Origin of the sequence: Ruegeria alba, assembly GCF_022321465.1 — a bacterium.
GTDB classification, from domain to species: domain Bacteria; phylum Pseudomonadota; class Alphaproteobacteria; order Rhodobacterales; family Rhodobacteraceae; genus Ruegeria_B; species Ruegeria_B alba.
In genome coordinates this window covers 53764-166371 of record NZ_JAKOEM010000006.1, presented here as the reverse complement: position 1 = coordinate 166371, position 112608 = coordinate 53764, and the positions used below count along the sequence as shown (strand labels likewise).

General features: G+C 64.8%; 113 protein-coding genes (2 of these 113 cut by a window edge). 66 read left to right on the top strand and 47 right to left on the bottom strand.

Annotated features, from left to right (window positions below; all coding sequences use genetic code 11):
* Positions 1-807 carry the 3' portion of a cytochrome c peroxidase gene (locus tag MB818_RS09785; RefSeq protein WP_234237507.1) on the top strand. It extends 492 nt beyond the left edge of the window, so 807 of the gene's 1299 nt are visible here — the last part of the coding sequence; its start codon lies beyond the left edge, outside the window; the stop codon is at positions 805-807.
* 57 nt (positions 808-864) lie between these two features.
* Here MB818_RS09785 and MB818_RS09780 read toward each other — a convergent pair whose 3' ends face one another.
* Both MB818_RS09780 and MB818_RS09775 read right to left on the bottom strand, forming a co-directional pair.
* Positions 865-2397: a CRTAC1 family protein gene (locus MB818_RS09780; protein WP_238904933.1), complete on the bottom strand. Its 1533-nt coding sequence runs from the start codon at positions 2395-2397 to the stop codon at positions 865-867.
* The gene (locus MB818_RS09775) at positions 2387-3592 is read right to left on the bottom strand and encodes an ROK family transcriptional regulator (protein ID WP_238904932.1); all 1206 of its coding nucleotides are present in this window, start codon (positions 3590-3592) and stop codon (positions 2387-2389) included. Before MB818_RS09775 ends, MB818_RS09780 begins: the two co-directional genes overlap by 11 nt.
* A 208-nt stretch (positions 3593-3800) precedes the next feature.
* Here MB818_RS09775 and xylF point away from each other — a divergent pair, with 208 nt between their 5' ends.
* The 5 genes from xylF to MB818_RS09750 all read left to right on the top strand — a co-directional run bounded on the left by xylF (position 3801) and on the right by MB818_RS09750 (position 8879).
* Positions 3801-4829, top strand: coding sequence for a D-xylose ABC transporter substrate-binding protein (gene xylF, locus MB818_RS09770; protein WP_234139294.1), 1029 nt, complete (start codon positions 3801-3803; stop codon positions 4827-4829).
* A 66-nt stretch (positions 4830-4895) separates the two neighbouring features.
* Complete coding sequence (locus MB818_RS09765; protein WP_234143136.1) at positions 4896-6194, top strand: sugar ABC transporter permease; 1299 nt, start codon at positions 4896-4898, stop codon at positions 6192-6194.
* Entirely contained in the window at positions 6194-6961 is a 768-nt protein-coding gene (locus tag MB818_RS09760) for an ATP-binding cassette domain-containing protein (protein WP_234139296.1), read from the top strand. The genes MB818_RS09765 and MB818_RS09760 overlap by 1 nt, the downstream gene beginning before the upstream one ends.
* 2 nt (positions 6962-6963) lie before the next feature.
* Positions 6964-7896 (top strand): glucokinase, encoded by a 933-nt coding sequence (locus MB818_RS09755; RefSeq protein ID WP_238904954.1) that lies wholly within the window; start codon positions 6964-6966, stop codon positions 7894-7896.
* Positions 7893-8879 carry a Gfo/Idh/MocA family protein gene (locus tag MB818_RS09750; protein ID WP_238904931.1) on the top strand — a complete coding sequence of 329 codons (987 nt, stop codon included), beginning with the start codon at positions 7893-7895 and terminating at the stop codon, positions 8877-8879. Before MB818_RS09755 ends, MB818_RS09750 begins: the two co-directional genes overlap by 4 nt.
* Positions 8880-8936: 57 nt before the next feature.
* Here the strand turns inward: MB818_RS09750 and MB818_RS09745 are convergent, their stop codons facing one another.
* The 4 genes from MB818_RS09745 to MB818_RS09730 form a co-directional block, all read right to left on the bottom strand.
* Positions 8937-10727 (bottom strand): gamma-glutamyltransferase family protein, encoded by a 1791-nt coding sequence (locus MB818_RS09745; protein ID WP_238904929.1) that lies wholly within the window; start codon positions 10725-10727, stop codon positions 8937-8939.
* 3 nt (positions 10728-10730) lie between these two features.
* Positions 10731-14813 carry a translocation/assembly module TamB domain-containing protein gene (locus MB818_RS09740; RefSeq protein WP_238904928.1) on the bottom strand — a complete coding sequence of 1361 codons (4083 nt, stop codon included), beginning with the start codon at positions 14811-14813 and terminating at the stop codon, positions 10731-10733.
* Positions 14813-16618: an autotransporter assembly complex protein TamA gene (locus MB818_RS09735; protein WP_234139300.1), complete on the bottom strand. Its 1806-nt coding sequence runs from the start codon at positions 16616-16618 to the stop codon at positions 14813-14815. Before MB818_RS09735 ends, MB818_RS09740 begins: the two co-directional genes overlap by 1 nt.
* Positions 16619-16815: 197 nt before the next feature.
* Positions 16816-18045, bottom strand: coding sequence for a urate hydroxylase PuuD (locus MB818_RS09730; RefSeq protein ID WP_234139301.1), 1230 nt, complete (start codon positions 18043-18045; stop codon positions 16816-16818).
* A gap of 96 nt (positions 18046-18141) precedes the next feature.
* Here MB818_RS09730 and MB818_RS09725 point away from each other — a divergent pair, with 96 nt between their 5' ends.
* Positions 18142-19065 (top strand): LysR family transcriptional regulator, encoded by a 924-nt coding sequence (locus MB818_RS09725; protein ID WP_234139302.1) that lies wholly within the window; start codon positions 18142-18144, stop codon positions 19063-19065.
* A 219-nt stretch (positions 19066-19284) separates the two neighbouring features.
* On the opposite strand, the gene uraH is transcribed toward MB818_RS09725, so the two are convergent.
* On the bottom strand, positions 19285-19641 hold the full coding sequence (gene uraH / locus MB818_RS09720) for a hydroxyisourate hydrolase (protein WP_234170315.1): 357 nt from the start codon (positions 19639-19641) through the stop codon (positions 19285-19287).
* Positions 19642-19925: 284 nt separating this feature from the next.
* Between uraH and puuE the strand changes: the two genes are divergently transcribed.
* The 3 genes from puuE (at position 19926) to MB818_RS09705 (ending at position 23306) form a co-directional block, all read left to right on the top strand.
* On the top strand, positions 19926-21341 hold the full coding sequence (gene puuE / locus MB818_RS09715; RefSeq protein WP_234177551.1) for an allantoinase PuuE: 1416 nt from the start codon (positions 19926-19928) through the stop codon (positions 21339-21341).
* Positions 21338-21826, top strand: coding sequence for an ureidoglycolate lyase (locus MB818_RS09710; RefSeq protein ID WP_234216567.1), 489 nt, complete (start codon positions 21338-21340; stop codon positions 21824-21826). Before puuE ends, MB818_RS09710 begins: the two co-directional genes overlap by 4 nt.
* Before the next feature lie 67 nt (positions 21827-21893).
* Positions 21894-23306 (top strand): nucleobase:cation symporter-2 family protein, encoded by a 1413-nt coding sequence (locus tag MB818_RS09705; RefSeq protein ID WP_234216565.1) that lies wholly within the window; start codon positions 21894-21896, stop codon positions 23304-23306.
* 176 nt (positions 23307-23482) lie between these two features.
* On the opposite strand, the gene MB818_RS09700 is transcribed toward MB818_RS09705, so the two are convergent.
* Together MB818_RS09700 and MB818_RS09695 are read right to left on the bottom strand one after the other, a co-directional pair.
* The gene (locus MB818_RS09700; protein ID WP_234216563.1) at positions 23483-24466 is read right to left on the bottom strand and encodes a type I glyceraldehyde-3-phosphate dehydrogenase; all 984 of its coding nucleotides are present in this window, start codon (positions 24464-24466) and stop codon (positions 23483-23485) included.
* Positions 24467-24668: 202 nt separating this feature from the next.
* Entirely contained in the window at positions 24669-25496 is an 828-nt protein-coding gene (locus tag MB818_RS09695) for a bifunctional allantoicase/(S)-ureidoglycine aminohydrolase (protein WP_234163205.1), read from the bottom strand.
* A 185-nt stretch (positions 25497-25681) separates the two neighbouring features.
* Here MB818_RS09695 and MB818_RS09690 point away from each other — a divergent pair, with 185 nt between their 5' ends.
* The 7 genes from MB818_RS09690 (at position 25682) to MB818_RS09660 (ending at position 31570) form a co-directional block, all read left to right on the top strand.
* The gene (locus MB818_RS09690; RefSeq protein WP_234139312.1) at positions 25682-26029 is read left to right on the top strand and encodes a hypothetical protein; all 348 of its coding nucleotides are present in this window, start codon (positions 25682-25684) and stop codon (positions 26027-26029) included.
* A gap of 232 nt (positions 26030-26261) precedes the next feature.
* A complete protein-coding gene (locus tag MB818_RS09685) occupies positions 26262-27101 on the top strand; it encodes a class I SAM-dependent methyltransferase (RefSeq protein ID WP_238904952.1) in 840 nt (279 codons plus the stop codon).
* Between the two features lie 270 nt (positions 27102-27371).
* Positions 27372-27731: a glycine cleavage system protein GcvH gene (gene gcvH / locus MB818_RS09680; RefSeq protein WP_238904927.1), complete on the top strand. Its 360-nt coding sequence runs from the start codon at positions 27372-27374 to the stop codon at positions 27729-27731.
* A gap of 212 nt (positions 27732-27943) precedes the next feature.
* Positions 27944-29179 carry an acyl-CoA dehydrogenase family protein gene (locus tag MB818_RS09675; protein ID WP_234139315.1) on the top strand — a complete coding sequence of 412 codons (1236 nt, stop codon included), beginning with the start codon at positions 27944-27946 and terminating at the stop codon, positions 29177-29179.
* Positions 29180-29184: 5 nt separating this feature from the next.
* On the top strand, positions 29185-29976 hold the full coding sequence (locus tag MB818_RS09670) for a thioesterase family protein (protein WP_238904926.1): 792 nt from the start codon (positions 29185-29187) through the stop codon (positions 29974-29976).
* Between the two features lie 107 nt (positions 29977-30083).
* Positions 30084-30686: a DUF1007 family protein gene (locus MB818_RS09665; RefSeq protein WP_234216556.1), complete on the top strand. Its 603-nt coding sequence runs from the start codon at positions 30084-30086 to the stop codon at positions 30684-30686.
* Complete coding sequence (locus MB818_RS09660) at positions 30671-31570, top strand: nickel/cobalt transporter (RefSeq protein WP_234167188.1); 900 nt, start codon at positions 30671-30673, stop codon at positions 31568-31570. The genes MB818_RS09665 and MB818_RS09660 overlap by 16 nt, the downstream gene beginning before the upstream one ends.
* A gap of 19 nt (positions 31571-31589) precedes the next feature.
* On the opposite strand, the gene MB818_RS09655 is transcribed toward MB818_RS09660, so the two are convergent.
* On the bottom strand, positions 31590-32486 hold the full coding sequence (locus tag MB818_RS09655; protein WP_238904925.1) for an alpha/beta fold hydrolase: 897 nt from the start codon (positions 32484-32486) through the stop codon (positions 31590-31592).
* A gap of 228 nt (positions 32487-32714) precedes the next feature.
* On the opposite strand from MB818_RS09655, the gene groES reads away from it, so the two are divergent.
* The 6 genes from groES to MB818_RS09625 all read left to right on the top strand — a co-directional run bounded on the left by groES (position 32715) and on the right by MB818_RS09625 (position 38297).
* Entirely contained in the window at positions 32715-33002 is a 288-nt protein-coding gene (gene groES / locus MB818_RS09650) for a co-chaperone GroES (RefSeq protein WP_011046635.1), read from the top strand.
* A gap of 62 nt (positions 33003-33064) precedes the next feature.
* Positions 33065-34705: a chaperonin GroEL gene (groL, locus tag MB818_RS09645; RefSeq protein WP_234139320.1), complete on the top strand. Its 1641-nt coding sequence runs from the start codon at positions 33065-33067 to the stop codon at positions 34703-34705.
* Between the two features lie 274 nt (positions 34706-34979).
* Positions 34980-35450, top strand: coding sequence for a GNAT family N-acetyltransferase (locus tag MB818_RS09640; RefSeq protein WP_234177540.1), 471 nt, complete (start codon positions 34980-34982; stop codon positions 35448-35450).
* A 47-nt stretch (positions 35451-35497) separates the two neighbouring features.
* On the top strand, positions 35498-36340 hold the full coding sequence (locus MB818_RS09635) for a DMT family transporter (protein WP_234216549.1): 843 nt from the start codon (positions 35498-35500) through the stop codon (positions 36338-36340).
* A 38-nt stretch (positions 36341-36378) separates the two neighbouring features.
* The gene (locus MB818_RS09630; protein WP_234143155.1) at positions 36379-37152 is read left to right on the top strand and encodes an alpha/beta fold hydrolase; all 774 of its coding nucleotides are present in this window, start codon (positions 36379-36381) and stop codon (positions 37150-37152) included.
* Complete coding sequence (locus tag MB818_RS09625) at positions 37149-38297, top strand: alpha-D-ribose 1-methylphosphonate 5-triphosphate diphosphatase (RefSeq protein WP_234216548.1); 1149 nt, start codon at positions 37149-37151, stop codon at positions 38295-38297. Before MB818_RS09630 ends, MB818_RS09625 begins: the two co-directional genes overlap by 4 nt.
* A gap of 132 nt (positions 38298-38429) precedes the next feature.
* On the opposite strand, the gene MB818_RS09620 is transcribed toward MB818_RS09625, so the two are convergent.
* From MB818_RS09620 to MB818_RS09610, 3 genes are all read right to left on the bottom strand, one after another.
* Positions 38430-39503, bottom strand: a complete 1074-nt coding sequence (locus tag MB818_RS09620) for a 5-(carboxyamino)imidazole ribonucleotide synthase (protein ID WP_238904923.1) — start codon at positions 39501-39503, stop codon at positions 38430-38432.
* Positions 39496-39984 (bottom strand): 5-(carboxyamino)imidazole ribonucleotide mutase, encoded by a 489-nt coding sequence (gene purE / locus MB818_RS09615; protein WP_238904921.1) that lies wholly within the window; start codon positions 39982-39984, stop codon positions 39496-39498. Before purE ends, MB818_RS09620 begins: the two co-directional genes overlap by 8 nt.
* Before the next feature lie 89 nt (positions 39985-40073).
* Positions 40074-40298 carry a YdcH family protein gene (locus MB818_RS09610; RefSeq protein WP_234139327.1) on the bottom strand — a complete coding sequence of 75 codons (225 nt, stop codon included), beginning with the start codon at positions 40296-40298 and terminating at the stop codon, positions 40074-40076.
* A gap of 168 nt (positions 40299-40466) precedes the next feature.
* Here MB818_RS09610 and MB818_RS09605 point away from each other — a divergent pair, with 168 nt between their 5' ends.
* From MB818_RS09605 to MB818_RS09590, 4 genes are all read left to right on the top strand, one after another.
* The gene (locus MB818_RS09605; RefSeq protein WP_234143159.1) at positions 40467-40880 is read left to right on the top strand and encodes an Hsp20 family protein; all 414 of its coding nucleotides are present in this window, start codon (positions 40467-40469) and stop codon (positions 40878-40880) included.
* Positions 40881-40883: 3 nt separating this feature from the next.
* Positions 40884-41108 carry a DUF1150 family protein gene (locus MB818_RS09600; protein ID WP_011046645.1) on the top strand — a complete coding sequence of 75 codons (225 nt, stop codon included), beginning with the start codon at positions 40884-40886 and terminating at the stop codon, positions 41106-41108.
* A 95-nt stretch (positions 41109-41203) separates the two neighbouring features.
* Positions 41204-42082 carry a PhzF family phenazine biosynthesis protein gene (locus tag MB818_RS09595; protein WP_238904919.1) on the top strand — a complete coding sequence of 293 codons (879 nt, stop codon included), beginning with the start codon at positions 41204-41206 and terminating at the stop codon, positions 42080-42082.
* 4 nt (positions 42083-42086) lie between these two features.
* Positions 42087-42947 carry a hypothetical protein gene (locus MB818_RS09590; RefSeq protein WP_234216542.1) on the top strand — a complete coding sequence of 287 codons (861 nt, stop codon included), beginning with the start codon at positions 42087-42089 and terminating at the stop codon, positions 42945-42947.
* A 61-nt stretch (positions 42948-43008) separates the two neighbouring features.
* Here the strand turns inward: MB818_RS09590 and MB818_RS09585 are convergent, their stop codons facing one another.
* The 4 genes from MB818_RS09585 to trxB all read right to left on the bottom strand — a co-directional run bounded on the left by MB818_RS09585 (position 43009) and on the right by trxB (position 48077).
* Complete coding sequence (locus MB818_RS09585) at positions 43009-44718, bottom strand: bifunctional sulfate adenylyltransferase/adenylylsulfate kinase (RefSeq protein WP_238904950.1); 1710 nt, start codon at positions 44716-44718, stop codon at positions 43009-43011.
* Positions 44719-44915: 197 nt separating this feature from the next.
* Positions 44916-46607: an adenylate/guanylate cyclase domain-containing protein gene (locus MB818_RS09580; protein ID WP_238904917.1), complete on the bottom strand. Its 1692-nt coding sequence runs from the start codon at positions 46605-46607 to the stop codon at positions 44916-44918.
* Between the two features lie 59 nt (positions 46608-46666).
* The gene (locus MB818_RS09575; RefSeq protein ID WP_238904915.1) at positions 46667-47131 is read right to left on the bottom strand and encodes an RES family NAD+ phosphorylase; all 465 of its coding nucleotides are present in this window, start codon (positions 47129-47131) and stop codon (positions 46667-46669) included.
* A gap of 4 nt (positions 47132-47135) precedes the next feature.
* Positions 47136-48077, bottom strand: coding sequence for a thioredoxin-disulfide reductase (gene trxB / locus MB818_RS09570; RefSeq protein WP_234143164.1), 942 nt, complete (start codon positions 48075-48077; stop codon positions 47136-47138).
* Positions 48078-48293: 216 nt separating this feature from the next.
* On the opposite strand from trxB, the gene MB818_RS09565 reads away from it, so the two are divergent.
* Complete coding sequence (locus MB818_RS09565) at positions 48294-48794, top strand: Lrp/AsnC family transcriptional regulator (RefSeq protein WP_234139334.1); 501 nt, start codon at positions 48294-48296, stop codon at positions 48792-48794.
* Positions 48795-48889: 95 nt separating this feature from the next.
* On the opposite strand, the gene MB818_RS09560 is transcribed toward MB818_RS09565, so the two are convergent.
* From MB818_RS09560 to lgt, 5 genes are all read right to left on the bottom strand, one after another.
* A complete protein-coding gene (locus tag MB818_RS09560; protein WP_234139335.1) occupies positions 48890-49675 on the bottom strand; it encodes a Hint domain-containing protein in 786 nt (261 codons plus the stop codon).
* A gap of 340 nt (positions 49676-50015) precedes the next feature.
* The gene (locus MB818_RS09555) at positions 50016-50156 is read right to left on the bottom strand and encodes a hypothetical protein (protein ID WP_234139336.1); all 141 of its coding nucleotides are present in this window, start codon (positions 50154-50156) and stop codon (positions 50016-50018) included.
* Between the two features lie 270 nt (positions 50157-50426).
* A complete protein-coding gene (pgeF, locus tag MB818_RS09550; protein WP_238904913.1) occupies positions 50427-51182 on the bottom strand; it encodes a peptidoglycan editing factor PgeF in 756 nt (251 codons plus the stop codon).
* A complete protein-coding gene (locus tag MB818_RS09545) occupies positions 51179-52246 on the bottom strand; it encodes a class I SAM-dependent methyltransferase (RefSeq protein ID WP_234177526.1) in 1068 nt (355 codons plus the stop codon). Before MB818_RS09545 ends, pgeF begins: the two co-directional genes overlap by 4 nt.
* Positions 52243-53130, bottom strand: a complete 888-nt coding sequence (lgt, locus tag MB818_RS09540; protein WP_238904911.1) for a prolipoprotein diacylglyceryl transferase — start codon at positions 53128-53130, stop codon at positions 52243-52245. Before lgt ends, MB818_RS09545 begins: the two co-directional genes overlap by 4 nt.
* A 96-nt stretch (positions 53131-53226) precedes the next feature.
* Here lgt and MB818_RS09535 point away from each other — a divergent pair, with 96 nt between their 5' ends.
* The 5 genes from MB818_RS09535 (at position 53227) to MB818_RS09515 (ending at position 56435) form a co-directional block, all read left to right on the top strand.
* Positions 53227-53475, top strand: a complete 249-nt coding sequence (locus tag MB818_RS09535; protein WP_234139340.1) for an accessory factor UbiK family protein — start codon at positions 53227-53229, stop codon at positions 53473-53475.
* A gap of 320 nt (positions 53476-53795) precedes the next feature.
* Positions 53796-54296, top strand: a complete 501-nt coding sequence (locus MB818_RS09530) for a type III secretion system chaperone family protein (protein WP_234139341.1) — start codon at positions 53796-53798, stop codon at positions 54294-54296.
* A 39-nt stretch (positions 54297-54335) separates the two neighbouring features.
* Complete coding sequence (proC, locus tag MB818_RS09525; RefSeq protein WP_234139342.1) at positions 54336-55151, top strand: pyrroline-5-carboxylate reductase; 816 nt, start codon at positions 54336-54338, stop codon at positions 55149-55151.
* Entirely contained in the window at positions 55144-55482 is a 339-nt protein-coding gene (locus tag MB818_RS09520) for a tRNA-binding protein (protein ID WP_234139343.1), read from the top strand. The genes proC and MB818_RS09520 overlap by 8 nt, the downstream gene beginning before the upstream one ends.
* Positions 55482-56435 (top strand): 2-hydroxyacid dehydrogenase, encoded by a 954-nt coding sequence (locus MB818_RS09515; RefSeq protein WP_238904909.1) that lies wholly within the window; start codon positions 55482-55484, stop codon positions 56433-56435. Before MB818_RS09520 ends, MB818_RS09515 begins: the two co-directional genes overlap by 1 nt.
* A 213-nt stretch (positions 56436-56648) precedes the next feature.
* Here MB818_RS09515 and MB818_RS09510 read toward each other — a convergent pair whose 3' ends face one another.
* Positions 56649-57245 (bottom strand): thymidine kinase, encoded by a 597-nt coding sequence (locus tag MB818_RS09510; protein ID WP_234143173.1) that lies wholly within the window; start codon positions 57243-57245, stop codon positions 56649-56651.
* 370 nt (positions 57246-57615) lie between these two features.
* On the opposite strand from MB818_RS09510, the gene MB818_RS09505 reads away from it, so the two are divergent.
* The 3 genes from MB818_RS09505 to MB818_RS09495 all read left to right on the top strand — a co-directional run bounded on the left by MB818_RS09505 (position 57616) and on the right by MB818_RS09495 (position 59598).
* Positions 57616-58080 carry a hypothetical protein gene (locus tag MB818_RS09505; protein ID WP_234139346.1) on the top strand — a complete coding sequence of 155 codons (465 nt, stop codon included), beginning with the start codon at positions 57616-57618 and terminating at the stop codon, positions 58078-58080.
* Entirely contained in the window at positions 58077-59054 is a 978-nt protein-coding gene (locus tag MB818_RS09500) for a DUF2332 domain-containing protein (RefSeq protein ID WP_238904948.1), read from the top strand. Before MB818_RS09505 ends, MB818_RS09500 begins: the two co-directional genes overlap by 4 nt.
* A gap of 166 nt (positions 59055-59220) precedes the next feature.
* Positions 59221-59598, top strand: coding sequence for a VOC family protein (locus tag MB818_RS09495; protein WP_234139347.1), 378 nt, complete (start codon positions 59221-59223; stop codon positions 59596-59598).
* Between the two features lie 59 nt (positions 59599-59657).
* Here the strand turns inward: MB818_RS09495 and MB818_RS09490 are convergent, their stop codons facing one another.
* Positions 59658-60785, bottom strand: a complete 1128-nt coding sequence (locus MB818_RS09490; protein WP_234139348.1) for a beta-ketoacyl-ACP synthase III — start codon at positions 60783-60785, stop codon at positions 59658-59660.
* Between the two features lie 165 nt (positions 60786-60950).
* Here MB818_RS09490 and MB818_RS09485 point away from each other — a divergent pair, with 165 nt between their 5' ends.
* The 3 genes from MB818_RS09485 to MB818_RS09475 are packed head-to-tail and all read left to right on the top strand — an operon-like array spanning position 60951 to position 65496.
* Positions 60951-61424 carry a MarR family winged helix-turn-helix transcriptional regulator gene (locus MB818_RS09485; RefSeq protein WP_234143176.1) on the top strand — a complete coding sequence of 158 codons (474 nt, stop codon included), beginning with the start codon at positions 60951-60953 and terminating at the stop codon, positions 61422-61424.
* Positions 61421-62458 carry an efflux RND transporter periplasmic adaptor subunit gene (locus MB818_RS09480; protein WP_238904908.1) on the top strand — a complete coding sequence of 346 codons (1038 nt, stop codon included), beginning with the start codon at positions 61421-61423 and terminating at the stop codon, positions 62456-62458. The genes MB818_RS09485 and MB818_RS09480 overlap by 4 nt, the downstream gene beginning before the upstream one ends.
* Positions 62459-62469: 11 nt before the next feature.
* On the top strand, positions 62470-65496 hold the full coding sequence (locus MB818_RS09475; protein WP_238904906.1) for an efflux RND transporter permease subunit: 3027 nt from the start codon (positions 62470-62472) through the stop codon (positions 65494-65496).
* Positions 65497-65514: 18 nt separating this feature from the next.
* Here the strand turns inward: MB818_RS09475 and MB818_RS09470 are convergent, their stop codons facing one another.
* Together MB818_RS09470 and carB are read right to left on the bottom strand one after the other, a co-directional pair.
* The gene (locus MB818_RS09470; RefSeq protein ID WP_234139352.1) at positions 65515-65925 is read right to left on the bottom strand and encodes a VOC family protein; all 411 of its coding nucleotides are present in this window, start codon (positions 65923-65925) and stop codon (positions 65515-65517) included.
* 189 nt (positions 65926-66114) lie between these two features.
* A complete protein-coding gene (gene carB / locus MB818_RS09465; protein ID WP_238904904.1) occupies positions 66115-69468 on the bottom strand; it encodes a carbamoyl-phosphate synthase large subunit in 3354 nt (1117 codons plus the stop codon).
* Positions 69469-69661: 193 nt separating this feature from the next.
* Between carB and MB818_RS09460 the strand changes: the two genes are divergently transcribed.
* The 3 genes from MB818_RS09460 to aspS all read left to right on the top strand — a co-directional run bounded on the left by MB818_RS09460 (position 69662) and on the right by aspS (position 73367).
* Entirely contained in the window at positions 69662-70783 is a 1122-nt protein-coding gene (locus MB818_RS09460; RefSeq protein ID WP_238904902.1) for an aminodeoxychorismate synthase component I, read from the top strand.
* Complete coding sequence (locus MB818_RS09455; protein WP_234216520.1) at positions 70738-71385, top strand: aminotransferase class IV family protein; 648 nt, start codon at positions 70738-70740, stop codon at positions 71383-71385. Before MB818_RS09460 ends, MB818_RS09455 begins: the two co-directional genes overlap by 46 nt.
* A 200-nt stretch (positions 71386-71585) precedes the next feature.
* Positions 71586-73367 (top strand): aspartate--tRNA ligase, encoded by a 1782-nt coding sequence (aspS, locus tag MB818_RS09450; protein ID WP_234216518.1) that lies wholly within the window; start codon positions 71586-71588, stop codon positions 73365-73367.
* A 7-nt stretch (positions 73368-73374) separates the two neighbouring features.
* On the opposite strand, the gene MB818_RS09445 is transcribed toward aspS, so the two are convergent.
* The 3 genes from MB818_RS09445 to MB818_RS09435 all read right to left on the bottom strand — a co-directional run bounded on the left by MB818_RS09445 (position 73375) and on the right by MB818_RS09435 (position 75745).
* Entirely contained in the window at positions 73375-74088 is a 714-nt protein-coding gene (locus tag MB818_RS09445; protein WP_238904900.1) for a BglII/BstYI family type II restriction endonuclease, read from the bottom strand.
* Position 74089: 1 nt separating this feature from the next.
* Positions 74090-74722, bottom strand: coding sequence for an MT-A70 family methyltransferase (locus tag MB818_RS09440; RefSeq protein ID WP_234139358.1), 633 nt, complete (start codon positions 74720-74722; stop codon positions 74090-74092).
* 303 nt (positions 74723-75025) lie between these two features.
* A complete protein-coding gene (locus tag MB818_RS09435) occupies positions 75026-75745 on the bottom strand; it encodes a response regulator (protein WP_238904898.1) in 720 nt (239 codons plus the stop codon).
* Positions 75746-75882: 137 nt separating this feature from the next.
* Here MB818_RS09435 and mce point away from each other — a divergent pair, with 137 nt between their 5' ends.
* Positions 75883-76287, top strand: a complete 405-nt coding sequence (gene mce / locus MB818_RS09430) for a methylmalonyl-CoA epimerase (protein WP_234139360.1) — start codon at positions 75883-75885, stop codon at positions 76285-76287.
* A 33-nt stretch (positions 76288-76320) separates the two neighbouring features.
* On the top strand, positions 76321-76596 hold the full coding sequence (locus tag MB818_RS09425; RefSeq protein WP_234139361.1) for a DUF1467 family protein: 276 nt from the start codon (positions 76321-76323) through the stop codon (positions 76594-76596).
* Positions 76597-76628: 32 nt separating this feature from the next.
* Here MB818_RS09425 and MB818_RS09420 read toward each other — a convergent pair whose 3' ends face one another.
* Positions 76629-77324, bottom strand: a complete 696-nt coding sequence (locus MB818_RS09420; protein ID WP_234216514.1) for an EI24 domain-containing protein — start codon at positions 77322-77324, stop codon at positions 76629-76631.
* Complete coding sequence (locus tag MB818_RS09415) at positions 77321-77899, bottom strand: nitroreductase family protein (RefSeq protein ID WP_234139363.1); 579 nt, start codon at positions 77897-77899, stop codon at positions 77321-77323. Before MB818_RS09415 ends, MB818_RS09420 begins: the two co-directional genes overlap by 4 nt.
* A gap of 149 nt (positions 77900-78048) precedes the next feature.
* Between MB818_RS09415 and MB818_RS09410 the strand changes: the two genes are divergently transcribed.
* The gene (locus MB818_RS09410) at positions 78049-78231 is read left to right on the top strand and encodes a hypothetical protein (RefSeq protein ID WP_234139364.1); all 183 of its coding nucleotides are present in this window, start codon (positions 78049-78051) and stop codon (positions 78229-78231) included.
* A 43-nt stretch (positions 78232-78274) separates the two neighbouring features.
* Positions 78275-78553, top strand: coding sequence for a DUF167 domain-containing protein (locus MB818_RS09405; RefSeq protein ID WP_234182958.1), 279 nt, complete (start codon positions 78275-78277; stop codon positions 78551-78553).
* A 3-nt stretch (positions 78554-78556) separates the two neighbouring features.
* On the opposite strand, the gene MB818_RS09400 is transcribed toward MB818_RS09405, so the two are convergent.
* The gene (locus tag MB818_RS09400; protein WP_234139366.1) at positions 78557-78796 is read right to left on the bottom strand and encodes a DUF8831 family protein; all 240 of its coding nucleotides are present in this window, start codon (positions 78794-78796) and stop codon (positions 78557-78559) included.
* A gap of 120 nt (positions 78797-78916) precedes the next feature.
* Here MB818_RS09400 and MB818_RS09395 point away from each other — a divergent pair, with 120 nt between their 5' ends.
* The 4 genes from MB818_RS09395 (at position 78917) to MB818_RS09380 (ending at position 80608) form a co-directional block, all read left to right on the top strand.
* Entirely contained in the window at positions 78917-79633 is a 717-nt protein-coding gene (locus MB818_RS09395) for a M48 family metallopeptidase (RefSeq protein ID WP_234167161.1), read from the top strand.
* Positions 79630-79998 (top strand): YigZ family protein, encoded by a 369-nt coding sequence (locus MB818_RS09390; protein WP_238904896.1) that lies wholly within the window; start codon positions 79630-79632, stop codon positions 79996-79998. The genes MB818_RS09395 and MB818_RS09390 overlap by 4 nt, the downstream gene beginning before the upstream one ends.
* A gap of 71 nt (positions 79999-80069) precedes the next feature.
* Positions 80070-80321, top strand: a complete 252-nt coding sequence (locus tag MB818_RS09385) for a DUF6455 family protein (RefSeq protein ID WP_238904894.1) — start codon at positions 80070-80072, stop codon at positions 80319-80321.
* A 29-nt stretch (positions 80322-80350) separates the two neighbouring features.
* Complete coding sequence (locus MB818_RS09380; protein ID WP_234139370.1) at positions 80351-80608, top strand: DUF6455 family protein; 258 nt, start codon at positions 80351-80353, stop codon at positions 80606-80608.
* Here MB818_RS09380 and MB818_RS09375 read toward each other — a convergent pair whose 3' ends face one another.
* Positions 80609-80851, bottom strand: coding sequence for a CDGSH iron-sulfur domain-containing protein (locus tag MB818_RS09375; protein WP_234143190.1), 243 nt, complete (start codon positions 80849-80851; stop codon positions 80609-80611).
* Between the two features lie 196 nt (positions 80852-81047).
* Entirely contained in the window at positions 81048-82439 is a 1392-nt protein-coding gene (gene rimO / locus MB818_RS09370; RefSeq protein WP_234139372.1) for a 30S ribosomal protein S12 methylthiotransferase RimO, read from the bottom strand.
* A gap of 97 nt (positions 82440-82536) precedes the next feature.
* Here rimO and MB818_RS09365 point away from each other — a divergent pair, with 97 nt between their 5' ends.
* A complete protein-coding gene (locus MB818_RS09365) occupies positions 82537-84474 on the top strand; it encodes an AsmA family protein (protein ID WP_238904892.1) in 1938 nt (645 codons plus the stop codon).
* 230 nt (positions 84475-84704) lie between these two features.
* On the opposite strand, the gene MB818_RS09360 is transcribed toward MB818_RS09365, so the two are convergent.
* Genes MB818_RS09360 through MB818_RS09345 form a run of 4 tightly spaced genes read right to left on the bottom strand, consistent with a single transcriptional unit; the run spans position 84705 to position 89412 of the window.
* Entirely contained in the window at positions 84705-86201 is a 1497-nt protein-coding gene (locus MB818_RS09360) for a phosphomannomutase/phosphoglucomutase (protein ID WP_234216510.1), read from the bottom strand.
* Between the two features lie 20 nt (positions 86202-86221).
* A complete protein-coding gene (gene kdsA / locus MB818_RS09355) occupies positions 86222-87055 on the bottom strand; it encodes a 3-deoxy-8-phosphooctulonate synthase (RefSeq protein ID WP_234139375.1) in 834 nt (277 codons plus the stop codon).
* Positions 87056-87059: 4 nt separating this feature from the next.
* Entirely contained in the window at positions 87060-88775 is a 1716-nt protein-coding gene (locus MB818_RS09350) for a KpsE/RkpR family capsule polysaccharide export protein (protein WP_234163225.1), read from the bottom strand.
* Positions 88753-89412 carry an ABC transporter ATP-binding protein gene (locus MB818_RS09345; RefSeq protein ID WP_234139377.1) on the bottom strand — a complete coding sequence of 220 codons (660 nt, stop codon included), beginning with the start codon at positions 89410-89412 and terminating at the stop codon, positions 88753-88755. Before MB818_RS09345 ends, MB818_RS09350 begins: the two co-directional genes overlap by 23 nt.
* 244 nt (positions 89413-89656) lie before the next feature.
* Here MB818_RS09345 and MB818_RS09340 point away from each other — a divergent pair, with 244 nt between their 5' ends.
* Together MB818_RS09340 and MB818_RS09335 are read left to right on the top strand one after the other, a co-directional pair.
* A complete protein-coding gene (locus MB818_RS09340; RefSeq protein WP_234163226.1) occupies positions 89657-90301 on the top strand; it encodes a uracil-DNA glycosylase family protein in 645 nt (214 codons plus the stop codon).
* Positions 90270-91067, top strand: a complete 798-nt coding sequence (locus MB818_RS09335; protein WP_234163227.1) for an SseB family protein — start codon at positions 90270-90272, stop codon at positions 91065-91067. Before MB818_RS09340 ends, MB818_RS09335 begins: the two co-directional genes overlap by 32 nt.
* Before the next feature lie 65 nt (positions 91068-91132).
* Here MB818_RS09335 and yghU read toward each other — a convergent pair whose 3' ends face one another.
* Positions 91133-92011, bottom strand: a complete 879-nt coding sequence (yghU, locus tag MB818_RS09330; RefSeq protein ID WP_238904890.1) for a glutathione-dependent disulfide-bond oxidoreductase — start codon at positions 92009-92011, stop codon at positions 91133-91135.
* 222 nt (positions 92012-92233) lie between these two features.
* Here yghU and MB818_RS09325 point away from each other — a divergent pair, with 222 nt between their 5' ends.
* The gene (locus tag MB818_RS09325; protein WP_234177498.1) at positions 92234-92758 is read left to right on the top strand and encodes a YHS domain-containing (seleno)protein; all 525 of its coding nucleotides are present in this window, start codon (positions 92234-92236) and stop codon (positions 92756-92758) included.
* A 76-nt stretch (positions 92759-92834) separates the two neighbouring features.
* On the opposite strand, the gene MB818_RS09320 is transcribed toward MB818_RS09325, so the two are convergent.
* The gene (locus MB818_RS09320; protein ID WP_234139382.1) at positions 92835-93425 is read right to left on the bottom strand and encodes a GcrA family cell cycle regulator; all 591 of its coding nucleotides are present in this window, start codon (positions 93423-93425) and stop codon (positions 92835-92837) included.
* Between the two features lie 150 nt (positions 93426-93575).
* Between MB818_RS09320 and MB818_RS09315 the strand changes: the two genes are divergently transcribed.
* Positions 93576-94367 carry an ABC transporter permease gene (locus MB818_RS09315; RefSeq protein ID WP_234143203.1) on the top strand — a complete coding sequence of 264 codons (792 nt, stop codon included), beginning with the start codon at positions 93576-93578 and terminating at the stop codon, positions 94365-94367.
* Positions 94368-94427: 60 nt separating this feature from the next.
* Here MB818_RS09315 and MB818_RS09310 read toward each other — a convergent pair whose 3' ends face one another.
* From MB818_RS09310 to MB818_RS09300, 3 genes are all read right to left on the bottom strand, one after another.
* Positions 94428-95660 (bottom strand): MFS transporter, encoded by a 1233-nt coding sequence (locus MB818_RS09310; protein WP_234143204.1) that lies wholly within the window; start codon positions 95658-95660, stop codon positions 94428-94430.
* A 193-nt stretch (positions 95661-95853) separates the two neighbouring features.
* Entirely contained in the window at positions 95854-96738 is an 885-nt protein-coding gene (locus MB818_RS09305; protein WP_238904888.1) for a DMT family transporter, read from the bottom strand.
* A gap of 50 nt (positions 96739-96788) precedes the next feature.
* A complete protein-coding gene (locus tag MB818_RS09300; protein ID WP_234139386.1) occupies positions 96789-97154 on the bottom strand; it encodes a MerR family transcriptional regulator in 366 nt (121 codons plus the stop codon).
* 82 nt (positions 97155-97236) lie between these two features.
* On the opposite strand from MB818_RS09300, the gene MB818_RS09295 reads away from it, so the two are divergent.
* The 6 genes from MB818_RS09295 (at position 97237) to MB818_RS09270 (ending at position 102902) form a co-directional block, all read left to right on the top strand.
* A complete protein-coding gene (locus MB818_RS09295) occupies positions 97237-97494 on the top strand; it encodes a zinc ribbon domain-containing protein (protein ID WP_164132943.1) in 258 nt (85 codons plus the stop codon).
* Positions 97495-97735: 241 nt separating this feature from the next.
* The gene (locus tag MB818_RS09290) at positions 97736-98911 is read left to right on the top strand and encodes an aspartate aminotransferase family protein (RefSeq protein ID WP_238904886.1); all 1176 of its coding nucleotides are present in this window, start codon (positions 97736-97738) and stop codon (positions 98909-98911) included.
* 89 nt (positions 98912-99000) lie between these two features.
* The gene (gene argF / locus MB818_RS09285) at positions 99001-99927 is read left to right on the top strand and encodes an ornithine carbamoyltransferase (RefSeq protein WP_238904885.1); all 927 of its coding nucleotides are present in this window, start codon (positions 99001-99003) and stop codon (positions 99925-99927) included.
* 117 nt (positions 99928-100044) lie between these two features.
* A complete protein-coding gene (argC, locus tag MB818_RS09280) occupies positions 100045-100962 on the top strand; it encodes an N-acetyl-gamma-glutamyl-phosphate reductase (RefSeq protein WP_238904884.1) in 918 nt (305 codons plus the stop codon).
* Positions 100959-101849 carry a GNAT family N-acetyltransferase gene (locus tag MB818_RS09275; protein ID WP_238904883.1) on the top strand — a complete coding sequence of 297 codons (891 nt, stop codon included), beginning with the start codon at positions 100959-100961 and terminating at the stop codon, positions 101847-101849. The genes argC and MB818_RS09275 overlap by 4 nt, the downstream gene beginning before the upstream one ends.
* A gap of 57 nt (positions 101850-101906) precedes the next feature.
* Positions 101907-102902: a 2-dehydropantoate 2-reductase gene (locus MB818_RS09270; protein WP_234177487.1), complete on the top strand. Its 996-nt coding sequence runs from the start codon at positions 101907-101909 to the stop codon at positions 102900-102902.
* An 85-nt stretch (positions 102903-102987) separates the two neighbouring features.
* Here MB818_RS09270 and MB818_RS09265 read toward each other — a convergent pair whose 3' ends face one another.
* Both MB818_RS09265 and MB818_RS09260 read right to left on the bottom strand, forming a co-directional pair.
* Complete coding sequence (locus MB818_RS09265; protein WP_234139392.1) at positions 102988-104466, bottom strand: inorganic phosphate transporter; 1479 nt, start codon at positions 104464-104466, stop codon at positions 102988-102990.
* A gap of 92 nt (positions 104467-104558) precedes the next feature.
* On the bottom strand, positions 104559-105017 hold the full coding sequence (locus MB818_RS09260; RefSeq protein WP_234139393.1) for an NUDIX hydrolase: 459 nt from the start codon (positions 105015-105017) through the stop codon (positions 104559-104561).
* Between the two features lie 289 nt (positions 105018-105306).
* Here MB818_RS09260 and MB818_RS09255 point away from each other — a divergent pair, with 289 nt between their 5' ends.
* Positions 105307-106911, top strand: a complete 1605-nt coding sequence (locus MB818_RS09255; RefSeq protein ID WP_238904882.1) for a GMC family oxidoreductase — start codon at positions 105307-105309, stop codon at positions 106909-106911.
* Between the two features lie 43 nt (positions 106912-106954).
* Here the strand turns inward: MB818_RS09255 and hrpB are convergent, their stop codons facing one another.
* Complete coding sequence (gene hrpB, locus MB818_RS09250; protein WP_238904881.1) at positions 106955-109405, bottom strand: ATP-dependent helicase HrpB; 2451 nt, start codon at positions 109403-109405, stop codon at positions 106955-106957.
* 221 nt (positions 109406-109626) lie between these two features.
* On the opposite strand from hrpB, the gene meaB reads away from it, so the two are divergent.
* From meaB to MB818_RS09230, 4 genes are all read left to right on the top strand, one after another.
* Entirely contained in the window at positions 109627-110604 is a 978-nt protein-coding gene (gene meaB, locus MB818_RS09245; RefSeq protein ID WP_238904880.1) for a methylmalonyl Co-A mutase-associated GTPase MeaB, read from the top strand.
* A 200-nt stretch (positions 110605-110804) separates the two neighbouring features.
* Complete coding sequence (rpmB, locus tag MB818_RS09240) at positions 110805-111092, top strand: 50S ribosomal protein L28 (protein WP_234139397.1); 288 nt, start codon at positions 110805-110807, stop codon at positions 111090-111092.
* Between the two features lie 211 nt (positions 111093-111303).
* Positions 111304-111642, top strand: a complete 339-nt coding sequence (locus tag MB818_RS09235) for a hypothetical protein (RefSeq protein ID WP_234139398.1) — start codon at positions 111304-111306, stop codon at positions 111640-111642.
* 45 nt (positions 111643-111687) lie between these two features.
* Positions 111688-112167 carry a copper chaperone PCu(A)C gene (locus MB818_RS09230; protein WP_234139399.1) on the top strand — a complete coding sequence of 160 codons (480 nt, stop codon included), beginning with the start codon at positions 111688-111690 and terminating at the stop codon, positions 112165-112167.
* A gap of 52 nt (positions 112168-112219) precedes the next feature.
* On the opposite strand, the gene MB818_RS09225 is transcribed toward MB818_RS09230, so the two are convergent.
* Positions 112220-112608: the 3' end of an ornithine cyclodeaminase family protein gene (locus MB818_RS09225; RefSeq protein WP_238904878.1), read on the bottom strand. It continues 616 nt past the right edge of the window; only the last 389 of its 1005 coding nucleotides appear in the window; its start codon lies off the right edge, out of view — the gene reads right to left on this strand; its stop codon occupies positions 112220-112222.

Below are 112608 nucleotides of genomic sequence, written 5' to 3'. Positions count from 1 at the left end.
TCTGAAAACGACGTGGCCCAGGCGGTACGGCGCGGGATGCTGACCGGCCCCGGCGGGGCCTGGGCGATCCTGGCGGCGCGCATAGAGGCGATCCCGGACTATCGCCGCGCCTTTGACGCGGTGATCGGGCCGCGCCCGGTGACATTTGCCGATATCGCCAATGTGATCGCCGATTTCATGGTGTTCGAATGGCGCGCCGATGACAGCCCCTTTGACCGCTATCTGCGTGGGCAGGGCGACCTGCCCGAAGCGGCCAAAGCGGGGATGGACCTCTTCTATGGCAAGGCGCAATGCGCGTCCTGCCACGCGGGCCAGTTCCAGACCGATCACGGGTTTCACGCCATCGCCATGCCTCAGATCGGTCCGGGCAAGGCGGCCCGTTTCGAGCGCCACAATCGCGATATCGGGCGGATGCGGGTAACGGGCGATCCGGCCGACGCTTATGCCTTCCGCACGCCCTCGCTGCGCAACGTGACCGCAACCGCGCCCTATGGGCATAGCGGCGCCTATGCCAGCCTGCGCGCGGTGGTCGAACACCATCTGGATCCGGTGGCCAGTCTAGAGGCTTATGATTTTGCGTCGGCGCTCTTGCCGGGGGGTGGTTTCGCCAGCGACCGGGCGGTTCTGGACGATCCGGTCGAGATGGCGGCGATTGCCGACGCGAACCGGTTGGAGCCGATCGAACTGAGTGACGGGGAGGTCGATGCCCTGCTGGCCTTTTTCGATACGCTGACCGATCCGGTGGCGTTGACCGGGCGCCTTGGCATTCCGGATAAGGTCCCCAGCGGTCTCAAGGTGCCGCGATAGATTTTTCGACGAAAAATCTATGCCTCCGGCGGGAGTATTTTTGGCGAAATGAAGGGGCTAGGGCTTTGCCCCGAGGGATGTGCCGTCGCGGATCACCGTCAGCAATTGGTCAGGGGCGACCTCAAGCGGGGCGGATTGGGTGCCATCGGGCCAGATAACCCGAATTGAGATGTCTCGTGCAGCGCCCAACCCGAAATGTTGGAACCCCGCCGCACCACCAGCATGACCGCCGCCCACTGTGATCTCGCGCAGCTGTGGTGGGGCCGAACCGGCCGTGACCTCGATCCAGGCGCCGATGGCGTCGCGGTTGGGGCCGGGTTGTTCCAGCGCCAGCGCCAGCCAGTGGCCGGTGTCAGCGGTGACATTCTGCCAGACCTCCAGCGGTGCGCGGCGGTTGACCACCGCGATGTCGAGCCGCCCGTCGCCGTTCAGATCGACCAGTGCCCCGCCGCGCCCCCGGTGCAGGCTGGCAATGCCAGCGCGGTCGCCAGCCTCGGCGAATGTGCCGTCGGGTTGCTGGATCAGCAGGTTGTTGGGATCCTCCATCGCCGCGTCGGGCATCTGTTCGACATTGCCCTTGGTGATGAAGACATCGTCCAGCCCGTCATTCTGCACATCGCCGATCCCGATATGCCAGCCGGTCGAGGGCCGCCCGTCGCCGCCGGTATAGGGCCGGTGGGCGGTGGTGCCCATGGCATAGGGCACATCCGTGAACTCCGCGCCGTTCCCGGCCCTCCGTTGCAGGCGCTGGTCGCCCATAGAGGACAGGAACACCTCTTGGTTCCCATCGCGGTCCAGATCGCGCTGGGCGATGCCCATGCCCCAGAGTTTGTGGCTGATCCAGCCGTCGGCGGGGCCGAGCAGGCGGGGCGTGGACCCCATCGCCCACATCTGTTCCTCGCCCTCCGAGACATAATAGTGCCGGTCGTTGCTGACCCGCAGGTCGGTCCGGCCCTGCTGCGCCCAGTCGCTGAACAGCATCGAGAGCGGGCAATACCCCGGCTCCAGCACTTGGGGCGGGCCATAGTGGTCGCCCTCGGGCCGGTAGAGGAGGTTTACGTCGCAGGTGCCGAACGGGCCGTTTGGGTTGCTGCGGTCGACATAATTGCCAAAGGCCAGCGTCGGCAGGCTCTGCCCCGCCTCCCATGTGGCGGAAAAGGCAGTGGTCCAGCGGTCACCGCTGGTGAAACCCAACCCCTCGAACGGGGCAAAGCTGCACTCGGGACCGCCGCGCAACAGTTGGTTCGGACCCACCCGCAGCACCGCCAGGTCGATGTAGCCGTCGCTGTCGATATCCAGGGGATAGGCGCCGATCATGCCCGGTTCGGCCAGCGCCTCGGGCGTTTCGGTCTCGAACCGCAATGCCGTGTTGTCAGAACGGTTGCGCAACAGGGTGGCCGCGTTTTCGCCACCCGCCGCCAGCAGTTCCGGCAGACCGTCGCCGTCGCAGTCGAACACCGCCAGCCCGCCGCCGACGAAATGCTCCCATCCGCCCGCATAGATATGCTCGGGTACCGGCACAGGGCGGAACACCGGGTCGGCCAGCGCGGGGGCGGCAGCGAGAAACAGCGCGAGGAGTTCAAGCCGCATCTTTGTCCAGCCTATCCAAGGCCAGTTCCGACACCTGATCCAGCGCATAGGCCGCCGCCCCGCGCGCCCACATCAGATCGCCCCATTTATGCACCACCACCTCGGGCGGGGCCTTGTCCACCTGCACGATGGATTTGCGCATCGCATCGATCACCGCGTCGGCATAGAGATGGTCGAGCTGCATCTGTTCACCGGCAAGGATGATCAGTTCGGGGTCGAAGATGTTGACCAGATTGGCCAGCCCCATGGCAAAGATCTGGCCTGCGCGGTCCAGAATGCTGCGCGCGGTGGCGTCACCCGTTCGGGCGGCATTCAACAGGGTCTCGACCCGTGTTGCTGCGTCACCCTCGGCCGAGAGACCGCTGACAAGCGTCGCCTCGCGCAACAGCGCGTAATCGGCGACATAGGCCTCGAGACAGCCGCGCTGGCCACAACGGCAGAGCGCGCCGTTCAATTGCACCTTGGTATGGCCGAATTCGGCGCCACAGCCGCGCGTGCCGCGATAAAGCGCGCCGCCGATCACCATGCCCAGGCCGACGCCGCTTTCGATGGTGACGACCAGAAAATCCTTGTGCTCGCGCCCCAGGCCAAAGGTCTGTTCGGCCACCGCCACCAGATTGGCGTCGTTGTCGATGAAACAGGGGGTGCCGAGTGTCCGTGTCAGCAGCGCGCCGAAATCGACATTGCGGGTCGAGAGAGACGGTGACCAGTGCACAAATCCGTCGGTCGCCTCGACGATGCCGGCGATGCCGATGCCGACGCCTGAAACCTCGCCCGCGCGGCGTCCGGCGACGGTTGCCAGATGGCTGACCGCATCCCGGATTGCCTCGGCCAGCACCTCGGGGGCGTTGACGGGGGCGGGCAGGTCACATTCTTCGGCAGCAAGCTGTTCGCCTTCGAAATCCAGAAGCACCAGCGACAGTTTATGATGCGAGACCTTGACCCCCGCCACCAGATGCGCGGCGCCGCGAATCTTGAGATCGACGCGCGGGCGACCCCGGCGGGAATCCGGTCCGGCCTCGTCGCGCTGAACCTCTTCGATCAGGCCATGCGACAGCAATTCTGCGGTGATCGTGGTGACCGTCGCGCGGCTGATGCCGGTCAGGTCGGACAGTTCGATCCGGGGGATACGACCCGCGTGCCGGATCTGGCGCAGCAAGGTGCGGCGACCATATTCCCTTTGCATCACAGCCATTTATACGTGTCCTTCCTGTCTTTTCCCGTCACCGGTTTCGGGATCCTAGCCAGCGGACGATGCCGGGCCAAGCCCTTTGCGACAGGTCCTGAGCCTCAAGCCTAACTTATTTAATTTGACATTCAAATTAAAATAACACACGATCCTTGCACCGGCCCCGCCCGAGGCAAGGAATGGCGTGCGGCTGCAACCGATTTGGGAGGACAGAATGAAACTCTATGCAACCGCATCCGCGGTGATCGTCAGCGCCATGCTGGGAACCGTGGCCATGGCGGCCGATGTCGTCGTGGGCGTCAGTTGGTCAAACTTCCAGGAGGAGCGCTGGAAGACCGACGAGGCCGCGATCAAGGCCGAACTGGAATCCAAGGGCGCCAAGTATATCTCGGCGGATGCGCAAAGCTCTTCGGCCAAGCAGCTGTCGGACGTGGAGAGCCTGATCGCGCAAGGCGCGACCGCGCTGATCATTCTTGCGCAGGACGCGCAGGCCATCGGCCCCGCGGTGCAGGCCGCAGCCGACGAGGGCATCCCGGTCGTGGGCTATGACCGCCTGATCGAGGACAGCCGCGCCTTCTACCTGACCTTCGACAACGTCGAGGTAGGCCGGATGCAGGCCCGCGCCGTGCTGGAGGCAGCGCCCACCGGCCGCTACGTGATGATCAAGGGCTCGCCCACTGACCCGAACGCGGATTTCCTGCGTGGTGGCCAGCAGGAAGTGCTGCAAGCCGCCATCGACAAGGGTGACATCACCATCGTGGGCGAGGCCTATACCGACGGCTGGCTGCCCGCCAACGCGCAGCGCAACATGGAACAGATCCTGACCGCCACCGACAACGGTGTCGACGCGGTTGTCGCCTCGAACGACGGCACCGCCGGCGGCGTTGTGGCCGCGCTGACCGCGCAAGGCATGGAAGGGCTGCCGGTCTCGGGTCAGGACGGCGATCATGCCGCACTGAACCGGGTGGCCAAGGGCACCCAGACCGTTTCGGTCTGGAAGGACGCCCGCGATCTGGGCCGCGCCGCTGCGCGCATCGCCGTGTCGCTGGCCGAAGGCACCAAGATGAACGCCATCGGTGGCGCCGACGACTGGACCTCGCCGGGTGGCACCAAGATGAACGCCATGTTCCTCGAACCGCTGCCGATCACCAAGGACAACCTGTCGGTTGTTGTCGACGCTGGCTGGATCACCCAGGAAACCCTGTGCCAGGGCGTGACCAACGGTCCCGCACCCTGCAACTGATCCTTTCCCAACACGACCGGTCTCACCCTGCTTTGGGGTGAGACCCCCAAAATCGCAGGACATCCCATGACTCATTCCGAGGCGGAGCTGTCCCCGGCACATCCCAAGAAATCCTTTGTTCAGACGCTGGAACTTGATCTGCGCCTTCTCGGCATGATCGGTGCCTTCGCGATCCTGTGCATCGGCTTCGACCTTGTGACCGGCGGCCGTTTCCTGACACCGCGCAACATCTTCAACTTGACCATCCAGACCGTTTCGGTCGCGATCATGGCCACCGGCATGGTGTTCGTCATCGTCACCCGTCATATCGACCTGAGCGTCGGCGCCCTTCTGGCGACCTGCTCGGCGGTCATGGCGATGACCCAGACCGAGATCCTGCCCAACATGCTGGGCCTGGGGCTGGGCCATCCGCTGATCCCCTGGGTGACGATTGTCTTTGGCATCCTCGTCGGTACGCTGATCGGCGCCTTTCACGGCTGGCTGGTGGGTTATCTGACCATCCCCGCCTTTATCGTGACGCTGGGCGGCCTGCTGATCTGGCGCAATGTCGGCTGGTACATGACCAGCGGCAAGACCATCGGCCCGCTGGACCCGACCTTCATGAAGTTCGGCGGCATCAATGGCACGCTGGGTGCCACCTGGTCCTGGGTTGCCGGTCTGCTGGCGCTGGCCGCCGCGCTCTACGGGCTGTGGGCCAGCCGCAAGAACAAGCTCCGTCATGGCTTCCCGGTCAAGCCGCTCTGGGCCGAGGGGGTTCTGGCGGCACTGATCTCGGGCGCGATCCTTGGCTTTGTCGCCATCCTGAACGCCTATGAGGTGCCGCTGGCCCGGCTCAAGCGCGATTTCGAGGCACAGGGCCTGACCCTGCCCGAAGGCTATACCGAGGCCTATGGCATTCCGATCTCGGTGCTGCTGCTGATCTTTATCGCGGTCGGCATGACCATGCTGGCGCGGCGCACCCGGCTTGGCCGCTATATCTTTGCCACGGGCGGCAACCCCGATGCGGCGGAACTGAGCGGCATCAACACGCGGTTGCTGACGGTCAAGATTTTCGCCCTGATGGGTGCGCTCTGTGCCATCTCGGCGGTGGTGGCCTCGGCCCGCCTGACCAACCATTCCAACGACATCGGCACGCTGGACGAGCTGCGCGTGATCGCGGCGGCCGTGATTGGCGGCACCGCGCTGGCGGGCGGGTTCGGCACCATACACGGGGCGATCCTGGGCGCGCTGATCATGCAGTCGCTGCAATCAGGCATGGCCATGGTCGGGGTCGACGCGCCCTTGCAGAACATCGTCGTGGGCGCGGTTCTGGTACTGGCGGTTCTGATCGACATTCTCTATCGCAGAAAGACGGGGGCACGGTGATGATTGACAGAACGGGAACACCCTTGGTCGAGATGCGCGACATCTGCATCTCGTTCGGCGGCGTACACGCGGTCGACCATGTCAGCGTCAATCTCTATCCGGGCGAGGTCGTGGGCCTCTTGGGTCATAACGGCGCCGGCAAATCGACGCTGATCAAGATCCTCTCGGGCGCCTATCGCATGGACTCGGGCGAGATCCGCATCAACGGAGAGCGCGCCGAGATCCACAATCCCCGCGACGCAAGGCGTTACAATATCGAGACGATATATCAGACACTGGCGCTGGCGGACAATCTCGACGCGGCCTCGAACCTGTTTCTGGGGCGCGAGTTGGTGACGCCCTTCGGGCTGGTCGATGACGACGCGATGGAGGCCGAGACGCGCAAGATCATGGCGCGGCTCAACCCCAACTTCAAGAAGTTCAACGAGCCGGTCTCGGCCCTGTCTGGCGGTCAGCGCCAGTCGGTCGCCATCGCCCGCGCGGTCTATTTCGATGCCCGCATCCTGATCATGGACGAGCCGACCGCAGCGCTTGGCCCGCATGAAACGCAAATGGTTGCCGAGCTGATCGAGCAGCTCAAGGCGCAGGGCATCGGCATCTTCCTGATCAGTCACGACATCCACGACGTCATGAAACTCTGTGACCGGGCCAGCGTCATGAAGAACGGCCAACTGGTGGGCACGGTGGACGTGGACAAGGTCACCGATGACGACCTGCTGGGCATGATCATCCTGGGCAAGCACCCGGGCGAGCAGGCCGAGGCGTGACCATGACGGTTCTGGTGGCAGATGTGGGGGGCACCAATACCCGCGTCGCGCTGGCCAGCGCCGGGCAGTTGGTGCATCTGACCCGGTTCGCCAACGATGCCTATGGCTCTTTCGCCGAGGTTCTGGACGCCTATGCGCGGGGCCGCACCTTGCCGGGCCTGCGCGGTGTCTGTGTTGCGGTGGCCGGACCCGTGGCGGGTGGACGGGCCGAGCTGACCAACCGGAACTGGCATTTCGACGCGGCAGAGCTGGCCGCGCCATTGCCGGGGCAGGGGGGGCAGGGGGGTATTCCGGCGCGGCTGATCAACGATCTGGTCGCGCTGGGCCATGCGCTGCCGGGGCTGACGGCGGCGCAGCTTGACGTGATCCGCGCCGGTGCGGCGCAGCCCTCGAACGATCAGGCGCTGGTGGCGGGGCTTGGCACCGGTTTCAACACCTGCCTGCTCAAGGGCGGCGCGGTGGTCGAGGCCGAACTGGGTCATGCCAGCCTGCCGCTGGCCATCGCCGAGGAACTGCGCGCGCAGATTGGCGATGCGGCGGGCGGGTTTCGCACCAACGAATGCCTGTTCTCGGGTCGGGGCCTGTCGCGGTTGCACCAGATCCTGTCAGGACAGGAGCGGCGCGGACAGGACATCCTGGCGGACTATGCCACCGGCGGCGACCCGCAGGCGGCGGCCACGGTGACGCTGACCGCGCGGTTGCTGGGGCTTTTTGCGCGAGAGCTGGTGTTCCAGTATCTGCCGTTCCGGGGCATCCACTTCGCAGGTGGTGCTGCGCGCGGTATCCTTGGCTCGGCGGCCCGGGCGGAATTCCTGTCGGCCTTCGAGGCGGATGGGCGTTTTGCCGACCACCTTGACCGGGTGCCGGTGCGTCTGATCGCTGACGATGCCGCGGCGCTTAGTGGCGCGGCCCGGCTGATGGAGGAAAGCGCATGACCGACCCCTTGTTCCGATGGGGTATCCTGTCGACGGCCAAGATCGCGCGGGAACAGGTGATGCCCGCCATAGCCCGATCAGAAACCGGCGTGATCCATGCCATCGCCAGCCGCGACGCGGGCCGGGCGCAGACACAGGCGGCACGGTTCTCGGCCGCGCGCTGGTATGACGGCTACGATGCGCTACTGTCCGATCCGGATGTGGACGGGGTCTATATTCCTCTGCCCACGTCGCAGCATGCCGAATGGGCGATCCGCGCGGTCGAGGCGGGCAAACACGTGCTCTGCGAGAAGCCCATCGCGTTGAGGGCCGAGCAGATCGACCGGGTCATCGCGGCCCGCGATGCCTCGGGCCGGGTGGTGTCCGAGGCCTTCATGGTCTGGTATCACCCGCAATGGCACAAGGTACGCGACCTGATCGCCAGCGGCGCCATCGGCCCGCTGCGGCAGGTCACCGGCGGGTTTTCCTATCACAACACGGACCCGGACAACATGCGCAACCGGCCCGAATTGGGAGGTGGCGCGCTACCCGATATCGGCGTCTATCCGGTGGTGACGACTCTCTTGGCAACCGGGGCAGAGATGCGCCGGGCCGCGGCACGGGTCGAATACTCGCCCGAGTTCGGCACCGATATCCTTGCCCGCGCCACGGTTGGCTTTGACGGGTTCGATCTGGATTTCCATGTGGCGACCCAGATGGCCGCCTATCAGTCGATGCGCTTCTTTGGCGAGATCGGCTGGATCGACGTGCCAACCCCGTTCAACGCTGGTCTCTACGGGTTTGACGAGGTGGTGCTGCACGATCAGAAAGCAGGGTCGCGGCAGGTGTTTCGCTTTCCGGGTATCAACCAGTACGAGGCGCAGGTGGATGCTTTCGTCCGGGCGACCCGGGGTGCGGGCGAGGTCTTTCCGCTGGAGATGTCTCGCAGGGTACAGGAGGTGATCGACGCGATCTATGCCGCAGCTACGCCCAGCCGCGCCTAGCGCGGCACCGTTTTCCGGCCCGGAAAACGGCCCGGAATTCTTGCAGAATTCCGGCGCTCAGCGTCCGATTGCATAGGCCTGCATCAGGCGGGGGGTTGCCGCCGCGCGCAGCGTGCCGTCTGACAGGCGGCTGGCAGCGGTGAGGCGGCCGACGCTCCAGGGTTCGGCCACTTCGACCCGGTGCCCCCGTTTGCGCAGCTCGGCAATTGCCGCCTCGCCCAGGGTTGGTTCCACCATCAGATGCCCGGGTTGAACCTCGCGCGGGTAGAACGAGCTCTGGAAATGACCAGTATGAAACAAGGGTGCGTCAATTGCCTCTTGCAGGTTCAGCCCGCCATGCACCAGCCGCAAAAGATAGATCAACTGCCACTGGTCCTGCTGGTCGCCGCCCGGCGTGCCAAAGGCCAACTCGGTCCCGTCCGGTCCCCGCGCCATCGAAGGCGACAGCGTTGCGCGCGGGCGGCGTCCCGGCGCCAGCGAGGTCGGCAAGCCCTCGTCCAGCCAGAACATCTGTGCCCGGCTGTTCAGCGGCATCCCGAGCCCCGGAACCACCGGCGCGCTTTGCAACCAGCCGCCCGAGGGCGTGGCCGAGACCATGTTGCCCCAGCGGTCGATCACGTCAAGATGCACGGTATCGCCCTTACGCTGGCTCAGATGCGCCATGGTGGGTTCTCCTGCGCCGGTTCCCCCGGCCGAGGTATAGATTTCCTGCGCATGGCGCAGCGCGGCCGCCACCCAGCCCTCATATCCCCCCACCAGCCCCGGGCGCTGTTCCGTCGAGGCCTGCGTGCCGATCAAGGCGCGCCGCGCGTCGGCATAGCGGGCGGACAGCAGGGTGCACATGGGAATGTCACTGTGTTCGGGGTCGCCGTAATAGGCCTCGCGATCGGCGAAGGAGAGCTTCATCGCTTCGGTGACCAGATGCACGAACTCGGCGCCATTGAGGTCGAGCGAGCCCAGGTCGAACCCGTCGAGCAGATGCAGCGATTGCAGCAGCGCCGGGCCTTGCGTCCAGGGGCCACCCTTCCACACGGTCCAGTCCTTGTAGCGGGTCGAGATCGGCGCCTCGTAGCTGGCCTGCCAATTGGCCATGTCCTCTCCGGTCAGCACCCCCTTGCGGCGCCCGCCTGCGGCATCCATCACGCAGGCATGGCGCAGATAGCGGTCGATGCTTTCGGCCACGAAACCGCGATAGAAGGCCGCCCGCGCCGCCTCGATCTGCGCCTCGCGACCGCGCGCCGTTTCGGCCTCGGTCAAAAGGCGGGTCCAGGTGTCGGCCAGGGCCGGGTTCTTCATCAGCGCCCCGGCGCGCGGGGCATTGCCGCCCGGCAACCAGGTCTCGTAAGAGCTGGGCCATTCTTCGCGAAAGAACTCCGCCAGACCGGCGATAGTGGCCGCGACCCGGGGCAGGGCGGGATGCCCGGCCCGGGCATAGTGGATGGCCGGTTCCAGAATGTCGCGCAGCGGCAGCGTCCCATAGTCGCGCAGCATCAGCATCCAGGCGTCAAAGGCACCGGGGATGACGGTGGCGAGCAGGCCTGATCCCGGAATGCGCGTCAGCCCTTCGGACCGGTAATGCGCGATGGTGGCCCCGGCAGGTGCGGTGCCCTGGCCGCAGACCATGGTGGGCACCACATCGCCTGCCGGCTTGATCAGCATCGGCATGTCACCCAGCGGGCCGTTCAGATGCGGTTCGACCACATGCAGCACAAATCCCATCGCCGCCGCCGCATCAAAGGCATTGCCGCCACGCTCCAGCACCCCCATACCGACCGCCGAGGCGATCCAGTGGGTCGAGGTGGCAACCGCAAAGGTGCCCGCGATCTCGGGCCGGGTGGTAAACCGCATCGCTCAGTAATCGCGTTCGAAGAAGATGCCCAGCGAGGTGTCGCCGGAATTGTCGACCATGCCCTTGAGCGTCAGGTTGTCGGTCACGTCCAGGTTCAGGTTCACCTCGGTGTCGCCTTCGATATTGACGGTGAAATCGGTGTAGAGGTTGTCACTCAGATAGGCCCCGGCGCCCAGACGTCCAACCCCGCCCGCGTCCGTGCCGATTTCGATCGTGTCTGTACCTGTCTTTTCCCTTGCGCCTTTGGCGACGTCGCCTCCATGGCCGGACAATGTCGCCAGCGAGGCGGCCATCTGCGCGATGACAAAGGGTGAGAGCTGCGAGAACTGGTTGCCAAAGAGCAGCATCGCCAGCGCCTCTTCTGAGGGGCGGTCGGGATCGGCTGTCACCCGGACTTCGGGTTGGTCCAGCGGCCCGATGATCCTGAGCGTGGCCTGACCTTCGGAGGTGGTGGCGGTCGAGGCGAACTCGACAAACGGTGTCAGATCGCCTTGCAGGGTGACAACGCCCTTGGTCAGTTTCAGACGACGACCAAGAATGTTGAAATCGCCCCGGATCAGCGCGATCTGGCCCGAGGGAACCACCGCCGCGCTGGTTCCGCCAATATGGATGCGCCCGCCCATTTCGGCATTCAGACCCCGGCCACGGGCATAGACCTTGCCGGGCGCGTTGATGGCGATGTCCAGCGCCATGGTCGAACTGCCGCCACCGCCATTGCCGGTATCGACCAGCTTTGCCCGCTGGCGCGTTGCGTATACCGCGGCCGGTTCTCCGAGATGTGCCATGCCTTCCGGGATCGGAGCGGCACCGACTGCGCCCGAGGCGGTGTTGAGATTGATATTGGTTTCGCCCACCTCGATCTGCCCGGCCAGCCGGCTGTTGCCTGTGAGCGGCCCGGACAGGGTGATCTGCCCGCCCAACACGCTCTCAAAGGAGAGGTTGTCGGTCATCACCAGATCGTTCAGCCGTACCGCGATCTGCCCGTCAAAGGGCGGCAGCAGCGAGACAGGACCGGTGACGGTAAAACCGCCCCCGGCGCGGACGCCGCCACGGATGTCGATCTGGGCGGCACTGTTGGCAAGGGTGACAGTACCGCCGATGCCGGTGATGGTCTGGCCCAGGCCGGGGATCGCAAGCGCCGAGTCGGCAGTGGTTATGGTGCCGCTCAGCGCCCCCAGTCCCGGCTTGCCGCGCAGCGCCAGATCGAACCGTGCGGTGCCGTCGATCTTGTTGGGGGCCAGCGCCCTGTTGGCGGCGCCCAGGCTGAGCTGACCCTGCGCGGTCATGTCTGCCGTACCTTGCCCCTCGTCGAATGTGCCGGCCACATCCGCCGTGATCCCGGCGGGGCCACGCGCGTTGCCGCTGACCGTCCAGATGCCGCCCGTGCGGGTGGCGGTTCCGACCGCTTTCAACGCCCCGGCCAGATCTGGGACAAAGCGCTCCAGCCGCGCCAGTTCGGCGTCAAATTCCAGATCGGCGGCGCCATTCGTATCGACCGTACCGTTCAGCCGGGCAAAGGAACTGTCGGGGCCCAGCAACTCGATATCGCTGCGCAGGCCGGTTTCGGTGGGTGACAGGGTGCCGCTGAGCTTGAGCGGCCCCGAGACAGAGGGCGTCACCCGCGAGAGATCATCCAGACGGGCGGCGAAGCGCAGGTTGCTGCCGGTGCCGCGAAAAGCGCCCGAGGCCTCGGCGCTGAGCGCGCTGCCTTCCAGATCGAAATGGCGGATATCCATCCCGTCCGCATCGCGGCTGCCGTCGAATTCCAGCCGGGTTTGTCCGGCGATCAGCGCGTCGGCCTGGGCAATGCCGGTGCGCAGGTCGACACCATCGAGCGCGAGGCTCAGATCAAAGCTCTCGCCGTTCAGTGCGGTGCGCCCCTCCAGCCCGGCGCGGATCTGCCCGCCAAGCTCCAGACCGGCAAGCCCCGAAAAGGGTGCGAGATCGGGGGCCGTGATGCGTGCGGTGCCGTCAAAGGCCGGGGCGCCGGTCAACCCGGTCACCTCGCCCTGCACCTCGGTGCTGAGCACCGGCGCGTCAAGCGTGAATCGGCGCAGGCTCAGGTCGTCGCCGGCGCGGCGCGCGTCGAGGTTCATCCGGATCGCGCCCGTCAGCAGTGGGTCGATATCAGCCATGCCACTGGAGAGGCCCCGGCCACTCAGATCAACGGTCAGGTCGAACTCCTCGCCCAGCCGGGTGGCGCTGCCGGTGATCTCGGCCACCACGGCGCCGCTCAGCGGGCGCCCGGCCAGTCCCGAGAAGGGGGCAAGGTCGGGCGTGTCGATCCGCAGGTTGCCATCCAGCGCCAGAATGCCATCGGGCTGGGTGACTTTCGCATCGGCCTCGATTTGTCCCGCCGCGGAATCGAGGGTCAGCGCGCGCACCGTCATACCGGTGTCGTCGCGCAGCGCGTCCAGATGCAGGCGACTGGTGCCAACCAGCAGGGGATCGGCCTCGGCCATGCCGGTCTTCAGGTCGCGCCCCTCGACGTCCAGCACGAAGTCGAAGCTACCCGACAGAGGTGCGCCTTTTCCGGTCAGCCGCGCCTCGGCCTCGCCGCCCAGATCGCGCCCCGCCAGTTCCGAGAAGCGGCCGAGATCGGCAGCGGTCAATGCAACGGTGCCGTCCATCTCAAAGCCGGAGGTCAGCCCGTCGATCACCGCATCGGCAGTGGCGGTGAAATCGGCTCCACGCAGGACAAGACCGGTCAGTGAAAGCGCCCGTTCGGGTGGCAGTTCGAAACCACCCGTCAGCGTGACGGCCTCACCCAGAGCGCTGTTCAGCGCCGGGTCGGCAAACGCCATCCCGTCCAGCGCGGCCTCGATCTGCCCGGCCAGCGTGGGGCCGCCCGCCGCCGGGGTCAGGGTGCCGCTGGCACCGATCCGGGCGCGGTCGAGCCGCAGATCGGGCGTGTCGAGCGCCTCGGCGCTCAGGTCCAGAACCCAGCCATCTCCCTCGCTTCGGTCATAGCGACCGCTCAGCTGCGCTGCGCCCAGTGTGATCCGCTGGTCGGGCACGGGCAGGGTGACACTGGACCCGTCGGGCGGGGTGATGCGCCCGTCAAGCGTCACGCGGTCCAGCGTGCCGCCAGGGGCCAGAGCCAGCGCGCCGCTCAGGTCGAGCGCGTCCGAGCGCAGGTCGAACCGGTCGATCCGCATCGCCCCATCTGCGAGCGAACTACCATCGACGGCGAACCGGGTGTCGGTGCCGAAGAACGGGTCAAAGGCGGGATCCAGCAGCGGCGTGACATCGCCGCCCAGTTCGGCGGCAAAAAGAATGCCGGGGGCGGTCTCATCTCCGGTGCCGCGCAGCCGCACCTGTCCTGTTACCCGTTCGACCGCATCGCTGCTCAAACCGATATCGGCGGTGAAATCGTCGATCGGCCCCGCGCCCTTGGCGTTGAAAAGCAGCGCGGGGGCATCGGGGATCCCCAGAGTGGTTGCGATCAAGCCACCCGCCGCCTCGGTCAGTGTCAGATCCAGTGTGATCTGCCGGGTCTCGTTGGCAAAGCCCGCAACCAGGTCGATCTTGTCGCCGGGCCGGTCCAGCCGGGTCACACTCAGCGCGGTATCCAGTGCTCCGTCGGCCAGGGTCAGATTACCCCCGATCGACAGCGTCGCGGCCACGCCCAGCAGCGGTGCGCCCAGTGTCAAAGTCTCGACCCCAAGCTCTCCAAGTTCCACCGCGACCGGCAGTTCGGGCACCTGGAACGGGGTGGCGGCGGCATCGGGCAACTCGACCTCGGCGGGCGCGGGCAGGGGCGGGCGGGCAATGTCGATCTCGGCGGCGGTGAGCGTGTTGACCGAGAAGCGTCCGCGCAGCAACGCCAGCCGATTCCAGTCCAGTTCCGCCGCGCGGATGGTCAACCAGACCCCGTCGGCGTCGGCGACGGTGATCTCTTCGATGGTGGCGCGCGCACTCAGCGCGCCCGAGAGACCACGCACCCGGATGTTGCGCCCCTCGCCCGACAAGGTGTCTTCGAGAAAATCGACCAGCAGGCCGCCGCTTTCCTCGAGGCTCTGGGTTTCGGCCACGGCCGAGGACAGGGTCAGCGCGAAGGCCAGCGGATATACAACCGGTTTCATCAGAATGCCTGCCCGATCCCCAGATAGAATTGCAGCCCGCCATCGGTCTTGCCGCTGGTGGGATAAGCCAGGTCCAGCCGCAGCGGCCCCAGCCCGCCCAGATCATAGCGGATACCCAGCCCGGCGCCCGCATGACTGTCCGAACCCGACGTGATGAAGGACGAGGCCCCCACCGTGCCGAAATCGTAGAAGCCCACCAGCGAGATCTTTTCGGTCACCTTGCCCCGGATCTCGGTCGAAAGCCCGACAAAGGACTTGCCGCCCGCGGTATTGCCACCGACCGGCAGGCCCAGGCTCTCGTAAGGTTGGCCGCGCACGGTGCCGGCGCCGCCCGAGAAGAACAGCAGCTCTGGCGAGATATCGGATTGCGACGGACCAAAGACCGAACCGAGTTGCAACCGCCCCGCCAGCACGAAACGGCCTTCGGTGTTGAAGTCCCAATAGGCGCGGCCATCGGCGGTCAGCCGGGCCCCCGACTTTGTGCCTGACAAACCGATGAACGGGTCCAGCCCGGCATTGATGTAAAAGCCCCGCGTGGCGCTGACCTTGTTGTCGCGCTCGTCCCATTCCAGGGCCGTGCGCAGCCCCAGATAGCGGAACTTGCGCCCGGTGCCATAGGCGTCGTCCGCATCGCCATAGCTCAGGCCGATCCCGGCCTCGGCATAAAGCGTGTCCGAAAAGGTGCGGCGCGCGCCGATGCCCAGCACCGCGCGGGTGATCTGGTAATGGGTGCGGTTTCGCCGTTCCGCCTCGCCGATATAAAAGATGCTGTCATCCGGCCCCAGCCGGTCGGGCCGGTCGAGGCGGAAACCGATGCGTCCGTCGATATCCTCGGTGCCGCCGATGTTGCGCACGGTCGCCTCAAGCCGCAGACGTTCGGCGGCGCCAAACAGGTTGCGGTGGATCCAGATCGCCGACAGGTCGAGCCCGTCGCGCGAGGACAGTTCGGCGCCGAATGTGATACGTCGCTTGGGCAGGTCCTCGAACGTGGCGTCGAAATCGAGCGTGCCGTCGGGATTGGGGGTCTCGTGTTCGGTGACCGAGACCAGCGCAAAGGCGCCGGTACGGCGCAGCCGCGTTCCGACCCGCTGCACCTGGTCCGGCGAATAGACCTCGCCGCTGGGAAAGCCCGCGATGCGCGCGATGGCCTTGGGTGTCACGTCGCTGTCGCCCTGCACATACATCTGGCCAAAGCGCAGTTTGGGACCTGGCAACAGGCGAATGTCGGCGTCCAGTTCGGCAGGGGCATGGCGCACCCGAATGCGCTGGTCGCCGATCCGGACCTTGGCGTAACCGGCCTCGCGCCAACCGGTGATACCTGTCTGCGCCGCGTCGCGGATGGTGCCTGTGGTGGCCGGCTGGCCGGTGGCGAAGCCTTCGGGCAGGCGGGTTCCGGCACTTAGCGGTTCCACCCGCGCTGTGCCAAAGCGGAAGGCGGGGCCGGGATCGACCGCGATCTCGATCCGCCCGATCTTTTCAGGTGTGAAGAACGGGTCGATCCCGGCGGCCTCGCGCCCGTCCAGACGGATATGGATCACCGGGCTGAAATGGCCCGCGTCATACAGAACCTGAACCAGGGTACGGTAATCCGAGAGTGCCGCTGACAGCAGTTCCAGGGGGCTGTCCTGGCCACGTGCCGGCGCCGAAAGGGCAGACGAGCTTTGGCGCAGACGATCCTGCAACTCTTCCGAGGCGCCGGGTGCGGTCAGCACCGCTTCGAGGGCGAGTGTGGTTGTGGGCAAAAGGGCAATGGCCGCGGTGGCGAGACCGCGCAAAAGCACACCCAAGGGGCCTGTCAGTTTCATGCCACGGCTCCAGACTGCTCGGCCTTACGGATTACGGGCCTCCCCCCAAGGATGACTCGCCGGTTGCTGTCTGTGTAGCACAGCGAGCGAGGGGAGCGGAACGGCATAATCCAGGATCGGCGGAACTGCCGCGCCGGAAGGGAACGGACAGGCAGGCGCCCTGCGCAGGCGCTTCATTTCCGGGCGGCAAGGGCGCGTCAGCGGGTGGCGGCGCGGTACCAGGCGATGATCGCGGCGCGATCCTCGGGTTCCATATAGGTGACATTGGCGGGGGGCATGGCATGGCTGACCCCGGATTGCAGATAGATCGCCCGCGCATTGCGGGCGATATCGCCTTCGGTTTCCAGCAGCACACCCTTGGGCGCCCAGAGAATGCCCTCCCACACCGGTTCGCGGGCATGACACATGGAACAGCGCCCCAGCACCACGTCATGCGCCTGATCAAAGCCGGGCGCGGCGGCCAGCCGCTGTTCCGTGGCGGTCAGGGGCTGCGCCTCGGCCTCTTCCAGCGGCTGGTGCATCGGTGCGGTCGAGAGCCAGATGATCGCAAGGAACAACAGCGCCGTGACCAGCCAGGTCCAGGTCGGGTTGCCGGTGCGGGCATGCAGCGAGTTGAAATAGTGCCGGATCGTCACCCCCATCAGGAAGACCAGCGCGGCGATGATCCAGTTGTACTGGGTGGCAAAGGCCAGCGGATAGTGGTTCGACAGCATCAGGAACAGGACCGGCAGCGTCAGATAGTTGTTATGGGTCGAGCGCAGCTTGGCGATCTTGCCGTATTTCGGATCGGGCGCGCGTCCGGCCATCAGGTCGGCCACCACGATCTTCTGGTTGGGGATGATGATGAAGAAGACGTTGGCGCTCATGATCGTGGCAGTGAAGGCGCCCAGATGCAGCATCATGGCGCGGCCGGTGAACACCTGGTTCAGCGCCCAGCCCATCACCACCAAGAGGCCAAAGAGCAGCACCATCAGCAGGGTCGGGCGCTCGGCCAGCCCGGATTTGCACAGCCGGTCATAGACCAGCCAGCCAATCGACAGCGTCGCCGCCGAGATCGCGATGCCCTGCCACAGCGCCAGCTCCGCCTTTGACTGGTCGATCAGATACAGCTCTCCCCCCGCCCAATAGACGATCATCAGCAGGGCAAAGCCGCTGAGCCAGGTCGAATAACTCTCCCATTTGAACCAGGTCAGGTGTTCGGGCATCCGTTCGGGCGCGACCAGGAACTTGCGGATGTGGTAGAACCCGCCGCCATGTACCTGCCATTCCTCGCCATGCGCTCCGGGCGGCAGGTCGGGCGCCTTGCGCAGACCGAGGTCGAGCGCGATGAAATAGAAAGACGATCCGATCCAGGCAATCGCGGTGATCACATGCAGCCAGCGCACGCCAAAGGCCAGCCAATCCCAGAACACGGCTAGATCATACATAAGGGTGGTCTCCGATCCGTTTGCGTCAGACTAGGCAAAGCGCGTTTTTTCCGGTATTCCAGCATATTGCCAAGCTGTATCAAAATTTCCGGAACAATGTCCTATCTCGATAATATCCGAACCTTCGTGCGGGTCTATGAACTGGGCAGCATGTCCGCTGCGGGCCGCGACCTGCGGATCTCGCCGGCGGTGACCTCGGCCCGGATTTCACAGCTTGAAGAGCATCTGAACGTGCGGCTGTTCCAGCGCACCACCCGCAATCTGACGCCCACCGAACAGGGGCGTGCCTTTTATCCCGGCGCGGTGGCGGTGCTGGATGCGGTGAACGAGGCCGAGGCGCAGGTGATGCACCTGACCGAGGCACCGCGCGGTTCGCTGTTTGTTGCGGCGCCGCTGGGGTTGGGGCGGCGGTTGCTGGCGCCGAACGTGCCGGAATTCCTGGCCGAGTATCCCGAGATCGACATCCGTTTGCGGCTGACCGACCGGACCATCGACCTGACCACCGAGGGGCTGGATCTGGCTTTTTTCCTGGGCCAGCCCGAGGACAGCAACCTGCGCATCCGCAAGATTGCCGATTGCCGCCGGGTGCTGTGTGCCGCACCGGATTATGTCAAGCGCCGCGGGCTTCCCGTCACCGGTCAGGACCTGATCGCGGGGCGGCACGAATGCCTCAACCTGCGCTTTCCCGGTGCGACCGAATTCCAGTGGCTTTTGCAGACCGCCGAGGGGCCGCGCCGTTTTGCCGTATCGGGGAGGCATGAATGCGACGATGGCGATGTGCTGACAGACTGGGCGCTGACGGGGCAGGGGATCGCGATGAAGCCGGTTTTCGAGGTGGCCGAGCATCTCAAGGCCGGTCGGCTGGTGCCGGTGGCGATGGACACACCTCCGGTGCCCGTACAGATGGCCTGTCTCTATACGCACCGGCGACATCAAGACCCCAAGACCCGGCTGTTCATGGAGTTCATGATAGAACGGATCGGACGGGCGGTGAAAACGGCCGAGAAAATCGCCGCCTGAGACCGGGGCGCTCCCGCCCCCGGATCGCTGCCCTGACGGGCAACTCCCGGCGTTGGGCCCAGCGCCGGACCTGCGGTCCGGCGCGGTCGGTCAGTGGCGAACGGTCACGCCCACTGCAACAGCGCCGCGCCAGAGGCGCGGCGCCTGGCCCAACGGGAGGAGGGCATCTTTGATGCCTGACCGACGGGCGGGAGGGCCCCGCTTCTTCAACGACCGCGCTTAGCTGCCGCGATAGGTGGAATAGCCAAAGGGCGACAGCAGCAGCGGCACATGGTAATGCGCCTCGGGGTCCGACATTCCGAACCGGATCGGCACAATGTCCAGGAACAGCGGTTCCTCCCCGGCCTGGCCGGTTGCGCGCAGATAATCGCCAGCGGCAAACTCCAGCTCGTAAGTCCCGGTCGCGAAGGTTTCTTGAGGCAGGATTGGCGCGTCCGTCCGTCCGTCCGCATTGGTGACCATCCGGGTAATCTCGCTGCGTGTTGTTCCCGAGATGCTGTACAGGCTGATCCGCAGCCCCGCGGCGGGGCACCCACGGGCGGTGTCCAGAACATGTGTGGTGAGATATCCGGTCATGGTGGCCTCCTTGTGCATCCCCTTGCCTCGCATATCCATATTGCCTGCGGCAAACCCGGAAATCACGAGAGAGTTTCAGTCTTGATTTGAAGATGGCCGCTTGCCCCGAGGACCGGCCCACGGCACCTTGAACCGGGCACCCCGCAGCTCATCATGCCCCTGGTCGGTTCAGTGCGCTCTTTCCAATTTCCGAAAGCTGCGTCAAATCGCATTTGATAAACGGAACCCGCGTTCTGGGATATGGACAAAAGCGGACCTCATTTTCAATCAGGCAGGACCCAGCCATGACATCTCCCCGCTATCCGCGCGACATGATCGGTTACGGCGCGACGCCCCCGCATGCCAATTGGCCCGGCGGTGCCCGGATCGCTGTGCAGATCGTGCTGAATTACGAGGAGGGGGGCGAGAACAACATCCTGCATGGCGATGCCGCCTCCGAGGCTTTCTTGTCCGAGGTGGTGGGCGCCGCGCAATGGCCGGGTCAACGCCACTGGAACATGGAGACCATCTATGAGTATGGCGCGCGGGCTGGGTTCTGGCGCCTGCACCGGCTGATGCAGGACCTGCCAGTCACTGTCTACGGCGTCGCCACCGCTCTGGCCCGTTCGCCGGATCAAGTGGCGGCGATGAAAGCCGCAGGTTGGGAGATTGCCAGCCACGGGCTGAAATGGGTCGAACACAAGGACATGCCCGAGCCGCAGGAGCGCGCCCAGATCGCCGAGGCGATCCGCCTGCATACCGAGGTGACCGGCAGCCGTCCGCGTGGCTGGTACACCGGACGATGCTCGATGAACACCGTGCGCCTCGCCGCTGAGGCCGGGATGGATTACATTTCCGACACCTATGACGACGATCTGCCCTATTGGAAACGGCTGGGCGGGCGCGACCAGTTGATCGTGCCCTACACGCTCGACTGTAACGATATGCGCTTTGCCACGCCGCAGGGCTTCAACTCGGGTGATCAGTTCTTTGCCTATCTCAAGGACAGCTTCGACGCGCTCTATGCCGAAGGGGTCGAGGGGGCGCCCAAGATGATGTCCATCGGCCTGCATTGCCGCCTGATTGGTCGCCCCGGTCGGGTGATGGCGCTGCAACGCTTCCTCGAGTATGCGCAGGGGCATGCGGATGTCTGGTTTGCCACCCGCCTGCAAATCGCCGAACACTGGGCGCGCGAACATCCGCCCGTGGCGCGCACCCGTCCCTCCGAGATGCCCAGGGCCGATTTCGTGGCGGCCTATGGCGGCATTTTCGAACATTCCCCCTGGATTGCCGAGCGCGCGCATGGGCTGGAGCTTGGCCCCGCCCATGACACGGCGGGCGGGTTGCACAATGCGCTCTGCCGCATGTTCCGCGCGGCCAGTGCCGAGGAAAGGCTGGGCGTGCTGACCGCGCACCCGGACCTGGCGGGCAAGCTGGCACAGGCCAAGCGACTGACGGCGGAAAGCACCTCGGAACAGGCCTCGGCCGGGCTGGATGCGCTGACCGACGAGGAGCGCGCCACCTTTACGCGGCTCAATACCGAGTATGTGGCGCGGTTCGGCTTTCCCTTCATCATCGCGGTGCGCGACCATGACAAGGCATCGATCCTTGCCGCCTTTCAGCGCCGCATCGGCAATGACCGCGAGACCGAATTTGCCGAGGCCTGCCGTCAGGTCGAACGGATCGCCGAGTTCCGCCTGCGCGACGTGCTGCCGTCATGAGCCGCCGCATCAAGACGGAACCGATCACCGTGGCGGGGTTTGCGCCTTTTGGTGACCTGATGTCGGTCTCAGGCGCTCCGGACAAGATCATCAATCAGGGCCAGTGCGGGCGCTATCACGACCGGGCGCTGCTTGATTTCAACGACGGGCGCGCGGGGATCAGCCTGTTCGACGCCAATCCGCGCGCGCTGCCCTATACACTCGACATGGTCGAGCGGCACCCGGACGGCAGCCAGGCCTTCATCCCGATGAGCCATCAGCCCTTTCTGGTGATCGTGGCCCCCGACGAGGACGGCCGCCCCGGCACGCCACGCGCCTTTGTCACCGAGCCCGGGCAGGCGGTGAACTATCATCGCGGCACCTGGCACGGGGTGCTGACGCCGCTGGCCGCGCCGGGCCTGTTTGCGGTGGTCGACCGGATCGGCCCCGGCGCCAACCTTGAAGAATTCTGGTTCGACGACCCATGGGAGGTGGTCGCCGGATAATCGAAGCCGCCCGCGAAAAAAGAGGCGGCAAGACCCCCATGATCCACACAGGGAGGACAGTGATATCATGGCCGACACTTCGATAGGGACTGCGGATCAGCTCCGCGATCCGAATTACACCCCGCCGCTGGCAAAGGCGGTGCCGCTGGGTATCCAGCATGTGCTGGCGATGTTCGTCTCGAACGTCACGCCCGCGATCATTGTGGCAGGGACGGCGGGTTTCGGCTTTGGCTCGAACTCGCCCGATTTCCCGCAGCTCCTTTATCTCATCCAGATGTCGATGCTGTTTGCCGGCGTGGCGACGCTGTTGCAGACGGTGACCATCGGTCGGGTCGGCGCGGGCCTGCCGATCGTGCAGGGGACCAGCTTTGCCTTTCTGCCGATCATGATCCCGCTGGTCGCGGGCAAGGGGGTGGACGCGCTGGCGGCGCTGTTTGGCGGCGCGATCATCGGCGGCCTGTTTCATTTCTGCCTCGGCTTCTTCATCGGGCGCATCCGCTTTGCGCTGCCGCCGCTGGTCACCGGGTTGGTGGTGACGATGATCGGTCTGGCGCTGGTCAAGGTCGGCATCCAGTATGCGGCGGGCGGCGTGCCCGCCATCGGCACGCCGGAATACGGCTCGCTCCTGAACTGGTCGGCGGCGCTGGTGGTGATCCTGGTGACGCTGGGGCTGAAGTTCTTTGCCCGTGGCATGCTGTCGGTCTCGGCGGTGCTGTTGGGGCTGATCGTTGGCTATGTCTATGCGCTGATGGTGGGCATGGTGACCTTCGAGGCGATTGGCAGCAGCTGGAGCCGGGCAGCGGGCTTTGCCCTGCCGGTGCCGTTCAAATACGGGTTCGAGTTCTCGCTGGCCGCCGTCATCGGCTTTGCGATGATGGCGGTGGTTTCGGCCATCGAGACGGTGGGCGATGTTTCGGGCATCACCAAGGGCGGCGCCGGGCGCGAGGCAACCGACAAGGAAATCGCCGGCGCCACCTATGCCGACGGTCTGGGCACCGCTGTTGCGGGCCTTTTCGGCGCCTTCCCCAACACTTCGTTCAGCCAGAACGTGGGCCTGATCGCCATGACCGGGGTGATGAGCCGCCATGTGGTTACCATCGGGGCGCTGTTCCTGATCCTTTGCGGGCTGGTGCCCAAGGTGGGCGCGATCATCCGCACCGTGCCCATCGAGGTGCTGGGAGGCGGGGTCATCGTGATGTTCGGCATGGTGGTCGCCGCAGGCGTCTCGATGTTGTCGGACGTGCATTGGAACCGGCGCAACATGGTGATCTTTGCCATCGCGCTGTCGGTCGGGCTGGGTTTGCAGCTGGAGCCCGGCGCGGTGCAGCACCTGCCCGATACCGCGCGCATCCTGATGACCAGCGGGTTGCTGCCCGCGGCCGTGATTGCCATCGTGCTGAACCTGATCCTGCCGCAGGAACTGGGGGAAGAGGCGACCGAGGAGGTTTCGGGCGGCATGGCCGGACACGGTCGCAAGTAAGGGGTTTCATCGGGCGGGCCACTCCCGCCCGGTTCCGCCGCATCGAAGATGCGTTGGCCCCGGTTGGGCCGGGCGCGCGGGGCCTGCCCCGCACGCCGATCGCGCCAAGGCGCGATGCCTCCGGCGGAGGTATTTTCGAACAGAAGAAAACTGCGGGTGGATAGATATGGGCGGGGTCAGCCGGCCATCAGTCGGGCGATATCCAGCATCCGTGCCGAGAAGCCCCATTCATTGTCGTACCAGCCGAACACCCGGACTTGCCGGTCCCCTACCATGCGGGTTTCGGGACCGGCGATGACCAGGGATTCAGGGCGCGCGCGCAGGTCGGAGGAGACCAGCGGTTTGTCGGTCCAGCCGAGCACTTGCGAGGCGTTGACTGCTTCGCGCAGGGCGGTCTCGAACTGCTCGGGCTCCATTGTGCGGGCAAGTTGCACGACCAGATCAACAGCCGAGACGCTGGCGGTCGGAACCCGGACCGCCGCACCCGAGATACGGCCGGACAGATGCGGCAGCACCTCGTCGATCAGATGGGTGGCGCTGGAGGTGGTGGGCACCATCGACAGCGCCCCGGCCCGCGAGCGAGCCAGATCGCCCCGGGGCGCGTCGACCATCGGCTGGCTGTTGGTGTAGCAGTGGATCGTCGTCATATGCGCGCTGACGATGCCCGCGATGCCATCGATCACCCGCGCCAGCGGTGCCAGCCCGTTGGTGGTACACGAGGCGTTCGAGACGATACGGGCATTGCCCAGAAGCGCCTCGTTCGCGCCCAGCACCACGGTGATTTCGGCGGCGGGCGAGGGGCCCGAGATCAGTATCTTGCCAGCTCCGGCGCCGAGGCCACGGGCGGCCACGTCCGATGTGCGGGCGATGCCGGTGCAATCGAGCAGAACGTCCACGTCCGACAGGTCGACCCGTGCGAGGTCGGCGCTGTGGGTGACCGGAATGGTCAGGCCATCGACGATGAGGCTGTCGGCGCCGGTGGCAACGCTGCCGCGCCAGGGGCCGAAGGTGCTGTCATATTCGAACAGATAGGCGCAGGTTTCGAGCGGTGCGATATCGTTGATCAGCACCAGGTCGATATCGGTGGCCCGCGGCGCAGCCAGCAGCTGCCGCAGGATGGTGCGGCCGATGCGGCCGAATCCGTTGATCGCGAGTCTCATGGGCAAGCTATGGCAGGAGCTTTGACCGATCTCAATGTTTTTGCGTAGACGTTCAAGGGGGCGATTTCGGGATGGACTTTTCAGGCCGGGACCATTTCCCTGCAAGGAAAATGGACAAGAAAATTGATAATTTTCTTGTGTGGAAACCATGGTTTCCACACCGAAAATCTTGCAGGATTCCGGTGGCTCTGAGCCGCCCCGTTCAACGCCGCGGCAGCGCCATGTGCCGGTTCACATCCTTGTAGAGCAGATAACGGAACGGCCCCGGTCCGCCCGCGTAACAGGCCTGCGGGCAGAAGGCGCGCAGCCACATGTAATCGCCCGCCTCGACCTCGACCCAGTCCTGGTTCAGCCGATAGACTGCCTTGCCCTCCAGCACATAGAGCCCGTGCTCCATAACATGGGTTTCGGCAAAGGGAATGACGCCCCCGGGCAGGAAGTTCACGATGGTGACATGCATGTCGTGGCGCAGGTCGTCGGGGTCGACGAAACGCGTGGTCGACCAGCGCCCCTCGGTGCCCGGCATCTCGTTCGGGGCGATATCCTGTTCGCGGGTCACGAAAGGTGTCGGGGTCTCAAGGCCCTCGACCGCTTCATAGGCTTTGCGGATCCAGTGGAACCGGGCAGCGGGGCCTGCATGATTGCGCAGCCGCCATGGGTGACCCGCCGGGATATAGGCATAGCCGCCGGGTTCCAGCACATGATCGGCCCCGTCTAGGGTCAATGTCACCGCCCCCTCGACCACGAACAGCACCGCCTGCGCGCCTGCATCGGTCTCGGGGCGGTCGCTGCCGCCGCCGGGTTTAACCTCCATGATGTAATGCGAGAAAGTTTCGGCGAAACCACTTAGCGGCCGGGCAAGAATCCAGGCCCGCGTTTCCTCCCAGAATGGCAGCTTGCTGGTAACGATGTCGCGCATCGTACCCCTTGGGATGACCGCGTAGGCCTCGGTGAACATGGCCCGGTCGGTCAGCAACTGCTCTTGTCCGGGATGGCCGCCTTGCGGGGCGTAATAGGTGGGGGATGCCATGGGTGCCTCGTCGTGTTCTCTGCACCAATCTGGGACGGGGACGACGGCAGTCCAAGTGCGGATGGTCAGATAGGAACCTTCGTGTTTATTTGAAGATTGCCGGAGCCGGGGCATCCGGACGCGTTGGCGTTCGGGTCGAGGCCGTGTAATCATCCGGCAAATCCGCCGGAATTGAGGAGTGAGCGATGAAACTGGTTGTGGCGTTTCTGCTGGCTGTTGGACTGTACGGGGGGGCGGCCGAGGCCAAGCCGATCTCGCGCATCATCGCCGAGCTGGGGCTGGAGCCCGAGGATTTCCAGTTGATGGGCGCCGCCTCGCGGCAGTTGATCGTCGATGGAAAGCCCGTGGTCGGACGCGAAAGCGGCTGGGAGAATGCAACGACCGACTCGCAGGGAACCGTTCGGGTCGACGCGGTGCAGGGTGACTGCGCGGTGCTGCACCATGTGATCCGACCCAAGGGCGCGGCAAATGCGCGGGTGATCGGAACCCGGATGTGCAAGGGCGCCGATGGTGCATGGATGCTGACGCCATAAGACGGCGTATCGGTCACGTAAGCGCTATTCGGGGTTGTCCGACTCCTGACCCTTTGGCGCCGTATGCGCCATTTATGATGCATGGTCGTTCCAGGCCCACGCGAGCGATGCCGTCGCTCGCCCCCCTGTTTCGTGACAAGTTACTGCCACGAGATGTAGCAGGTGATTTGGCGGGGAAGTCCTTCTTTGAGTTCTTTCTATGAAGAAGCACATGTTTTGACCCGAATTGACGGTGGTGGTAGAGTTGTCCACCGAGCGCACGGTGACGGAGGCACTCTTCATGACGTTTCAATTGGCGGGTGAGGGGCCCAAGATTTACGAAGAAGTCATGGTGCCGCTTTGGTTTGGCCGATGGGCCGAGGCTCTGATCGACCAGCTCTCACTTCGCAGTTCGGAACGTGTCTTGGATGTTGCCTGCGGCACGGGGGTGACAACCCGATTGACCAAGACAAAGGTAGGGCCAGGCGGCAAGGTAGACGGCCTCGACATCAATGCTCCGATGCTCGCGCAAGCGAAGGAACTGGCCGGTGATCTCGATATCGCCTGGATCGAAAGCGATGTTTGCGACATCGATCTGCCCTCGGAGTCCTACGATGTCATCCTGTCTCAGCATGGATATCACTACTTCCCCGACAAGCCGCAGGCTCTGCGAGAGTTCTTGCGGCTTCTGGCTCCGGGCGGCCGTCTGGGTTTTTCGATCTGGGATGGGCACAGCCCCTATACGAGCGCTATTTGTGCCGCAGTTGAGCATCACATTTCCTCAGAGATTGCGAGAAAACAGCGGTCGCAACGGGAAACGCCCTCGGCAAACGAACTGAAAAGCCAGATGAGCGCACAAGGCTTTTCCGACGTCGTCGTCTATCGTCAGGAGCTGATGATCGACGTGCCGCCCGCATCCGAGTTCGTACCTTTGCACTTGCGCTCGATGCCTATTGCGGCTGCGTTCACCGAACTCCCGGAAGATGCTCAGAACGCACTCATAAACGAGGTTGCGGAGTCCCTCGCGGATTATGTCCAGGGTAACCGACTGGTCTACCCGGACGCTGTGCATGTCGCGATTGGCTTCAAATAGAAAGGCGTATGGCGGTGTTCTGGTTGAGCTGGCGCTGACAAGACAGCAGCGAGAACCGCTTTGCCCCGCGACCGGGGCCTCGGGATCGAGAAGCGGGAACACCCGGCTTTGGCGCCACCTGCAAACACATCCTGTGCAACGCGTTTCCGGGGCCCTTTGAACGCCTCTGCAAGCCCGCTTGATGCCTTGGATCATTTGCTCTCTTGCCGCAAATGGGGGGTGAAGCTAGGCTTGCCCGCAGCAAGCGTTTTTCAAATGGAAAGACACCGGATGAAGTATACCGAAGAGCATGAATGGCTGCTGGCCGAGGACGGCTTGATCGTAGTGGGAATTACCGCCCATGCGGCCGAGCAGTTGGGGGATGTTGTGTTCGTTGAACTGCCCGAGCCCGGAACCGAGGTCAGCAAGGATGACGAGATCGTTGTGATCGAATCGGTCAAGGCGGCCTCGGATATCCTGGCACCGCTGGATGGCGAGATCGTCGAGGTAAACGAGATACTGGCGGACAATCCCGGTATGGTGAACGAGGACCCCATGGGCGAGGCCTGGTTCTTCAAGATGCGGCCCTCGGACCTGTCGCCGATGGACGATTACATGGACGAAGCGGCCTATACCGACTTCATCAGTTGAGGGGCCCCGGAACGGGCGGCGGAGGACCGTTTTCCGGGTCGGAAAACGGCCCGGAAAACAAGGTTTTCCGGCCCCCCTCTCACGGCCCCTTCCCGGCCCGGTCACATTCGGGCCGGTGACGTTTCGTCACGCGGCTGGACATTCCCGCGCGGGCCAAGTCATCCTTCATGCAGACATTTCCCCCGTTGTCCGGGGGCAGGGGAGGCCAAGCCATGAACATGACGTTTGCGATGCGCGACGAGAACCGCAAGCTTCTCGACCGGGTCGCGGCGATGATCCGTGACGAGATCATGCCGCTGGAGGATGAGTACCACGCCGAAATCGCCAAGGGCGACCGCTGGCAATACACCGACCGCCAGACCGAGATCCTCGAAGGGCTCAAGGCCAAGGCCAAGGCCGCCGGTCTGTGGAACTTCTGGCTGACCGATAGCGACCGCGGCTTTGGTCTGACCACCGTCGAATATGCCTATTTCGCCGAAGAGATGGGCAAGACGCCGCTGGCGGCCGAGGTGTTCAACTGTTCCGCCCCCGATACCGGCAACATGGAAGTGTTCGAGCGCTACGGCAGCGAGAAGATGAAGCAGGACTGGCTGGCGCCGCTACTGGAGGGGCAGATCCGCTCGGCCTATCTGATGACCGAACCGGATGTGGCCAGTTCGGATGCCACCAACATCTCGATGTCTTGTGTCCGTGATGGCGACGACTATGTGCTGAACGGCGAGAAATACTGGGCCTCGGGCGCCGGTGACCCGCGCTGCAAGGTCTATATCGTGATGGTGAAGACGGGGGGCGAGGACGCACCCAAGCACCAGCGCCATTCGATGATCGTGGTGCCCGCCGGGACCGAGGGGATCGAGATCCTGCGCCCGATGCTGGTATTCGGCCACGATGACGCGCCGCATGGCCACATGCATCTTCGGTTCACCAATGTCCGCGTGCCGGCCGAGAACATCCTGGTGGGCGAGGGGCGCGGTTTCGAGATCGCACAGGGGCGTCTTGGGCCCGGCCGCATCCACCATTGCATGCGCTCGATCGGTCAGGCCGAGATCGCGCTGGAACGCATGTGCAAACGCGCGCTCGACAAGGAAGCCTTCGGCAAGAAACTGGCGCATCTGGGTGCCAATTACGACATCATCGCCGAATGCCGGATGGAGATCGAGATGGCGCGCCTGTTGTGCCTCAAGGCTGCCTGGATGATGGATCAGGGCGATGCGCGCGCCGCGGCACCCTGGATCAGCCAGATCAAGGTGGTGGCGCCGCGCGTCTCGCTCAAGGTGATCGACGAGGCGATGCAGATGCATGGCGGTCAGGGCATCAGCCAGGACACGCCGCTGGCCGCCGCCTGGACCGGCCAGCGCACCCTGCGCTTTGCCGATGGTCCCGACGCGGTGCACCGCCGCCAGATCGCCCGGACCGAGCTGAAGAAGTACACCCAGGAAAAGGTCTGACATCCGTGACGGCCCCGGTCTATTTCACCGAAACCGAACCGGGGCTGTTTGTCGGCAACGATCCGGCGCGCGGGCCGTGGTCGCCCGATCACTGCCATGCCGGGCCGGTCACCGGCCTGGTGGCGCGCGCGGCCGAGGCGGCTGCCGGGCCGGACAAGATGCTGACCCGGCTGACGCTCGACGTGCTGAAACCGCTGCCGCTGGCGGGGCTGCGGATCACCACCGAGATAACGCGCAACAGCCGTACGCTCACCACGACCCGGCTGGCCCTGCACGATGACGAGGGTACGCTTTGCCTCACCGGCACCTCGATGCATCTGGTGCGCAAGGAACTGGGAGAGGTGCCCACCGCAACGGTGCCGACCCCTGATTTTGACCGCGCGCGACCCGGTCCGGCGTTGCTGGTGGGCAAGCTGCATGACCAGCCCGCCTTTGGCCAGTTTATCGAGATGGCCTATCCCGAAGGCGAGGATCTGGGGCCGGGGCCGAAAACCGTCTGGATGAAGGCGCCGCATTTGCTGGCCACCGAGGCGCCGTCGCCGATTCAGGCGATCTGTCCTCTGGCCGATTGCGGCAACGGTATCTCCTGGAACGAACCGCCGGTGCGGTTTGGTTTCATGAACACCGATCTGACCCTGCAAATCCACCGTGAACCGCAGGGCGACTGGTTTGCGGCCGAGGCCGTATCGCATTGGCAGCCGAACGGGATCGGCATGTCGCAGGCGGTTCTCTATGACACGGCCGGGCCGGTGGGGATGGCCTTGCAGACTCTGGTTCTGCATCCGATGGCGAAATAACGCCGCCGCCGCGCAGGCCCGGATTGTCAGCCCCGCGTCGGCGCCCTATCGTCCGGCCCATGCGTCGGATTGCCCTTGCCCTTTCTCTTTTGCTCCCCGCGCCATTGATGGCGCATCCGCATGTCTTCATCGACACCGGGTTCGAGCTGATCTTTGCCCCTGACGGGGCGCTGACCCATGTTCGGGTCACCTGGGCCTATGATGATTTCTATTCGCTGGTCATCCTTGAGGAACTGGGAATGGACCCCGATGGCGATGGCAGTCTGACACCCGAGGAAGAGGCGCAACTGGCCGGGTTCGACGCGCAATGGATCGACGGCTATAACGGCGATCTCGATTTGCGCTTGGGCGATCAGCCGCTGGCGCTGTCCGGCCCGCTGGAGCCCACCGCCACCACCGAGGCGGGGCGGATCGTGTCGACCCATCTGCGGGCGGTTTCCGATGGCAGAATGGGATCGGGGGCATCCCTGTCGCTGCGTCCCTATGACGAGACCTATTACACCGCCTACGAGGTTGCGCGCCCGGTCACCCTCAGTGGGCGCGACGATTGCCTGCTGGAGCGGTTGGAGCCCGATATCGACGGGCAACTGGCCGAGATGCAGGAGATGCTGTTGCGCATCGACGCCGATGCCGATCTGGAGGAGATGGATATCCCCCTGATCGGTGCTGAATTCGCCACGGAAATCCGGGTCACATGTCCCGGCTCGTGATCGTGCCGGTCGCGCTGGTGCTGGCCCTCTTGGGCTGGTTCTGGCTCAGCGGCGGCTTTGACCAACTGGCGCTGTGGGCGGCGGGCGAGCAACGGGATTTTCAGAACCAGATCGCCCAGGCGCTGCGCGGCTTGCGCAGCGGGCAGGGCGGGGCGCTGTTGCTGCTGTTGTCGGTCTGTTTCGCCTATGGGTTCTTCCACGCCGTGGGACCGGGCCATGGCAAGGTGCTGATCGGCGGCTATGGGCTGGGTCGGCGGGTGCCGGTGCTGCGGCTGGCGGCAATCGGGCTGGCATCGAGTCTGGGTCAGGCAGTCACCGCGATCGCGCTGGTTTATACCGGGGTAATGGTGCTGGATCTGGGGCGTCAGCATCTGGTCGGCGTGACCGAGCGTGTGATGGCGCCCGCCAGCTATGCCGCCATCGCGTTGATCGGCTGCTGGCTGGTCTGGCGGGGTGTCCGGCGACTGGTGGCTGCGCGTCAGCCCACGCATGAGCATCACCATCACGACGGCGAGACCTGTTCCCACTGCGGGCACAAGCATGGCCCCAGCCTGAGCGAGGTCGAACAGATCGGCACTCTGCGCGAGGCGCTGGCGCTGATCGCCAGCATCGCCATCCGCCCCTGCACGGGCGCGCTGTTCGTGCTGATCCTGACCTGGCAGATGGGCATTGCATTGGCCGGAATCGCCGGAACCTTTGCCATGGCGCTGGGTACGGCCAGTGTGACCGTCGGGGTGGGGCTCGCTTCGGCGGGGCTGCGTGGCGGGGTGCTGGGCGCGGCCTCGGCCTGGCGGTTCGCGGGGGTTGCCCTGCCGATGGTAGAACTGGCTGCCGGTTTGGTCGTTGCGACCCTTGCTGGCGGGTTGTTCCTGAGGGCGATCTAGGTCGCCGCCGGGCCGGCGCCTAGGTGCGGCGGATGATGAAATCGCGCACCAGATCGACCATCACCGGGGCCAGTTTCGGGGTGATGATGTGACCCATGCCCTCGATGGCCTGAAACTCCGAACCCGGAATGTGCGCGGCGATCTCTTCTCCCATCTCCAGCGGGATCAGCGTGTCCTGCCTGCCATGGATCACCAGGCAGGGCAGGTCGAGCTGGCGCAGGCCGGGGCGCCGGTCGGGCGCGTGCAGGATGGCCAGCACCTGCCGGTTCTTGCCTGCCGCATCGACGCCACGCGCCCAGGCGCGCTCGGCCATGGCGCGGATATCGGACTCGGGCATCGGATAGCCGGGGCTGCCCCACAGCCCGTGTTCGGCAACCTGCGCCTCCAGATAGTCCTGCTGTGTCACGTCGCGCACGAGCAGGCTTGAGGTCAGCGCCAGCAATGCCTCGCGCCCCTCGGCAGCGCGTTCGGTAAAGGGGCGGCAGGCGGTCATCACGATGGTTGCCGACAGCACCCGGTCAGGCTGGTCGATGCAGAGCTGTTGCAGCACCGCGCCCCCCATCGAGATGCCAAAGAAATGCGCGCGTTCGATCCCCAGCGCATCCATCAGGCCGGTGATGTCGCCGACCATATCCTCGATTCCATAGGGTTTGGGCAGGTCCGCGCCCGCGCCAAGTGCCGCCAGAATTTCGTCGGCGCTGTCGGGCACGTCTGGCGCCGGGCAACGCTGCGACAGGCCCACATCGCGGTTGTCAAAGGCAATCGTTCGGAACCCGGTGGCGGCGAAGCCCGCGTTCAACTCCTCGGGCCAATGCACCAGCTGGCTGCCCTGTCCCCGGATCAGGATCAGCGGCACGCCGTCAACCGGTCCGCTTTCTTCAACCTCAAGATAGATTCCGTTCGCTTCGATCCGCATCTTCCCGGCCCCTCATATCGATCGGGCAAATCTGCGCATGTGAATGGCGGTTGTAAACCAGGTTCGACCGTGGACACGACAGTCGCAACTTTTCGTATCTCCGATGTTGACTCGGTTCTTTCGACCCCCTAGCTATGCGCCGTTAGCACTCGCTAGACCTGAGTGCTAATGCCTCTGTAAAAGAGCAGGGGGAGGGAAACAAACTTTGAGCCTCAAGGAGCTGCAAAGATGGCATTGAAACCGCTTCATGACCGTGTGCTGGTTCGCCGTACCGAAAGCGAAGAGAAAACCGCAGGCGGCCTGATCATCCCCGATAGCGCCAAGGAAAAGCCCAGCGAAGGCGTTGTTGTCGCCTGTGGCGAAGGCGCCCGCAAGGATAGCGGCGAGCTGATCGCGATGGCAGTCAAGTCGGGCGACCGGGTTCTGTTCGGCAAATGGTCGGGCACCGAAGTCACCGTCGACGGCGAAGAACTGCTGATGATGAAGGAAAGCGACATCATGGGGATCATCGAGTAAGCCACGCGCTTCTCTGATCTCTGGTCGCATCATTCCAATCAAATTTCTCAAGGAGAAAGAACATGGCTGCTAAGGACGTCAAGTTCAACACCGAAGCCCGCAACAAGATGCTCAAGGGCGTCAACATCCTGGCCGACGCGGTCAAGGTGACCCTGGGCCCCAAAGGCCGCAACGTGGTTCTGGACAAATCGTTCGGTGCCCCCCGCATCACCAAGGACGGTGTGTCGGTCGCCAAGGAAATCGAACTGGAAGACAAGTTCGAGAACATGGGCGCGCAGATGGTGAAAGAAGTCGCCAGCCGCACCAATGACGAGGCCGGCGACGGCACCACCACCGCGACGGTTCTGGCCCAGGCCATCGTCAAGGAAGGCATGAAATCGGTTGCCGCCGGCATGAACCCGATGGACCTGAAGCGCGGCATCGACCTGGCCACCGCCAAGGTTGTCGAGGCCATCAAGGCCGCCGCCCGCCCCGTGAACGACAGCGCCGAAGTGGCGCAGGTCGGCACCATCTCGGCCAACGGCGAAACCGAAATCGGTCGCCAGATCGCCGAAGCCATGCAGAAGGTCGGCAACGAGGGTGTCATCACCGTCGAAGAGAACAAGGGCCTGGAAACCGAGACCGACGTGGTCGAGGGCATGCAGTTCGACCGCGGCTACCTGTCGCCCTATTTCGTCACCAACGCAGACAAGATGATCGCAGAACTCGAAGACTGCATGATCCTGCTGCACGAAAAGAAACTCTCCTCGCTCCAGCCGATGGTTCCGCTGCTCGAGCAGGTGATCCAGTCGCAAAAGCCGCTGCTGATCATCGCCGAGGATGTCGAAGGCGAAGCGCTGGCCACCCTCGTGGTGAACAAGCTGCGCGGCGGTCTGAAGATCGCGGCCGTCAAGGCACCGGGCTTCGGCGATCGCCGCAAGGCCATGCTGCAGGACATCGCCATCCTGACCGGCGGTCAGGTGATCAGCGAAGACCTTGGCATGAAGCTCGAGTCCGTGACCATGGACATGCTGGGCACCGCCAAGAAAATCTCGATCACCAAGGACGAGACCACCATCGTTGATGGCGCAGGCGAGAAGGCCGAGATCGAAGCCCGCGTGGCCCAGATTCGCACCCAGATCGAAGAGACCACCAGCGACTATGACCGTGAGAAGCTGCAAGAGCGCGTTGCCAAACTGGCAGGCGGTGTTGCCGTGATCCGCGTTGGCGGCATGACCGAGGTTGAAGTGAAAGAGCGCAAGGACCGCGTCGATGACGCCCTGAACGCCACCCGCGCTGCCGTGCAGGAAGGTGTCGTTGTGGGCGGCGGTGTTGCTCTGGTTCAGGCCGGCAAAGGCCTCGAAGGCCTGGAAGGCGCAAATGCCGACCAGACCGCCGGTATCAACATCGTGCGCAAGGCCATCGAAGCGCCGCTGCGCCAGATCGCCGAGAACGCAGGCGTCGACGGTGCCGTGGTTGCCGGCAAGGTGCGTGAATCGGGCGATGCCTCGTTCGGCTTCAACGCGCAGACCGAAGAATATGGCGACATGTTCAAGTTCGGCGTGATCGACCCGGCCAAGGTTGTCCGCACCGCTCTGGAAGACGCGGCCTCGGTTGCCGGCCTGCTGATCACCACCGAAGCGATGGTTGCCGACAAGCCGCAGAAAGACGCCCCCGCAGGCGGCGGCATGCCCGACATGGGCGGCATGGGCGGCATGATGTAAGAGGCGATTTCGCCTGAACATTATCAGTCAAAGGTGCGTGTTCATAGGCCTCTGGGCCTATGTGATACAAACCCTTCGCAGTAGAATACCGGGGCCGCCCTAGGGCGGCCCCTTTGTTTTTCCAACCGCCGCAGCAGGCAGAGTCTCGCCGGTTTCGTTTACGGGGAAAGAAAACACTTGGGTGACCGTGACCTTGCGGGCCATGCGGTGTATGCCGAACCCGCCGATCGGGGCGAACTGAACCGCCCTCAGTCTAGCGAAAGTTGAGCTTTGCATGAGACCATTTCCGCCCGCCGTATTCCCCGATCTGGTCGATGCCTTGCTGCGTTCGGCCTTCGATACCGGGGCCGAGGCGGATTTGGTGCGCGAATTGCGCGCCGACCGGGACATCGCCACCGAGATCACCTTTCAGGAATTTGGCGAGTTGCTGGGCTATGCCGCTCTGTCGTGGATGCGCGCGCCTGACGGCTGGCTGTGTCTGGCCCCGCTGGCGGTTGCGCCCAAGGTGCAGGGGCGTGGAATCGGCTCGAAAGTGCTGCAACTGACCCTGAAATGGGCGGCAGAGCGCGACCTGACCATCGTGGTGCTGGGCGATCCCGCCTATTACGAGCCGCGCGGTTTTTCGCGTGCCCGTGCATCGGCGTTGCACGCGCCCTATCCCAACGACCATCTGATGCTGGCCGGGCCGGGCGGCAATGTGCCCGAGGCGCGGCTGGTCTATCCGCTCGCGTTGGAACCGCGCTGACGCGTATGTGTCTGTTGCACCGGCCCGCAATCCTGTAGTCCGGTGACATGCGCCTGTTCCTCCTTACCGCCCTGACCATGACCGCCTTTGCCGCCAATTCGGTCCTGAACCGTTTGGCGGTGGCCGGCGGCTGGGCCGATCCGGGCGGCTTTGCCATCGTTCGGGTGCTGGCCGGAGCGATGATGCTTGCCCTGCTCGTCCTGGCGCAGCGCCAGCGGCTGCCCCTCTGGCACCGGCGCCGGTTGCTGGGGGCCGGTTCGCTGACCCTCTATATGGTCGGTTTTTCACTGGCCTATCAGACGCTGGATGCCGGGTTGGGCGCACTCATCCTGTTCGGTGTCGTGCAGATCGCCATGTTCGGCTGGAGCGCCGCCACGGGTGCGCCGCCGACGCATCGGCAGTTGGCTGGCGCGATGATTGCCTTTGCCGGGCTGGTCTGGGTGCTCTGGCCGGCGGGCACCTTTCGCGTCGATGCGGGCGGGGCCGGTCTCATGGCGCTCGCCGGGATCGGCTGGGCCGCCTATACGCTGGCGGGGCGGGGCGAAGCGGATGCGCTGGCCGCGACGGGGGCCAATTTCGTGATGGCCCTGCCGTTGACCGCCGGTGCGATCCTGCCGCTAGCGGGGCTGCCTGCCATGACCTGGCAGGGCGTGTTGCTGGCGCTGGTCTCCGGGGCTGCAACCTCGGGTCTCGGCTATGCGCTCTGGTATCGGTTGGTGCCCGCCCTGGGGCCGGTCCGCGCCGCGACGGTACAGCTGAGCGCGCCTGTCATCGCGGTGCTGGGGGGCGTGCTGCTGCTGGGCGAGACGGCCCCGCTGCGCCTGCTTCTTGGTGGCGCAGTCCTGTTGGGCGGGATCGCGCTGTCGATCCGCCGCGCACCGGCTGCTTGAGCCTTTCGTTGCGCTGCAATTCGCAGTATGCCGCGCCCATGCGGTGCCTGCCTGTTCTCTTCCTCTGTCTGTTGCCCAGTGCCCTCTGGGCCGACTGTGTCGTGCTGCTGCACGGGTTGGCGCGGACCGAGGCGTCGCTGACGGTGATGGACCAGGTGTTCGAGGCGCGCGGTCTGCGGGTGGTGCGTCCCGGCTATCCCTCGACCGACATGCCCATCCCGGAACTGGCGCGCGAGACATTGCCGCCAGCGATATCCGCTTGTGGCGATCAGACAGTGCATCTGGTCGCCCATTCCATGGGGGGTATCCTGATCCGCTACTGGCTGCTCAGCAACCGGCCCGCCCATCTGGGCCGGGTGGTGTTGTTGGCGCCGCCAAACCAGGGCAGCGAACTGGTCGACGAGCTGGGCGCCTGGGAGGTGTTCGGCCGTCTGAACGGTCCGGCGGGTCTGGCGCTGGGTACTGGTCCGGACAGTGTCCCGCGCAGCTTGCCACCGGTGGATTACCCGGTTGGCGTGATCGCGGGCGATCAGTCGCTGAACCCGATCTTCTCGTCGATCATCCCCGGCCCCGATGACGGCAAGGTCTCGGTTGCCTCGACCCGGGTGGCGGGCATGACCGACCATCTGGTGTTGCCGGTCACCCACACCTTCATGATGAACAACCCGCGTGTCATCGCACAGACCCTGCATTTCATCGAGAATGGGCATTTCGATGCGGACCTGACCTGGCTCGACGCTGTTTTCGAAACGATAGATCGCGTCTGCCTGCGCAGCGAGTGCTGGGAAGCACCGGGGGAGAGAGATCGATGACCGGCGTTGAGGTGACCCTGACCGGCGCAGAGGTGCTTTTGCCCGATGGCCCCGCGCGCTGCGACCTGTTCCTGTCGGGTGGGCAGGTGGTTGACGCCCCCGCCGGGCGCCGCGTCGATCTGAGCGGCTACCTGGTCTTGCCCGGCATTGTCGATCTGCATGGCGACGGGTTCGAGAGGCACATGGCGCCGCGCAGGGGTGCGATGAAGGAAATGACCGAAGGCGTTGTGGCCGCCGAGGCGGAACTGGCGGCCAACGGGATCACCACCGCTGTACTGGCTCAATTCTGGAGCTGGGAGGGCGGTCTGCGTGGCCCGGATTTCGCCGCAGATGTGTTTCAGGCGATCCGACAGGTCCGGGACGGGTTGGTTACGGATCTGATCCCGCAATTGCGTTTCGAAACCCATCTGCTCGCGGATTACGCGACACTGCCCGAGCGGCTCGTGGAATGGCAGGTTCCTTACGTTGTATTCAACGATCATTTGCCGCATGAGCGGTTGGCCGAGGGACGCAAACCGCCCAGGCTTGCAGGGCAGGCGCTCAAGGCGGGCCGCAGCCCCGAGGCACATCTGGAACTGCTGAAGGCGCTGCATGCAAATGGCCCGCAGGTGCCGAAAGCTCTGGATGAACTCTGCGCCGACCTGCACCGGCGGGGGGTCCGCATGGGCAGTCATGACGACCACAGCGCCGCCGATTGCGTCACCTGGCAGCGACGCGGGCTGACGATCTCGGAGTTTCCCGAGACCCTCGAGGCCGCTGAGGCCGCACGCGGGGGCGGCGGCCATATCATCCTCGGCTCACCCAACGTTGTGCGTGGCGGCTCGCACAAGGGCAATGTCAGCGCGCTCGACCTGATTGCCATGGGACTGTGCGACGCGCTCGCCTCGGACTACCACTATCCCAGCCCGCGCCGCGCGGCACTGATGCTGGTACGTACGGGCCTTCTCGACCTGGGCGCCGCCTGGGCGCTGGTCAGCAGCAGCCCGGCCCGGGTGCTGGGGTTGACCGACCGGGGGGAACTGGCACCCGGCAAACGTGCCGATCTGGTGATCCTCGACGCGCAAAGCCACCGGGTCGCCGCGACGTTTGCCGCGGGCCGGGTCAGCTACATGTCCGGGGATGTGGCCACACGTTTCCTGACCTGAACTCATTCACTTTGCAGGCAAATACTCCCGCCGGAGGCATCGCGCGCAGCGCGATACGGGCTGCGCCCCGTCTCAGGCCCAACGGGCCGTCGGCGGGGCGCGCGAAATCCGTGCCGGATTTCGCCGCCTGCCTCAACCGCCTCGCCGTATCCGATTGACATGTCCCATCTTGCGACCGGGCTTGGCCTCGGCCTTGCCATAGAGATGCAGCGCCAGATCGCGTTCGGTGGCCAGCTCGGGCACCCGATCCATATCGGCGCCGATCAGGTTCTCCATGACAACATCCGCGTGCCGCTGCCCGTCGCCCAGCGGCCAACCCGCCACCGCTCGGATATGCTGCTCGAACTGGTCCACGGCGCAGCCGTTCTGGGTCCAGTGGCCCGAGTTATGCACCCGGGGTGCGATCTCGTTCACGATCAGCCCGGCAGGCGTCACGAACAGCTCGACCCCCATCACGCCCACATAGTCGAGCGCGTTCAGGATCCGCGCCGCCAGCAGCACCGCGTCGGTGCGCTGCGCCGCGCTCAGCCGCGCAGGCACGGTGGTGGTGTGCAGGATACCGTCGCGATGCACGTTCTCACCGGGATCGAAACAGGCGACCTGCCCATCCAGTCCACGCGCGGCGATGACCGAGACCTCGTGAGTGAACTGCACGAACCCTTCGAGGATCGCGGGCGCGCCTGCCATGTCGGCCAGCGCCGGCGCGGCATCCCCCGGCGATTTCAGCCGTGCCTGCCCCTTGCCGTCATAGCCAAAGCGGCGGGTCTTGAGGATCGCGGGTGTGCCGATCTCACCAATCGCGGCTTCCAGGCTCGCCAGATCGGTGACATCGGCAAAGGGCGCCGTCATCAGGCCCAGATCGCGCAGAAAGCTCTTCTCGGTCAGCCGGTCCTGACTGACCCGCAGCGCCTCGCGACCGGGGCGGATCGGGCGGTGCGCCTCGAGGATATCCAGCGCCTCGGTCGGGATGTTCTCGAACTCGTAGGTGATCACGTCGACCGAGGCGGCAAATGCCGCCAGGGCCGCGGCGTCGTCATAGCCTGCGGTGGTCACCCGATCAGCCACCTGACCGGCAGGCGGGTTGGCGCCGGGTTCATAGATATGGGTGACAAAGCCCAGCCGCGCGGCAGCAACCGACAGCATCCGGCCCAGTTGGCCACCGCCCAGGATACCGATCCGGGCCCCCGGTTTCAGCGCCTCACTCATCGACCGGCTCCTCGGGGATCGAGGCCGACAGCGCCGTGCGCCAGGCATCCAGCCGTTCGGCCAGGCCCGAGTCCTGCAAGGCAAGGATACCGGCGGCCATAAGACCCGCATTGGCCGCCCCCGCCGCGCCGATCGCCATGGTGGCAACCGGATAGCCCTTGGGCATCTGCACGATGGAATAAAGCGAATCGACCCCCGACAGGGCGCGCGTCTGCACCGGCACGCCAATGACCGGCACCCGCGTCTTGGACGCCATCATGCCCGGCAGATGCGCGGCCCCGCCGGCACCGGCGATGATGACCTGCAAACCGCGCCCCACGGCGGCGCGGCCATAGTCCCACAGCCGGTCCGGGGTGCGATGTGCCGAGACGATCCGCGCCTCGTAAGCCACGCCCAGCTCATCCAGAATTTCCGCTGCACCCTTCATGGTCGGCCAGTCCGACTGGCTGCCCATGATGATCCCTACCTTGACCCCTGCCATGTGCCCCGCCCTTTGTGGAAAGAGCGCGCACTATAGCCAAAACCGGCCAACTGGCAATGCGGTATGGCGGCGTGCCGGGACAGGCCGGATCAGGCGATGATATCGGGGGTCAGGCGGTCCTCGATCATCGCGATGATGTCCTTGAGGCGCAGTTTCTGCTTCTTCAGCCGTTTCACCGTCAACTGATCGGCGGTGCCCTTTTCCTCCAGCGCGGCGATGGCCTCGTCCAGGTCGCGGTGCTGGCGGCGGAACACTTCCAGTTCGACCCGTAGAACCTCATCCGTTTTCATCGACATATCACTGGGTGCGTTCATTCGGGCGACTCGCAGGTCTGTTTACAAGGTGCTGCAAAGAATACGCTTTTACTCTGATTTCGGCCAGACCTTGTGGTGTGTCCGATTTCTTCCCATATTCTGTGTCAAGCGGTTGCCGGTTTCGGGGCCGCGCGTGAACGTCGCTTTGACCACAAGGACGAGAGAAACGTGTCGAAACTTACTCTGGGCTCTTACCCCCATATGCTGGGCTTCGAGCAGCTGGAACGGCTGCTGGAACGTTCGGCCAAATCCGGGAACGAGGGCTATCCTCCCTACAATATCGAGCAGACCTCCGACACCTCGTATCGGATCACCCTTGCGGTGGCCGGTTTCGCCGAGGCGGATCTGTCGATCACGGTCGAGGATCGCCAGCTGGTGATCCGTGGCCGTCAGAGCGACGACAGCGAGGGGCGGGTGTTCCTGCACCGGGGCATCGCCGCGCGCCAGTTCCAGCGCATGTTCGTGCTGGCCGAAGGGGTCGAGGTGGGCGAGGCCGTGATGGAAAACGGTCTGTTGCATGTCGATCTCAGCCGCGCGGTGCCGCAATCGGTGGTTCAGACGATCAATATCAGGAAAGGGTAAGCGATGCATACTCCGTTCGATTTCAAGGATGACGGCGACCGGATCGTCTATGTCAAGACGGTCGATGTTGCTGATTTGCCCGACGAGGTTCGCCAACAGGCGGGTGGGCGTGATCACCTTTACGCGGTGCATAATGCCGCCGGAGAGCAGCTGGCGCTGGTGGCCGATCGGCGGATGGCCTTCGTGCTGGCACGCCAGAACGATCTGTCGCCCGTCGCGGTGCATTGATCCGCGCCCGCGACGGGGCCGGATTTCCCGCGTGACATTTGCGGCGGAACCGCCGAAACATGCGGTTCTGCGGGCAGATGGCGAAAGGGTCGCGGATGAACTGGTACGATTTTGACTGGGTGGACGCGTTCACCGACCGCCCCTTTGGCGGCAATGGCTGTGCCGTGGTGCATGGCGGCGCGGCCCTGTCGGTCGAGACCTGCATGGCCTTTGTGCGGGAGACCTCGCTGGTCGAATGCACCTTTACCGGCCCGTCGGATGTGGCCGATCTGAAGGTGCGCTATTTCCTCGCCAGCCGCGAGATCCCCTTTGCCGGCCATCCCACCATCGCAACCGTCGCCGCGCTTGCCGCGCGCGGCTTCATCGACAAGACCGATCTGGTGCTGGAAACCGGCGCCGGGCTGGTGCCGATCCGCATCTCGGGGGACGAGATCGAGATGACCCAGGTGGCGCCCCAATTCGGCGCGCTGGTGCCCGCCGAGCAGGTGGCGCGGGTCATCGGCCTGCCACCCGAGGCCATCGTGTCGCCGCCGCAGATGGTGTCGACCGGGCTGCCGTTTTGCATCACCGTACTGCGCGACCGCGCCGCGCTCGAGGCCGCGCGGCTGGATGTGGCGGCGCTGACCCGGATGGCGGCGGGGCTTGGCTATGATGGGTCGGATATGCTGGAGCCGTTTCTGGTCACGCTCGAGGGCGCGACCGGGGCGGGCGATACCTTTGCCCGGCTGCTGCTGGCGCCGCCCAGCCCGCCCGAAGATCCGTTCACCGGATCGGCGACGGGCGCCATGGCCGCCTATCTGTGGCATCACGGATTGATGGCAAAAGACGCGTTCATCGCAGAGCAGGGGCATGGCATGGGCCGCCCCGGTCAGGCGCGCGTCACGCGTCTGGGACCACCCGAGGCGATGACGGGGATCAAGGTCGCCGGGCAGGGCTATGTCCTGATGCGCGGCCAGGTCCACCTGCCGGGATAAGCGCATGTCCGATCCCGCCATTGCCGTTCTGCCCTATGGCATGAAACTCGGGCCGTCCCTGTCCGGCACACCGCTCGACCGGTTGAACTGGCCGCTGGGATGCCCCGAACGCCTGTCAGGGAGAACCGTGGGCGATCTGGGGCCGGGGGATCACCTGCTGGTCTATCCCCGCACCGGAACCCATTTCCGGCTGAACCGGGGGACGCGCGCGCGTATCTCGCTGATCATGGCGGAACCGGCGGTGATCCATGCCAAGCATTACGCACTCTTGCGCGTCACCTGGCGGCGCTTTCACCGGGTCCTGACCTTTAACCAAGAGGCGGTGGACCGCCTTCCCAATGCGCGGCTCTTGCTCTTTGGATCGACATGGGTGCCCGAGTGGCGCGATCTGACACCCGAAAAGGTGGCGCAATGCTCGCTCATTGCCTCGGCCAAGCGGGACAGCACCGGCCACAAGCTGCGCCATGCGGTGGTGGATTGGGTGCGCGCCAGCGGTCAGGACGTGGCTGTTCTGGGCCGAGGGTATCAGCCGTTTGACAGCAAGGCCGACGGGCTGGCGCCCTATCGCTATTCCGTGGTGATCGAGAATGTGCAGGAGCGGAACTATTTCTCGGAGAAACTGCTGGATGCGGTGCTCTGTGAGACGGTGCCGATCTATTGGGGCTGCCCGAATATCGCTGATTTCGTCGATACCCGCGCGATGATCCTGTGTCAGGGCGAAGAGGATATTCGCCGCGCGGTCATGGCGATGAGTGCCGAGGATTACGCCGCCCGGCTGCCCGCCCTGCGCGCGCTCAAGGACCAGCTTGCCCCCTATGCCGCGCATGAGGCGCGGGCGGCGCAGATGATCCTGGACGAGCTTTAGGCAGTCATGAAAAAGGCCCGGGGGCGATCCCGGGCCTTCTTGCGTTTGGCTCTGGTGCCGATCAGCCGGCAATCAGCCCCATGTTTTCCAGCTTCAGCAGCACCTGGTGGGCGCAGTTGTCGACCTCGACATTCTCGGTCTCGACGCGCAGTTCAGGGGCCTCGGGCACATCATAGGGGTCCGAGATCCCGGTGAACTCCTTGATCTTGCCTTCGCGGGCCAGCTTGTACAGGCCCTTGCGGTCGCGGCGTTCGCATTCCTCGATCGAGGTGGCCACATGCACCTCGACAAAGGCGCCGAACTGTTCGATGTCCTCGCGCACCGCCCGGCGGGTGTTGGCATAGGGCGCGATCGGGGCACAGATGGCGATGCCGCCATTCTTGGTGATCTCGCTGGCAACATAGCCGATGCGGCGGATGTTGAGGTCACGGTGCTCTTTCGAGAAGCCCAGTTCGGAACTGAGATTCTTGCGCACGATATCGCCGTCCAGCAGGGTGACCGGGCGACCGCCCATCTCCATCAGCTTGACCATCAGCGCGTTGGCGATGGTCGATTTGCCCGAGCCCGAGAAACCGGTGAAGAACACGGTAAAGCCCTGTTTCGAGCGCGGCGGCGAGGTGCGGCGCAGTTCCTTGACCACTTCGGGGAAGGAGAACCATTCGGGGATCTCCAGCCCCTCGCGCAGGCGGCGGCGCAGTTCGGTGCCCGAGATATCCAGCACCGTGTCGCCCTCGGGGACTTCGGTGACGGGGTAATATTGCGCTTTTTCCTGCACATAAACCATGTGCTTGAAGTCCACCATTTCCAGGCCGATCTCATCCTGATGCTTCTTGAACAGCTCCTGCGCGTCATAGGGGCCGTAGAAGTCCTCGCCCTGGCTGTTCTTGCCGGGGCCGGCATGGTCGCGTCCGACGATGAAATGGGTGCAGCCATGATTCTTGCGGATCAGACCGTGCCAGACTGCCTCACGCGGGCCAGCCATGCGCATGGCCAGGTTCAGCAGGCTCATGGTGGTGGTCGCGGCGGGATACTTGTCCAGCACAGCCTCGTAGCAGCGCACGCGCGTAAAGTGATCGACATCGCCCGGTTTTGTCATGCCGACAACGGGATGGATCAGCAGGTTGGCCTGTGCCTCGCGCGCGGCGCGGAACGTCAGTTCCTGATGCGCGCGGTGCAACGGGTTGCGGGTCTGGAAAGCAACGACGCGGCGCCAGCCAACCTTTCGGAAATAGGCGCGCAGTTCGTTCGGCGTATCGCGGCGGGCGCGGAAATCGTAGTGCACGGGCTGCTGGATGCCGGTCACAGGTCCACCCAGATAGACCTTGCCTGCCACGTTGTGCAGATAGTTGACCGCCGGATGGGCTTGATCGTCGGCACCGAACACCTTTTCGGCCTCGTGCGCCTTGTTCGGCACCCATTTGTCGGTCACTGTCATGGTGGCGAGAATAACGCCCTCCTGATCGCGTAGCGCGATGTCCTGACCCAGTTCGATCCCGTCGGCGAACTCTTCCTTGACGTCCAGCGTGATGGGCATGGGCCAGAGGGTGCCGTCGGCCAGCCGCATGTTCTCGACGACATTGTCATAGTCGGCCTCGCCCAGAAATCCCTTGAGGGGCGAGAAGCCGCCATTCATCAAGAGTTCGAGGTCGCAGATCTGGCGGGGCGTCAGGTCGTGGCTTTTCAGCTCGGCCGCCTCCATCTTCAGTTTCTGCGCCGAGTCGTAGGAGACATAAAGTTCCGGGATCGGAGCGAGGTTGCTCAGCATGGTCATGTCGATACTCTTGATCTGTAAGGTCACTGTGTTGAGGGGTCTGTGCTGGCGGTGCAATAGACCCGTGGGCCGCAGATTGTCTAGGACTGCGGCGCAACAAAGGACGAATTGTGCCATTCCGTGACAAATCAAATGGTTTTTGCCGGATTTGACCGAAAAAGGTGAAACTTTTTCGGCTCATTCCCCGGTTTGCCGGGCTAATCGGAACGCTGTTCGTCGCTGGGCTGCCCCAATGACAGCGTTGCGGCAGCGGTAACGGGCAGGGCGCTCACCGGTTGCGGCACCCCGCGCAAGGTGAATTCTCGGAGCTCCAGCCCGTCTGTTTCGACCCCGGCCGCCTCCAGGACCGCATGGGAAATCAGCAGTTCAACTCCCAGCGCCTTGGTCTCCGCCTCCAGCCGGCTGGCGGCGTTCACGGTGTCGCCGATGATGGTGCGGGGGGCATGGCCCGCGGCTCCGATCTCGCCCAGCACAAGATTGCCCAGATGCAGGCCCATGCCGATGCGCACCGGCGGTGTGCCTTCGGCGGCAAGCGTGCGGTTGAACACATGAAGCGCAGCGCCGATGCTGCGCGCCGCCTCGATCCCGGCGCGGGCCGAGGTCTGGGCGTCGCGGGCCTCGAACACTGCCAGGAAGCCATCGCCCAGGTACTTGTCCACCGTGCCGCCCGCGCCGATGACCGAGGGAACGATCGCATCGAAGAAGCGGTTGAGCAGGAACACCACGTCATAGGGCAACTGTCCGGTGGTGCGGGCGGTAAATCCGCGCATGTCGAGAAACAGCACCGCCAGTTGCCGTTCCTGCCCCTGGCTGGCATGGGCGCGGCTGCGGCCGCCTTCGGGGCGGAACACGCGAAAGACGGTGGCCGGATCGGTGGGCCGTATCTGGCAGGCGAGCCGGGTATTGGGCGGCGCCCCGACAGCCCGCAACGAGCGCAGCTCGACCTCCGAGGGCGGGTGCAGCAGATCGGCCCCCTCCTCGATCACCACCCGGCAGGTGGTGCAGCGCCCCTTGCCGCCGCAAAGCGCTGTGTGGGGCACCCCGTGGCTGCGCGACATCTGAAGCAGGGTCAGGCCCCGCTCGGACACGATCTCGGGCCCGTCCACATAGCGGATGCGGACCGCGTTGCGCCGACGCATCAGCTTGCGCCCAAGGTGGATTGCCGCCGCCAGCGCCAGCAACCCCCAGAACAGGGCCAGCCCCCAATCCTTGACAGCAAAAAGCGCGACAAAGGTCTCTGTATCGGGCCAGTTGAACGCCTCCATGTAACCGGGCCGCTGCGCATCGTCGGTGAAGATCGCGAACATGCGCCGCCCCTCGGTCAGCAGCCCGGCCAGCGCGAAGGCGGGCACCAGAACCGCCAGCCCGATCATCCAGGGCACCCAGGCGCGCCACCAGCTGGTCAGCCGCAACCAGAAATGCAGGCCGATACAGCCGTGAATCCAGACCACCAGCAACAGCCCGCTTTGCTGCCAGATCGAGATATTGGGCCACATCAGGATGATGAGATAGCTCATCTCGTCATTGACGCCGTGAACCTCGTGGGCATACCGCGTGTGGACCAGATGTGCGATCAGTTGCAGCGGGATCAGCAGGCCCAGCCCAAGCTGGATCGCCTCGGCCGGCCGCATGCGCAAGGACCGCCGCCGCGCCAGCCCCGTCAGTGCCAGCCCGGCATGGATCAGCAATGCGCCATAGAGCAGAACCGAACCCGGCAGGCTGCGGGTGACGACCTGGCGGGCATCCTGAAACGCGGCCATCCAGACGGGGCTGATCAGGCCCAACCCGATATTGACGAAGTGAAAGAAGGCATAGGCGAACAGGATCAGCCCGGTTGCGATCCTGAGACGTGTCGCCAAACTGCCCCGCCAGAGTGCGCTTGTGCCCATGCCGCCCGTCTCTTGTGGTCCCAAACCTGACTGTGTGGGGCCGGAGCCGGGCGGTCAAGTCAGCTGGTGGTGAGTTCGGGGCCGGGCCAGGGCAGGGGCGGCGCGCCTTCTGCTCTGACCGGGCCATGGCCGAACAGCACGATATGGCTCAGTTCGGGACGCGAGCGCGAGGAATAGAGCAGGCCCTGCGCCCCTTCGACCCGGGCCGCGTCGGAATAGGCCCAACTGGGCGCGGGGGCGCCGGAGGCGCGGATATCCTGCCAGACCACCGAAACCTCGGGGCGGCCGCGCAGATCGGCCAGCCGGGCATCAGTCACCAAAAGCGGCACGATCACACGGGGTGGGTCCTGCGGCCCCACATAGCGCCGGATCGCCACGCCTGCGCCCTCGGGCGTCAGCGAGGCATAAAGCGCCCATTGGCCAGAATGGTGAAACCGCCCTTCGGGCGCACGGGCCGGGGCGGTGGGCGCCCCGGCCTGATCGGCGAACAGAATTCTCCAGACGGTGCCGGAGAAGGGGATCACCGGATCACTCCTGCTCCGCCAGGAACCGTTCCGCATCAAGCGCGGCCATGCAGCCCATGCCGGCGCTGGTCACCGCCTGGCGGTATTTGTGGTCGGTCAGGTCACCGGCGGCAAAGATGCCGGGGATCGAGGTTTCGGTGGTTCCGGGCTTGACGCTGACATAGCCGCCGTTGTGCAGCTCCAGCACATCCTTGACCAGCTCGTTGGCGGGTGCATGGCCGATGGCCACGAACACGCCCTTGCAGGGGATGTCGGTGATCTCGCCGGTTTGCACGTTGCGCGCCTTGACCCCTTCGACGCCCAGCGGGCTGTCGGTGCCATAGACCTCTTCCAGTTGGTGGAACCAGAGCGGCACGATCTTTTCGTTCTTGAACAGGCGATCCTGCAGGATCTTCTCGGCGCGCAGCTCGTCGCGGCGGTGGATCAGCGTCACCTTGGAGGCGAAATTGGTCAGAAACAGGGCCTCTTCGACCGCCGTATTGCCGCCGCCGATCACCACGATTTCCTGTCCACGATAGAAGAACCCGTCGCAGGTGGCGCAGGCAGAGACGCCAAAGCCCTTGAATTTCTCCTCACTCTCCATCCCCAGCCATTTGGCGCGGGCGCCGGTGGCCAGGATCACCGCGTCGGCGGTATAGGTGGTGCCGCTGTCGCCCTTGGCGACAAAGGGGCGGGCCGAGGTATCGAGCGAGGTGATGATATCGCCGATGATCTCGCAGCCCATCGCCTTGGCGTGGGCCTCCATCCGCACCATCAGGTCGGGGCCCTGCACCTCGGTATCGCCGGGCCAGTTCTCGACTTCGGTGGTGGTGGTCAGCTGGCCGCCCGGTTCGATCCCCTGAACCAGGATCGGCTCCAGCATGGCGCGGCTGGCATAGACGCCGGCGGTATAGCCAGCGGGCCCCGAGCCGATGATCAGAACCTTGGTGTGACGTGTCTCGGCCATGATATCCCCAATGCAGTTGGCTGGCGGCGCACCGCCTGTCGAAGAGGGGATATAACCGCCCGGCGCGCGCTCTTAAACCCCTTTGCACATTCGCGTGTGCCGCCGGGCATCGGGGTGTGAACCGGCAAGGCTCGGGAAGAAAATTGCGCATGTACGAAAGATTATTGCGCAGCCGACCGGGGCTGTTATAAGAACCGCAAAAAACGGGAGTTGTTCATGGTCGCGCACCGGCTGGACGAGATAGACCGCAAGATTCTGGCGGAACTTCAGGCGGATGGCCGCATGACCAATGTCGAGCTGGCCAAGCGGGTCGGAATCTCGGCGCCGCCCTGCCTGCGACGTGTCCGTGCGCTTGAGGATGCCGGGCTGATCCGGGGCTATCACGCCGAGGTCAACGCCCGCGAACTGGGGTTCGAGGTGCAGGTCTTTGCCATGGTGGGGCTGGAAAGTCAGGCCGAGGTAGAGTTGAGCGCATTCGAGGCGCGCTGCCGCGAGTGGCCACTGGTGCGCGAGTGTCACATGCTGAACGGCGAGGTCGATTTCATGCTGAAATGCGTGGCGCCGGACCTAAGCAGTTTCCAGAGTTTTCTGACTGGTCAGTTGCTGACAACGCCCAACGTGGCCAGCGTCAAGACCTCGCTTGTCATTCGCGGGGCGAAGGACGAACCCGGCGTTCCTTTCGATGTGCTCGAGGAGCGTTTGAGCCGGACAGCCTGATCTTTTCCGAAGGCGGATGGGCAGACATCGGCGGCAGAAAAATTATCGCCAGGCAACTCAAGCCCCAAAAAACCAGTAAACCCATGTTCGCTTCCTTAGGCGGGGATCGCGTCGATTTCACCTTCTCCCGCGCGAGGAAATGCTTGCGGGCCGAAATCGGTCAATTGATCAATGTGATGAAACAGATTGAGATATAGCGAGCGGATCGCCTGATTAAGGACCCGCACCGCCTGAACACCGGGGTGATAGGTCTCGAACTGCAAACCGTCGACATTGATAACCGCATGGCGCCGCAGGCAAATGTGGAAGACCTCGACAGGGGTCGGTGGTGCGGTTTCGATGATTCCCATGCCATCGACAAAATGCTGTGCCGGAGTCAGCATCGGCTGATCGCCCGCCAGCGCGCGCAGGTGTCCCGGCGTCGCCAAAAGCCGGGCTGAGGGGCCGGCGATGACGCCGGACATTGGGCGCTGCATGCCAAAGGCATCCGCCATGATCCGTGTCAGCCGATAGTCGCGACCGGTGGCCGAGACGCGGCCCGGCACGATCACGGTCGAGCCCTTCCAGACAACTTCCTGGGCCGAGCCGTCATGAATGATTACCCGATCTCCAGGTAGCAAATCTTCGATCGCCATCGGGCCGCAGTCGGTGTCGATCAGCGATCCACGCGAAAAGGCACAAAACGCATCTTCGAAAAGCGGCAGGGCCGGGGCGATGTGGCGGGTTTGCACGACATTGCCGTTTTCCAGAAGAGTGTTGACCTCGTATCGGCGCATTTGTGGGCGCTGCTGGGGTCCTCGCAGTGTAGCCGGATCCGGCAAGACGGGGCTGGTCTGAACAGCGTTCCGCGCCGCTCGAGCGAGCGAATGGGGGATAGACATGGCGATATCGGCCCTTTCCTACTTCGGGTCGCATCTGCGCCGGCCCCCACCGACGACGTCAGACGGACAAGATGTCCTCATCTGAACTCAGTGGAAACATGACGAGAAACGGTTCAATTTGTCAAAAAAAGCGACAGAAAAACCTGGTTTCCGTGGCCAATGCAGCGTTCCCCTCAGAACTGTTTCCAAACAGGCGCAAGCGCCCGAACTCTTTACGTTGCCCCAAGTCCCGCCCCGCTACGCGCGGGGCGGGCTCTTGTGCCGGGTCGGTCAGGGGCAGCGTCCGACCCAGATCGCAAGAGGAGCAGCGAGCAGCCCTCTGCGACTAATCCCCTACGCCTCAGGCCGACTTCAGCTTGCGCTGTGCGGTATTCCTGCGCGCGATCATGGCCGCCCGGCGCACACCGCGCGCCCAAGGCATCTGGACCTCGATCTTTTCTGCGTTTGCGACTACCGATTTCACAAAGCGGGTCTGAGCCATGGTTTCACTCCTGCCTAAGTGCCGACTGTGCGGCGACACGTTTCCGTTGCTATTCAAATTGCCAGCAGTTTGGGGCAGGTCTGGGGCCGTTCCTTGAAAAATGAGCGACATTCCGGCACTGATTAACGTCCGGTAAATCGGATGTTGTTAGCTTGTAAGTGGTTTAAAAATATAAATGAAATCTAAATTCGAAAATTGGGGTAGCTTGTAACTGCGGATCGTGCGGCCAGAATGTGGCAAAACGGGCCCGCGTCGACTACCGCTTCGCACCTATAGGCGAATGACCGAGATCAGCCGCCCGTAATCGGCTTCGCGTGCATGTGTGGCGCGTCGATACGAGTAAAAGCGATGGGGATCCGAGTAAGTGCAGTGGCGTGTCCATTCTGCCCGGCCGCAACCCGCCATACGCAGGCGGTGTAGCCCATAGGCAGGCAGATCGAACAGCATCCGGTCTCCGGTCCCATTCGCGAAGAATCGGCTGTTGTCCGTATCCTCGGTCAGGAAATCATCAAAGAAATCCGGGCCGACCTCATAGGCGCGTTGCGAGATGGTGGGGCCGATCACGGCGGTGACATTGCCGCGGTGGGCCCCCAGCGCCTCCATCGCATCCAGCGTCGCCTCCAGCACCCCGTCGCGGGCGCCGCGCCATCCGGCATGGGCGGCGCCGATCACTCCGGCGTCAGGGTCGGCAAACAGCACGGGTTGGCAATCGGCGGTCAGGACCGACAGCGCCAGACCGGGCGTCGCGGTCACGATCGCATCGGCCCGCGGTTTTTCCCCCAAAGACCCGGTAATGGTCACAACGTCAGGTGAATGCACCTGATGCACGCCGACCAACGCGTCGTGTCCGACCTCCATCGCCTCCGCGACACGCGCACGGTTGAGGGCCACGATCTCTGTCTGGTCGCTTGACCCGGTGCCGCAGTTCAGCCCCGCAAAAACACCCGACGAGGCGCCACCCCTGCGGGTAAAGAACCCGTGGCGGACAAAAGACAGGCTGTCGGCAGTCAGGATTTCCAGCGTCATGGTTCCAATCCGGGTGGCGAGGTGGCGTCGGCGGGATAGAGGCCCAGCACCTTGAACAGGTTTCCCATTTCCTGTGGATGCGTCAACCGGCGATGTGCGGCGACCAGTTGGTTCAAAATGGTTTCATCAGCGGTGCGAGCCAGCGCCTGGGCCCTTTGTGCGATTCCCAGGCGCTCCAGAAAGACGCCCTGCGCCGTCAGGCGGCTATGGGCGCATCCGGCGGCGCGGGCGGCCACGGCCAGTTGTTCAAAATCCACATGCGCGGTCAGATCTGCCTGACCGGGATCGGCCAGCGGATCGGCAGAGGCATGGCCCCGCAGCGCCTGAACCGTATCTCCCACCGAGCGCCAGTCACCGTAATCGACGATCAGCGCGCCTCCGCCATGAGCGGCGATGCGGCTGGCCAGTTCCGTGATGATAGGTGTGGCGGCGGGGCAAAGCTCGACCAGATCGCCCTCGCGGGTATCCTCCAGCCGATGCGCCAGCGCCGGTTGCGGCGTCTCGGCGCCCAGCCCCCAATGCAAGACGCCGTCACGCGCACCGACCAGACGTTCGCGCCAGCCCGCGCCCGCGCGGAGGAACTGGCGCACGGGGAGCGCATCGAAAAACTCGTTGGCAATCAGAAACAGTGGCTGTGCGGGCAGGGCGCCGACCGTGTCGCACCACTGCGGGGCATACCCTGCCAGCGTCTGAGTCTGTGTGGCGCGCAGCACCGGCGAGGCCTCGACCAGCCAGAGCCGGGCGGCGGCGTGAAATCCGGGCACAGCGCGGGTGGCGCGCAGCGCATCGCTCATCAGCGTGCCGCGCCCCGGCCCCAGCTCGGCCAGGGTAAAGGGTGCAGGCCGCCCCTGGTCGATCCAGGCCTGCGCCAGTGCCAGCCCGATCAGTTCGCCGAACATCTGGCTGATCTCGGGGGCGGTGGTGAAATCGCCCGCCGCGCCCAGCGGGTCGCGGGTGGTGTAATAGCCGTATTCAGGATGCAGCAGGCACTCGGCCATGTAGTCGGCCAGGCTGATCGGCCCCTGCTGAGCAATCCGTTCCAGCAATAGGCCGGTCAGAGTCATGCCGGTACCGCGCGGGCGCGAAATGCGAACCACAGCCCCAGCGCGATCATCGGCAGCGACAGCAGCTGGCCCATGGTCAGGCCGTAGTCACCCAGCTGCCAGGCCAGGCCCAGCGGGTTGCCGGGGGTGACGAATTGCGCGTCGGGCTGCCGAAAGAACTCGACTACGAAGCGCGACAGACCATAGCCCGCCAGAAACACACCAGTGATCAGACCCGGCCGTTTCAGCGCCCCGCGCCGCCAGACCAGCCACAACAGCAGCGCGCCCAGCAGCAGCCCTTCGAGCGCAGCCTCGTAAAGCTGCGAAGGGTGACGGGCGCAGAGATCTACGATGCCCGGACAGTCTTGCGCCGCCTGACCCGAAAAGATCACCGCCCAAGGCAAGTCCGAGGGACGTCCCCACAGCTCGGCATTGATGAAGTTTGCCAGCCGCCCCAGCAGCAGGCCCGGTGGCACCGTATGGGTGATCAGGTCGGCCAGGCTCAGTTTCGGGATGTTGTGGCGCAACGAATAGAGCCATGCCGCGATCACCACACCCAGAAGGCCGCCATGAAAGGCCATGCCGCCTTGCCAGACCATCAGTATCTCGGCCGGATTGGCCAGGTAATAGGCGGGTTGATAGAACAGGACAAAACCCAGCCGCCCGCCCAGGATGACGCCAAGGATGATCCAGGTCAGCAGATCCTCGATCTGTGCGGGCGCCATCGGCGGGGTGTTTGCGGGCCAGAGCGTCGCGCGCCGGGTCGCCAACACCGCCAGCCGCCAGGCGATGATGATCCCGGCGATATAGGCAAGTGCATACCAGCGCAGCGCGAGCTCCATCCCGAACAGCGAGATCGAGAACAGTTCGGGTGAAAGGTCGGGAAAATTCAGTACTGCCTGCATATGCGCCTCAATGCCCGGGGCCTGCGGCAGAAGTCAACCTTGAGCCTTGCCCCTTTGTTGCCCATATAGGGGGCAACTTCGACACGGAGAAGACAGATGCAGACCCGCAACAAGATACTGGACGACATTTCCCAGCTGATGACCAACGCGATGGGCGTGGCCCAGGGCGCGCGGGACGAGGCCGAGACCGCGATGAAATCGCTGATCGACCGTTGGCTGGCCGACCGCGACTTTGTCACGCGCGAGGAATTCGACGCCGTCCGCGCCATGGCGCAAAAGGCGCGCGAGGAGAACGAGGCGCTGGCCGCGCGTGTCGCGGCGCTCGAGGCGCGCCTGAAGGACTGAGACCCGTTCCGGGGAGAGAAAAGGCCGCCGGCGTAGAGACCACGCGGGCGGCCTGGCTTATTTTGAGCAGGGCCGATCGGATCGCAAGCGGAACCTGTCAGGGGCAGCCAATATTTTGCGCTGCGTGCCGCGTTTCCCACAACTTGTCGGAGCTGTCCCCAAATAATGTGGGTTTATCCCCAAATTTCCGGTTGCCAGATCGGCCGTTAGCCTGCACCATATCTAGTATGGACACAGGGAAATCACCCGGTCTGTAGAAAAGGCGACTAGCGCTGGGGCGCTGACAGCCCCTTGCAGCTAGACATCAGTGAGGTGGCAGCATGGCCCTTTCCGAGCAGTTCCTGGAAGAAGACATCCATCCTATCGACATTGTCGAACATCTGGCCGAACACCATGATTGGGATTTCGACCGGATTGGCGATGACCAGATCGCCATGGCGGTCGAAGGGCAGTGGCGGACCTATTCGCTGACGCTGGCCTGGTCGGGCTATGACGAGACGCTGCGCCTGATCTGCACCTTCGAGATGGAGCCGCCGGCTGAAAAGCTGCCGCAGCTTTACGAATTGATCAACGCGATGAACGATCAGTGCTGGGCCGGGACCTTCACCTATTGGGCGGCGCAGAACCTGATGGTTTATCGTTATGGTCTGGTGCTGGCGGGCGGTCAGGTGGCCAGTGCCGAGCAGATCGACACCATGATCGGTGCCGCCGTCCTGAGCGCCGAGCGCTATTACCCGGCAATTCAGTTGATGGTCTGGGGCAACCGCAGCCCCGCCGACGCGATGCAGGTCGCCATTGCAGAGGCTTATGGCCGGGCTTAAACCTGTGCCCCGAACCGGATGACAGGAGAGGGGCAAATCGTGGACATGTCTGATATCGCGCGCCGCGGGCTGGTATTGCTGGGCTGTGGCAAGATGGGATCGGCGATGCTCGCCGGCTGGCTCGACGGCGGACTGCCCGCGGACTCGGTCTGGGTGATAGACCCCTATCCGTCCGATTGGGTCAAGGCGCAGGGCGTGCATGTGAACGCCGAACTGCCCGGTGATCCGGCCATTGTCCTGGTCGCGGTCAAACCGCAGATGATGGGCGATGCGCTGCCGCAGATGCAGGCGATGGGCAACGGCACCACGCTCTTTGTCTCGGTCGCAGCCGGAACCTCGATCGCCACCTACGAACAGATCCTAGGCGCCGATACCCCGATCGTGCGCGCCATGCCCAACACGCCCGCCGCCATCGGGCGCGGCATTACCGCGCTGATCGGCAACGCCCGTGCCTCTGCTACCGATCTTGACCTGGCCGAGGCGCTGCTCAAGGCGGTGGGCCAGACCGTGCGGCTGGAGCGCGAGGATCAGATGGACGCCGTCACCGGCGTCAGCGGCTCGGGCCCGGCCTATGTGTTCCACCTGATCGAGACGCTGGCCGCCGCCGGTGCCGCCCAGGGCCTGCCCGCCGATCTGGCGATGCAACTGGCCAAGGCCACCGTCGCAGGCGCGGGCGCCCTGGCCGAGGCGGCAGCCGAGGACCCCGCCCAATTGCGCGTCAACGTGACTTCGCCCAATGGCACCACCCAGGCGGCGCTTGAGGTGCTGATGGAACCTCAGACCGGCTTTCCGGGCCTGCTCAACCGCGCCGTTGCCGCTGCCACCAACCGATCCAGGGAGCTGTCGCGTGGCTGAGATTTCCTTTGACGACTTCCTCAAGGTCGATATCCGCGTGGGCGAGGTGATCCGCGCCGAAGCCTTCCCCGAGGCCCGCAAGCCCGCCATCAAGATGTGGATCGACTTTGGCCCCGAGATTGGCGAACGCAAGACCTCTGCCCAGATCACCGCGCATTACGACCCCGCGACGCTCGTGGGCAAACAGGTGATGGCGGTGGTCAACTTCCCGCCGCGCCAGATCGGCAAGTTCATGTCCGAGGTTCTGGTGCTGGGCCTGCCCGACGAGCAGGGCGAGATCGTGCTGATCGGCCCAGACGGCAAGGTGCCGCTGGGCGGGCGGATGCACTGATGAAACTCTTGATCGCACGGCCGATGACCGCCGCCGTCGAAGCCCGCGCCCGGGCCGAGTTCGACACCGAGATCCGGGGCAATACCGCACCCATGACCGAGGATGAGATGCTGCGCGCTCTGCGCGAGTTCGACGTTGTCATGCCCACTCTGGGCGACATGTTCAGCGCAGGCGTCTTTGCCCAGGTGACAGAACCTCGATGCAGGCTGCTGGCCAATTTCGGCGTGGGCTACAATCATATCGACGTGGCGGCGGCGCGCGGCGCAGGGGTGGCCGTGACCAATACGCCCGGCGCGGTGACCGATGCCACCGCGGATATCGCGATGACGCTGCTGCTGACGACCGCGCGCCGCGCGGGCGAGGGCGAGCGGCTGGTTCGCTCGGGCCGCTGGGAGGGTTGGCACCCGACCCAGATGCTGGGCCATCACGTGACCGGCAAACATGTGGGCATCGTTGGTCTGGGCCGGATCGGCCAGGCCATCGCCCGGCGCTGCCATTTCGGGTTCGGCATGCAGGTGTCCTATGTGGCGCGCAGCGACAAGAACGTGGATTTCCCGGCAACGCGGATGGACAGCCTCGCGGCCCTGGCCGGGGCGGTCGATTTCCTGGTGGTGGCGGTGCCGGGCGGCGCCGAGACCCGGCACCTGATCGATGCGCAGGTTCTGGCCGCGATGAAACCTTCGGGCATTCTGGTCAACATCGCCCGGGGCGAGGTGGTGGACGAGGCGGCGCTGATCTCTGCGCTCTCGGCGCGCCAGATCGCGGGGGCAGGGCTCGACGTCTACGAGTTCGAACCGCAGGTACCCGAAGTCCTGCGCGCGATGGAGCAGGTGACGCTGTTGCCGCATCTGGGCACCGCCACCGAAGAGGTGCGCAGCAGCATGGGCCATATGGCGCTGGACAATGTGGCGGCGTTTGCCGCTGGGCGCGACCTGCCCAACCCTGTGGGCTGAGTTTTCGAGGAGCGGGCCCCTCCCGCCCGCCGTTGACCCGTCCTTGCGGACGGGCCGCCTCTGGTTGGGCCGGGCAGCGCAGCCGCGGGCTGCGCTGCGGTCACGGCAAGCGCGCCCGGTGCGGGCCTTGCCCGCGCTGGGTGTGCCGGGCCTAACGGCCGCAGGGGCATCCGCAGGATGCACCGAGGCGGGCGGGAGCGCCCCCTGTCCCGATCAGCTGGTGGTGTGGCCGTGGTCTCCGGTGGCCTCGCGCCAATGCTTGCGGCAGAGCGAGACATAGGTCTCGTTTCCGCCGATCTGCACCTGCGCGCCTTCGGTGATCGCCCGGCCCGAAGCGTCCTGACGGATCACCATCGTCGCCTTGCGGCCGCATTTGCAGATCGTGCGCACCTCGCGCATCTCGTCGGCCAGCGCCAGCAGCGCGGCCGAGCCGGGAAACAGCTTGCCCTGGAAATCGACCCGCAAGCCATAGGCCAGAACCGGCACGTCCAGATCGTCGACCGCCCGCGCCAGTTGCCACACCTGATCGGCTCCGAGAAACTGTGCCTCGTCCACAAAGACACAGGCCACTGGACCAGCGGCAAGCCTGTCGCGGATCATCGCGAACACGTCGTCCCGGGGGGTAAAGACATCTGCCTCTGCCGCGATACCGATCCGGCTGGCGATCCGCCCGGATCCCGCGCGCCCGTCGATGGCGGCGGTCAGCAGATAGGTCTGCATGCCCCGTTCGCGATAGTTGTGCGACGCCTGCAACAGGACGGTCGACTTGCCGGCATTCATGGTGGAGTAGTTGAAGTAGAGCTTGGCCATGAGGTCGGTCTAATCACTTGGCGATGGCACGGCAAGCAGGCCCGAGCGGTCATTTCCGCCGATGCGGGACTTTGGTTGCACCGCCCCCGGTCCGATCTGTCCGAGGCGAACCTCTGGGGATGGACGTGGATCGTTCCGGTTGCGGTGCCCCTTGCCACGTTTGTGGCAGACTGGTCGGAGATCGCGAATAATACACTCCGAAACCTGGTAAAACCGGCAGATCTATTTCCGGCAACTCGTTTAAATCCCTGAAAACCTGAGGGATAGCCAAGGTATGACATTTGACTTAGAACGGATTCATGGGAAAAACTCGATCCGTTTCCCCGACAAAAACAATGGGGCGGAAAAAGCGGTTCAGGAAAGGGTGAATATGGCCGACATTGGGGCATATCTGAAGAAACATACCGAGGCTTTGGTCAAGGATGTGGGCATCGAGGCGGCTTGTGCGCTGACTGGAAAGTCCAAGGCGACCTTAGGCCGGTATTATTCGGATAATGCCGAGCATGCCGACCGGTTCATCCCGGTGGATGCGGTCGCGCGGCTTGAAGGTGCGTCCAGCTATCCGCATGTCACCTCTGCGCTCGCGGAACTCAAGAACATCACGCTCAGCTATGACGGGCGCAACAGCGACAGCGAGACGCGCAGCGGCGGCGTCAATGCCGATGTGATCGCGCTGAGCCAGAGATTTGCGATGCTGATGACCGAATACCAGACCGCGATCGAGGATGGGATCATCACCGTGAACGAGGCCAAGCGGCTGCTGAAGGAAACGGTGCAGTTGCAGCAGGTCCTGATCGACATGAAGCTGCATCTGGAAGAGGAAAGCACCAGCTGAGGCAGGGGGCCACACCCGAAACCCAAGCGGCGCTTGCCGAGCGCTATCTGCGGTTTGCCCAAATCGAGGCTGAGGGGCATTCGCCGCTTTACACGGACTGGGCGCGCCATGTGGCGGGATCGGCGCGAGCGCTTGCCTTTCTTGGAGAGCTGCCGCCCGACCGGCGTCAACCCAACCTCTTCTTTGCGGCTCTGCGCCTGGTGGGCGGGTTGCCCCGGACAGAGGCCGCGTTTGACGATGTTCTGACCTACAAGGCCGATGCTATCGCTGCGGTGATGCGGACGCGCCGGACCCAGACCAACGAGCCGGGGCGCTGCGCTTGTCTGCTGCCGCTCTTGGCGCGGCTTGACGGGCCGCTGGCCCTGATCGAGGTCGGCGCCTCGGCCGGGCTTTGCCTGCTGCCAGACCTTTATGGTTATGATTGGGGCCGTGCCTGGCTTGACCCACCGGTTGGCGCCGGGGCGCCGGTTTTCCCATGCCGGGTGAATGATCTGGCGCCCCTGCCGGTGCACCATCCCGAGATCGTCTGGCGGGCGGGGCTCGACCTGGCGCCGCCCGATCTGGAGGATGCCGGGGATGTGGCCTGGCTCGAGGCGCTGGTCTGGCCGGATCAGACCGACCGGCTGGCACGGTTGCGTCAGGCCGTTGCAGTGGCCCGGCAGGAGCCGCCACCGGTAGTGGCAGGCGACCTGACCCGCGATCTGGAGGCGCTGTTGGCACAGGCGCCCGCCGATGCGCGGCTGGTGGTGATGCATTCGGCGGTGCTGACCTATGTCAGCGACCCTGACGCCCGGGCGGATTTTGCCCGGCTGATGCGGTCACGCGATCTGCACTGGATCAGCAACGAGGCGCCCGGCGTCTTTCCCGATCACGCGAAGGGGCTGACCCCGCGCGCGGGCAAGTTCCTGATGGCGTTGGACGGCCACCCCATCGCCTGGACCGGCCCGCATGGGCAAAGCCTGGATTGGCTATAGCGTTTCGCTGTCGAACGTGGGGCAGATCATCGCCAACGACCAAGGCCGCCGGGGGGGCATTGACTATTCGCTTGGCCGTGTTTTGGTCTTGACCTGAACCTTGCTTGAGCTTGCATCCTGCCGTTTCAACTTATTTGCGGCGTGCGATCCAATGAATGGGGCGACAATGAACTATTCGATGGCGGGGATGATCCTGTTCACAGAAAACTATCGGGAATGTGTCGATTTCTATGGCTCGATTCTGGAACTGGAGGTCTTGCACCAGATTGATCGACCGGGTGAAACCCTGACCACGTTTTTGTTGGGCGATACATATTTGATGGTCGAATCCGGTGGAGTGGCCTCGAAGGAGCCCAAGACGCTTGAGCAATCTCCAGTGAAGTTACGCTTCAACGTTCAGGACGTTCGGGCGACAGCCGATCTGCTCTTGAAAAGAGAAGTCGATGTGAAGGTTACCGAACATACTTGGGGAACCACCGCGGAATTTGTCGATCCAGATGGTAATCGCTGTGCGCTCAGGTCCGACAAGGGATTTGGCGAATAGAAACCGGCCAGCCCCGCCCCGCGAAGGGGGCTCTCCCGGACAAGGGCTGGCGCCCTTCTTCACGACATATGCCGCCGCACGATCACCGAACCCACGGAATAGCCCGCGCCGAAGGAGCAGATCAGGCCCAGATCGCCTTCGGTCAGATCGTCGGAGTTCTGGGAAAAGGCGATGATCGAACCCGCGGACGAGGTGTTGGCATAGTCTTGCAGGATGTTGGGCTGTTCGCCCGGCTCCGGCTCGCGGCCCAGTACCTTTTTGCCGATGAAATCGTTCATTGTCTTGTTGGCCTGATGCAGCCACAGCCGTTTCAGATCGGTATTGGCCACGCCCTCGGCGGCCATGTGATCGGCGATATGCTGGCTGACCATCGGCAGCACTTCCTTGAACACCTTGCGGCCGTTCTGCATGAACTGCATGTCGCGCCGGTCTTTCATCCCGTCCGGGCGCGAGCGGCGCAGGAACCCGTTGTTGTTGCGGATGTTGTTGGAAAACTGGGTGGCGCAGCGGGTCGAGAGGATCTCGAAATGCGGGCCCTTGGCGTCCTCGATGCGTTCGATCAGGGTGGCGGTGGCCACATCGCCAAAGATGAAATGGCAATCGCGGTCGCGCCATTCCAGGTGGGCTGAACAGATCTCGGGGTTGACCACCAGCGCCGAGCGGATCGAGCCCGAGCGGATCATGTCGGCGGCGGCCTGGATGCCGAAAGTGGCCGAGGAACAGGCCACGTTCATGTCGAAGGCGAACCCTTCGATCCCCAGCGCCTGCTGGATCTCGATCGCGACCGCCGGATAGGCGCGTTCCAGGTTCGAGGCGGCGCAGATCACCGCATCGACATCGGCAGCCGTCTTGCCCGCCTGCGCCAGCGCCTTTTTCGCCGCATCCACTGCCATTTCGGTCATGATGCCCGGCTCGTCATCGTCGCGCTGACGCAGCAGGGGATGCATCACCGCCGGATCCAGAACGCCGGTCTTGTCCATCACATAGCGGTTCTCGATGCCGCTGGCCTTGACGATGAACTCTTCCGAGGAATGCTGCATCGGTTCCATCTCGCCGGCGGCGATGGCTGGGGCATTCTCGGCATTCATCCGGTCGGCATAGGCGTTGAAGGCCGTGACCAGTTCGGCATTGGTGATGACGTTTGGCGGCGTAAAGACTCCGGTGCCGGTGATGGCGGGTCTGAACATGGCGGATTCCTTGAAATCTGGGATTTGCTCAAAATGCAGGCGATAGCGCGACCGATCAAGAGTGGATGACCCGAGGGAAAGCGGACAATCGAGTGAAATCAACCTTCACATCTTGAATGGTTCATATTTTGAAGTATATCGCGGAGCGAAACAGGGGGTTGCCCGATGACCGACCGCGATTCTTTGCCGCCAAAGACCTTTCCGCCCGAGATCGAGGCGATGATGGGGGTCTATGCGCTGTACTGGAAGCTGGAAGAGGTGATTGCCGCCGAGGTGGCCGAGACCGGTCTCAGCCGTCCCGAGGCGCATATGCTGATCAAGCTCGGGACGCCGATGCGCATGGGGGTACTGGCGCGCGAGATGCTGGCACTGCCCTCGACCATCACCGCCACGGCGGATTCGCTGGAGCGCGCGGGCTATCTGACCCGCAGCCGCGACCCCGACGACCGCCGCGCCTGGCTGTTGGAACTGACGCCCGAGGGCCGGGCGCTGCGCGCCGAGTTTGTCGCCGATGCCGGTGCGCTGTTTCACGAGGTGTCGGGGCTGGATGCCTGCGAGACCGAAGAGTTTGCGCGGCTGGCGCGCAAGATCCGCCTGACCATCCTGGAAACCGGACTATCCGAAGGGTTCAAGACATGAGATTTCTTTTTGCGTTGGGCACCGTGCTGAGCCTTGCCGCGGCCCCCTTGGCCGCGGATACGCCCGCCAAGCCCGTCAAGCTGATGCTGGTGAGCGAGGCCGCGCCCGGGTTCTCGCGCCAGTTCTTTGGCCAGGTGGCGGCGCGGCGCACGGTCGATCTGGCCTTTCAGGTGGCGGGACAGATCGTCGAGTTTCCGGTGAACGAGGGCGTATTGCTGCCCAAGGGCAGCCTGATCGCACGGCTGGATCTGGAGCCGTTCGAGCTGCAACTGGATCGCGCCCGGCTGCAAAAGGAGCAGGCCGACCGGACGGTGGCGCGGCTGAGCCGGTTGAAGGGAACCACGGTCAGCCAGGTGTCGCTGGACGATGCGGAAACCAATGCGCAACTGGCGGCCATTGCCCTGCGCGATGCGGAATATGCGCTGGAACATGCGACGCTGACGGCACCCTTTGACGCGCTGATCTCGCGCCGCAACGTGGCGGCCTTTACCACGGTGGCGGCGGGAACGCCGGTGGCGCGGATCCATGACATGTCGGAACTGCGGATCGAGGTGGACGTGCCCGAGATCCTGTTCCAGCGTGCGGGCGAGCCCGAGGATGTGACCATCACCGCGACCTTTCCAGCCTCGGAGCAGGAATTTCCGTTGCAGATCCGCGAGTTCGATGCCGAGACATCGAGCGTGGGCCAGACCTTCCGCATCAACTTCGGCTTTGCGCCGCCGCCCGACCTGAACGTGTTTCCGGGCTCGTCGGTGACGGTGAATGTGCGGGTGCGGGATGGCGAACCGGGCATCGCGGTGCCGCCCTCGGCGATCATCGCGGATGCGGGCGGCGGTCCTGGCGTGATGGTATTTGAGCCCACAGGCGCCGATACAGGTACTGTGCGGCGGCAGGCGGTCGAGATTGCGCCCTTGCCGAACGGGTCGGTGAGGGTGCTGTCGGGCCTGTCCGAGGGCGACGAGATCGTCAGTGCCGGCGGTGCCAGCCTGAACGACGGGCAATCGGTGCGCCGCTTCACCGGTTTCGGCAACTGAAGGGCCGGGTCATGAATATCGCGCGCCTGTCGATCGAAAAGCCGCTTTATACTTGGCTCATCATCCTGATTTCGCTGGTTGGCGGCATCTGGGGATTTGCCACGCTGGGCCGGCTCGAAGACCCGGCCTTTACCATCAAACAGGCGGTCATCGCCACGCAGTATCCCGGGGCAACCGCGGAACAGGTGGCGCTGGAGGTCTCGGAGCCGCTGGAATCGGCGATCCAGAAGATGGACGAGGTGGATATCATCACCTCGGTCAACCAGCCGGGCCAGTCGCTGATCGAGGTCGAGATCAAGTCGACCTATGACGGCAGCGAACTGCCCGCGATCTGGACCAAGCTGCGCGCCCGGGTGGGCGATGCCGCGCGCGCCCTGCCTGACGGGGTCAGCGCCCCCTTTGTCGATGACAGTTTCGGCGATGTCTATGGCCTGTTCTACGCGGTGACCGCGCCGGGATACACCGATGCGGAACAGCACGAACTGGCCACCTGGCTGCGGCGCGAGTTGCTGGCGGTGCCCGGTGTGGCCGGGGTCGAGGTGGCCGGCCTGCCGGACGAAGCGATCTTCGTTGAACCCGATCTGGCGCTGTCGGTGAACCAGAACGTGCCGGTACAGGCCATTGCCAACGCGATTGCCACCGCCGATTCCGTGCGCGACGCGGGCACCCTGCGCAACGGGGACGGCAAGACCGCGATCCTGCGGCCCGAAGGTTCGGACAGTGTGGATGCCATCGCGGGCCTGTCGGTGGGCACGCAAGGCAAGGTGATCAACCTGTTCGACATGGCGCGGGTGCATCGGGGGCGTCAGGCCGACCCGGACCTGATCATCCGCCATAACGGGGGTGAGGCGTTTACACTGGGCATCGCGGGGCTGGCGACCGAGAACATTGTCGAGGTCGGCCAGCGGGTGGATGCCCGTCTGGCGGAACTGGACGCGGATATACCCGCTGGCGTGACACTGGAACCGATCTATCAGCAGCATGTGGTGGTCGAAGAGGCGAGCAACGCCTTCCTCGTCAACCTGGCCATGTCGGTGGCCATCGTGGTGGCGGTGCTGGCGCTGTTCATGGGCTGGCGCGCGGCGGTCGTGGTGGGAGCGACCCTGCTCTTGACCGTGGTGGGTACGCTTCTCTTCATGGCGCTGTTTTCCATCGAGATGGAACGGATCTCGCTGGGCGCGCTGATCATCGCCATGGGGATGCTGGTGGACAATGCCATCGTGGTGGCCGAGGGGATGCAGATCGCCATGCTGCGCGGCAAGCCTTCGCGCGCGGCCGCCGACGAGGCGGCGGGCAAGACGCAGATCCCGCTGTTGGGGGCCACCGTGATCGGGATCATGGCCTTTGCCGGGATCGGCCTCAGCCCCGATGCAACGGGCGAGTTCCTGTTTTCGCTCTTTGCGGTCATCGGCATTTCACTGCTCTTGAGTTGGGTGCTGGCGCTGACGGTGACGCCGCTGTTGGGGCATTACTTCTTCAAGCAGGGGCATGCAGATGCCGCCGATGCCTATGTCGGGCCGCTGTTCCGGGCCTATGCCGCCACTTTGCGGGCCGCGCTGCGGTTGCGCTGGCTGGTGGTGCTGGGGCTGGTCGCGGTGACGGCGGCCTGTTTCGCGGGGTTTGGCCTGATGAAGCAGCAGTTTTTTCCCAATTCGAACACGCCGCTGTTTTTCGTGCATTACAAGCTGCCGCAGGGCACGCCCATCGAGACCACCGCCGATGATCTGGCCTCGGTCGAAGCCTGGCTGGACAAGCGTTCGGACGTGCTGGCTTACACCACATTTGCCGGGCAAGGCGCGACGCGGTTCATGCTGACCTATTCGGCGGAAAAGCCGAACCCCTCTTACGGGCACATGATCGTGCGCACGGCGAGCATCGAGGATATCCCCGCGCTTCAGGCCGATCTGGAGGCGTTTGGCACCGCGGCCTTCCCCGAAGGCGAGTTCCGTACCAGGCGGCTGGTCTTTGGCCCCGGTGGCGGTGATCCAATTCAGGTGCGGTTCTCGGGGCCCGATCCGGCGGTGCTGCGGCAGCTGGCCGATACGGCGATGGATGAGATGCGTGCGGCCTCGGACAATATCACCGGCGTGCGGTCGAACTGGCACGAGCAGGAACTGGCGCTGCGGCCCGTTTATGCCACCGAGCGGGCGCAGATCGCGGGCGTCAGCCGCGACGATATCGCCGACATGCTGCGGTTTTCCACCGATGGCATAACCAGCGGGGTGCTGCGCGAGCGGGACCGGCTGATCCCGATCATCGTCCGCCGTCCCGCCGATGGCCCTTACTCCATCGTCGATCAGGTGGTCTATTCGCCGCTGTCCGAGAAATTCGTGCCGGTCGAACAGATGGTGGATGGGTTCGGGTATGAGGCGGTCAACACGCTGGTGCATCGCCGCGACAGGCTGCTGACGGTGACCGTGGGTGCCGACATTCCTGCCGACCTGACCGCCGCCCAGGTGCATGCCGAGGTGCGTTCGGTCATCGAGGCGATCCCGCTGCCGCCGGGTTACCGGATGGAATGGGGCGGTGAGTTCGAGGATTCGGCCAAGGCGCAGGAAAGCCTGGGCAAGCAATTGCCGCTGAGCCTGTTGATCATGGTGCTGATCTCGATCCTCTTGTTCAACGCGATCCGCCAGCCGGTGATCATCTGGCTCTTGGTTCCAATGTCGGTGAACGGGGTGGTGATCGGCCTGTTGGGAACCGGGTTGCCGTTTACCTTTACCGCGCTTCTGGGGCTCTTGAGCCTCTCGGGTATGTTGATCAAGAACGGCATCGTGCTGGTCGAGGAAATCGACCTGGTCCGAGCCGAGGGCAAGCCGCTGCGCGAGGCGATTGTCGAGGCCTCGGTATCGCGGATCCGGCCGGTAATGCTGGCCGCTGTCACCACCATTCTGGGCATGGCGCCGCTGTTGTGGGATGCGTTCTTTGTCTCGATGGCGGTGACGATCATGGGCGGGCTGGCATTCGCCACCGTGCTGACCCTGATCGCGGCGCCGGTGTTCTATGACCTGTTCTTCAGTCGCGAGGCGCGGGCCTGAGAGATGCAGGCGCGGGCGTCAATCGCCCGCGTCCGTTGCCGGGTCATAGTGATAGTGAAAGCAGGAAACCTTGTTTCCATCCGGGTCGCGCAGATAGGCCACGTAGAAATCCGGTGTGTAGTAGGGCCGGGTGCCCGGCACGCCCGCATCGGTGCCGCCATGGGCCAGGCCGGCGGCATGAAAGGCGCGCACCTGCGCCGCGTCGCGGGCGGGGAAACCGACCATGGTGCCATTGCCGGTGCTGGCGGGTGAGCCATCGAACGGCGCACAGACCCAGAAGCCGGTGCCATTGTCATAATCCTGGCCCCAACCGGCCCAGCCTTCGGGCCAGTCGGGCAGGCGGGGCTGATCCAACACGGCAAAGACCGCGTCATAGAACCGGACCGCGCGGGTCAGGTCGTTGGTGCCGAAGGTGGTATAGATGTTCATGGGGTGCCTCGCAGGGATCGGTTGCGCGATCATGCGTGGTCCCAGGCCCCGGCGAAAGCCTGAAAGACTTAGGTCGTACCTGAGAGTGCAAGGCCGGGGGACGCCGTCCCCCGGACCCCCTGGGAGTTTTTTCGACCAGAAAGAAGCAGGAGGGACCGGGTTTCGCCGGTTCCTCCCGGTTATTGGGTGTCAGCCCTGAAGGCTGCGCACCTCGATATCCCCCTCGGCCTGCGCCTTGATCGCCAAGGCGGCGGCGTTGCTGCCGGCGGCGGTGGTGAAATAGGGGATCTTGTCATAGAGCGCGATGGAGCGGATGGCCTTGCTGTCGCTGACCGCCTGGGCGCCCTCAGTGGTGTTCATCACCAGATGCACCTGACCGTCTTTCAGCATGTCGACCACGTCGGGGCGGCCCTCATAGACCTTGTTCACCACCTCGCAGGGCACGCCATGACCGGCGAGCCAGCTTTGGGTGCCGCGGGTCGCCACGAGGGTGAAACCCTGATCCACCAGCACCTGCGCGGCCTCGAGCATGGCGGCGCCCTTGTCGGCATCCTTGATCGAGATGAAGGCGCGGCCTTCGCTGGGCAGCACCATGCCCGCGCCCATCTGCGCCTTGAGGAAGGCGCGCGCAAAGGAGCGGTCCCAGCCCATTACCTCGCCGGTGGAGCGCATCTCCGGGCCGAGGATGGTGTCGACGCCGGGGAAGCGGGCGAAGGGCAGCACCGCCTCCTTGACCGAGAACCAGGGCATGTTGGGATCGGCCAGCGTCATCTGGTCGGCAATCTTGGTATCGTCGCCTTCCTTGTAAGGGGGGCGCATCGGGAAGGTGCTGAGTTTCTCACCCGCCATGACACGCGCGGCGATGGAGGCGATCGCAGAGTCCGTGGCCTTGGCCACGAAGGGCACGGTACGGCTGGCACGCGGGTTGACCTCGATCAGATAGATCTCGTCATCCTTGATCGCGAATTGCACGTTCATCAGGCCGACCACGTTCAGGGTGCGGGCCAGTTTGTTGGTCTGGTCCTTGATCTGCTCGATGATCTCGGGCGAGAGCGAGTAGGGCGGCAGCGAACAGGCGCTGTCGCCGGAGTGCACGCCCGCTTCTTCGATATGCTGCATGATGCCCGCGACATGCACCGCCTCGCCATCGCAGAGCGCGTCCACGTCCAGTTCGACGGCGCCCGAGAGATAGCTGTCGAGCAGAACTGGGCTGTCGCCCGAGACCACCACCGCCTCGGCGATGTAGCGGCGCAGCTGGTCCATGTCGCGCACGATTTCCATGGCGCGGCCACCCAGCACGTAGGAGGGGCGGATCACCAGCGGGAAGCCGATATCCTCGGCGATGGCCAGCGCCTGGGCATCGGTCGAGGCAATGCCGTTCTTGGGCTGTTTCAGGCCCAGCCGGTTGACCAGATCCTGGAACCGCTCGCGGTCCTCGGCCAGGTCGATGGCGTCGGGCGTGGTGCCCAGGATCGGGATACCGGCCTGTTCCAGCGCATTGGCGAGTTTCAGCGGGGTCTGGCCGCCGAACTGCACGATGACGCCGTGCAGAGTGCCGTTCTGCTGCTCGACCCGCAGGATTTCCATCACATGTTCAAAGGTCAGCGGTTCGAAATAGAGCCGGTCCGAGGTGTCATAGTCGGTCGACACGGTTTCGGGGTTGCAGTTGACCATGATGGTTTCATAGCCCGCATCGGTCAGCGCGAAACAGGCGTGGCAGCAGCAATAGTCGAACTCGATCCCCTGGCCGATCCGGTTGGGACCGCCGCCCAGAATGACCACCTTCTTGCGGTCACTGGGGCGTGCCTCGCATTCCACCTCGCCCATCATCGGGGCCTCGTAGGTGGAGTACATATAGGGGGTCTGGGCCTCGAACTCGGCGGCGCAGGTGTCGATCCGCTTGAACACGGCGGTGACGCCCAGGTTGTGGCGGGCGCGGCGCACGTTGTCCTCGTCGCGGCCGGTCAGCTGGCCGAGGCGCGCATCGGTGAAGCCCAGCATCTTGAGCGCGCGCAGGCCTTCCTCGTTGGTGGGCAGGCCGGTCTTGCGCAGGGCGCGTTCCTCTTCGACGATCTCGCGGATCCGGGCCAGGAACCAGGGGTCGAACTTGGTGACACCAAAGATCTCGTCATCCGACAACCCGTGTCGCATCGCCTGGGCGATGGTGCGCAGCCGGTCGGGGGTTTGCTGGCTGATAGCCTTGATCACATGCGCCTTGTCATCGGCGCCCTCGACCGCGTCCCACAGACCGACGGAGAGGCCGGGAATGGCAACCTCGTCAAAGCCGGTCAGACCCGATTCCATCGAGGCCAGCGCCTTTTGCATCGATTCGTGGATGGTGCGGCCGATCGACATCGCCTCGCCCACCGATTTCATCGCGGTGGTGAGGTAAGGCTCGGAGCCGGGGAATTTCTCGAAGGCGAATTTCGGGATCTTGGTGACGACATAGTCGATGGTCGGCTCAAAGCTGGCCGGCGTCACCTTGGTGATGTCATTGTCGAGCTCGTCGAGCGTATAGCCCACCGCCAGCTTGGCCGCGATCTTGGCAATCGGGAAGCCGGTCGCCTTGGAGGCCAGCGCGGACGAGCGCGATACCCGCGGGTTCATTTCGATCACCACCATGCGGCCGTCGGCGGGGTTCACTGCCCATTGCACGTTCGAGCCGCCGGTTTCTACCCCGATCTCGCGCAGCACGGCGATCGAGCCGTTGCGCATGATCTGGTATTCCTTGTCGGTCAGCGTCAGCGCCGGGGCCACGGTGATCGAGTCGCCGGTATGCACGCCCATCGGGTCGACGTTTTCGATGGAACAGACGATGATCGCGTTGTCCGCCTTGTCGCGGACAACCTCCATCTCGTATTCCTTCCAGCCCAAGAGGCTCTCGTCGATCAGGATCTGCGCCACGGGCGAAGCTTCAAGCCCCGAGCGGCAGAAATGCTCGTAATCGTCGCGGTTATAGGCCACGCCGCCGCCGGTGCCGCCGAGCGTAAAGGCAGGGCGGATGATCGCGGGCAGGCCGATTTCCTCGAGCGCGTCCATCGCCTGGGCCAGGCCCGCGCGAATGTCGTATTTGCCCTTGTCGTTCTTGGGGGCCGAAACGATGGTCGCCTTGGGGTTTTCCAGCCCGATCCGGTCCATCGCCTCGCGGAACAGCTTGCGATCCTCGGCCATTTCGATGGCATGGCGCTTGGCGCCGATCATCTCGACGCCGAATTTCTCGAGCACGCCCATTTCTTCGAGCGCCAGCGAGGTGTTGAGGCCGGTCTGCCCGCCCATGGTGGGCAGCAATGCGTCGGGGCGCTCTTTCTCGATGATCTTGGCGACCACCTCGGGCGTGATCGGCTCGATATAGGTGGCATCGGCCAGGCCCGGATCGGTCATGATCGTGGCCGGGTTCGAGTTCACCAGAATGACCCGATACCCCTCTTCGCGCAGCGCCTTGCAGGCCTGTGCGCCGGAATAGTCGAATTCACAGGCTTGCCCGATGACGATGGGCCCGGCCCCGATGATCATGATCGACTGGATGTCGGTTCTCTTCGGCATGGCTGGCCCCTTTGTGTTTTGCGAGTCACGAGCGCCCGCCCAGCGCCCAAATTGTCGTGCGTTATAGGCACCTCGGGGAAAGGTGCAAGAGGGATCGGAAAGCGGCGCGAATTTGCCGCTTTCTGCTCTTTCGCCCGGACACGAAATCTCTATATCCCAGCGGCACGCCAATTGGCAGGGGGAGCGGACCCAGATGCAGCTTCGTTTCGATCAGGGGCCTGCCGGGGCCGGAACCGGCTTCGACCGCCCGGTAAGGGTGATCCGGGCCGATACTGCCGCGCAGGTGCCGGTGGCGCTGGCCGATCTGGATGTGGCGCGGGCGGATGGCGCCTGGCTGGCGGGCTATGCCAGTTACGAGTTGGGTTATGCGCTGGAACCGCGTCTGGCCGGGCTGATGCCTCAAGGGCGTCGGCTGCCGCTCCTGTGTTTCGGTGTCTATGACGGCCCAAAGGTGCTGCCGCTGCCGACCCCCGGCGGCGGGATCGACGATTTCGCCCCCCGCTGGGACAGCGCGCGCTATGGCGCGGCCTTTGAGCAGGTGCACCGGGCCATCGGTGCCGGAGAGTTCTATCAGGCCAACCTGACCTTTCCGGTCGATCTGCGCCTTCAGGGCGCCGCGCCCGCGCTTTATGCCGCGCTTGCCGCGCGCCAACCGGTGGGCCATGGCGTGCTGGTCAGCCAATCCGGGCTGCCCGATATCCTCTGCCGCTCGCCCGAACTGTTCTTTCGCACCGATCCCGAGGGCCGGATCGAGACCCGCCCGATGAAGGGCACCCAGCCGCGCAGCGACGATCCGGCCGAGGACGCCCGCCGCCGCTCCTGGCTGGCGCGCGATGCCAAGAACCGCGCCGAGAACCTTATGATCGTCGATCTGTTGCGCAACGATATCAGCCGGGTGGCACTGCCCGGATCGGTTCATGTGCCCGAGCTTTTCCAGATCGAGACCTATGCCACGGTGCATCAGATGGTGTCGCACGTCGCCGCGCGACTGCGAGCGGATGTCACCCTTTCGGATATCCTGCGGGCATTGTTCCCCTGCGGCTCTATCACCGGGGCCCCCAAGATCCGCGCGATGGAGACTTTGGCCCGCCTCGAACCCTGGCCGCGCGACATCTATTGCGGCACCATCGGCTGGGCGGCCCCCGACGGTGCGTCCGAATTCAACGTGGCGATCCGCACGCTGTTGGCCGATGGCGCGCGCGCCACACTCAATGTCGGCGGCGGTGTGGTCTGGGACAGCACCGCCCGCTCGGAATACGAGGAGGCGTTATGGAAAGCCCGCTTTGCCCGCCAGATGATCCCGGCTTTCGCCTGATCGAGACGCTGGGCTGGCACCCGGACGAGGGGCCGCGCCGTGCCGCGCTGCATCTGGCACGCATGGCCCGGTCCGCCACCGCCCTCGGGGTGCCGTTTGACCAGACCAGGGCGCAGCACCTGCTGGAACAGATCCGCGGCCTGGCGCCACTCCGCTGCCGCCTGACCCTCGATCCCAAGGGCGTGTTGGCGCTGGAAACCGCTCCGCTTGCCGCGGCCGCGCCGCTCTGGCGTGTCGCGATCCATCCCGAACGGCTCGACTCAGATGATCCCTGGTTGCGCCACAAGACCACAAGGCGCGCGCTTTACGATCGCGCCCGGGCCGGGCTGCCTGCAGGCAGCGACGAATGGCTGTTCCTCAACCGCGCGGGGCAAGTCTGCGAAGGGACGATCACCAATGTCTTCATGGCCTCAGATGACGGCCTTTTGACGCCGCCGCTCGCCTCGGGACTATTGCCCGGTATCCTCCGCGCCGAGCTGCTCGCCATCGGTCGGGCGCGCGAGGTGGCGCTGCACCCGAACGACCTGCGCAATGCCCAGACGCTCTATTGCGGCAACTCGCTGCGCGGGCTGATCCCGGCCACGTTCGCCCCGGATGCATGACGGCCTCGTTCCTCTTGCTCCAAATATCCCGGGGGTGAATTGGCCGCAGGCCAAGAGGGCGCCGCGCCCCCACCCGCACAAATCCAACGAAATCCGGGTGAATTGGCCACAAACCTTCGAGTAATACGGCGCGGCCTTGACTTCCCCGGCCTATCGCGCTGTATCGGCGCGACGCTTTCTCCGCCGAAGGGATATCACCGATGCACGCCTATCGCAGCCATACCTGCGCCGCCCTGACCGCCGCCAATGTCGGCGAAACCGTTCGCCTGTCCGGCTGGGTCCACAGGGTGCGCGACCATGGCGGGGTGCTGTTCATCGACCTGCGCGACCACTATGGCGTGACACAGGTGCTGTGCGACGGCGACAGCGCCGCCTTCGCCGAGCTGGAAAAGGTCCGCTCGGAATGGTGCATCCGCATCGACGGCACGGTCAAGGCGCGCGACGCGGACCTGGTCAACCCCAAGCTGCCCACCGGCGAGATCGAGGTCTATGTCCGCGAGCTTGAGGTGCTGGGCCGGGCCGAGGAACTGCCGCTGATGGTGTTCGGCGATCAGGAATACCCCGAAGAAACCCGCCTGCGCTATCGCTATCTCGACCTGCGCCGCGAGGCGATGCAGGCCAACATGACCCTGCGCTCGGACGTGGTCGCCTCTATGCGCCGCCGCATGTGGGACAAGGGGTTCCGCGAATACCAGACCCCAATCATCACCGCCTCCTCGCCCGAAGGCGCGCGCGACTTCCTGGTGCCCTCGCGCCTGCATCCGGGCCGCTTCTACGCGCTGCCGCAGGCGCCGCAGCAGTTCAAGCAGCTGATCATGGTCTCGGGCTTTGACAAGTATTTCCAGATCGCGCCCTGTTTCCGCGACGAGGATCCGCGCGCCGACCGCTCGCCCACCGATTTCTACCAGCTCGACCTGGAAATGAGCTTTGTCACCCAGCAGGACGTGTTCGACACCATCGCGCCGGTGCTGGCGGGCGTGTTTCAGGAATTCGGCGGCGGCCGCAAGGTGGACGCGCCGCAGGACTGGCCGCAGATCGCCTATGCCGATGCCGCCAAATGGTACGGCACCGACAAGCCCGACCTGCGCAACCCGATCAGGATGCAGGATTGTTCCGAGCATTTCCGCGGCTCGGGCTTTGCCATCTTCGCCAAGCTTTTGGAGCAAGAGGGTACCGAGATCCGCGCCATTCCCGCCCCCACCGGCGGCAGCCGCAAGTTCTGCGACCGGATGAACGCCTTCGCCCAGAAAGAGGGCCTGCCGGGCATGGGCTATATCTTCTGGCGCGATCAGGGTGATGGGATGGAGGCGGCCGGTCCGCTGGCGAAGAACATCGGCACCGAGCGCACCGAGGCGATCCGCCAGCAGCTGGGCCTGGGCGTGGGCGATGCCGCCTTCTTCCTCGGCGGCAAGCCCAAGTCGTTTGAAAAGGTCGCGGGCAAGGCACGCGACGTGATCGGCGCCGAACTGGGCCTGACCGAGACCGACCGCTTTGCCTTTGCCTGGATCGTCGACTTCCCGATCTACGAACGTGACGAGGAAACCGGCGAGATCGACTTTGAACACAACCCCTTCTCGATGCCGCAAGGCGGGATGGAGGCGCTGAATGGCGACCCGATGGCGGTGCGCGGTTTCCAATACGACCTCGCCTGCAACGGCTATGAACTGGTGTCGGGCGCGATCCGCAACCACAAGCCCGAGATCATGCTCAAGGCGTTCGAGCTGGCCGGATATGGTGCCGACGAGGTCAAAGCCCGTTTTGGCGCGCTCTTCAACGCCTTCCATTACGGCGCGCCGCCGCACGGGGGCTGTGCCGCCGGGATCGACCGTATCGTGATGCTGCTGGCGGACGAGGCCAACATTCGCGAAGTGATGATGTTCCCGATGAACCAGCGCGCCGAGGATCTGATGATGCAGGCGCCGTCCGAGCCCAGTTCGGACCAGCTGATGGAACTGGGCCTGCGGGTGATCCCGCAGGACTGAGCGCGGTTCAGGCCGGTGTGATGTTGCCGGGGCGTATCCCGAAGACCAGCACCGGACAGCCGCCGCTGCGCCCCGCCGCGATGCGGCTGAGCAGCTTGTGGGTGCCGGTGGTGCTGGCTCCGAACTTGGCCGCCACGGTGCTGGCTGTCTCGTTGCCATCCTTGTCCAGGCAATAGCCCAGCGACTGAAAGAACTCGGGCGGCAGCGCCCGGGTCACGATGACGCCGACATCGATCACGCCCGCTTCGAAGAAACTCCGAAAGGCATAGAGATCGCGGTCATAGGTCTGGTCCTTGCTGTTCCACTCGTAATCGAACGCCACCCGGCCACGCCAGAAATCGACCAGGTGGTTGTGGATGTAATCGGCGCGCAGGATGCGGTCGATCTCGGGTGCGTTCTCGCCCTTGCCCTCGCGCAGGCGGACGGTCAGATCGGCCTCGATCCGCACCTCTTGGTGAAACCCCTCGGCCGCCGCCAGATCGGCAAAGCGGGTGGTGGCCGACATCCGGTTGCCGCCGGGCGAGCGGATTTCGGTGCGGCTGATGGTAAAGGCGTCGAGGATGCGCAGGATCGCGGCCAGTTCGGCAGGCGCGCGCTGGGCGATCACGGCGGCGGCACTTCGATAGCTGGCCACCGAGTAGCGCGCACCGAGTGTCCAGCCCAGCTGCGCCTCGACCGCGCCGCCCGGATCGAACACCGCATCGTCGATACTGCGGGCCATGTTACTCGGCCGCGACGCCGGAGTTATAGGAATAGGTCTTCCAGCTGGGCTTGTAATCGGCATCGGCCTGATTGCCCCAGACGGTCCAGCCGTCGCGGACGCCGCGCCCGAACATCTCCAGATAGGGCCCCCAGGAACAGCCCTCGATCAGTTCGTATTGCTCGTCGGGCTTGCGCGAATGTTCGCGCTTGCGGGTCTGCATCATGTTGACCTGCCGCCGGCCCGGCGCCAGCGTGCGGGCATTCTTGCCCTTGGTGCCGAACAGCAACAGCTCGGTCACGTTGCGGAAATAGAACCCCACACCGCGCCCGTCCGAGCCGCCATCCTTGCGCACCTTGTGCCAGACGATGTTGGACTTGTATTCGAACCCCCAGGCGCTGAGCACCTGCAAGCCTTCGGGCAGCAGGGCGTTGGGCACCCAGAGATAGCAATGCGCCCGATCCTCGAGATAATCGGCCACCGGCAGGGCACAGATATCCTCCAGCGTCATGGTCGGATAGCGTGCCAGCCGCTTGTGTTCGGGTGCAACCTTGCCGGTGCGGTTGGTGAACCGCCAGGGCGGGTCGGCCATCACGGTGGCGAAGCGGTCGTCACCCAGGAAATCCGACAGATCTTGAGAGGCTGATTGAGACATGTCCAACATATTGCGGTCTTCCCCCCCGATTGTCACGCCCCTTTTGCGGGGATGTCCACTCTAGGTGGGTGAGAACGAAAGGTAAACACGCTTTGCGACCCCAAGGTAGTACCAGCTCTGCCGGTGTTAGGCGCCGACCGAGCTGGCGGATCATGCTCGTGACCGTGTGCCGCCCCACCGGGATGGCGGCAGGATCAGCGTGGCCCGACCCGCTTGTGTCGCGGAACGGGAGTCTTATGCCCGTTCAGGGCGTAGAACAGAACACCGGCGGTCACGATGGCGATGGGCAGCAACCCGGTCATCTCAGATCGCCTTTCTGTGGTTCAGACGCTCCTGCACCAGCCCCGCGATCCGCGCCGTATCCGAGGTGACGGGGGCACCGCAGGCGCGGGTGCGGGCCAGCGCCTGCGCGGCCGAGGCCAGCGCGTGATCCTCGGCGCTGCGCGCCAATCCCAGCAGGAATTGCGCAACATAGTCCAGCGTCTGGGGGTCGGACTTTTCGCTCAGCACATCTGCCACATGGGCCATGTCATCCTGATAGGCGATGGGGTCTGGGCGAACGTGTTCGTCATGCAGGATGCGCGGTCCGGTCGGTTGCCGGTCGGCGGGCAGGCGCGACAGGATTTCGGCCTGAAAGGTCGCGAGCGAGGTCACCGGTTTGGCCAGGAACCCGTCGGCGCCGGCCTCCAGCGCCATTTCTTCGGCGCCATCGTCGCCCGAGGTACCCAGGATCACTCCGATCCGGGGTGCGGTATGGGCCATCTCCTCGATCAGGTCGGCGCCCGAGCCGTCGGGCAGCCCCATATCGACGATGATCACCGAGGGGCGGTAGATCTGCAAATGCCTGCGTGCCGATTTCAAGCAATCCGCGCGCCTGATACGGGCGCCGCTGCGCAGGCACAACAGGCGCATCGCCTCGCAGGCGAAGCGACTGTCCTCGACCACGAGAATGGTCAGCCCCAGCAGCGGGCGGGTAACCGTCGGCAGCCGGTGCGGGGCGGCAAAGGGATCAGAATCATCCATGGCTGGCTCCTTCAGCAGACCTCTCAACGCTAGGTCACGCTGGCTAACAGGACGTTAATGGGCGATTTGGCGCACTTGCCCCGACCGGCGGCAGGCCGCATAAGACGCCCAACCCGATGAACCATTGGAGGATGATCATGATCGGCCGTTTGAACCATGTCGCCATTGCCGTACCGGATCTCGAGGCCGCGTCCGCGCAATACCGCAGCGCGCTGGGCGCCAAGGTGGGTGCGCCGCAGGACGAACCCGACCATGGCGTGACCGTGGTGTTCATCGAATTGCCCAATACCAAGATCGAACTGCTCTATCCGCTGGGCGAGAACAGCCCGATCCAGGGGTTTCTGGACAAAAACCCCTCGGGCGGCATCCACCATGTCTGCTACGAGGTCGAGGATATCATCGCCGCGCGCGACCACCTGAAATCGACCGGCGCCCGGGTGCTGGGCACGGGCGACCCCAAGATCGGCGCCCATGGCAAGCCGGTGCTGTTCCTGCATCCGAAGGATTTCAACGGCTGCCTGGTGGAACTGGAGCAGGTCTGACCCATATCAGGGTGAAACCCAAAGGGGGCGAACATGTCGATCACATCCGCATTGGTGCTGTTCTCGGTCATCTGGTTCATGACCTTCCTGATCGTGTTGCCGATCCGCGTGCGCACGCAGGGCGATCTGGGTGATATCGTGCCCGGCACCCATGCCGGTGCCCCCGAACATCACCATCTGAAAACCAAGGCCTGGATCACCACCGGTCTTACGGTGGTGCTCTGGGCGATCATCGGGGGCATCATCCTGTCCGGGTGGATCAGCGTCGACGACATCAACCTGCTCAAGGTGATGCCGCCGCTGGAGTGAGGGCGGGGCACCCCGGTGCCCCTCCACAGCGTTCAGCGCGTGCCGTTCACCGCATGAAAGATATGGGTGAAAGTGGCCGCACCCAGGATCGGGATCAGCAGGTTCACCAGCGGCACCGACAACGGGATCGCCATCAGGGCACCGGCAAGCCAGATTGCCATCAGGTGTTTCGAGCGCAAGCGGCGTGCCTCGGCCCGGCCGACCCGGCGCATCGCGGCCAGGGTGAAATACTCGCGGCCCAGCAGGAACCCGTTCAGCCCCCAGAAGATGAACAGCGCAAAAGGCGCGAACATGGCATAGAGGACAAAGGCCGCCAGGTTAGCCGCGATCAGCACCCCCAGAAAGTTGACCGTGTCCTTGAGCGCCTCGCCAAAGGGCACCTTGGCCACGGCGGGCAGGTGCGGATAATGCCGGTCCTCGACCGCCTGCGCTACCTCGTCCAGGAACATCGAGGTGATGGCCGAGGCCACCGGCACCATCAGGAACACCGACAACACCAGCATGAAGATCAGCGACGACACGCTGAGCAACCCCCCGACCCAGGTCACCTCGCCCAGCACCGGAAGGGTGACTTCGGGGCCGACCAGCCATTGGATCAGCCACAGGAACAGCGCATAGACCGCCACCAGCAGCGCCAGCGTCAGGCCCACACCCAGACCCAGCACTTTGCGAAAGCGCGGATCGCCGATCTGGCCCAGCGCGGCGAGGAAAGCGTTGACGATGATCATGCCGAGACCCAGGTGGTGATGGTCTCCAGATCCGGTCGGGGCCGGTCGGGCGGGGCGCTGGTTTCGGTGGCGATATGGATCAGGCCGGCCACCCGTTCATGGGCTTCAAGCCCCAGCCCCTCGGCACAGAATGCGCGGTCATGCGAGGGCCAGCCGCTCAGCCAGTTGGCGCCCCAGCCTGCCGCCAGCGCCGCGTTCAGCAGCGCCAGGCAGACCGCGCCAGCCGAATAGGTCTGTTCGATCGCCGGGATCTTGGGGCTGTCCTTCTGCACCTCGATCACAGCCACCGCCAGAATGCCCTGATCGAATTGCGCCCGCCCCTTGGCGATATCCTCGTCCTGCTTGCCCAGCGCCCGCCCGCGTGCCTCGGCCAGATCGGCCAGCCGCGCCATCGCGCCCTGTTCCAGCACGACAAAGCGCCAGGGCTCCAGCTTGCCGTGATCGGGACTGCGGGCGGCGGCGGTCAGCAACGACACCAACTCTTGGCGGCTGGGCGCCGGGGCGGTCAGCGTCTTGGCTGGGCGCGACCGGCGGGTCAACAGGAACTCGAGGGCGGCATCGTTGCGCGGCGGCATATGTAAATCCTTTTCACATAAATCCTTCTTCGCTATCTCGGTGAGAGGGCGCGGAGTTTCAAGGGTAAATCCTGCGTGAGGGTCTGCTTTTGCCGCGCCGGGTGCGCGCACGGACGTGCTAGCATGCGTCACCGGAAGGAGACCCCGTCATGATCCCGCATGCCATTCCGCTGGTGGCGCTTCTGGCGCTGAGCGCTTGTGCCACGACAGAACCGCCGCCAGTGACCCAGTATCCCGGCAGCCTGCCACCACCCACGGCGCAGCGCGACAGCGACGCGCGCGCGGCAGCAACCGCCTATTACCTGGGGCCACGCGGAGAAGAGTGGTACTGAGCACCAGGCTGGGCTTTTGCGCGGAACCCTGTAGAACGGGGGCATGGCGAAGCCCAAGGTCAAATCCCTCCCCGATCTGTCGCACCTGGCCCGGCCGGGGCAAGAGATTGTCCTGCGTGTCACACCAAAGGCCGCGCGCGACAGCGTGATCCTGGCGGGAGAGGTGTTACGGATCACCGTCACTGCCCCGCCCGAGGACGGCAAGGCCAATGAGGCGGTGCGCAAACTCCTGGCCCGCGCCATGGGCGTGGCACCCAGCCGACTGGACCTCAGGCGCGGCCAGACCGCGCGTGACAAGACCTTTGTCTATCTGGGGGGCTGAGGGTCAGCCCGGCACCTCGCGCAGCTGATACACCCCCTCGGGCAGATCCAGCGCCGCCGCCAGATCGCGCAGCTGTTCGGGCGAAAGGGTGATCTTTTGCATGGTTTCGGTGCGCGGGTCGTATTGCTCGACCGTCACGCATTCGGCAAAGGAATTGATGACCACATCCTCTTGCAAGGGGGTCTCTCCCTCGTCGACAAGCGTGATCACGGTCGAGTCGAATTCATGTTCGATGGTAAACATATCGTCACAGTGACGGCGGCGTCCGGCCAATGCAAGCCCGCGCGCGCGGCTGGGGCTGGAAGCCGCCCGGCGCGCAGGCTAAACTCTGACCTGAATGTCGAAAAACGATAAAGGTTTCCCATGCGGCGGTTTCTGTTTCTGACGGTTGCGCTTGGCTTGTTGTCTGCGTGCGAGGTGTCCGACCCCGGACCCGTCGCACCTCTGCCGTCGGTCCCGGACAGTCCGCCGTTGAGCGCAAGCGCGGCGCAATCGGCCTTTGCCAGCGTTTCGGCACGGGTGCGCCCGGTGGCAGTGCGCGAATGCCAGCAGCGCACCCAGGGCGCCAATTGCGATTTCAAGATCGAGGTCGACCCCAACCCCAAGGCGCCGGTCAACGCATATCAGACCGTGGACAAGAACGGCCGGCCGCTGATCATCTTTACCCGGTCCATGATTGCCACCGCGCGCAATGCCGACGAGCTTGCCTTTGTCATGGGGCATGAGGCGGCGCATCACATTCGCGGCCATCTGGCGCGTCAGAATGCCAGCGCTGTCGCCGGTGCCATCATCCTGGGCGGTCTGGCGGGGCTGGCGGGGGGCGGGTCCTCGACCATCGACGCCGCCACACAGATCGGCGCCAGCGTGGGTGCGCTCACCTACTCCAAGGAATATGAGCTGGAGGCCGATGAACTGGGTACGGTGATCACCCACAAGGCCGGTTACAACCCGCTGGTGGGGGCGCATTTCTTCTCGCGCATTCCCGATCCGGGCGACCGGTTCCTGGGATCGCACCCGCCCAATGCCGCCCGCATCCAGACGGTGCAGCGGACCGCCAGCAGCCTGGGCCTGACCCAGTGACCGGGCTGACCCGGCTGGGCGTCGTGCTGTCCGATCGCGGGTCGAAATACGCGGTCAGCGGCGCCCCCGCCCGCAGCCGGGAGGAGGTGGACGCGGTTCTTGCCGAACTGAAAGCGGACCGCGCCTATGCCAAGGCCACCCACAACACTTGGGCGGCGCTGCTGCCCAGCGGCGCGCTCAAGGCCGATGACGGCGAATCCGGCGCCGCCATGGTGATACTGCGGATGATGGAGCGCGCCGCGCTGGCCGATCATGTCATCGTGGTCACCCGCTGGTATGGCGGCAAGAAACTGGGCGGCGACCGGTTCCGCCGGGTGGGGGATGCCACCCGCGCCTATCTCGATCACCTCGGCCTGGGCGCTTGACCTGCGTCAAGGGCAGGGCGCGCGCTCTGCGCTAGTCTGATGCCATCGCCGCCGCGACAGCAGAGGACAACATGGCCGACCGAGACACGCTGAAAAAACACGCCGACCTGTTCGACCGCATGGCCGCCACGTTGGGCCACGATCTGGAGGAATCGGCCCTGAAGGGTCAGTTGCGCATCGACGAGATCAGCGATGCGGTTCTGGCCTGCACCGGATGCAGCAATCCCGCGCACTGCTCCGAATGGCTCGGCACCCGCGACACCGCGCTCCAGGCGCCGCAATACTGTCGCAACCGCGCATTGCTCGACCGTCTGCACCCCTAGACGGCCCGCACAGGTTCAAGGAGATTTCCATGGCTCAGATCCCGCTGGGCGATATCGAACGGCATTTCTGGCTGACCCGCTCGGTGGCTCGCACCATCGGCGTGTCCTTTACCGAGGCACTGGCCGAGAAACGCCTGACCGAGGAAGATTACGCCGAACTCGTCACTCGATGCCGTGCCGCGGAATGCACGGAACCCTGCCAGCTCTGGCTGGCCTGCCAGCAGGGCCGGGCCGAGGCCGCGCCCGAGTTCTGCACCAATGCCGAGATGCTGAACAGCCTGCGCTGATCACAGCTTGCTGTGGCTGCCATCGCAGAGCGGCTGCTTGCCCGAATGCTTGCAGCCGCAAAAGAACACCTTCTTGTCCGCTTCGGCGGTGTATTTCACCGGCGCAAACGCGGTCCCCTTGTGCGAGCCGTCGCAAAAGGGCTGTTTCTGCGATTTGCCGCAGGCGCACCAGAAATAGGATTTGCCTTCGGTCACCTCGACCGCAAAGGGGGCTTTCTGGGCGATATCGGGGCTGTCGGACATGTGGCTGTTCCTTTGAGTGGCTGATGTCTGTCGACTGCACGATAGCGCGGATCGGACGCAGGAAAAGGGGTGCCTTGTCGCGCATAGCTGACCCGCCTGATGTGCAGAGAGCATTTCGTTGCGCGGATCATGGCCGCAACCTCTGGGTGCAGGCGTAATCTGGGTGTTGGTGGGGTTGACCCAGGGGAGGCGGGGGTCAGACCCGCGTCCCCCACAAATCGTATTCCCCAGCCTCGTCCACTTCAACCGTCACGATATCGCCGGGCTGCAAGCCTTCGAATCCCTCGTCGATGAACAGGTTGCCGTCGATTTCGGGGGCGTCCGATTTGGTGCGGCAGGTGGCGGCCTCGTCGTCGACCTCGTCGACGATCACCTCGATCACCTGTCCCACCCGCGCGGCCAGCTTCGCCTCGGAAATGGCCTGCGCCTTTTCCATGAACCGGTCCCAGCGCTCTTGCTTGACCTCTGCCGGAACATGATCAGGCAGATCGTTCGACCGGGCACCGGCCACGTTTTCGTATTGAAAACAGCCCACGCGATCCAGCTGCGCCTCGTCCAGCCAGTCGAGCAGGGTCTGGAACTCGGCCTCGGTCTCGCCCGGGTAGCCCACGATGAAGGTCGAGCGCAGGGTGATCTCGGGACAGATCTCGCGCCAAGCGGCGATCTCGTCCAGGGTACGCGCCGCCGCCGCCGGGCGGGCCATGCGTTTCAGCGTGTCGGGATGCGCGTGCTGGAACGGAATATCGAGATAGGGCAACAGGTTGCACCCCGCATCTGCCATCAGCGGGATCAACTCGCGCACATGCGGATAGGGGTAGACGTAGTGCAGCCGTACCCAGGCGTCGAGCTGCCCCAACTCGCGCGCCAGATCGGTGATATGGCTACGGACCTCGCGGTTTTTCCACAGGTTGGTGTCATACTTGCGGTCCAGCCCGTAAGCGCTTGTATCCTGAGAGATGATCAGGAGTTCCTTCACACCGTTATCCACAAGCTTTTCCGCCTCGCGCAGCACCGCATGGGCCGGGCGGCTGGCCAGTTTGCCGCGCATGTCGGGGATGATGCAGAACTTGCACTTGTGGTTACAGCCCTCTGAAATCTTTAGATAGCTGTAATGGCGCGGTGTCAGCTTGACGCCCGAGGCGGGCAGCAGGTCGACAAACGGGTCCGGATCGGGCGGGACCGCGCCATGCACGGCATCCAGCACCTGCTCGTATTGATGCGGGCCGGTGACGGCCAGAATGCGCGGATGATGCTCGCGGATATAGTCGGGTTCGGCCCCGAGACAGCCCGTCACGATCACCTTGCCGTTTTCCTTGAGTGCTTCTCCGATCGCCTCCAGGCTCTCGGCCTTGGCACTGTCAAGGAACCCGCAGGTGTTCACGATCACCGCATCGGCGCCTGCATAGTCGGGCGAGATGCCATAGCCCTCGGCCCTGAGCCGGGTCAGGATGCGCTCGCTGTCGACCAGCGCCTTGGGACAGCCCAGCGAGACCATGCCGATGGTCGGCTGGCCGGGGCGGGTGGCGGCGGTGCCCAAGCGGGCGGCGGGGGCCAGGTCGGGGCGCAGGTTCGGAGGGTTCGTGCTCATGGCGCGCATATAGAGGGGAAAGCTTCCCCTTGCAAATGTTGCGCAACCGGAGTGGGCTGACCATATCGCAAGAGGCAAACAGGCAGGGAGCGCACATATGCGGTGGATCGTGCGAATCGGGATCACTCTGGTACTGGCGGCGGTGGTTCTGGTGGCGGCGCTGCTGCTGTTGCCCGGTGACCGGCTGGCGCGGCTGGCCATCGAACAGATCCGCAAACAGACCGGGCGCGAGGTCACGGTGGCGGGCGAAGTCAAGCTCAGTTTCTGGCCGGTGCTCGGGGTCGAGACCGGACCTGTGACGGTGGCCAATGCCGATTGGGCGGGCAGCGCACCGATGTTGCAGGCACAGGGGCTGGCGATCGGGGTTGCAGCACCCGCCCTGCTGGGGGGCGAGGTGCGGATCACCCGCATCCTGGCCCAGGATCCGGTGCTGCGGCTGGAAACCGCCAAGGGCCGGGTGAACTGGGAATTCTCGCCCTCGGGTGTGACCGGTCGCGCGGCGGCGCCTGCGACATCCGGGGCGGGCGGGCAATTGGTGACGCTCGACGGGCTGGAGTTGAAGAACGCCCGGCTGATCTATGTCGAAGAGGGCAAGACCAGCTTCGATTTCGGCGGCGTCGATCTGTCGGCCAGTTGGCCCGCGACCGACGCACCGCTCAAGATGGCGGCGCGGCTGGAGCCGGGTGCGGGCCCGATCTCGGTCGATCTGACGCTGGCCGATCTGGGCGCCTTTTCGAACGGGCAGGTCAGCGCGATGCAGATGACGATGGCAGCGCCCAAGACCAGCATCACCTTTGAGGGGCGTGCCAGTATCGATGGCGCGCTGGCCGGAACCGCCACGCTTGATACCAGCGACAGTGCCGCGATGCTGGCGGCCTTTGGCCAGGCCGGCATCAGCCTGCCGCGCGGGCTGGGGCAGCGGGCCGATCTCAAGGCTCAGGTTACCTATACTGCCGACGGGCGACTGGCTCTGCGCGATCTGGCGGCCGATCTTGACGGCAACCGGCTGAACGGCGCCGCCGATGTGACGGTGGCCGACCCGCCGCAGGTGACCGCGCGTCTGACGGCGGATGCGCTGGACCTGACCGGGCTTGCCGCCGCTGGCGGGGCTGGTTCGGGCGGCGGTGACGCGGCCTCGGGCTGGTCCGAGGCACCCATCGACGCTTCGGCCCTGGCGCTGGCCAATGGCACGCTGCATCTGAGCGCCGGCTCCATCGCCCTGCCGGGGCTGGAGCTGGGGCAAAGCGTAATCAGCCTGTCGCTTGATAACAGCCGCGCGGTGGTCGACATGGCGCCGGTCTCGCTGTTTTCGGGGCAATTGACCGGTCAGGTCGTGGCCAACAACCGCAACGGCTTGTCGGTTGGCGGCGATCTGCGCGCCGAAGGCATCGAGATGCGCGAGGCGCTGGCGACGCTGGGCGGGATCGAGCGGCTCTCGGGCGCAGCCTCGGGTCAGCTGAAATTTCTTGGCGTCGGCCAAAGCGAGGCGCAGATCATGCGCTCGCTTTCGGGCGAGGGGCGGCTGGCGATGGGGCGCGGGGTGATCGCGGGATTTGACCTCGACAACCTGATGGGGCGCGGGGCCAAGGGTGGCGGCACCACCGTGTTCAACAGCCTCACCGCCAGCTATCGGATGGACAAGGGCAATCTCTTCAACGAGGACCTGCTGATGCTGCTCGACAATTTCAAGGCCAATGGCACCGGGCGCGTCGGTCTGGGGGCGCGGGATATCGATTACCTGTTCACACCCGTCGCGCTGCGGGCCAATGCGGGGCAGGGAATTGCTGTGCCGGTTCGCATCGTCGGCCCCTGGGCCGACCCGGCAATCCGCCCCGATCTGAGCCAGGTGATCGAAGCGGCGACTGGCCTCGACAAGGAGGCGGTCGAGACCAAGGCCAAGGACGAGTTGCGCCGAAAACTGGGAGAGGAGCTGGATACCGAGATCACACCCGATCAGGATGTTGAGGAGTTGATCAAGGACCGGCTGGAACAGGAGGCCACCAAGGGCCTGCTCAAGCTTCTCGGCGCCGACTGACTTTGGCGGAAAGAGGGGGGGGGCGCTGCCCCCGTCACCTTCGGTGACTCCCCCGGGATATTTGGGGCAAGAGGAAAGAAGAGGCTCCTGCTCCTTCATTCCGCTCCAAATACTCCGGAGCGCGAGGCAGCGCCTCGCAAAAGACCGCCGCGCCATAGGCGCGGCCCGGCCCAACGCCTCGGGCCTCTCGTCAGAGTGGCGCGAGGGGGCGGGAGCGCCCCCTGCCTGGGTCAGATGGTCTGGTCGTAATCGCCCACAGCCGGCTCGGTGCGGATCACCGCGTCGATCTCGGCAAAGATGGCGCGCATCTCGGCTTCGCTTTCGCTGCTTTCACAGACCACCACCAGGTTGGGCGTGTTCGACGAGGCGCGCACCAGCCCCCAGGAGCCGTTGTCCAGGATGACACGCGCACCGTTCACCGTGACCACCTCCTTGATGGCGCGCCCGGCAAAGCTGTCGCCTGCGGCATGTTTGGCCACCAGTTTCTCCACCAGCCGTTCAAGGATCGCGTATTTCTCGGTATCGGCGGCATAGGGCGACATGGTGGGCGTCGACCATGTGCGTGGCAGGGCCTTGCGCAGGTCCGACATCGACATCTCGGGGTTGCGATCCATCAGCTTGCAGATCTCGACCGCCACCCGCATGCCGCAGTCATAGCCGCGCCCGATCGGTTCGGCCAGGAAGTAGTGACCCGATTTCTCGAACCCCGCGAGCGCGCCAATCTCCTTGACCCGGCGTTTCATGTGGCTGTGGCCTGTCTTCCAGTAATCGGCCTTGGCGCCATGTTTCTGCAACTCGGGGTCGGCGGCAAACAGGCCGGTGGATTTCACATCGGCCACAAAGGTCGAACCCGGAAAAAGCTTGGACAGGTCGCGCGCCATGATCACGCCCACCTTGTCGGCAAAGATCTCCTCGCCCTCGTCATCGACCACGCCGCAGCGGTCGCCGTCGCCGTCAAAGCCCAGCGCGAAATCGGCGCCGCTGGCTTTAACTGTGTCGGCCATGTCATGCAGCATTTCCATGGCTTCGGGGTTGGGGTTGTAGTTGGGAAAGGTATAGTCGAGCTCGTTGTGGCTCGGCACGATCTCGACCCCCATGCGGGCAAAGATTTCTGGCGCAAAGGCCGAGGCGGTGCCATTGCCCGTGGCGCAGACCACCTTGAGCGGGCGCGACATGCGGAAATCGCCGACCAGATCGTCGATATAGGCCTCTTTGACGCCATCGACGAATTCATAGGATCCGTCCGGGCGCGCGACGCCTTCGCCGTTCAGCACGATGTCGCGCAGCTCGGCCATCTCGTCGGGGCCATGGGTCAGCGGCCGGTCAAAGCCCATCTTGACCCCGGTCCAGCCATTGGGGTTGTGGCTGGCCGTCACCATCGCCACGGCGGGCACATCCAGATGGAACTGGGCAAAATAGGCCATCGGCGATAGGGCGGGGCCGATATCCTTGACCTGGATCCCGGCCTGCATCAGGCCCAGGATCAGCGCGTTCTTGATCGCCAGAGAATAGTCACGATAGTCGTTGCCCACCGCGATCACCGGAGCGATGCCGCGGCGGTGCATCTGGGTACCCAGACCCAGACCCAGGGCGGTCATGCCTGGCAGGTTGATTTCCTCGGGATATTTCCAGCGCGCGTCGTATTCGCGGAAGCCGGTGGGTCGGATCATCGCGTCACGCAAAAAACTCCAGCTGTTCGGAGTGACCTCGGACAGTGGTTTGGTCATGTCATATTCTCTATATATTATTAGACGCGGATTGGGTTGGCTTTAGCAAGCGTATCAAGGCGCATCAATACGTCGATAAGGCTGGCCATCTGGTCCAGAAAGATCATGTTGGGGCCGTCACAGGGGGCGTTGTCGGGATCTTGGTGGGTCTCCATAAACACCGCCGCAGCACCTACCGCCACCGCTGCGCGGGCCATGACGGGCGCAAATTCGCGCTGACCACCAGACGAGCCGCCGCGCCCCCCCGGTTGCTGCACCGAGTGGGTGGCGTCCATTACCACCGGATAGCCTGTCTGAGCCATGATCGGGAGCGAGCGCATGTCGGCCACCAGCGTATTATAACCAAAAGAGACGCCGCGCTCGGTCAGCAGGATATTCTCGTTGCCGGTGCTGGCGATCTTGTCGATGATATTGCCCATTTCCCAAGGGGCCAGGAACTGGCCTTTCTTGACGTTGATCACCGCGCCGGTGTTTCCGGCGGCCAGGAGCATATCGGTCTGGCGGCACAGAAAGGCCGGAATCTGCAGCACATCGACCGCCTCGGCGGCGATGGCGCATTGCGCCTCGCTATGCACATCGGTCAGCACCGGCACGCCCATGGTGCGGCGGATATCGTCCAGCACCTTGAGCCCGGCATCGATACCCATGCCGCGCTTGCCACCCAGCGAGGTGCGGTTGGCCTTGTCATAACTGGCCTTGAACACATATTGCGCGCCAGCGGCAGCGCAGGCCTCTTTCAGCGTGCCGGCGATCATCTGGGCGTGATCGGCGCTTTCCAGCTGGCAGGGGCCCGCGATGATGGTGAGCGGGAGGTCGTTGCCGACCGTGAGGTCGGCGATTCGGACATGTTTCATGGGCTTACGAGGATACCTGTTCTCTGAGGATCGACGCGGTGAGCGAGATCATCAGGTAAATACCAGCAAACAGCAGGAATGCCAAAATCGTATTTTCGAAGCTGCGCGGATAGCTCGGCTCGTCGCTGGGCACCGGGTTGACCGAAACGGTCAGATAGCGCACCTGGCGGTTGGCCTCCATCCGGGTGGTTTCCATCTGTTGCAAGGCGCCCTGAAGCATCATGTCTCGGCTGGCCAGATCGGCCTGGGCCATCTGGATGCGAACGCTCAGACGGGCCAGCGAGTTTTCTCCACTGGACGTGTCCAGCATCCGGGCATTCAGATCGTCCAATACATCGTTCAAGCGCGCGATATCGGCGCGGGCGCCATCCACCTTGGCCTTGCTTGGGCGCGCGTTGTCGAGCAGGGCGGCCAATTGCAGCTCCTTCTCCTGCAACTGCACTTCGACCTGGTCGATACGACCGCGCAGGCTGGCAATCACGCTTTCCGGGTCAAGCAGCGCACCTTGCTGTTGCAATTCTACAAGGGCCTCCTGCGCCTTACGTCGCTCGCTCTGCGCATCCTCGAAGCTCTTGCGAGCCTCGCGCATCTGGTCTTCGCGTTTCTGACCGGACAGGTTGTTCACCCGGCTTTCCGCGTAGGACAACAGGCTTTTCGAGAAATCGGTGGCGACCTGTGGGTCGGGGGCCGCGACCTCCATCCGGATCACGCCCTCGGTCGGGTCATAGCCGATGGTCACGATCCGGGAATAGACCTTGTAGGCCTCTTCGTTGGAGGCATCGGGCGCGAGTCGCTGGATCGGGTCGATCTCTGCTTGCTGAAAATGCGCCTTGAAGTTCTGGTCGCGATCCAAAAGCAGCATCGCCTCTTTTGACTCCAGAAAGGACTGAACCGAGATCGAATCCTGGCTGGTGGCGAATTGCGTTCCGGCAAAGAAGCCGCCGACCCCGCCTAGCGAGCCGTCTGCCTGAAGGATCACGAATTCAGATTTGCTGGCATACATAGGTGTGGCGACCGCGTAGAAGTAGTAGCCTGCAATCAGTGTCGGCAGAAAGACGAAGAAGGCTAGCCGGGTCAGCAGCTGCAACATCTTGCGCCGGCGTCGGCGCATGATGTCCTGCTGGATACGGCCGATCTCCATCTCCCGCCGCTGGGTCGGGCTCAATTCTGTCGAGGGCAGCATCTGGCGCGGCTGAACCGTTTGCGGAAGCTGAATCTTCGGGACCTCCTGCTCAGCGTTGTCCGCGTCAGGATGGGGAGGAACGTCCTTGCCGCGCTGCACCACAAGGTCCAGCATGTTGCCACGTTCCAGCGGGTCGATCCCACGTGCACGCAATTGGCGCACCGCCTCGTAGTCCGAGGTGACGGGCAGGTTGTGTTTCTGGGCCAGCCGCCGGGCCATGCGCAGCTGCCGTCCAGTCAGGCCCTCGCGTTTGATGGCGTCGATCTCGCTCTCTGCGGTGGTTTCGGTAGCTGAAGAAACCTGCCCTTCCAACGCCTTGGAGGTTGTGGGCGCTGCGCCCTGTGCGGGGCGTTGCGGACGTACCGGCGTGTTGCCGGGCTGTGGCGTTTTCGAGTGTGTCGGGTCGGGTTGCGGACGCAGGGGCGAGACATTGGCCGCTGGCTGTGGCCGGGCGGGGGCTGCAGACGCCCCTTCGCCACCCAAGGGGGCGCCGGTCCGGCGGATACGGAATTTCTTAGCCTTGGGTTTGGTAGTCATAGAGCTGTTTCGCTTCTTCCAAGGAGTCGAATACGTGCAACTGGCCATCCATCAGAACAGCCGCCTGCCGGGCGAATTTTTCCAGCGTCGCGGGTTGGTGCGACACCATGACGATCGTTGTTGTGCGTAGGCGCTCTTCCAGGATGGCGCCCGCCTTCTTGTTGAACTCGACATCCGTCGAGGCGGGCATGCCCTCGTCGATCAGATACATGTCGAAATCCAACGCCAGCATCAAGGCAAACGAGAACCGCGCCCGCATGCCCGAAGAATAGGTGCCCAAAGGTTGGTCGAAATACTCGTCAAGACCACAGAGCCACCGGCAATAGGCCTCGATATAGTCGGGGTCCATCCCGTAAAGCCTGGCGATATATCGCGAATTCTCCATCGCCGAGAGGCGACCTACGACGCCGCCCATGAAACCCAGCGGAAACGAGATGTTGCAACCTCGACGGATCACGCCTTCATCGGGTTTTTCCAGACCCGCCATCATGTTGATCAACGTCGATTTGCCAGTTCCGTTGGGAGCCAGGATGCCCATCGACTTGCCCAGTTCCACCCGGAACGAGACACGGTCCAGGATCACCTTGCGCTGTGTTCCTGTCCAGAAGGACTTGCTGACGTTTTCGAACTCTAGCATCTGCTGTCTGCTGCGGCCCAATATGAGATGTTTTGCATGGCGGTCAGGCCACACCTGTTAATCCCCCGTCCGGGCGGAAGTTGTCTACCGGCCTACAGGGGGAATTTGGCTACATTATGTCCAAATGTGAAACAAAATCTCAATCGCCTCGCGGATGCGTGTGCCATGCGGTTCCCGATCACGACAGGTTGACATCATGCAGGGCTGCCCAGGCCATGGAGTCGGGTTATCCTGGGGCGGCGACATGACCGGAGCCACGCCGATGACCGACCCCGCCGACCGGCCCCTGATCGAGCGGATCAGAGCCTGCCTCCTGTGTGCCGACCGCTTTGCGGCAACGCATACCGAGCATGAACCGCGTCCGGTGGTCTGGTTCCGGCCCGGCGCGCGCCTGCTGATCGCTGGGCAGGCGCCGGGGGCGCGGGTGCATGCTTCGGGCCGACCCTTCACCGACCCGTCAGGCGACCGGTTGCGCGACTGGCTGGGGATCGGCGAGGAGACCTTCTATGACCGGTCGCGGGTCGCCGTGGTGCCGATGGCGTTTTGTTTCCCGGGTTACAACAGTCAGGGCGCGGACCTGCCGCCGCCGCCGGTTTGTGGAAAGACCTGGCACAGTCGGGTGATGGCCGAATTGGGAGAGATGCCGCTGACCGTGCTGGTGGGCGGCCATGCGCACAAGTATCACCTGGGCGTGCGCAGCCCGGTGACCGAGACTGTTGCCGCCTGGCGGGACCATGCGCCGCGCGTCTTTGCCTTGCCTCATCCGTCCTGGCGCAATACGGGATGGCTCAGGAAAAACCCGTGGTTCGAGGCCGAGTTGCTGCCGGTTCTGCGCGCGCGGGTCAGAGAGGTGCTGAATGAGCCAGACCGGAGCGCAAACCCCGCTTGACCGCGCCCATGCCGCGATGGAGGCCGACGCAGACGATGATGCCGCGCGGCTGCGTTTCTTTGAACGGCTGGGCGATGCCGAACTGTTCCTGCTTCTGACCGAAGAGGCCCGCGGCGAGAACCTGTCGCCCGAACTCTTCGATCTGGCCGATGGCCGCTTCGTGCTGGTCTTTGACCGCGAGGAGCGGCTGGCCGCTTTTACCGGCCGTCCCGCCCCCTATGCGGCGCTGTCGGGCCGGGTGCTGGCGGCGATGCTGGCGGGGCAGGGGGTCGGGTTGGGTTTGAACCTCGATGTGGCGCCCTCGGCCATGCTGATCCCGGCCGAGGCGCTGGGCTGGCTGAGCGAGACACTGGGCCACGGTCCCGACCAGGTCGAGGCGCGGATCACCGAGGTGACCGCGCCGGGCGGCCTGCCCGAGGCGCTGCTCTCGGCGCTCGATGCCAAGCTGGTCACCGCTGCCGGTCTGGCGCAGGGGGCCTATCTGGCCGGTGTCGTCTATCAGGATGGCGGGCGCGGGCATCTTCTGGGTTTTGTCGATGCGCGTGAGGGGGCCGAACCCGCGCTGGCCAAGGCTGCGTCCGAGGCGCTGACCTTTTCGGGGATCGAGGCCGGGGCGATGGATGTGGGCTTTTTCTCTGCTGCCGACCCGATGGCCGCCACCCTGTCGCGGGTGGGGCTGCGCTTCGATCTGCCCGAGCCGCCCGAGCCGCCGCGCGGTCCTGCGGCGCCGGGCATGGACCCGGATGCGCCGCCCCGTTTGAAATAGGTTCAATTCAAACGCAAAGAGCACGGGGCCGAAATGGCCCCGCTTCGACATGATGTGCCTCGGGCTTATCCGCCGCTCGGCTCCAGCTTGTCCTGGGTGCGGGTTTCGAAATCGCTGGCGTCATGGCGTTCGCGCAGCTGGAATTTCAGCTCGCCCGAGACACGGTTGACCATACGACCACGGCTGACGCCGGGGCGGGCATCCAGCTCGCGCGCCCAGCGCATCGCATGGGTATAGCTTTCGGCATCCAGGAATTCGGCGGCGTCATAGGCCCGGCCCAGAACCAGCTGCCCATACCACGGCCAGATCGCCATATCGGCGATGGAATAATCGTCACCCGCGATAAAGGGGCGATGCGCCAGTTCGCGGTCCAGCACGTCCAGCTGGCGCTTGACCTCCATCGCGAAGCGGTTGATCGGGTATTCGAACTTCTCGGGCGCATAGGCGTAGAAATGGCCAAACCCGCCGCCCAGATAGGGCGCGCTGCCCATCTGCCAGAACAGCCAGTTCATCACCTCGGTCCGGGCCGGGCCCGATGCGGGCAGGAAGGCGCCGAATTTCTCGGCGAGATGGAACAGGATCGAGGCGCTTTCGAACACCCGGACCGGTTCCGGGCCGGAGCGGTCGAGCAGGGCAGGGATCTTGGAGTTGGGGTTCACATCGACAAAGCCCGATCCGAACTGATCACCCTGACTGATATTGATCAGCCAGGCATCGTATTCGGCGTCTGCGTGGCCTGCGGCCAGCAGTTCCTCGAACATTACCGTCACCTTGACCCCATTGGGCGTGCCCAGCGAATAGAGCTGGAACGGGTGCTTGCCCACCGGCAGGTCCTTGTCATGGGTGGCACCCGCAATGGGACGGTTGATATTGGCGAACTGGCCGCCGTTTTCCTTGTCCCAGGTCCAGACGCGGGGCGGGGTGTAGGATGTCTGTTCGGTCATGGCTTTCGTCTCGAATGTTACATCAACGGGCGGCGGCACCCGTTCTGGGAGAGCTAGGGGCCGGAAGGGCAAAGTCCAATGTCCGGGCGGGGAATGCAACTGAAACAATAGTCCGGTACCGCTCACAAATTGCCGATCTTGGGTCACAGCCGCGCGAGGCCCGCTGCCAAGGACGGGGCACAAGGATAATCTCCGGTCAACACAAAACGGAGGATCCTGTTCATGAAACGTATCGTTCTTGCCCTTGCCACCGCCGCGATGACCGCGCTTGCCGCACCCGTGCTGGCCGGGCCGCAATATTTGGATGGCACCGGTTACGCGGTCTCGGGGTATGATGTCGTCGCCTATCGCGGCCTTGCCCAGGTGCCGGTGGGGCAGACCCAGCCCGAGGCGATCAAGGGCCGGGCCGACATCACCGCCGAGTGGAACGGTTCGACCTGGGCCTTTGCCAGCGCCGACAATCGCGACAGGTTCCTCGCCAATCCCTCCTATTACGCACCGCAATATGACGGCCATTGCGCCTATGGTGTGTCCAAGGGCGGCAAGGTTCCGGGCAACCCGAACTTGTGGCGGATCGTCGATGACAAGCTCTATCTGAACATTACAAGGAATGTGGTGGGCTTCTGGGAAGAGGACATTCCCGGCAACATCAACAAGGCCCAGGGCAATTGGCCGGGGATCGAGACCAAGGCGGCCTCGACCAATGTCATCCCGGATTTCACCTCGGCGGCACCGGTAAAGAACTGACCTGGGCGACTCTGTTATTGGGTATTGAGTAACGGTCCGGGACATCTGTCCCGGACATTTTCTGCGCGGGCCTGTGTCAGCGGCGACGGTCGCGGCGCGAACTCATCGGCTGGAAGGCCACGCCCACATGGGCCTCGCAATAGGGTTTGCCCTGCTGCACGGGCAGGCCGCAGAACCAGAAATCCTCGGTTGCGGGGTCGCCCACAGGCCATTTGCATGTCCGCTCGGTCAGTTCCATCAGGCTCAGTTTCTTGGCCTTCTTCTCGACCTCGTTGACCTTGGCCAGCGCCTCGGGGCTGATCTCGTTGGCCGAGGGTTGCGGCGGCAGCGGCTGGCCGGCCGGAATGATCTGCTTGCGCGCGGGAATCGGCTTGGCCTCGACCGGCTGCGGCGCGGGGGCCGGAGTGGCGCGAGCTGGCTCGGGACGCGGTGCAGGCTTGGGCTTGGCCTCGGCCCGCGGGGCGGCGGCGGCGGGCTTTTCCTTGGTCTCGGCCTTGGTCGAAGCCGGCGCTGCGCCCGAGCTGCGGTTGGACAGGCCTAGACGGTGCACCTTGCCGATGACCGCGTTGCGGGTGACGCCGCCCAGTTCCTTGGCGATCTGGCTGGCCGACTGGCCCTCGCCCCACATTTTCTTGAGCAGTTCGACGCGCTCGTCGGTCCAGGACATGGTTTGCCTCTCAAAAGCGGGAAAGCGGCCCCAGAGCTGCGGCCGCCTTCGGAAATTGTCTCAGCGCCCTATTCTAGTCACTGCGGGCCGGGTTACAAGGCATTTCGAATCGGGAAAAGGCCAGGGCGGCGGCAAGTGGGAGAGAAGGCGATGGAACTGGGTGTGCGGCGGTTCGGACAGGTGAACTGGCTGGGGCTTTATACGCTTGCCGCGCGCGAGGTGATGCGGTTTCTGGTGGTCTGGACCCAGACCCTGCTGGCGCCGCTGGTGACGGCGGGTCTGTTCATGATGATCTTCTCGCTGGCAGTGGGCGCTGGCCGAGGCGCGGTGATGGGGGTGCCGTTCCTGACCTTTCTGGCGCCGGGGATCCTGATGATGACGGTGATCCAGAACGCGTTTGCGAATACCTCCTCCTCGGTGGTGATCTCCAAGGTGCAGGGCAATATCGTGGATACGCTGATGCCGCCGCTGTCGGCGCTGGAGTTGCTCCTGGGTTATCTGGCGGGCGCTGTGGTGCGTGGGTTGCTGGTGGCGCTTGCGATCGGGGTGGCGCTGGTGCTGGTGCTGGGGATCGTGCCGGTGCACCCGCTGCTGGCGCTGGGATTCGTGGTACTGGGGGCCGGGTTCATGGGCGCGCTCGGGCTGGTGGCGGGGATCTATGCCAACAAGTTCGACCAGATGGCCGCGATCACCAATTTCATCGTGACGCCCTTGGCGTTTCTGTCAGGCACTTTCTATTCGGTCGAGGCCTTGCCGCCGCTTCTGGGGGGGCTGACCCACGCCAATCCGGTCTTCTACCTGATCGACGGGCTGCGGTTTGCGATGATCGGTGTCTCGGATAGTTCGCCCGCGTTGGGCCTGGCGGTTTGTCTCGGGGCCACGTTGGCGGTCTGTCTGCTGGCCTGGGTCCTGCTCGATCGGGGGTATCGGCTGAAGGCATGAGGCAGCCGGAATTCTGCAAGAATTCCGGCCCGTTTTCCGTGCCGGAAAACGGCGCCCGCTTCAGGCATCGGCGAGCGAGCCGGGTTCGAAGCGAACCCGGGGGCGACCCAGGCGCGGGTGCATCCGGGCGGCGATGGTGAAAGCGCCAAACAGGCCCGCACCGCCGGCAACGAAGATGCCCGCCACCGGCGCGGCCAGCAGCACAAGCCAGGCCACGCCCGGTGTCAGGATGCCCGACACGTCGCGGTAACTGGAATAGATCGCAGACATCTCGGTGCGTTCTGACGGTTTCACCGCCATCAGGAAGGGCAGGCCAGCGCAGATATCGAGCACGATCAGCCAGAACGATCCCAGCATCAGCAATCCGGCGGCGACCGGCGCCCAGCCCGACAGCAGACCCGCGGTCGCAAAACAGAACCCGGCCCCGGCGAAGCCGATCCGCACCGCGCTTTTCAATGAGCGCGCCTGCACCCATCTCAGGATCAGCGGTGCCGCGAACAGCATACCGTTGGTGATAGACAGAAGGATGCCGCCCAGCTGGTCTCCAAGCCCGGCCTCGATCGCGAAGATCGGCAGATAGACCACATAGACCCACCAGCCACAGGATCGGATCATCGCAAAGAGATAGCCCGCGACCAGCCGGGGCTGGGCAAAGAAGCGGGGCAGAAAGGCCAGCGGATTGCGTGCCGGGCGGCGGGCGCGGGCGATCATCTTGCCATTGCCAAGCCTGAGCGCCCAGAAGAGCGCCAGCATCGCCAACGCGGCGACGCCGCTGATCACGAAAGGTGCTGGCGGCCAGACCTCCATCAACAACACCCCGGCCATCGGCCCGGCGGTCCAGCCGAGCGCGCTGTAGAACATCCGGCTGGTTTCGCACCTGCCCAGCTCCACCCGCTCGATGTAATCGAGCACATAGGCGTTGAAACAGATGAAGCAAACCACCGCGGCGACGGTGTTGCAGGCCAACGCGGCGATCGTGGTCAGGGGCGTTCCCTGCACCGCCAGCATCGCCCCGGCCACGAACAACAGCGCCCCTCCTGAATAGGCCCAACGTCGTGGGACATACCGGATCAGGCTGGGCACCATCAGTCCCGCGCCCAGCGAGAGGAAACCGATCAGGAAATAGGCCATCGACACGCGTTCGGCGTCACCCAGCGCCCGGTACATGATCAGCGGAAAGACCGAGATCAGAATGCCGCGAACCACCGCCTCGAGCCCGGCGAGCAAGCCGAAATCCCGTACCGAAGGAGCGGGGGAATGGCGGACCCATTCAGGAATTCGGCGTTCATGCATAGCGGACCATCCGGAGAGTGCGTAGGCTCAGGATCGGTGGGAAAGCAGGGCGGGTCTTGGCGATTTGCGACGCATCCGTCGCCTCGAGGCAAGTTCGACAGATTATCGCGAAGGTGTCACGACGCCAGGGGGCTCTGCCCCGGCACCCGAAGGGCGCCTCCCCCGGAGTATTTCTGGCGAAATGAAAGGCGGATCAGGTCTTGCGAGCGCGACCTTCGCGCCAGGCCAGGGTCAGGGCTCCGGCGAGGATGATGGCAGCGCCGGTAAGGCTCACCGCGTCGGGCCAGACCTGAAATGCGGCCAGATCGTAGAGTGTGGCAAAAACAAGGGTGGCATAGCTGAAAGGCGCGACAAACGAGGCATCGGCCCGGGCCATCCCGTTGACGAAACAGATCTGCGCACAGGCCATCAGCAGACCGATCCCTGCCAGCGCCGCCCATTGCGCGGGCAAGGGTGTTTGCCAGACCGGCGAGACCGCGACGCTGGCGATGACCAGCCCCATCGCGTTGTTGACAAGCAGGATCTGGATCGGACGCTCGCGGCCCGAAAGCTTCTTGATGAAGATAAGCTCCATGCCCATCACTACCGCGGCGCCCAGTGCCAACAGGGCGGCGGGCTGGAAGCTGCCAGTCGCTGGCCGCAGCAGTATGAGCGCGCCCAGAAGGGCAACGACCGCCGCACCCCAGCGCCAAGGACCGACCCGCTCGCCCAGCAGCGGGATCGCCAGCAACATGGCGAAGACCGGATTCAGGAAAGCGATCGCCGTCGCGTCAGCCATGGGGATATGGGCGACAGCCGCGAACATCAGGGTCACACCCGCCCAGCCAAAGCTTGTGCGGCCCAGGTGCAGCCCCCAATGGGGGCGCCCCAACCGGGGCCGGGTCGTGGCCACGATCGACAGGATCACGGCGAAGGCAAATAGAAATCGCCCGTGGCTGACCTGAAACGCGGGCAGCGCCGGCCCCAGCGCGCCGGTGCCCAGCGCCTTGGCCAAAAGCGTGGCGCCCGCGATAAACGCGGTGGCGGCAAAGATCAGCGTTGCGGCCAGCGCGGGGTTTTGCGGTTTCGCCTCGAACATGCGCCAGCGGTGACCGAGTCCCGCGCGAATGGCAAGAGGCAACGCTTCGTTCAACGTAGAACCGGCGGTGCCGCCAACGCCGCGCGCGCCTGGCGCAGGCTCTCCAGGAACCGTTCGGCGCGCGCGATGCGCGCCGCGACCTCGGCAATGCGGGCGTCCAGAAAGGCCTCGCCATCGAACCCGTCGGGATCGGCGGCCTGCAACTGGCCCATGAGCATTGCCAGATCGGCAATGCTCATCCCCGCCGCCTGTGCATCGGCGATCTGGTTCAGGGTGATCAGCGCCTCTTCGGGATAGTCGCGATAGCTGTTGGTCGCCTCAGCCCCCGGCTGGGATTCGATCAGCCCCTGTCTTTCGTAAAACCGCAGCGTGTCGCGGCTCAGCCCGCTACGACGCGCCAGTTCTCCGATCCGCATGTTTTGTTCCCTGAAAACCGTTGACTCAACTCCATGGTTTTGATCCTATGACGGTCGAGGAAGCGATTCAAGGGCACGGATCATGGGACAGACCTGTCAAAGCTGCGGCATGCCGCTGAGCAAGGATCCGGCGGGCGGCGGCAGCGAGGCGGACGGCGCGCGCAGCACCAAATGGTGTTCGCTCTGCTATGAAAACGGTGCCTTCCGGCACCCGGACGCGACCTATGAGGAGTTTCAGGCCCATTGTGTCGAGGCGCTGGTCGCCAAGGGCATGCCACGCATCCTCGCCTGGGCCTTTACCCGCGGAATGAAGCGGCTGGACCGCTGGCGAGCGGCCTGACTTCCATTTTGTTGCATTTCCCCCTCCAAAAGGGGTTTTCTTTGCGCGAATCCTCCGTTATGGAACGCGACATGATCAAACACGCTCATATCCCGTCTCTCCGACGCCGACGCGCAACCGCCTGAGCGGTCGTTTGATCCCTGCGTGCCAGTTTTGCTACGCGCACCCTGCTTTCCAGACATTGACCTGAACGCCCCGCTATGCCCTGCATCGGGGACAACCCTCAGACAAGGATGATCCCATGATTCCGTCCGTCCTGCCGACCTATAACCGCGCGCCGCTTCACTTCGTGAAGGGCGAAGGCGCCTGGCTGACCGAGGCGGATGGCCGACGCTTCCTCGATCTTGGCTCGGGCATCGCGGTGAATGCGCTGGGCCATGCCCATCCCGCGCTGGTCAAGGCATTGACCGATCAGGCGCAGAACCTGTGGCACGTATCGAACCTCTACCAGATCCCGCAACAGCAGGCGCTGGCCGACAAGCTGGTGGAGCATACCTTTGCCGATACGGTGTTCTTCACCAATTCGGGCACCGAGGCCTGCGAACTGGCGGTCAAGATGGCGCGCAAGTACTTTTACGACAAGGGCCAGCCCGAGCGGGTCGAGATCATTACCTTCGACGGCTCGTTTCATGGCCGTTCGTCCGCCGGCATCGCCGCTGCGGGGTCGGAAAAGATGGTCAAGGGCTTCGGCCCGCTTCTGCCCGGCTTCGTGCATCTGACATTTGGCGATCTGGACGGGGTCGCCAACGCGATCACGGAAAAAACCGCCGCGATCCTGATCGAGCCGGTGCAGGGCGAGGGTGGTATTCGTCCGGTTCCCGATGCCGAGTTGAAGGCGCTGCGCCAGATCTGCGACGATCATGGTCTCTTGCTGATCCTCGACGAGGTACAGTGCGGCGTGGGCCGGACGGGGCGGCTCTTTGCCCATGAATGGGCCGGTATCACGCCCGATATCATGATGGTGGCCAAGGGCATCGGCGGCGGCTTCCCTCTGGGCGCGGTGCTGGCCACCGAAGAGGCCGCAAGCGGTATGACCGCAGGCACCCATGGCTCCACCTATGGTGGCAATCCGCTGGGCTGCGCCGTGGGCTGCGCGGTGATGGATCACGTGGCCGATCCGGCCTTTCTGGCCGAGGTCAACCGCAAGGCCGCATTGCTGCGCCAGCGGCTCGAAGGGCTGGTCGCCGCCCACCCGGAGGTGTTCGAAGAGGTGCGCGGGTCCGGCCTGATGCTGGGGCTCAAATGCAAGGCCTCCAATCTCGACGTGGTCAAGGCGGGCTATGACAACCTGGTCATCACCGTCCCCGCCGCCGACAATGTGATCCGCCTGCTGCCACCGCTCACCCTGACCGAGGACGACATCGCCGAGGCCTTCACTCGCCTGGATGCCACCGCCCGCCAGGTCGAAGCCACCTGACCTTCATTTCGCCAAAAATACTCCGGGGGAGTCGCCGTCAGGCGACGGGGGCAGCGCCCCCACCCCCGGCCAGAAGAAAGCCTAAAGACATGAATCACTTTCTCGATATCCACAAGACCGAGGCCGCCGACCTGCGGTCCATGATCGACCAGGCCGGCGCGATGAAACGGGCCCGCCTGGGCCGGCCCAAGGCGGCGCCGGATGACGAACAGCCCCTCAAGGACCGGATGGTCGCCCTGATCTTCGAAAAGCCCTCGACCCGGACCCGCGTCTCCTTTGACGTGGGTGTGCGCCAGATGGGCGGGCAGACCATGGTGCTCTCGGGCAATGACATGCAGCTGGGTCATGGCGAGACCATTGCCGACACCGCCCGCGTGCTGTCGCGTTATGTCGACATGATCATGATCCGGACCTTCGACGAAACCGTGCTGACCGAGATGGCCGAATATGCCGACGTGCCGGTGATCAACGGGCTGACCGACCGCAGCCATCCCTGTCAGATCATGGCCGATGTGCTGACCTTTGAGGAGCATCGCGGCCCGATCGCCGGCAAGAAGGTGGTCTGGACCGGTGACGGCAACAATGTCTGCTCGTCCTTCCTGCATGCCGCCGGGCAATTCGGCTTCGACCTCACCTTTACCGGTCCGGCCCAGTTCGACCCGGAAGAGGAGTATATGGGCTTTGCCCGCCAGAAGGGCTCGAAGATCGTGATCGAACGCGACGCGTTCAAGGCGGTCGAAGGCGCCGATCTGGTGGTCGCCGACACCTGGGTGTCGATGCATGACGCGCAATCGGCCAAGGAACGCCGCCACAACCTGTTGCGGCCCTATCAGGTCAACGCCGAGCTGATGCGCCACGCCAAGCCCGACGCGCTGTTCATGCATTGCCTGCCCGCCCACCGCGAGGAGGAAGCCACCTCCGAGGTGATGGATGGCCCGAACTCGGTCATCTTTGACGAGGCGGAAAACCGGCTGCATGCGCAGAAGGCGATCATGCGCTGGTGCCTGGGCGCCTGATCGGCCTGCCGGCCGGGCATTGAACGGATACACCACCGGAAAGGCAGACCGGACCCCGCCCTGGCGGGACGGTGCCGGCATGCCCGCTTTCCGCCTTGGACACAGGGAAACACGACCATGACATACAAGGTTTTCATCGATGGCGAGGTCGGCACCACCGGCCTGCAAATCCGCGCCCGGCTGGAGGGGCGCGACGATATCCGGCTGATCACGCTGGGCGAAGCCGACCGCAAGAATATCCACGCGCGGCTCGCCGCCTTTGGTGAGGCCGATGTCGGCATCCTCTGCCTGCCCGACGCGGCGGCGGTCGAGATCGTGGCGGCGCTTGCGGGCACCGGCACCCGGGTGATCGACGCCAGCACCGCGCATCGGGTGCACCCTGACTGGGCTTTCGGCTTTCCTGAACTGGACGATGCACTGCGCGCCCGGATCGCCAGCGGTCAGTTTGTCTCGAACCCCGGCTGTTACTCCACGGGCGCCATCGCGCTTTTGTATCCGCTGGTCCAGCGCGGGCTGATCGCCGCCGATGCGGCACTCAGCATCAATGCCATTAGCGGCTATTCCGGTGGCGGCAAGGCGATGATCGCAGAGTTCGAGAGCGGCCAGACCGATGGTCCCTTCGTCTATGCCACCGACCAGAAGCACAAGCACCTGCCCGAGATCATCGCGCATGCGGGCCTCTCCCGGCGGCCGGTCTTCGTGCCCTCGGTCGGCCCCTATGAACAGGGGATGATCGTGCAGATACCGCTGCCCTTTCTCGAACCGGGGCAGGGCGCCGCGATCAAGGCGGCGCTGGCCGATCACTATACGGGCAGCCGCTTTGTCTCGGTGGTCTCGCCCGAGCACTATGGCCCCCGCATCGACCCGCGCCGCCTGAATGGCAGCAACCGGATGGAGTTGTCGGTGCATGGCAATCCCGACACCGGTGGGGCCGTGCTGATCGCGCTGCTTGACAATCTGGGCAAGGGGGCCTCGGGCGCCGCGGTGCAGAACCTCAACATCATGCTTGGCCTGGACGAAGGGCTGGGTCTGTGAGCCCGCCGGACCTGCTGCTGACAAGGCTAGAGGGCGAATATGCCATCACCCGCCGCCCCGCCGGTGCACCGCTCCCCCGCTGGCATACCGGCCCTGGCCTGGTCAGCGTCACCCAGGCGCCCGACGAGACCTCGATCCTTTGCCTGTCGGACCGGGTGCCCGAGGGAGAGACTACCGCGCGCGGTTGGCAGGCGATCCGGGTCGAGACCCTGGCCGCGCTCGACCAGCCCGGCGTGGTGCTGGCGGCGGTGGAACCGGTGTCGCGGTCCGGTCTGGGGGTCTTTGTCACCTCGACCCATGACCGCGACTACCTGCTGGTGCGCGCCGGGCAGGCGGCCCGGGCCGAGGCCGCCTGGATCGCCGCCGGGCACAGCGTTTGCGAGGGCGGTATCACCCTGCGCCGGGCCGGGCCGCAGGATGCCGAGGCGCTGGCCTCCCTCCATTTCCAGGTCTGGCAGGAAACCTATGCCCGCATCGCCCCACCCGAAGTGCGGCTGGCGCTGAACAAGGCCCGCCGCACCGCCTATTGGCGTGACCGGCTGGCCAAAAAGGGGGGTGCCGTGATCGCCCTGCGCGGGAATGAAACGGTGGGCCTGACAGCCCTGTCTCCAAGCGGAGTCGCGGGGTTCGAGGAGTGCGCCGAGATCGACCATCTTTATGTCGCCGCCTCTGCCCGGCGCAGCGGGTTGGGCGCGCGCCTGCTGGGGATCGCCCGGGCGCAAGCGACCCAGTCGGGAGCGCCGCGTCTGATCCTCGCCGTGGTGCGGGAAAATGCGGCGGCGCTGACCTTCTACCACGCGCAAGGCGGCGCGATACTGGCTGAACGTAAGGACAAGGGCCCGCTCTGGCCCTCCGACAATCTGATCCTGGGCTGGCCTGCCGCCTGAGCCGTTGCGTCATCGCCGCCGCCCTCGCAATATGGCGGGGACAGGGAGAGAGACGTGATGCGCATCGTGATAGCGGGGGCAGGCAGTATCGGCTGTTTCTGCGGCGGTCTGCTGGCCGCCGGGGGGCACGAGGTCACGCTGCTTGGCCGTGCTCCCCTCCTTGACGGGATAGAACGGCGCGGGCTGACGGTTACGGATTTCTCGGGCCTGATGCTGACCGTTGCATCCGAGCGCCTGATCCTGACCATTGATCCCGGCTGCCTGTCCGGGGCAGACTTGGTGATCGTATCGGTCAAGACCTCGGCCACCGCCGACATGGCCAGCGCCATCGCCACCCATGCCCCGGTATCCGCCCCGGTCCTGTCCTGGCAGAACGGATTGGAAAACGCCCGCCTGCTGCGCACCCGTCTGCCCGGGCGCGACATCCGCGCCGGCATGGTCCCCTTCAATGTGGTGCCGATGGACGAGGCCACATGGCACCGGGCCTCCTCCGGCGATATCGTGATCGCGGCGGGGCCGGGCGGGCTTGGCGCGGCACTCTCGGTACCCGGCCTGCCGGTCAGCGAGAGTCTGCGGATCGAGGCGGTGCAATGGGGCAAGCTGGTGATCAACCTCAACAACGCGCTTAATGCGCTGTCCGGGCTAACCCTGGTCGAACAACTCTCGGATCGCGGCTGGCGCCGGTTGATGGCCGATCAGATGGCCGAGGCGCTGGGCGTTTTGCGCGCCGCGGGCATTCCGGTTGCGGCGACCACGCCGCTGCCGGCTTGGGTCTCTCCGCATATCCTGCGATTGCCCGACGCTCTGTTTGCTCGCATCGCCGCCCGCATGCTGACGGTCGACCCCAGCGCCCGCAGCTCGATGGCCTATGATCTGGATGCCGGTCGCGCGACCGAAATTGCCAGTCTTCAGGGAGAGATCATCCGGCTGGGGGGCGCACATGGCGTTGCCACCCCGATCTGTTCCCGCGTCGCCGCCCTGATAGACTCCGCGACGGCCAGCGGCACGACCGCACCCCGTCTGAGCGTCGCCCAGATCGCCCCGCCGGACTGACGCGCCCGCCTGTTCTTCTGTTGAAAAATACCTCGGAGCGCGAGGCAGAGCCTCGCAATCCTGTCCTCACCGCGTACGCAGAGGGTCAGACAAAGCTGTTCAGGATCGCAAAGATCACGCCCGACATCAGCGCTGCCGCCGGGACCGTGATCACCCAGGCCGCCACGATGGTCATGAAATGCGACCGCCGCACCAGCTTGCGCCGGCGCCGCTCTTCCAGTGGCAGGCGCTTGGCCGGGGGCCGGTTGTTGCGGTTCTGACGCAACCGGCGCTCGGAATGCCATTCGCGGTAGAATCCGACGCCGAACACCCCGCCAACGGCGATATGGGTCGAACTGACCGGCAGGCCCAGCCAACTGGCCACGATCACCGTGATCGCCGCCGACAGAGCCACGCAGTAGGCCCGCATCGGGTTCAGCTTGGTGATCTGGCTTCCCACCATGCGGATCAGCTTGGGCCCGAACAGGAACAGGCCGAACGAGATGCCAAAGGCACCGATCACCATGACCCAGAAGGGAATGGCCACCTTGGCGGCAAAACTGCCCGCCTGGCTGACATGCACGATGGCCGCCAGCGGACCCACCGCATTGGCCACGTCATTGGCGCCATGGGCAAAGCTCAACAGCCCCGCCGACAACACCAGCGGCAGGCCGAACAGCGCCTTGATGGACTTGGTGCGGTTTTCCATGCCTTCCGACTTGCGCTTGATCCAGGGGATCGTCACCGCCCAGACCAGCAGGGCGGTTGCCAGCCCGATCATCAGGGCGGTCTGCAAATCGATCTTGACGATCTTCTTGATGCCCTTGACCGACAGATAGGTGGCAAATGTGCCCGCCATCACCGCCACAAGGATCGGCACCCAGCGGCGCGCAGCGGCAATCTTGTCGGGCTGATACTGGATGCGGTGCTTGATCAGGGCCAGAAACAGCGCCGCGATCACCCCGCCCAGAACCGGAGAGATCACCCAGCTGGCCACGATGGCGCTCATGGTCGACCAGTCCACCGCCGACAGGCCCGCGGCGGCGATGCCCGCGCCCATCACGCCACCCACGACCGAATGTGTGGTCGAGACCGGAGCCCCCACCCAGGTGGCCAGGTTGACCCACAGCGCTGACGAGATCAGCGCCGCCATCATCGCCCAGATGAAGACCTGGGTATCGGCGACGGATTGCGGGTCGATGATCCCCTTGGAGATGGTCGAGACCACATCGCCGCCCGCAAGCAGGGCGCCGGCGCTTTCCGCCACCGCCGCGATGGCAATCGCCGCACCCATGGACAGGGCATTGGCGCCCACCGCCGGGCCCATGTTGTTGGCCACGTCATTGGCGCCGATATTGATCGCCATATAGGCGCCGAAGGCCGCAGCGGCGACCACAACGATCCCGCCCGGCGTTCCACCCAGTGCAACCATCGCGGCCAGAGCCGCCAGTACGATAAAGGCCAGCGCGATGCCGGTCCCCACCAGCGGGCGCGCGGCATAAGCGGTCGCGGTCTCGATCCGGCTGATCCGGTTCAGGTCGGCATCCAGCCGACCCCACTGGGGCTTGGTCTTGCGGTCGCTCATGATATCCTGTTCGGCTCCATGCGGGTCGCGCGCGGCTTAGACCGCGCAGCCCCTTGGCGCAACAGGTGCATCATAAATTTGTCGTAACGCTGTTACAATTGCCGCAGCAGGTCCTGCAATTGCGGTTCCTGCACCATGTTGGCGGCCTCTGACGGCGCGACCCAGCGCAGTTGCCGGCGCCCGGCCTCGGGATAGATATCCGAGAGCTCGTCTACCAGCATCCGATAGACATAGGTTTCAACCGGTTCTACGGTGCCGTTCTTGCGGCGCTTGCCATAACCGAAGGTCCCGATCGGTTCGTCCTCGACCCGGGCACGACGCACGCCCGCCTCTTCCCAGGCTTCCTGAAGCGCGGTTTCGGGACCGCTGAGCCCTTCGATAGGCCAGCCCTTGGGCACGATCCAGCGTCCGGTATCCAGACTGGTGATCAGCAAGACCTCGGGCCCGCCAATGGTGGGGCGCAGGCACAATGCCGCGACTTGCGTCCGTTTCGGACGGAGAAACATGGGACGGACCAACTCGGTCCAGGCGGTGTGGACTCGTGACTTCATCTGCTCACCCTCGGCGCCTGTTCTGCGAGTTTTCGGCGCTTGTGGAAATCTGGCCGATATTTGTGTGTTTTCTGCGAAAAATCAACAAAGAACTTTGAAAACATGGAGTTTCAGTGCCCAAAGCCCGAGATTTTGGCATATCCGGGCCATGTATTCGGGCGCCCGCAGGATGAAACTGCTCTCGTGCGGAGCCGGCCTGGAAGATCTCTCTCCACGCGAACTCGGGCCGATTGCATATCTTGATTGCATCGCTGCCGCCAATCGGCAAGCTGGCGGGCAGGGGAGAGACATGAGCGAAAACCTGACAGGCGATTACGACTATATCATCGTGGGTGGAGGCACCGCCGGATGCGTGCTGGCCAACCGGCTCAGCACCGACCCAAAGATACGGGTGCTGTTGCTCGAAGCGGGCGGAAAGGGCCATTACCATTGGGTCCATATCCCGGTGGGTTACCTTTATTGCATCGGCAATCCGCGCGTTGACTGGATGATGAAGACCGCCGCCGAGCCCGGCCTTAATGGCCGAAGCCTGGTCTATCCGCGCGGCAAGGTGCTCGGCGGCTGCACCTCTATCAACGGCATGATCTACATGCGCGGGCAGGCCGCCGACTATGACGGCTGGCGGCAGATGGGAAATACCGGCTGGGGCTGGGATGACGTGCTGCCCTATTTCCGCCGCTCCGAGGATCACCACAAGGGCGAGAGCGACCTGCATGGCGCCGGGGGCGAGTGGAAGGTCACCACCCAGCGCCTGAGTTGGGAGATCCTGCGCGCCTTTCAGGAGGGCGCGCGCGAGTTCGGATACGAGCCGACCGAGGATTTCAACAGCGGCACCAACGAGGGCTCGGGTTTCTTCGAGGTCAATCAGAGAAACGGCGTGCGCTGGAACACCACCAAGGCCTTTCTGCGCCCGGCAATGAACCGCCCCAACCTGCGCGTCCTGACCCGGGCCGAGACGCAGCGGCTGATCCTCGACGGCAAGCGCGTCACCGGGGTTGTGTTCCGTCACAAGGGGGCAGAGCACAGGGTCACGGCGCAGGCCGAGGTGCTGCTGGCCGCTGGCGCCATCAACTCGCCCAAGCTGATGGAGCTTTCCGGGATCGGCCAGCCAGACCGCCTTTCGGCGCTGGGCATCGCCCCGCTGCACGACCTGCCGGGCGTGGGCGAGAACCTGCAGGATCACTTGCAGATCCGCACCGTGTTCAAGGTCTCGAACACGCCGACCCTGAACGAGACGGCCAATTCGCTGACCGGCCGCATCGGCATCGCGCTGAAATACGCGCTGACCCGGTCAGGCCCGCTCAGCATGGCGCCCAGCCAGTTCGGCATGTTCACCAAATCCGACCCCGCGCTGGAGACGCCGGACCTGGAGTATCACGTGCAACCGCTTTCCACCGACCGGCTGGGTGACCCGCTGCATGCCTTCCCGGCGATCACGGTTTCGGTGTGCAACCTGCGACCAGAAAGCGTGGGCGATTGCCACATCACCAGCGCCGAACCCGGCCCTCAGCCGCATATCCGGCTGAACTACCTCAGCGCCCCGCGCGATCAGCAGGTCGCGGTCGCCGCCGTCAAACAGGCTCGCCGGATCATGACGGCCAAGGCGCTCGCGCGCTACGCTCCAGAGGAGTTCCTGCCCGGCCCACAGATCGCCAGCGATGCCGACCTTCTGCGCGAGGCCGGTAACATCGCCACCACGATCTTTCACCCGGTGGGCACCTGCAAGATGGGCAACGACCCGATGGCGGTGGTTGCCCCCGACCTGCGTGTGCACGGGCTCGCGGGTCTGCGCGTGATCGACGCCTCGATCATGCCAAAGCTCGTCAGCGGCAACACCGCCTCGCCCGTCATCATGATCGCCGAAAAGGCCGCCGACATGATCCGCAAAGCGTGAGGCGCAGGTCCGAGATTTTTCGACGAAAAATCTCTGCCAAGCCTCACCCTTTGCGCGGCTTGGCCCTCAGCGTCGGATCGGCCGCGCGCGGGTCTTCGGGCCACGGGTGCTTGGGGTATTGCGCCCGCATGTCCTTGCGCACATCAGCATAGGAGCCGTCCCAGAAGCCCGGCAGGTCGCGGGTGATCTGGATCGGGCGCTGGGCGGGCGAGAGCAGTGTGATCTTGAGCGGTACGCCCGCCACCATCGGATGCTGCGCGACGCCGAACATTTCTTGCAGGCGCACCGAGATCTCCGGGACTTCGTGCTCGTAATCGATGGGCACCCTGCGTCCCAGGGGGGTGACAAAGGCGCCAGGCGCGCGGGTATCCAGTTCCTGACTCTGGCTCCAGTCGAGGCGCGCTTTGAGCGCGGGCAGCAGGTCGAAGCGTTTCCAGTCCTCGGCGCTTCGTACCCCTGACAGCATCGGCAACAGCCAGTCCTCGACCGTGTCGGTCAGTCCGGCCTCGGAGAAATCCGGAAGATCGGCGCCTTCGGCCCGCAGCAGTTCGACCCGCCGAGCCAGCCGCGCAGCGGCTCCGTCGAGGCGCAGACCCAGATCGCGCACTCCGTCAAGCATGGCCCGCGCGACCGCATCCTCGGGCACATCCTTCCAGACCCGGTCGCTCAGGCTAATCGCGCCCAGCCTCTCTTGTTGCCGCGCAATCACTCGGCGTTCACGGCGGGACCATTCGCAGATGTCGATCCGAGTGATCTGGTTGGCAAATAGATCACGCAACTCGGCCTCGCCGATCCGCGCCGCCATCCGGATGCGGGCCTCGCGCGGGTCGCCATCGGTGTCGATGGCCACCAGATAGGGGGCGCTGGCCAGCCCCTCACCGGGGTCCAATGCGGCGCCCTTGCCGCCCGACAGGACGAAACGGGGTGCCTCTCCCTTGCGGCGCTGGCCGATCCGGTCGGGGTAGGCGAGTGCGGCCATCGCGGCAGGGCTTCTGCCCCCTGCGGGTGCCTTTGCCTGTTTTTCCAGCCGCCGCGCCTCGGCCCTGATCCGGTCGAGCACGCCCATATTGACCTCGTAAGGACGCTCGCGACGGAACCGGGACGGATCGCGCAGGGCCGCGATCCGAAGGTCCAGATCGGCGGGCGCGCCGCGCAACGGATCGCGTTCGGCCATCAGCGCCGCCAGCGGGGCTGCGTCACGCCCGGCGATCGCCAGCATGTGTCCCAGCCTTGGATGCAGGGGAAGCGTAGCCAATGCCCGCCCGTGATCGGTGATCCTCCCCTGCGCATCGAGCGCGCCGAGGAAAGCCAGCAGCGCCCGTGCCTCGGTCAACGCTCCTTCGGGCGGTTGGGTGACGAAGCCAAGTACCTCGGGCTCGGCCCCCCAAAGCGCCAGTTCCAGTGCCAGCCCGGTCAGGTCCGCCGCTTCGATCTCGGCGGGTGGAAAGGCGGCAAGCGCGCCCTCTTCTCCGCGGGTCCAGAGGCGATAGCAGATGCCCGTGGCGACGCGCCCCGCGCGGCCTGCGCGCTGGGTCGCCTCGGCCCGGGTGACCCGTTCGGTGACCAGCCGGGTCATGCCCGAGCCGGGATCGAACCGCGCCCGCCGCGCCTGTCCCATATCGACCACCACCCGGATATCGGGGATGGTCAGCGATGTTTCCGCGATCGAGGTCGCCAGCACCACATTGCGCCCCTCGGTTGCGGGCCGGATGGCGGCGCGTTGCGCGGCAAAGGGCATGGCGCCGAACAGGGGCCGCAGCGTGCAGATGTCGGGCAAGCGCGCCGAGAGCAAGGTTTCAGCGCGGCGGATTTCCCCCTCGCCGGGCAGAAAGACCAGCAGGCCGCCCCCCAGATCGCGGGTTTCGGCCTCGGCCCTTGCAACCAGGTCGGCCAGCGCCTCGACCCGGCGGGCACGCGGCCCCAGCGGCCGGTCGAGCCAGCGGGTCTCGACCGGATAGGCGCGCCCCTGAGACGTGACCATCGGCGCATCCATCAGCGCCGCCACCGGCTCGGCGTCGAGCGTCGCCGACATCGCCAGCAGGATCAGGTCGTCACGCAGCGCCTCGGCCACTTCGAGACACAGCGCCAGCCCCAGATCGGCATTGAGCGAGCGTTCGTGAAACTCGTCGAAGATCACCGCGCCGATGCCGGGCAGATCGGGCTCGGCCTGCAACATGCGCGTCAGGATGCCTTCGGTCACCACTTCGATGCGGGTGGCGTTCGACCGTTTCGCCTCGCCCCGGATGCGATAACCCACGGTCTGGCCCACCGGTTCGCCCAGCGTCTCGGCCATCCGCTCGGCGGCGGCGCGGGCGGCCAGGCGACGCGGTTCCAGCATCACGATGCGGCCATTGGTCAGGCCAGCCGAGAGCAGGGCCAGCGGCACCCGGGTGGTCTTGCCCGCGCCGGGCGGGGCCTGCAGAACCGCGCGCCCGCGCGCCTGCAGAGCGGTGATGAGGTCGGGCAGGGCGTCGTCGATGGGCAACCGGGTCATGCCGCCTTATCGCCAACGCGGCGGGGGCAGGTCCAGAGCCAATTGGCGGTTCCGGGTGAGGAGCGGTGGCGGCATTGAGTATTTAAGACCAGAAAGAAGCAGCAGGGGCAGCGGCGGGGTCTTCGGGGGGGCGATACAGGGACAATCCGGCGCATCCGGTGGGTCGGCTCTGGACAAACCGGGACGCGCTCCGTCATCTAGGCCAAATTTGCGAGGACGGCATGGATATCACACAGCTTGGCGACAGGATTTTAGCCGGTGACCGCCGTGCGCTGGCGCGCGCGATCACGCTGGTCGAGAGCCGGCGGGACGATCACCGCGCCCAGGCCGCATCGCTGCTGGACCATCTTGCCGGTGCCGGGCGCCAGGCGCTCAGGATCGGCCTGTCGGGCACGCCGGGCGTTGGCAAATCGACCTTCATCGAGAGCTTTGGCATGATGCTGATCGGGCAGGGGCTGCGGGTGGCGGTGCTGGCGGTCGATCCCAGTTCGGCGCGCTCGGGCGGGTCCATCCTGGGCGACAAGACGCGGATGGAGCGGTTGTCGCGGGAACGGGCCGCCTTCATCCGCCCTTCGCCCAGCCAGAGCCATCTGGGCGGGGTCGCGCGCCGCACCCGCGAGGCGGTCAGCCTGTGCGAGGCGGCGGGCTTTGATGTGGTGCTGATCGAGACGGTCGGCGTGGGGCAGTCCGAAACCGTTGTGGCCGAATTGTCCGACCTGTTCCTGCTGCTGCTGGCGCCCGCTGGCGGTGACGAGTTGCAGGGCGTCAAACGCGGCATCATGGAAATGGCTGACCTGATCCTGGTCAACAAGGCGGATGGCGAGCTGAAATCGACCGCGACCCGGACCTGTGCCGACTACGCCGGGGCGCTCCGCCTGTTGCGCAAACGGGTGCAGGACCCGCCGGGCTTTCCCAAGGCGCTGACCGTCTCGGCGGTCGAGGAGGCGGGGCTGGATGCCGCATGGGCCGAGATGCGCGCGTTGTCGGACTGGCGGAGGGAAAACGGGCATTGGACAGCCAACCGGGCCGAACAGGCGCGCTACTGGTTCGGACAGGAGGTGCGTCATGCTCTGCTTGCCCGGCTGGAAACGCCACGTGCACGGGCCGAGATGGACCGGCTTTCCACTGCCGCCGCTCAGGGGCAGTTGACGCCCGCCAGCGCCGCCGAGCAGATGCTGGGCTTTCTGAACGAGGAATGAGGCTTTCCTCTTGTCGTACTCAACCATGCCGACCCGCCAGGGACCACGAGACAACGCAAAGAATCCCGTCCAGCCGTCTTGACCCTCGCCGCGATTCCCACTAAACGCATCCAACCAGTTTTCGGGCGCGACTTCGGGTTGCGCCCCTTGTGATTTGACGGATGGTTCGCCCTCCGTCACCAGATACGAAGGAAGAGACCATGTCGCGCCGTTGCGAACTGACCGGAAAAGGCCCGATGACTGGCAACAATGTCAGCCATGCAAACAACAAGACCCGCCGTCGTTTTCTGCCCAACCTGAACGATGTGACCCTGCAGTCCGAAACCCTGGGCCGTGGTGTCAAGCTGCGTATTTCGGCGTCGGCCCTGCGCTCGGTCGATCACCGGGGCGGTCTGGACGCGTTTCTGGCCAAGGCCAAGGACGAGGACCTGTCCGACAATGCTCTGAAGGTCAAGAAAGAGATTGCCAAGGCGCAAGCCGCAGCCTGATCCTTCCGATCCGCTGATTTCGGGAACCCCGTGCGCTTCGCGTACGGGGTTTCTCTTTTTGGGACGAAACCGGAAAACGGTACGTTTTCCGGCCCGATTTCCTTTGGAAATCGGTCTCCTGACAGACCGGCGTCCTGCTGTCGCAGGGGGTTATTTGCCCTTGCGGAACGGGAGTCTGGAGCAGATATCGGTTAACAGAATGACAGCCCCGGTGCGGATATCCATTGCGCTTGCGCTCTCGCTGCTTGTCGGGCTGACCGGTCAGGGGCTGGCCAATTCGCGCGGGATGAGCGCCGCCGTGGCTCAGATGGAGATCTGTACCGGCACCGGGCCCGTCATTCTCTACATGGATGCCAAAGGGCAGCCGACTGCCCCGCCGCATTACTGTCCGGACTTCGCGCTGATGCTGCTGGGGGCGCTGTTGCCCGATGCCGCTGCCGCGCCCGTCCCACCGCAACAAGCCCTGCCTGTGCCGGACCGGACACAACCCAGCCTGATTGCCCGTATTCTCTCTGCTGTTCCGGCGCGAGCTCCGCCCGCCTTGATCTGAGAACGCTCACTCAGACAGATCAAGACATGACAAAGGAGAGAGACCATGTCGTTGAAATACAAGGTGCTGGCTGCGGCCGCGACCCTTACCCTTGCAACTGCCGCCTGGGCCGGTGAGACCATCGTGGTCGACGACGCTTATGCGCGCGCGTCGGGTGCCAATGCCAAGGCTGGCGCTGCCTTCATGATGATCCGCAATACCGGCGCCGAAGATGATCGCCTGGTTGAGGCCCGTTCGGACGTGGCCGCCAAGGTCGAACTGCATACCCACAAGATCAACGATCAGGGCGTCGCGCAGATGATGCACGTTCCCGAGGGCTTCGATATCCCTGCCGGTGGCATGCATGCGCTTGCGCGCGGAGGCGATCATGTGATGTTCATGGGGATCAAGGCGCCGTTTGAGCAGGGAGCCTTGGTGCCGGTGACGCTGGTGTTTGAGAAGGCGGGAGAGATCGAAGTGGAGATTCCCGTCGACCTGGAGCGTCAGGATGGCGGTCATGGCCACATGAAGAAGAAATCGAACTAGGGCCAGGGAGCTACGCCTGTCTTCAGGCTGCGCGGCAGCCCTCATCCAAGCGTCAGGCCGGGCTTTGACCCGGCCTGGTTGCGTCTGGCCAAACAGTTGCGCGGCCAGCGCCCGTCGCCTGCGCGCGTTGCAGCGCGAGGGCGGCGATGGCGAAATCGGCGATTGCCGGACCTCGAAACAGGAAACCGGCGCGGCGGGTCGAATCGTGCCGGTTGACGCTTGTCTTGTGTCCGTCTTCTCCGAGCAAAGCCGCCAGATCGCCGCGAACCTGCGCGGGGTCGATCATCGGCCTTGGATTGGCGGCCTCTTGCGCCAGATCGTCGATATAGAGCGGGTCGAGCGCGGTCATCCCATCGGGCCGCCAGGGCAGGCCCGTATCGGTCAGGCTGGCAAAGGCGCCGGGCTTCAGCCAGCGGGCATCCAGGAACGGTATCATCTGGT

Coding starts and splice junctions, on each gene's coding strand:
- MB818_RS09780 (WP_238904933.1), bottom strand. CDS start 2,397: ATGCGGCTTGAACTCCTCGCGCTGTTTCTCGCTGCCGCCCCCGCGCTG.
- MB818_RS09775 (WP_238904932.1), bottom strand. CDS start 3,592: ATGGCTGTGATGCAAAGGGAATATGGTCGCCGCACCTTGCTGCGCCAG.
- xylF (WP_234139294.1), top strand. CDS start 3,801: ATGAAACTCTATGCAACCGCATCCGCGGTGATCGTCAGCGCCATGCTG.
- MB818_RS09765 (WP_234143136.1), top strand. CDS start 4,896: ATGACTCATTCCGAGGCGGAGCTGTCCCCGGCACATCCCAAGAAATCC.
- MB818_RS09760 (WP_234139296.1), top strand. CDS start 6,194: ATGATTGACAGAACGGGAACACCCTTGGTCGAGATGCGCGACATCTGC.
- MB818_RS09755 (WP_238904954.1), top strand. CDS start 6,964: ATGACGGTTCTGGTGGCAGATGTGGGGGGCACCAATACCCGCGTCGCG.
- MB818_RS09750 (WP_238904931.1), top strand. CDS start 7,893: ATGACCGACCCCTTGTTCCGATGGGGTATCCTGTCGACGGCCAAGATC.
- MB818_RS09745 (WP_238904929.1), bottom strand. CDS start 10,727: ATGCGGTTTACCACCCGGCCCGAGATCGCGGGCACCTTTGCGGTTGCC.
- MB818_RS09740 (WP_238904928.1), bottom strand. CDS start 14,813: ATGAAACCGGTTGTATATCCGCTGGCCTTCGCGCTGACCCTGTCCTCG.
- MB818_RS09735 (WP_234139300.1), bottom strand. CDS start 16,618: ATGAAACTGACAGGCCCCTTGGGTGTGCTTTTGCGCGGTCTCGCCACC.
- MB818_RS09730 (WP_234139301.1), bottom strand. CDS start 18,045: ATGTATGATCTAGCCGTGTTCTGGGATTGGCTGGCCTTTGGCGTGCGC.
- MB818_RS09725 (WP_234139302.1), top strand. CDS start 18,142: ATGTCCTATCTCGATAATATCCGAACCTTCGTGCGGGTCTATGAACTG.
- uraH (WP_234170315.1), bottom strand. CDS start 19,641: ATGACCGGATATCTCACCACACATGTTCTGGACACCGCCCGTGGGTGC.
- puuE (WP_234177551.1), top strand. CDS start 19,926: ATGACATCTCCCCGCTATCCGCGCGACATGATCGGTTACGGCGCGACG.
- MB818_RS09710 (WP_234216567.1), top strand. CDS start 21,338: ATGAGCCGCCGCATCAAGACGGAACCGATCACCGTGGCGGGGTTTGCG.
- MB818_RS09705 (WP_234216565.1), top strand. CDS start 21,894: ATGGCCGACACTTCGATAGGGACTGCGGATCAGCTCCGCGATCCGAAT.
- MB818_RS09700 (WP_234216563.1), bottom strand. CDS start 24,466: ATGAGACTCGCGATCAACGGATTCGGCCGCATCGGCCGCACCATCCTG.
- MB818_RS09695 (WP_234163205.1), bottom strand. CDS start 25,496: ATGGCATCCCCCACCTATTACGCCCCGCAAGGCGGCCATCCCGGACAA.
- MB818_RS09690 (WP_234139312.1), top strand. CDS start 25,682: ATGAAACTGGTTGTGGCGTTTCTGCTGGCTGTTGGACTGTACGGGGGG.
- gcvH (WP_238904927.1), top strand. CDS start 27,372: ATGAAGTATACCGAAGAGCATGAATGGCTGCTGGCCGAGGACGGCTTG.
- MB818_RS09675 (WP_234139315.1), top strand. CDS start 27,944: ATGAACATGACGTTTGCGATGCGCGACGAGAACCGCAAGCTTCTCGAC.
- MB818_RS09665 (WP_234216556.1), top strand. CDS start 30,084: ATGGCGCATCCGCATGTCTTCATCGACACCGGGTTCGAGCTGATCTTT.
- MB818_RS09660 (WP_234167188.1), top strand. CDS start 30,671: ATGTCCCGGCTCGTGATCGTGCCGGTCGCGCTGGTGCTGGCCCTCTTG.
- MB818_RS09655 (WP_238904925.1), bottom strand. CDS start 32,486: ATGCGGATCGAAGCGAACGGAATCTATCTTGAGGTTGAAGAAAGCGGA.
- groES (WP_011046635.1), top strand. CDS start 32,715: ATGGCATTGAAACCGCTTCATGACCGTGTGCTGGTTCGCCGTACCGAA.
- groL (WP_234139320.1), top strand. CDS start 33,065: ATGGCTGCTAAGGACGTCAAGTTCAACACCGAAGCCCGCAACAAGATG.
- MB818_RS09640 (WP_234177540.1), top strand. CDS start 34,980: ATGAGACCATTTCCGCCCGCCGTATTCCCCGATCTGGTCGATGCCTTG.
- MB818_RS09635 (WP_234216549.1), top strand. CDS start 35,498: ATGCGCCTGTTCCTCCTTACCGCCCTGACCATGACCGCCTTTGCCGCC.
- MB818_RS09630 (WP_234143155.1), top strand. CDS start 36,379: ATGCGGTGCCTGCCTGTTCTCTTCCTCTGTCTGTTGCCCAGTGCCCTC.
- MB818_RS09625 (WP_234216548.1), top strand. CDS start 37,149: ATGACCGGCGTTGAGGTGACCCTGACCGGCGCAGAGGTGCTTTTGCCC.
- MB818_RS09620 (WP_238904923.1), bottom strand. CDS start 39,503: ATGAGTGAGGCGCTGAAACCGGGGGCCCGGATCGGTATCCTGGGCGGT.
- purE (WP_238904921.1), bottom strand. CDS start 39,984: ATGGCAGGGGTCAAGGTAGGGATCATCATGGGCAGCCAGTCGGACTGG.
- MB818_RS09610 (WP_234139327.1), bottom strand. CDS start 40,298: ATGAACGCACCCAGTGATATGTCGATGAAAACGGATGAGGTTCTACGG.
- MB818_RS09600 (WP_011046645.1), top strand. CDS start 40,884: ATGCATACTCCGTTCGATTTCAAGGATGACGGCGACCGGATCGTCTAT.
- MB818_RS09595 (WP_238904919.1), top strand. CDS start 41,204: ATGAACTGGTACGATTTTGACTGGGTGGACGCGTTCACCGACCGCCCC.
- MB818_RS09590 (WP_234216542.1), top strand. CDS start 42,087: ATGTCCGATCCCGCCATTGCCGTTCTGCCCTATGGCATGAAACTCGGG.
- MB818_RS09585 (WP_238904950.1), bottom strand. CDS start 44,718: ATGACCATGCTGAGCAACCTCGCTCCGATCCCGGAACTTTATGTCTCC.
- MB818_RS09580 (WP_238904917.1), bottom strand. CDS start 46,607: ATGGGCACAAGCGCACTCTGGCGGGGCAGTTTGGCGACACGTCTCAGG.
- trxB (WP_234143164.1), bottom strand. CDS start 48,077: ATGGCCGAGACACGTCACACCAAGGTTCTGATCATCGGCTCGGGGCCC.
- MB818_RS09565 (WP_234139334.1), top strand. CDS start 48,294: ATGGTCGCGCACCGGCTGGACGAGATAGACCGCAAGATTCTGGCGGAA.
- MB818_RS09560 (WP_234139335.1), bottom strand. CDS start 49,675: ATGTCTATCCCCCATTCGCTCGCTCGAGCGGCGCGGAACGCTGTTCAG.
- MB818_RS09555 (WP_234139336.1), bottom strand. CDS start 50,156: ATGGCTCAGACCCGCTTTGTGAAATCGGTAGTCGCAAACGCAGAAAAG.
- pgeF (WP_238904913.1), bottom strand. CDS start 51,182: ATGACGCTGGAAATCCTGACTGCCGACAGCCTGTCTTTTGTCCGCCAC.
- MB818_RS09545 (WP_234177526.1), bottom strand. CDS start 52,246: ATGACTCTGACCGGCCTATTGCTGGAACGGATTGCTCAGCAGGGGCCG.
- lgt (WP_238904911.1), bottom strand. CDS start 53,130: ATGCAGGCAGTACTGAATTTTCCCGACCTTTCACCCGAACTGTTCTCG.
- MB818_RS09535 (WP_234139340.1), top strand. CDS start 53,227: ATGCAGACCCGCAACAAGATACTGGACGACATTTCCCAGCTGATGACC.
- MB818_RS09530 (WP_234139341.1), top strand. CDS start 53,796: ATGGCCCTTTCCGAGCAGTTCCTGGAAGAAGACATCCATCCTATCGAC.
- MB818_RS09515 (WP_238904909.1), top strand. CDS start 55,482: ATGAAACTCTTGATCGCACGGCCGATGACCGCCGCCGTCGAAGCCCGC.
- MB818_RS09510 (WP_234143173.1), bottom strand. CDS start 57,245: ATGGCCAAGCTCTACTTCAACTACTCCACCATGAATGCCGGCAAGTCG.
- MB818_RS09505 (WP_234139346.1), top strand. CDS start 57,616: ATGGCCGACATTGGGGCATATCTGAAGAAACATACCGAGGCTTTGGTC.
- MB818_RS09495 (WP_234139347.1), top strand. CDS start 59,221: ATGAACTATTCGATGGCGGGGATGATCCTGTTCACAGAAAACTATCGG.
- MB818_RS09490 (WP_234139348.1), bottom strand. CDS start 60,785: ATGTTCAGACCCGCCATCACCGGCACCGGAGTCTTTACGCCGCCAAAC.
- MB818_RS09485 (WP_234143176.1), top strand. CDS start 60,951: ATGACCGACCGCGATTCTTTGCCGCCAAAGACCTTTCCGCCCGAGATC.
- MB818_RS09480 (WP_238904908.1), top strand. CDS start 61,421: ATGAGATTTCTTTTTGCGTTGGGCACCGTGCTGAGCCTTGCCGCGGCC.
- MB818_RS09475 (WP_238904906.1), top strand. CDS start 62,470: ATGAATATCGCGCGCCTGTCGATCGAAAAGCCGCTTTATACTTGGCTC.
- MB818_RS09470 (WP_234139352.1), bottom strand. CDS start 65,925: ATGAACATCTATACCACCTTCGGCACCAACGACCTGACCCGCGCGGTC.
- carB (WP_238904904.1), bottom strand. CDS start 69,468: ATGCCGAAGAGAACCGACATCCAGTCGATCATGATCATCGGGGCCGGG.
- MB818_RS09460 (WP_238904902.1), top strand. CDS start 69,662: ATGCAGCTTCGTTTCGATCAGGGGCCTGCCGGGGCCGGAACCGGCTTC.
- MB818_RS09455 (WP_234216520.1), top strand. CDS start 70,738: ATGGAAAGCCCGCTTTGCCCGCCAGATGATCCCGGCTTTCGCCTGATC.
- aspS (WP_234216518.1), top strand. CDS start 71,586: ATGCACGCCTATCGCAGCCATACCTGCGCCGCCCTGACCGCCGCCAAT.
- MB818_RS09445 (WP_238904900.1), bottom strand. CDS start 74,088: ATGGCCCGCAGTATCGACGATGCGGTGTTCGATCCGGGCGGCGCGGTC.
- MB818_RS09440 (WP_234139358.1), bottom strand. CDS start 74,722: ATGTCTCAATCAGCCTCTCAAGATCTGTCGGATTTCCTGGGTGACGAC.
- MB818_RS09435 (WP_238904898.1), bottom strand. CDS start 75,745: ATGGATGATTCTGATCCCTTTGCCGCCCCGCACCGGCTGCCGACGGTT.
- mce (WP_234139360.1), top strand. CDS start 75,883: ATGATCGGCCGTTTGAACCATGTCGCCATTGCCGTACCGGATCTCGAG.
- MB818_RS09425 (WP_234139361.1), top strand. CDS start 76,321: ATGTCGATCACATCCGCATTGGTGCTGTTCTCGGTCATCTGGTTCATG.
- MB818_RS09420 (WP_234216514.1), bottom strand. CDS start 77,324: ATGATCATCGTCAACGCTTTCCTCGCCGCGCTGGGCCAGATCGGCGAT.
- MB818_RS09415 (WP_234139363.1), bottom strand. CDS start 77,899: ATGCCGCCGCGCAACGATGCCGCCCTCGAGTTCCTGTTGACCCGCCGG.
- MB818_RS09410 (WP_234139364.1), top strand. CDS start 78,049: ATGATCCCGCATGCCATTCCGCTGGTGGCGCTTCTGGCGCTGAGCGCT.
- MB818_RS09405 (WP_234182958.1), top strand. CDS start 78,275: ATGGCGAAGCCCAAGGTCAAATCCCTCCCCGATCTGTCGCACCTGGCC.
- MB818_RS09400 (WP_234139366.1), bottom strand. CDS start 78,796: ATGTTTACCATCGAACATGAATTCGACTCGACCGTGATCACGCTTGTC.
- MB818_RS09395 (WP_234167161.1), top strand. CDS start 78,917: ATGCGGCGGTTTCTGTTTCTGACGGTTGCGCTTGGCTTGTTGTCTGCG.
- MB818_RS09385 (WP_238904894.1), top strand. CDS start 80,070: ATGGCCGACCGAGACACGCTGAAAAAACACGCCGACCTGTTCGACCGC.
- MB818_RS09380 (WP_234139370.1), top strand. CDS start 80,351: ATGGCTCAGATCCCGCTGGGCGATATCGAACGGCATTTCTGGCTGACC.
- MB818_RS09375 (WP_234143190.1), bottom strand. CDS start 80,851: ATGTCCGACAGCCCCGATATCGCCCAGAAAGCCCCCTTTGCGGTCGAG.
- rimO (WP_234139372.1), bottom strand. CDS start 82,439: ATGAGCACGAACCCTCCGAACCTGCGCCCCGACCTGGCCCCCGCCGCC.
- MB818_RS09365 (WP_238904892.1), top strand. CDS start 82,537: ATGCGGTGGATCGTGCGAATCGGGATCACTCTGGTACTGGCGGCGGTG.
- MB818_RS09360 (WP_234216510.1), bottom strand. CDS start 86,201: ATGACCAAACCACTGTCCGAGGTCACTCCGAACAGCTGGAGTTTTTTG.
- kdsA (WP_234139375.1), bottom strand. CDS start 87,055: ATGAAACATGTCCGAATCGCCGACCTCACGGTCGGCAACGACCTCCCG.
- MB818_RS09350 (WP_234163225.1), bottom strand. CDS start 88,775: ATGACTACCAAACCCAAGGCTAAGAAATTCCGTATCCGCCGGACCGGC.
- MB818_RS09345 (WP_234139377.1), bottom strand. CDS start 89,412: ATGCTAGAGTTCGAAAACGTCAGCAAGTCCTTCTGGACAGGAACACAG.
- MB818_RS09340 (WP_234163226.1), top strand. CDS start 89,657: ATGACCGGAGCCACGCCGATGACCGACCCCGCCGACCGGCCCCTGATC.
- MB818_RS09335 (WP_234163227.1), top strand. CDS start 90,270: ATGAGCCAGACCGGAGCGCAAACCCCGCTTGACCGCGCCCATGCCGCG.
- yghU (WP_238904890.1), bottom strand. CDS start 92,011: ATGACCGAACAGACATCCTACACCCCGCCCCGCGTCTGGACCTGGGAC.
- MB818_RS09325 (WP_234177498.1), top strand. CDS start 92,234: ATGAAACGTATCGTTCTTGCCCTTGCCACCGCCGCGATGACCGCGCTT.
- MB818_RS09320 (WP_234139382.1), bottom strand. CDS start 93,425: ATGTCCTGGACCGACGAGCGCGTCGAACTGCTCAAGAAAATGTGGGGC.
- MB818_RS09315 (WP_234143203.1), top strand. CDS start 93,576: ATGGAACTGGGTGTGCGGCGGTTCGGACAGGTGAACTGGCTGGGGCTT.
- MB818_RS09310 (WP_234143204.1), bottom strand. CDS start 95,660: ATGCATGAACGCCGAATTCCTGAATGGGTCCGCCATTCCCCCGCTCCT.
- MB818_RS09305 (WP_238904888.1), bottom strand. CDS start 96,738: ATGTTCGAGGCGAAACCGCAAAACCCCGCGCTGGCCGCAACGCTGATC.
- MB818_RS09300 (WP_234139386.1), bottom strand. CDS start 97,154: ATGCGGATCGGAGAACTGGCGCGTCGTAGCGGGCTGAGCCGCGACACG.
- MB818_RS09295 (WP_164132943.1), top strand. CDS start 97,237: ATGGGACAGACCTGTCAAAGCTGCGGCATGCCGCTGAGCAAGGATCCG.
- MB818_RS09290 (WP_238904886.1), top strand. CDS start 97,736: ATGATTCCGTCCGTCCTGCCGACCTATAACCGCGCGCCGCTTCACTTC.
- argF (WP_238904885.1), top strand. CDS start 99,001: ATGAATCACTTTCTCGATATCCACAAGACCGAGGCCGCCGACCTGCGG.
- argC (WP_238904884.1), top strand. CDS start 100,045: ATGACATACAAGGTTTTCATCGATGGCGAGGTCGGCACCACCGGCCTG.
- MB818_RS09270 (WP_234177487.1), top strand. CDS start 101,907: ATGCGCATCGTGATAGCGGGGGCAGGCAGTATCGGCTGTTTCTGCGGC.
- MB818_RS09265 (WP_234139392.1), bottom strand. CDS start 104,466: ATGAGCGACCGCAAGACCAAGCCCCAGTGGGGTCGGCTGGATGCCGAC.
- MB818_RS09260 (WP_234139393.1), bottom strand. CDS start 105,017: ATGAAGTCACGAGTCCACACCGCCTGGACCGAGTTGGTCCGTCCCATG.
- MB818_RS09255 (WP_238904882.1), top strand. CDS start 105,307: ATGAGCGAAAACCTGACAGGCGATTACGACTATATCATCGTGGGTGGA.
- hrpB (WP_238904881.1), bottom strand. CDS start 109,405: ATGACCCGGTTGCCCATCGACGACGCCCTGCCCGACCTCATCACCGCT.
- meaB (WP_238904880.1), top strand. CDS start 109,627: ATGGATATCACACAGCTTGGCGACAGGATTTTAGCCGGTGACCGCCGT.
- rpmB (WP_234139397.1), top strand. CDS start 110,805: ATGTCGCGCCGTTGCGAACTGACCGGAAAAGGCCCGATGACTGGCAAC.
- MB818_RS09230 (WP_234139399.1), top strand. CDS start 111,688: ATGTCGTTGAAATACAAGGTGCTGGCTGCGGCCGCGACCCTTACCCTT.